This window comes from Streptomyces malaysiensis subsp. samsunensis (assembly GCF_024519315.1).
Classification (GTDB): Bacteria; Actinomycetota; Actinomycetes; order Streptomycetales; family Streptomycetaceae; genus Streptomyces; species Streptomyces malaysiensis.
The window spans coordinates 1-115,343 of record NZ_JANIIC010000002.1 but is presented as its reverse complement, the minus strand read 5'-3'; the positions used below and the strand labels follow the sequence as shown (position 1 = coordinate 115,343).

Sequence of the window (115,343 nt, the reverse complement as noted above, 5' to 3'; positions counted from 1 at the left end):
GGTCGTTGTGTTCAAGAGGTTAGGGGAGTCGGCGTCTGATCCTTTCCGTTCGGTGCCTTGACACCTTCACGTCCCCGCCCGGACACTCCCATCTTGGAGAGCGCTCTCCAATTGTTGTCACGGGCCTTTGACGGTCCGTCATGCGGGCGGCCCGGCCCGCACCCACGGCGCCGCGAATCCTCGCCGTGCACGGCCGCCTGGCCACCTTCACCCTCTCCATGTGGCAGGAGTCCCCATGGCACGGAGATCGAAGATCGTTTCAACCACTCTGATCACAGGCGCGCTGCTGCTGACCTCGCTCGGGCTCGGTGGTATCGCGATGAGCGCCGAAACGCCCCCGGCGAAGTCCGCGGGCGCCGGTGTCACGGCGGCCCACGCCGGGCACACCATGGCGGCGTCGTCCGCCTCCTCGGCCGAGGACCCGGACGGCGACGGCTACATCCCCGCGAATCCGCCGGTCACCGGCGTCACACCGTCCACCAAGGAGCCGCCCCACCGCTACTTCCACGAGTTCCAGGCCAACTGCTCGGTGAGCCACACCAAGGCGGACGACCCCATCGTGTATCCGCAGCAGCCGGGCGCGTCCCATGACCACACCTTCATGGGCAACACCACCACCGACGCGGCCAGCACCACGGCCTCCCTCGAGGCCGGCCGCACCACCTGCAAGGCGCCGGGGGACAAGTCGGGCTACTGGATGCCCACGCTGTCAAGCGGCGACAAGCCGGTGCTGCCCATCGGCCCGCAGACCATCTACTACAAGGCGGGCGTGACCGACTACACCAGTGTGCGGCCGTTCCCGAGGGGTCTGCGCTTCGTGGTGGGCGACCCGATGCAGAGCGCCGAGGAGTTCCGCCACCACCCCGGCTTCGTCGAGGGCTGGGAGTGCGGCGACAGCTTCTTCAACATCGAGTTCCCCAAGGACTGCCCGAGTCGGCCCGAGGTCCAGCTCAACATCCGTTTCCAGGCGCCCAGTTGCTGGGACGGCAAGTACCTGGACACCCCCGACCACCGCAGCCATATGGCGTACCCCGTGGTCAACCCCGGCACCAACAACAACGTGTGCCCGGCCGACCACCCGGTCGCGCTGCCGATGATCGAGTTCAAGATGGCCTTCCCGGTCAACGGTGACCTCTCCAAGGCGAGGCTGGCCAGCGGCCCCAGCTGGTCGTTCCACTACGACTTCTTCAACGCCTGGGACGCGCCCACGCTCAAGGCGCTCGTCGATCACTGCGTCGTCGGGGCGCTCCAGTGCGACGCCCGCGGCTACGACCAGACCCACCCCGAGGCCGGAGCGGCCCTCGACGAGAACTACGAACTGCCGTGACACGTACGGCCCGGCCGCCGCGCACACCGTGGCGGCCGGGCCGTACGCACCCCACCCCCCCCGACACACCGAAAGACACCACCATGACCCGGACCCGTACCGCTCCACGCCGTATCGCGGCGCCCCTCACCGCCGGGCTGCTGGCCGCCGGTGCCCTCGCGCTGCCCGGCCAGCAGGCACACGCCGCCGGAAGCGTCGTCAAGGTGACCGGCGCCCAGGGCGACTGGCGGCTGACCGTGGATGGCCAGCCGTATCAGATCAAGGGCCTGACCTGGGGCCCCGCCATCGCGGACGCCGGACGCTATATGCCCGATCTGAAGTCGATGGGCGTCAACACCATCCGCACCTGGGGCACCGACGCCACCAGCAAACCCCTCTTCGACTCCGCCGCCGCCAACGGCGTCAAGGTGATCGCCGGTTTCTGGCTCCAGCCCGGTGGCGGTCCGGGCAGCGGCGGCTGTGTGAACTACCGGACGGACACCGCCTACAAGGACCAGATGCTCGCCGAGTTCCCCAAGTGGGTCGCCACGTACAAGGACCACCCGGGCGTGCTGATGTGGAACGTCGGCAACGAGTCGGTGCTCGGCCTCCAGAACTGCTACAGCGGCGATGAGCTGGAGCGGCAGCGCGACGCCTACACCACGTTCGTCAACGACATCGCCAAGAAGATCCACGGTGTCGACCCCGACCACCCGGTCACCTCCACCGACGCATGGACCGGCGCCTGGCCGTACTACCGGAAGAACGCCCCGGACCTCGACCTCTACGCCGTCAACTCCTACAACGCCGTCTGCGATATCAAGGCCACCTGGGAGCAGGGCGGTTACACCAAGCCGTACATCGTCACCGAAACCGGCCCGGCGGGGGAGTGGGAAGTCCCCGACGACGCCAACGGGGTGCCGCAGGAGCCCACCGACCAGGCCAAGGCCGAGGGCTACACAAAGGCGTGGAACTGCGTCACCGGCCACAAGGGCGTGGCGCTCGGCGCCACGATGTTCCACTACGGCATCGAGGACGACTTCGGCGGCGTCTGGTTCAATCTGCTGCCCGCGGGCCAGAAGCGGCTGTCGTACTACGCGGTGAAGAAGGCGTACGGCGCGGACACCTCACGCGACAACACCCCGCCGGTCATCTCCTCGCTGGCCGTGGACGGCGACCCCGCCAAGGTGGAGGCGGGCCGTGATCTGAACCTCACGGTCAAAGCCACCGACCCCGACGGCGACGCCATCTCCTACCAGGTGCTGGGCAGCACGATGTACCTCGACAAGGACAAGGGCCTCATCCCGCTGCCCACCACCGACCTCGGCGGCGGCCGGCTGAAGGTCACCGCGCCGGACCGCCCCGGCGTGTGGAAGGTCTACGTCAAGGCCACCGACGGCAAGGGCAACGTGGGCATCGAGACCCGCTCGGTACGGGTCGTTCCGCCCGCCGTGAACGGCACCAATGTGGCCCTCGGCAAGACGGCCACCGCATCCTCGTACCAGACGGGCAGCGGCGACTGCCCCTGCACCCCCGCCAACGCCGTGGACGGCAAGGCGGACACCCGCTGGGCCGCCGACTGGAGCGATCCGCAGTGGCTCCAGGTGGACCTCGGCGCGTCCACCCCCTTCACCCATGTCCAGCTGGTCTGGGAGGCCGCCTACGCCAAGGCGTACACCATCCAGACCTCCGACGACGGCCAGAACTGGCGCACCGTCCGCGAGGTGACCGACGGCAACGGCGGTGTCGACGACTTCGACGTCTCCGGCACCGGACGCTACGTCCGTGTCCACGGCACCGCGCGCGGCACCGGCTACGGCTACTCGCTCTACGAGTTCGGCGTCTACCGCTGATCCATGGCCGGCCGGAGCACGCCCATGCGCACCCCGGTGGGGTCGGGAGAGCGCTCTATGCCCTCGGCGCGCGCTGCCACTAGGGTGCGGGCATGAACCGACAGGCCCCGACCTTGGAGGATGTCGCCCGGGAGGCCGGTGTCTCCCGGGCGACCGTGTCCCGGGTCGTCAACGGCGTCCGCAATGTGGATCCGGCCATCCAGGACCTGGTCCGCCTGGCGATCGAGAGGACCGGATACGCGCCCAACCGGGCGGCCAGATCGCTGGTGACCCGCCGCACGGGCACCGTGGCGCTCGTCGTCTCCGGGGCCGGGGACACCTCGGAGCAGGAGCAGAACGCCTTCGCCGCGCGGGTGTTCGCCGATCCGTTCTTCGGCCGGGTGGTCGGTGGTGTGGTGGGTTTCCTGCGGCCGCGCGCGACGCACCCGGTGCTGATGTTCGCCGAGTCCCCCGAGGCCAGAGGGGAAGTACTGAGGTATCTGCGGCAGGGAAACGCGGACGGGGCGCTCGTGGTGTCCACCCACCCCGACGATCCGCTGCCCGCCCTGCTGGCCGATGCCGGACTGCCCGCCGTGCTGTTCGCCCGGCCCGTACGGCCGGTCGCGCTCAGCCATGTGGACCTGGCCCACTGGGACGGTGGCCGCCTCGCGGCCGAGCGCCTGCTGGCCCGGGGGTGCCGGAAGGTGGCCACCGTGTCGGGGCCGTGGGCGGTGGCGGCGAGCCAGGAGCGGCTCGCCGGGTTCCGCGACACCATGGCCCGCGGTGGCCATCCGTATGTGCCGGTGGCCGAGGGTGGCTTCACCCTGGACAGCGGGGTGGCGGCGATGACCGGACTGCTCGCCGAACACCCCGATCTGGAGGGCGTGTTCGCCGCCAACGACCTGATGGCCCAGGGGGTCTGCCAGGTGCTGAGGGAGCGCGGCCGAAGGGTGCCCGGCGATGTCGCCGTCGTCGGCTTCGACGACTCCAGCGTGGCCGCCACCTGCCGCCCGCCGCTCACCACGGTCCGCCAGCCGGTGGAGGACATGGCGGCGGCCATGGCCCGGCTGCTCGACGAGCACATCCGGGGCCTGCGCGACGAGCCGGCCTCGGTCCTCTTCGAACCGGAGCTGGTGGTACGGGAGTCGGCGTAGCCCCCGTGCCGACGTGTGCGTAGCCGCTGTGCCAGCCGTGTGCATGGCTCCCGCGCGGACCGTGTACGCAGCGCCCGCGCGGGCCGTGTACGTAGCTCCTGCGCTCACCGTATGCGCTGCCCCTACGCCAGCCGTGTGCCCAGGGTGGTGCGCCATGCGGGGGACGGCTCCGGTGAGGGGCTGGGCGGCAGATGGCGCCCGCCGCGTGCGAAGAAGGCGGCCAGCGGCAGAATCGCGGCGCCCACCGTCACCGCGTCCGGCCCCAGCGCGCCCAGGTCGATGCCGACGCGTCCGGAGGGGTACGGCAGCGCGTAGGACAGCGCGTGGTGGCGCACCGAGTCCAGGAAGCGCGCGCCGAGCTGGAGACCGGCCCAGCCGCCGACGAGGATGCGCTCGGGCTGGAAGAGGTTGATCAGGTCGGACAGCCCCGCGCCCAGGTACTCCGCGGTCTCGGCCAGGACGGCGGCCGCCACCGGGTCCGGGGCGGCCCCGTCCGGGGGGTAGGCGGCGGCCAGCATCGCCGTCAGGGCGGTCTCCTCGTCGGTGTCGGACGGCGGCTGCCCGCCCGCCTCCTGCCAGCGCTCCAGCAGTGCTTCGGCGCCCGCGTACGCCTCCAGACAGCCCAGCGCCCCGCAGCGGCACCGGCGGCCCCGCACCCGCACCGTGAGATGGCCCCATTCCACCGCCCGGCCGCGCTCCACCTCCTCGGAGACGACGCAGGCGCCGACGCCCGAACCGAAGAGCACGACCACCGCGTTGCGCGCACCGCGCCCGGCGCCGAACCACATCTCGGCCTGCCCCAGCGTCTTGGCGCCGTTCTCGATGAAGTACGGAATCTCCTCGGGGAGATCGCCCGGTCCGCGCAGCATCCGCTCCAGCGGAACCGCCTCCCAGCCGATCGGCTGGCAGTGCACCACCGCACCGTCCTCCTCGGAGTGTTCGACGATGCCGGGCACGCCGATGCCGACGCCGAGTATCCGCTCGGGGGTGAGTCCGGCCGTGTCCAGGACCTCGGCGATACCGTCGCGGATATGGCCCGCGATCAGCCGGCTGTCGTAGCGGTCCCGGTGCCCGTCCCCGCGTGTGGGCAGTGGCCGGTCGGCGCTGGCCCGCTCCGCGAGTGAGAGATCGAACAGCTCGACGCGGACCCGCGTCTCGCCGACATCGACCCCGATCATATGGCCGCTGTGCGGGGTGATCCGCAGCAGGGTGCGCGGGCGGCCACCGTCGGAGTCGACGCTTCCGGCCTCCTCCACCAGACCCTCGGCGAGGAGCTCGGCGACCACGTTGCTGATGGAACCTGAACTCAACCCGGTCGCGGGGGCGAGCGAGAAGCGGCTCATCGGCCCGTCGAAATACAACCGGCGCAGCACGGCGGCCCGGTTCTCCCGCCGCAGGTCACGCACCGTACGGCCGTTCTGCTCTGCCACCTGGCCTCCTCAACTCGCCGCTTCGCGCCGCGCGATACCTCCGCCGGATCTCTTGACGCGACCTTCTCTTGAGGTTTAACTCACGTCCTAAATTAAGCCGTGAGCGGTTTCGGGAGTTGAACGCGGTTGGCGCGCCCGTGGCCCTTCTTGGCATTCACCACTCCCGGAAGGGACACCAGGAGCCATGCGCAGCATCCGAGTCGCGGCCATAGGCGCCGTCACCTTGTCACTCGCCCTCGCCGTCTCGGCCTGCGGAGGCGGTTCCTCGACGGCTGGCGGCGGCGGATCCAACGACTCGCCCAAGACGCTCACCTACTGGGCCTCCAACCAGGGCGCCAGCATCACGGTGGACAAGAAGGTCCTGAAGCCCGAACTCGACAAGTTCGAGAAACAGACCGGGATCAGAGTGAAGCTCGAGGTCATTCCCTGGTCGGAGCTGCTGAACCGGATCCTCACCGCCACCACCTCCGGTCAGGGCCCCGACGTCCTGAACATCGGCAACACCTGGAGCGCCTCCCTTCAGGCGTCCGGCGCGCTGCTGCCGTGGGACGACAAGAACTTCGACTCCATCGGCGGCAAGGACCGCTTCGTGGACTCCGCCCTCGGCTCGACCGGTGTGAAGGGTGAGGACCCGGCCGCGGTGCCGCTGTACTCGATGGCGTACGCGCTCTACTACAACAAGAAGATGTTCGCCGACGCGGGCATCTCCAAGCCGCCCGCCACCTGGGACGAACTGGTCGCCGACGGCAAGAAGATCTCCAAGGGCGGCAAGTGGGGCCTCGGCGCCGAGGGCGCCAACCTCTCGGAGAACATCCACCAGGTCTTCGTCTTCGCCAAGCAGCACGGCGCGGACTTCTTCACCGCGGACGGCAAGCCCGACTTCACCTCCGAGGGCGCGGTCACCGCGATCAAGGACTACGTCGACCTGATGGCCAAGGACAAGATCATCGCCCCGGGGAACGCCGAGTACGCGCAGAACCAGTCCCTGAGCGACTTCGCCAAGGGCAAGACGGCGATGATCCTGTGGCAGACCGCCTCCGCCACCCTCACCTCACTGGGCATGAAGGACGACGAGTGGGGCGTGGCCCCGGCGCCCGTCCGCTCCGGCACCCCCGGCACCGGCACCTCCGTCAACTCCATGGTCGCCGGCATCAACCTGGCCGTCTTCAAGAACACCGACAACCACGACGGTGCCCTGAAGTTCGTGAAGTTCATGACCAGCGACGCCGAGCAGAAGACCCTCAACAAGGCGTACGGCTCCATCCCGCCGGTCAAGGCCGCCCAGTCCGACTCCGCGTTCAACACCCAGGCGACGGCCGCCCTGCGGGACACCCTCGCCAAGAGCGCCGAGGCGCTGCCGCAGGTGGCCGACGAGTCGCAGTTCGAGACGTCCGTCGGCACGGCCGTCAAGGAGCTGTTCGCGGACGCCGCCGCCGGACGCCCGGTGACCACCGAATCGGTGAAGGCCAAGCTGGAGAAGGCCCAGCAGCAGATGCCGGCGAAGTGAGTGCGGACACCCCATGACCACCACGACCGCTACCGCCAAGACAGACGGGCGGACGGAGTCGGCGGGGAGCACCCCCGGGGCGGCGCGAGGCCCGCGCCGCCCCGGGCGGATCCGTCGCATCGGACTGCCGTACCTGCTGCTTCTGCCCGCCCTGGTCCTCGAGCTCCTGGTCCATCTGGTGCCGATGGTGATGGGCATCCTGATGAGCTTCAAGGCGCTCACCCGGTTCTCCATCCGGGACTGGGGCGCCGCCCCCTGGTCCGGATTCGACAACTACAAGATCTCGGTGGACTTCAACGCGCCTGCCGGTGAGGCGCTGCTCCACTCGTTCTGGGTCACCTGCGGTTTCACCGTGCTGTCGGTCGGACTGTGCTGGCTGCTCGGCACCGCCACCGCCATCTTCCTCCAGGACACCTTCCGCGGACGGGGCCTGCTGCGCGCCCTGTTCCTGGTCCCCTACGCGCTGCCGGTCTACGCCGCCGTCATCACCTGGGCGTTCATGTTCCAGCACGACAACGGGCTGGTGAACCACGTCCTCCACGACCAGCTGGGCCTCACCGACAAGCCCTCGTTCTGGCTGATCGGCGACAACAGCTTCATCGCGCTGCTGACCGTGTCGGTGTGGAAGGGCTGGCCGTTCGCGTTCCTCGTCGTCATGGCCGGTCTCCAGAACATCCCCAAGGAGCTCTACGAGGCGGCCGCCCTCGACGGCGCCGGGATGTGGCAGCAGATCCGCCGCATCACCCTGCCCTCGCTGGCCCCGGTCAACCAGGTGCTGGTGCTGGTGCTGTTCCTGTGGACGTTCAACGACTTCAACACCCCGTATGTGCTGTTCGGCAAGGCGGCGCCGGAGGCCGCGGACCTCATCTCGATCCACGTCTACCAGACGACGTTCGCCACCTGGAACTTCGGCACCGGGTCCGCGATGTCCGTCCTGTTGCTGCTCTTCCTGCTCGTGGTGACGGGCGGATACCTGCTGCTGACCTCCCGACGAAGGAAGACGGCCGATGTCTAGCACCTCCCAGGGGGCGCCCCGTTCGCCGATGGCCGCGCCCCGGTCCTTCCTCTGGGCCCGCCGGATCTTCCTCACCCTGCTCACGGGCTTCGTGCTGCTGCCGGTGTACGTGATGGTGTCCAGCTCCCTGAAGCCGCTCCAGGACGTGTCGGGCACGTTCCGCTGGCTGCCGAGCGGGCTGACCATCCGCCCCTACATCGACATCTGGTCGACCGTCCCGCTCGCCGACTACTTCGTGAACTCGGTCATCGTGGCGGGCGCGGCCACCGTGTGTTCGGTGGTGATCGCCGTCTTCGCCGCGTACGCGGTCAGCCGGTACCGCTTCCGGGGCAAGCGGGTGTTCACCGTCACCGTCCTGTCCACCCAGATGTTCCCCGGGATCCTCTTCCTGCTGCCGCTGTTCCTCATCTACGTGAACATCGGCAACGCCACCGGTATCGCCCTCTTCGGCTCCCGGGGCGGCCTCATCCTCACCTATCTCACCTTCTCGCTGCCGTTCTCGATCTGGATGCTCATCGGGTACTTCGACTCGGTGCCGCGCGATCTGGACGAGGCGGCGATGGTGGACGGCTGCGGACCGCTCGGCGCGCTGTTCCGGGTCGTCGTCCCGGCCGCGATCCCCGGCATCGTCGCCGTCGCCGTCTACGCGTTCATGACCGCCTGGGGCGAGGTGCTCTTCGCGTCCGTGATGACCAACGACACCACCCGCACCCTCGCCGTCGGCCTCCAGGGCTACGCCACCCAGACCGAGGTGTACTGGAACCAGGTCATGGCCGCCTCGCTCGTCGTCAGTGTCCCCGTGGTCGCGGGCTTCCTGCTCCTCCAGCGCTACCTCGTCGCCGGACTCACCGCCGGAGCCGTGAAGTGACCGGCCTCCCCACCTCTGAAAGGACGTACGTGTCCGAACCCCTGGACCTCACAGCCCTCCCGCACGACTTCCTGTGGGGCACGGCCACCTCCGCCTACCAGGTCGAGGGAGCCGTCGCCGAGGACGGACGGTCGCCCTCGATCTGGGACACCTTCTCGCACACCCCCGGCAAGATCGCGGGCGATGACCACGGCGATGTGGCCTGCGACCACTACCACCGCTGGCGCGAGGACATCGGGCTGATGAAACGGCTGGGCACCAACGCCTACCGGCTGTCCATCGCCTGGCCACGGGTGGTCCCCGGCGGCGACGGGCCGGTCAACGCCAAGGGCCTGGCCTTCTACGACCAGCTGATCGACGGCCTGCTGGAGGCGGGCATCACCCCGTCCGTCACCCTGTACCACTGGGACCTGCCCCAGGTGCTCCAGGACCGGGGCGGCTGGCCCGAGCGCGACACCGCGGAGCACTTCGCCGCGTACGCCTCGGTGGTGGCCGAACGCCTCGGCGACCGGGTGCACCACTGGACCACCCTCAACGAGCCGCTGTGCTCCGCCTGGATCGGCCACCTCCAAGGCGTGATGGCGCCCGGGTTCACGGATCTCACCGCGGCGGTCCGCGCCTCGTACCACCTGCTGCTCGGCCACGGCCTGGCCGCCCAGGCGATCCGGGCCGCGGCGCCGCGCGCCGAGGTCGGCATCGTCAACAACCTCAGCACCGTCGAGGCCGCCAGCGACCGGCCGGAGGACCAGGCGGCCGCGCGGCGCGAGGACGGCCACACCAACCGCTGGTGGCTGGACCCGGTCCACGGCCGCGGCTTCCCCGCGGACATGCGCGAGGTGTACGGGGTCGAACTGCCCGAGCGCCCCGGCGACCTGGAGACCATCGCCGCGCCCCTGGACTGGCTGGGCCTGAACTACTACTTCCCGGCCACCGTCACCGACGACCCCACCGGCCCGGCCCCGCACGCCCGTGCCATCCGCCGCCCGGACGTCCCCCGCACGGGCATGGACTGGGAGATCGACGCCACCGGTATCGAAACCCTCCTGCTGCGCCTGACCGGCGAATACGGCGCCCGCAAGCTGTACGTCACCGAGAACGGCTCCGCCTACCCCGATGTCGTACGCCCGGACGGGACCGTGGACGACCCCGAGCGCCAGGACTACCTCGTCCAGCACCTCGCGGCGTGCGCCTCGGCGGCAGCCAAGGGCGCCCCGCTGGCCGGCTACTTCGCCTGGTCGCTGCTCGACAACTTCGAGTGGGCCTACGGCTACGACAAGCGCTTCGGCCTCGTCCACGTCGACTACGACACCCAAGTCCGCACCATCAAGGGGACCGGCCACCGCTACGCGGAGATCATCCGCGAACACCGGGGCCGGGCCCGCCGCGCCGCCTAGGAGGTGCCCGAGGGGGCCTTCCGCCTGCGCCGGACTTGCCCCCTCCCCGCCCCTTCCCGTAACCGGGGCTCTGCCCCGGGCCCCGCAGCTGGGGCATCGGACCCAGGCCCCGTAACCGGGGCTCCGCCCCAAACCCCGTGCCCCGGGCCCCGCAGCTGGGGCATCCGCCCCAGGCCCCGGAGCGGGGCTCCGCCCCTTCCCGAGGCGTCGATTGCGGTTCCGCCGCGTTGGGGGCTCCGCCCCGGACCTCGGGGTCCAGGGGCGGAGCCCTGGTAACGGGAAGGGGCGGGGAGGGGAAAACCCCACCCGCGCCACACAGCTACAACGCAAAGCACATCGGCACGACGGAAACACCTCGGCACGACGGCACGACGGCACATCGGCACGACGGCACATCGGCACCGCACACGCACCCCCACCACCTCATCGAGGAGAGCCGCATGCCATCCCGTACCTCCCGCACGCTGCTGAGCGCCCTCGCCACCCTGGCCACGGTGGCACTGCTGTCCACGGGCCCGGCCCTCGCCACTCCCACGTCGCACTCCACCGCGGCCGCCGCCCAGGCGACATGGGACACCGACCGGGCGGCGGCCGCGTACGCCGCGAACCCCGGCGCCGTCACCGCGTCCGGCAGCGAGAACGACGGCACCGGACCGGGCCTGGCCTTCGACGGCAACGGGTCCACCCGCTGGGCCAGCCCGTTCACCAATGACGCATGGATCCGTGTCGACCTCGGCGCCACCATCCGGATCGACCGGGTCGTCCTGGACTGGGAGGCCGCCTACGGCAAGAGATATGTCCTGGAGGTGTCGAAGAACGGCACCGACTGGACCCCCTTCTTCACCGAGGACGCCGGTACCGGAGGATCCCTCACCGCCCACACCTATCCGCAGGACGTCACCGGCCGCTACGTACGGATGCGTGGCATCGAGCGCGGTACGCCCTACGGCTATTCGCTGTACTCGTTCAAGGTCTACGGCAGCGAGCCCGCCCCGGCGTCCACCAGCCGGACCAATCTCGCCCTGAACCACCCCGCCTACTCCAACTACTACCAGCACGCGAGCAATTCACCGGCCTTCGTCACCGACGGCGGCTGGCCCGCCAATCTCAAGGACGACCAGACCCGCTGGTCCAGCGACTGGAACGCCGACCGCTGGGTCTCGGTGGACCTCGGCGCGACCTCCACCATCGACACCGTCGACCTCCACTGGGAGGCCGCCTACGCGGTCGACTACCAGCTCCAGGTGTCCGACGACAACCGCAACTGGCGCACGGTCTACCAGCCCTCCGCCGCCGACGTGGCCGCCCGCCGCGCGGACGTCAAGTCCCCCGCCGACGCGGTGGGCCGCCATGACACCGTGAAGCTGTCGCAGCCCGCCGGCGGCCGCTATGTGCGGATGCTCGGCAAGGAGCGCCGCTCCTTCTACAACCCGGCCCCGGCCACCGCCCAATTCGGTTACTCCCTCTATGAGTTCCAGGTCTGGGGCACGGGTGGGAGCGCCTCCGCCGCGTACCCCGCGCTCCCCGGTGAACAGTCCGGGGCGTACCGCACCACGTTCTTCGACGACTTCACCGGTGCCTCGCTCGACCGCTCCAAGTGGCGTGTGGTGCGGACCGGCCAGGAGATGGGATCGGTCAACGGCGAGTCGCAGGCGTATGTCGACTCGCCCGACAACATCCGCACCGAGAACGGCAACCTCGTCCTCAGGGCGAAGTACTGCAAGGGCTGCACCCAGGCGGGCGGCGGCACCTACGACTTCACCTCCGGACGCATCGACACCAACACCAAGATGGACTTCACCTACGGGCGGGTCAGCGCCCGGATGAAGCTGCCGGTCGGCGACGGGTTCTGGCCCGCGTTCTGGCTGCTGGGCAGCGATGTGGACAATCCGTCGGTGTCCTGGCCCTCCTCCGGCGAGACCGACATCATGGAGAACATCGGCTACGGCGACCGGACCAGCACCGCCCTGCACGGCCCCGGCTATTCGGCGGACGGCAACATCGGCGCCCGCCAGATCTACGAGGGCGGCGGCCGCGCCGACCAGTGGCACACCTACGCGGTGGAGTGGACACCCACCGGGATGCGCTTCCTCGTCGACGACCGGGTGGTCCAGGAGACGAGCCGCAACAAGCTCGAATCCACCCGTGGCCAGTGGGTGTTCAGCCACAACCAGTACGTCATCCTCAACCTCGCCCTGGGCGGGGCGTACCCCGCCGGATGGAACAAGGTCACCACCCCCTACTGGGGTCTGCCGCAGTCCAGCGTCGACCGCATCGCGGCCGGGGGAGTGCAGGCGGAGGTGGACTGGGTGCGCGTCGAACAGAAGTAGTCAGCGCTGCATCATGGGCCGTTGACGGGCGGCCGCCACGGCCGCCCGGCAACGGCCGCGGCAGAAGGAGGAGCGTCGATGCGGGTGGCGTTGCACTCGGTTCTCAAGGAGGGCCAGGAGTCCGGTTATGAGCAGGCGCACGCCACGGTCCCGGAGGACCTGCCGGCCGCGCTGCGACGAGCCGGGATCACCGACTGGCGGATCTGGCGCAGTGGGGGCCATCTCTTCCACCTCGTGGACTGCGAGGACTTCGCCGCCGCGATGGCGGCGCTGGACGAGGACCCGGCCAACCAGCGCTGGCAGGAGTTCATCGGCGCGTATGTCGACCACTTCGAGGACACCGGCGGTTCCCCCGCCGAGTCGGAGCGGATGGCGCTCGGCGAGGTGTGGCAGCTGAGCGCACAGGCCAAGGCGCCGAGCGCGGGTAGGCACTCCCGGTAGCCGGGCCGGTCGGCCGAACCGGCGGAGCCTACCCGTCCGCACCGTTCGGCGCAGCCATTCATCAGACCTTGAGTACGGGTGAGAGCGGGGCGACGCGTCCTCGTACGACGTGGTGGCCCCGCGCGGAGGCGGGGGCGGAACGCACAAGCGCTCCGTACCCGCCTGCCGCGCATCCCCGACTGGAGGTCAGTGAGTTGAGCCACCGACGTGTGAACAAGCGGACCCTCGCCATTTCCGGAGCCGCCATCGCCGCGCTCGGGGCAGCGGCCATTCTGCTGCCCAACGCGAACGCGAACCCGGATGAGACGTCGGGCGCGAAGACCTTCTCGTCCCCGGCCGCCGTGAAGCTCGCGCGGAGCCTCGCCTCTGACCTCGGTGACAACGGCGCGGGCTGGTACTACGACGGCGCGAACCGCCAGCTGGTCATGAATGTGATGGACCAGGACTCCGCCGAGTCCGTCCGTGCCCAGGGCGCCGTGGCGAAGGTCGTCCAGAACAGCATGGCCGAGCTGAAGGCCGCCACCGAGACGCTGAGCAGCGATGCGTCGGTGCCCGGCACCGCCTGGTCGATCGACCCGGTCACCAACAAGGTCCAGGTGACCGCCGACCGGACGGTGACCGGCGCCAAGTGGGCCACGCTGACCAAGGCCACCGGCCAGATGGAGGGCACGGTCAGCGTCAGGCGCAGCCAGGGCGAGTTCAAGAAGTTCGACGGCGGGGAAGCGGCCCAGCCCGGCGACAACGGCGGCACGGGCGCCGGGGACGCGGGGGATGGCGCGGGCGCGGCGGGTGGCGCGGGCGACGCCGGTACCGGCGCGGTGGGCGGTGCTGGGGACGCGGGCACGGGCGGTGCCGGGGATGCTGCGGGTGGTGCGGGTGACGCGGGTGCGGGCGGTGCCGGGGATGCCTCGGGTGGTGCGGGTGACGCCGGTGGCGGCGGGGACGCCGCGGCCGGTGGGCTCGACGGCGGCGATGCCATCTTCGGCGGTGGCGCCCGCTGTTCGCTGGGCTTCAACGTCAGCGTCGACGGCGCCCCGGGCTTCCTGACCGCCGGCCACTGTGGCAACGAATCCCAGACCTGGAGCTCGGACCAGGCCGGTGCCCAGCAGGTGGGCACGGTGCAGGACTCCCAGTTCCCCGAGAGCGACTTCGCGCTGGTGATGTACGACGACGCCACCACCCAGGCGTCCAGCACGGTCGACCTCCAGAACGGCAGCACCCAGGAGATCGGGCGCGCCGTCGAGGCGAGCGTGGGCCTGAAGGTGCAGCGCTCCGGTTCCACGACCGGGGTCACCGACGGCACGGTCACCGGTCTCAATGCCACGGTGAACTACGGCAACGGCGACATCGTCAACGGCCTCATCCAGACCGATGTGTGCGCCGAGCCCGGCGACAGCGGCGGTGCGATGTTCGCCGAGGACGCGGCGGTCGGGCTGACCTCCGGTGGCAGCGGCGACTGCACCCAGGGCGGCGAGACGTTCTTCCAGCCGGTGACCGCCGCACTGGAGGCCACCGGCGCGGTCATCGGCGTGGGCGACGGCGGAGCCGGTGGCGGCGACGCGGCGGGCGGTGCCGGTGATGCGGCCGGTGGCGGCGACGCGGCGGGCGGTGCCGGTGACGCCGCCGGTGCGGGCAACGCGGGAGCGGGCGACGCGGGCGCCGGTGACACAGGCGCCGCCGCCGGAGCCGGTGACACCGGCAGCGACACGGGCCAGAGTCTCAACTGATCCGGCCCACCCCATGAACGAGGCCCCGGGCGCCCTCCTGCCCCAGTGCCCGGGGCCTCCCCTTCCCGGTCAGGACGGATCGGTCCCGGACACCGCGAGCCCCGCCGCCTCCGCCGCGGCGCCCAGCACCTCGCGCAGCATGGCCGGGGTGAGCCGTCCGGTGAAGGTGTTCTGCTGGCTCACGTGGTAGCAGCCGAAGAGCGTGAGCGGCGCCCCGCCGTCGGTCGCCCGCAGCGTGGTCCGCGCGCCGTGCGCGAACACCGGCCGTGGCCTGGGCACGGCCCATCCGGCCGCCTCCAGCACGGGCAGCACGGCTTGCCAGCCGAACGCGCCGAGCACGACGACGGCCCGCAGCGTCGGCCGCAGCAGCCGCAGCTCCCGGGCCAGCCAGGGGCGGCAGGTGTCCCGCTCCCCGGGGGTGGGGCGGTTGGCGGGCGGGGCACAGCGCACCGGTGAGGTGAGCCTGACCCCGCGCAGCTCCAGACCGTCGCCGCGGTGGGTGGCGGTGGGCCGGTTGGCCAGCCCCAGGTCGTACAGCGCGGCGTACAGGAAGTCGCCGGCGCGGTCGCCGGTGAACATCCGGCCCGTACGGTTTCCGCCGTGGGCGGCCGGTGCCAGACCCACGATCGCCACCGCGGCGTCCGCCGGTCCGAAGCCGGGCACCGGACGCCCCCAGTAGTCCCAGTCGGCGTAGGCCCGGCGCTTGGTGCGGGCGGCCTCCTCCCGCCACTCGACCAGGCGGGGGCAGGCACGGCAGTCGATGACCCGTGCGTCCAGCTCGGCGACGGTTTCGGCGCCGGGGGCCTGACGGGCGGGGTAGGAGTGCGCGGGTTCGGAGGTGGTCATGTAGAAGGCCGCTGCCCCGTGCCCTTGCGCAGGAAACGCCGCAGCCGGGTCAGGGGCCAGGTGTTGATGACATCGTCCGGGGTGAGCCAGCCCCGCTGGGCCATGCCCACCCCATACCGCATGTTGTCCAGATCGCGGGTCGAGTGGGCGTCGCTGTCCAGGGCGAACACCACTCCGTAGGACTTCGCCCGCAGGATGTTGTCGTCCGACAGATCGAGCCGGTCCGGATGGGCGTTGATCTCCAGCGCGGTGCCGGTGCGGGCGCAGGCGGCGAACACCTCGTCCAAGTCGGCGTCGATACCGGGCCGTTTGCCGATCAGCCGGGTCGTCGGATGGCCGATGACATGGACGTACGGATTCTCGCAGGCCCTCACCAGCCGCCGGGTCATGGCCTTCCGGCCCAGCCCGAACTGGGTGTGCACCGAGGCCACGCACACATCGAAGTCCTCGAGGAAGTCGGCCGGCCAGTCCACGTCCCCGTCGACGTCGATGTTCAGCTCCACACCGTGCAGCAGCCGGGTGTCCCGGTGTCCGCGCCCACGGTCGAGTGCGCGCACCCGCTCCCGCTGGACCAGCATCTTCTCCTCGGTCATCTGCTGCATATAGAGCTTGGGCGCGTGATCGGTGATGGCGTAGTACGCGTAGCCGCGCCGCTCCGCCTTGGCGATCATGTCCTCCAGCGATTCCAGCCCGTCGGTGAGGTTGGTGTGGGTGTGCAGATCGCCCCGCAGATCGGACTCCCTGACCAGCCGGGGGAGTTGGCCTTCGAGGGCGGCCTTGATCTCGCCCCGGTCCTCGCGCAGCGTCGGCGGGATCCACTCCATGCCGAGCCGGGCGTAGACGTCCTCCTCGCTGCGCGAGGCGATCGTCTTGCCGCTCTTGGTCTCGAAGAGGCCGTACTCGGAGAGTTTGAGGCCATGGCGCACCGCGATCGCGCGGATGCGGATGTTGTGCGCCTTCGAGCCGGTGAAGTAGAGCAGTCCCGCGCCCCAGGAGTCCAGCGGCAGGACCCGCAGATCCACCTGGAGCCCCTTGACGGTGCGGATCGATGTTTTCTTCTGGCCGTGCGCGATCACCTCGGAGGTGAGCGGTAGCCGGGTGAACGCCTCCATGAACGGGCCGGATTCCTCCGCCGCCACCAGGATGTCCACATCGCCCACGGTCTCCCGCATCCGGCGCAGCGACCCGGCGTACGCACACCGCCGGCAGCCGGGCACCTTGGAGAGGGCGGAGACGATGTCATCGGCCACGTCCATGGCCTCGTCGAGCGGGATGCGGTGGCCCGCGGCACGCATCAGCGCGATGCCGTGGAGGATGTTCTCCTCGGACTTCGGCCCGAAGCCCTTGAGATCGCGCAGCTGGTGGTCCTCGATCGCGTCGGCCAGCTGGTCGATCGAGGAGATCTCCAGCTCCTCGTAGAGGATCATGGCTTTCTTCGGTCCGAGCGCCGGGATGGCGGTCAGCTCCCGCACTCCGGCCGGGATCGCGGCGCGCGCCTCCTCGACGGCGGGCATGGTGCCGGTGCGCAGATACTCGACCACCTTGTCGGCGATCGACCGGCCCACATTCGGGATCTCCCGCAGTCCCTTGGCGTCGAACTGCGAGATGTCGGCCGCATGGCCGCCGATCGCCCGGGCGGCCTTCTCGTACGCACGCGCCCGGTACGCGTCCCCGCCCGTGATCAGGAGGAGATCGGCGTACTCACGCAGGAGGGCTTCGACCTCCTCGTTCGAGCGAGCCATGACAGCGATTCTAGTCGGCTCTGGCGATCCCGGTGAGGTGGAGGGATCCTGGGGTCAGGAGCGAAACGGCGATCCGCGGCAGTCGGGCCGACCGGTTCCTGGCGTGTGTTTCCCCGGGTTTGGGGGAGGTTATGGACGTTGGATTCCTGAAGCCGTTGTTCGACCGCCCCGGTCCATGGGCGGGCGTCTACATGGACACCTCTCGCAGTACGGAGGACGCGCCCACGCGGCGCAGGCTGCGGGAGCGGTTCGTGGCGGATCAGCTGACCAGCCAGGGCGCCGACCGCGCCACCTGCGACGCGGTGGTCGAGCGGCTGGCCGGTGAGGAGGAGGCCAGGGCGTCCGCGGGGCGGGCGCTGTTCGCGGCGGGTGGCGAGGTGGTGCTCGACCTGCCGCTGGCCACGGCCCCGATCGATGTGGTGACGTCCTGGTCGATGCTGCCGCGGGTGGCGCCGCTGGCCACGTTCCGCGGTGAGTGGCCGGCCTGTCTGGTGGCCTTCGTCGACCAGGCGGGGGCCGATCTGGAGCTGCGGGACGACACCGGAACCCGCCCTGCGGGCCGCGCCGCGGGCCGCAGGGCGCACGGCCGGGGCCATCGGTCGGTGCCCGCGGACCGCTATGAGTGGCACTACCGCAACCGGGTCGGGAACACCTGGGAGCAGACCGCCGATCGGGTGGCCGACGAGCTGGTGCGGCAGTGGGCGGAGAGCGACGCCGAGCTGCTGATCCTGGCCGGTGATCCGCGCGGGCGCCGGGCCGTGCGCGACCGGCTGCCCGAGCCGCTGCGGGCCAAGACGGAGGAGATGCGCCACGGCAGCAGGGCCGCCGGCTGCTCCGAACTGCTGAACGTGGAGATCGACCACGCTCGGGCGGAGTGCGCCCGCGCCCATCTGGAGTCGGTCCTCGATCTCTTCCGCGCCGGGCGGGGCCGCCCCGGCGGGCCGGGCCCGAGCGGACACGACGGCGCCGGGCCGCCGAGCAGCGGGGCGGCGGAGGGGGTGCCGGCGGTCGTGGAGGCCATGCGCAGCCATCAGGCGGCCACGCTGCTGCTGGGGCACACCGGGGGCGATATGCGCCACGAGGTGTGGATCGGCCCCGACGCCGATCAGGTCGCCGTACAGCGCTCCCAGGCGCGCGCCATGGGTGTCAGAGCACCCGAGCCCGCCCGTGCGGACGACGCGCTGATGCGGTCCGCCGCGGTGGCCGACACCGAGGTGCTGCTGGTGCCCGAGGGGGTTCCGGGACCGGCCGGGGGCCTGGGCGCGGTACTGCGCTGGCACGCCTGACGAGGCGCGGAGGGAAGAGGCGCGGAGCGGTGGCGCTCCGCGCCTCATCGCGCTGTTGCGCCGGACGGGCCATTTCTCCGGGGGCTGGTTGGCATGGCTCGTTCAGCTCTCTACCGTCCCTGGTTTGTTAGGAAACCTGCTTGACCAATGCTCTGCCTGCCCTCAGGGAGACATCCGTGGTCCTGCGTCCGGTACCACCCCGGCGGCGGGCGCGTGCCCGCGTTCGACGCGCCCTGACCGCCTCGCTCGCCGTCGGCGGCCTGCTCCTCACCGTCTCCCTCACCACGGGCGCGGCGCCCCCGCGCACCGGGATGGCGGCGGGCGCCCCGGCCCCGGTGACCCGGGTGGGCGCGGCCCCCGGCACCGCGACCCCGCTGGCGGGTTTCGCCACGCAGTCCTCGGCCAAGGTGACGGACACCCCCGCGGACATCTCCACCCCCGGCTACCCGGCGTCCGGCTGGCACTCCGTGGGGCCCCGGTCGACGGTGCTCGCCGGGCTGCTCGCGGCCGGGACGTACCCGGATCCGTTCCACTCGACCAACCTGGAGAAGATCCCCGCCGCCGACTTCGCCGTCCCCTGGTGGTACCGCGGCGACTTCACCGTGGCCGACCCCTCGCGCCGTACCTATCTGGGCGTCAGCGGTGTGGTGTCCGCCGCCGATGTGTATGTCAACGGCGTTCGGGTGGCCACCAAGGAGCAGATCGCCGGGGCGTACACCCGGCATGAGCTGGATGTCACCGACCTGGTCGGGGCGGGCACCAATACGGTGGCGTTCCGTGTCCAGCCCAACGATCCGCGCAAGAACCTCACGATGGGCTGGATCGACTGGCTCCAGCCCCCGCCCGACGAGAACATGGGCATCGTCCGCGATGTGCTGGTCCGCCGTGGCGGCCCGGTGGCCCTGCGCGACGCGCATGTGACCACCCGGCTGGACACCGGATCGCTCGCCTCCGCCGAGCTCACCGTCAAGGCCCGGGTCCGCAACGACTCCGCCTCCCCGGTCACCGCCACGGTCTCCGGCACGGCCGGTCCCGCGGCCATCAGCCGTACGGTCTCGCTCGCCGCGCACGAGAGCAGGGCGCTCACCTTCACCCCCGCCGACTTCCCCGGACTGCGGCTGGAGCGGCCCGAGGTGTGGTGGCCCGCCGGGATGGGCGACCAGCCGCTGTACGACTTCGACCTCACCGCCACCGTCTCGGGCACCCCCTCCGACACCGCCCACCACAGCTTCGGCATCCGCGACGTCAAGGCGCCGCTGAACGCCGACGGCGCCCGGCGGTACCTCATCAACGGACGCCCGCTGCTGATCAAGGCGGGCGGCTGGTCCCCCGATGTGTTTCTGCGCTGGGACGCCCGCTCGGTGGAGGACCGGCTGAAGTACACCCTCGACCTGGGGCTGAACACCGTCCGCCTGGAAGGCCATATCGAACCGGACGAGTTCTTCGACCTCACCGACCGCTACGGCATTCTGACCCTCCCCGGCTGGGAGTGCTGCGACAAGTGGGAGGGCCAGGTCAACGGCGAGGAGACGGGGGAGAAGTGGACCGCCGCCGACTACCCGGTGGCCAAGGACTCGATGGCCGCCGAGGCCGCCCGGCTGCGCGACCACCCCAGCGTGATCTCCTTCCTCATCGGCAGCGACTTCGCCCCCGACGCCACCATCGAGAAGAACTACCTCGACGCGCTCGAGGCCGCCGACTGGCCGAACCCGGTGATCCCCGCCGCCTCCGCCAAGTCCTCGCCGAAGCTGGGCACGTCCGGTATGAAGATGACCGGCCCCTACGACTGGGTTCCGCCGGACTACTGGTACGCCAAGCGGGAGGGCGGTGCCACCGGTTTCAACTCCGAGACCGGCGCCGGACCCGACATCCCCACCCTGGACACGCTCCGGCGCATGATCTCCCCCGGCGAACTGGAAACCCTGTGGCGCGACCCGTCGGCCAAGCAGTACCACCGGTCCCCGTCCGACACCTTCGGCGACCTCCAGCTCTTCGGCAACGCGCTGATCGGCCGCTACGGACCGCCCAGCGGGCTGACGGACTATGTGCGCAAGGCGCGGCTCGCCCGCTACGAGGCGGTGCGCGCCCAGTTCGAGGCGTACGCGCGCAACTTCTCCGACGCCTCCCGGCCCGCCACCGGTGTGGTCCACTGGATGCTGAACAGCGGCTGGACCTCGCTCCACTGGCAGCTCTTCGACCGCTATCTGGACCAGGGCGGGGCCTACTACGGCGCCAAGAAGGCCAATGAGCCGCTGCACATCCAGTACTCGTACGACACCCGCTCGGTGGTCGTGGTCAACGGCCGGCACACCCCCGCCACCGGTCTCACCGCCCGCGTGGGCCTCTACACCCCCGACGGCACCCGGAAGTTCGAGAGGAGCGCCACCGGTCTACGGGTGCCGGGCGACGGCGGCAAGGCCACCGCGCTCACCGTCCCGGCGGACGTCGGCGGAGTGTCCGGCGCCTATCTGGTCAAGCTCCAGCTCACCGACCGCACCGGCAAGGAGGTCAGCCGCAATGTGTACTGGCTCTCCACCGAGAAGGACGTGCTCGACTGGGACAGCACCGAGTGGTACTACACCCCCACCACCTCCTACGCGGATCTGACCGGACTCGACGACATGGCCAAGGCGCCCGTGTCCGCCACTGCCAGCACGAGCCGCGGGCCGGACTCCACCGCCACCACGACCGTCACCCTGCGCAACACCGGGAGCGGGCGCACTCCGGCGCTGCTCGTGGACGCCCATCTGGTGAACGGCTCGGACCGGCCCGTACTGCCCGTTCACTGGTCGGACAACGAGGTGAGCCTGTGGCCGGGCGAGTCGATGACGCTCACGGCCACCTATCGCACCGCGGACCTGGGCGGTTCGACCCCCTCGGTGCGGATCTCGGGCTGGAACACCGCCACCCGCACCGTGCCCGCGGCCGCCAAATCGCGCTGATCGGCCCCGTTCTGAAATCGTGTCGAAAGGAATTTTTTCGGCGAGTCCGATCCATGGAGCAAGTTCACACTTTTGTATGCTTTCTCCAGCGCGTCGTTCCCCCGCGTCGGACAGTCACCGTCCGTACGCTCACGAAAGGGGCTCCATATGCACACCATGGAGGTTCGCCCACCGGTACCCAGCCGTTCCAGCAGCAGATGGCGTCGATACGGCCGACTCGCCGCCGCCAACTTCGTCCGGGGTGCCTCGTATGCGTGTGGCACCGCGGCCATCGGCCTGATGGCGTGGTGGGTGCAGACCCGCTGACACACCCCGCCACCCCGTCCCGAGCCGGAGCCCCTGACCGTCCGCGATCCGCCGCGACGGCCGTGAGTGGCCGTCGCGACGGCCCGGCTATGCCTGAGGATGCGGCTGCGAGCGGAAGGGGAAGTGCAGCCCCCGGTGCTCCGCGCGGGGCGCGCCGCCGCCGAGGTGCATGCGCAACTGGATGCCGTGCATGATCTCGATGATGCCCAGGGCGATCAGCCAGATACCGGCCACCACGGTGAGTGCGGTGATCGAGCCGAAGGGCGCCACGATCAGGATGATCCCGGCCACGATGGTGAGCAGACCGAGGAACACCTGCCAGCCCCGCGCGGGGATGCCCTCACCGGAGATCGCCGTGGCGGTCTGCATCACGCCCCGGATCAGCCAGGCGAAGCCGATCCACAGCGCGAGCAGCAGGATCGACTGGGCCGGGCCCCGGAAGCAGAGCAGTCCGAGCAGCACGCTCAGCGCCCCGGTGATGAAACTCAGCACCCGCAGATGTCTCGGTATATGCGCGCCGAAGGCGCCGGCCAGCTGGAAGATCCCGCTGATCAGCAGATAGGCGCCGAACAGGGCGCCGACCACCGTCAGGGAGGCCGCCGGCCATGCCAGCACCATGATGCCCAGCGCGATCGCCACCAGACCGGCGGTCACCAGGACCTGCCAGGCGGCGTTGGACATGACGTTCTGCAACGCGGCGTACGGGCTGCCCTCGCCGAAGGGCCGCTCTCCCGGCCGGCCGGAGGGTTCCTCCCTCGGCTGCTCGGAGCCGTGTGGACTGTCGGAGGAGTAGGTCATGGTCGTCCACCTCCTGAGGGAACAAGATGGCCGTGGCCCATGGCTCCATGGTCCCTCCGTGCCCGCTCCGGCGCCTCGCGGGAGGTGGGCGCGCATGGCAAGGTGGGGTTGAGGCCCTGTCCTGGTGCGCGTCGTAGGGAGGCCGCATGGACGACCGGGAGTTCTTCCGGACAGTGGCGGACCGCACCCAGCTCTCACGGCAGGAAGCGGCCGATGTCACCCGCGCCACGCTCGAGACCGTCGCGGCCCGCCTGAGCGCGGGCGAGGCCCGGGAGCTCGCCCAGGAGCTGCCCGAACACCTCCGGGAAGCCCTTCGGCGCGGGGAGGGGGACATGGAGATCTTCGACCCCGATGAGTCGATCCGCAGGGTGCGGGAGCGCACCGGGCTGACCGAGACGGAGGCCGACCGGGGGGTCCGGGCGGTCCTCGCCACGCTCCGGGAGGCCGTCTCGGCCGAGGAGTACGACCACGCCATGTCCCAGCTGGGCGGCGAGTTCGCGAGGATGGCGGAGTCCGTGCGCTGACGCGCCCACGGGCGGCGGGCTCATACGGCCCGCCAACCGCTCCACCGGCCGACGGTGATCTCCACGACCGGCCCGCGCGGCGGCCGGTCCGCGTACTGGGCCGGGTAGGTGTCCACGAGCAGCCGGACATAACCCGCGGACACCTCCGACTCCTCCGCCGGTGGCAGGACGCGGGCCGTGCCGTCGGCCCGCGCCCACCACAGGTGGTCCCAGTTCTCGTCGTAGTCGTCCACCAGAAGGCATACGGCGGGGTGGGCGCGGATGTTGTCCAGGCGTTTCAGCCGTGTCGTCCGCTTCGGCTTGTGGTCGACGGCCGTCACCACGGTGTCGCCGGTCAGCGCGAAGACCACCGGCACCAGATGCGGGTGGTCCCCGGCGCCGACGGTGGCCAGCCGGGCCAGCCTGGCCCGTGCGAACCGCTCCCGCGCCCGCTCGCTCGTCAGCCGTGGCATCGCGGGCCCCGGTGGCTCACCGGAACCGGGCGGCGATCCCGGCCATCGAGTCCAGCCGCGCGATCGTCTCCGCCTCCGGCATCGTCGGCAGATAGAACAGCACCCGCTCCACACCGATGCGCTGATACCCCTCGACCGCCTCGGCGTCCTCGGGCATCGCGTACAGCGTCACCGGCACCTCGCGGCCGGCCACCTCGCGCAGCCGCTCCATCTGCGGGCGCAGCTCCTCGGGGGATCCGCTGTTGGCCAGCCAGGCGTCGCCGAGCTCGGCGATCCGGCGGAACGCGGCCTCGCCGCCGCCACCCACATAGATCGGTGGATGCGGCCGCTGGACCGGCTTGGGCCACAGGAAGACCGGGTCGAAGTTCACGAACTCCCCGTGGAATTCGGGCTTCTCCTTCGTCCACAGCTCACGGATGGCCCGCAGCCGCTCGTTCATCAGCCGGCCCCGGGTGGACGGATCCGTCCCGTGGTTCTCCATCTCCTCACGGTTCCAGCCCGCGCCCACCCCGAACACGGCGCGTCCGCCGGAGATCACGTCGAGGGAGGCCACCTCGTTGGCGGTGTGGATCGGGTCCCGCTGCACCAGCAGGGCGATGCCCGTCCCCAGCAGCAGCCGCTCGGTGACCGAGGCGATCGCGGCCAGCGTCACATACGGGTCGAGGGTGTGGTAGTAGACCTCCGGAAGGTCTCCGCCACCCGGATAGGGGGTGCGGCGGTCCACCGGGATATGGCTGTGTTCCGCGATGAAGAGCGAGTCGAAACCGCGCTCCTCGAGGGCCCGCCCGAGGGGCGCGGGCCGGATGCCCTGGTCGGTGACGAATGTGGATACGCCGATCTTCACTACGGCTCCCTGGGAAGGTGCGTCGATGAGCTACGGGAACCACATGGGTACCCGGCCGGGCCGGAACCACAACGGTGCGCACGAGTGACACGGCCCGGGTGGGGCCCGCGGACACTCCGCACGCCGCGCCCCGGCCCCCGGTCAGCCGCCGGTGGCGAAACCCGGGAAGAGGGTCATCCCGCCGTCCACGTAGACGGTGGTGCCCACCACGTAGTCGCACAGGTCGGAGACGAGGACCACGGCGGCGTTGGCGATGTCCGGCGGGTCGCCGATCCGGCCGTACGGGATGAGCTCCAGGAGGGAGTCCCGCGCCTCGGCGGTCTGCCAGGCACTGCGGTTGATCGGGGTCTTGATGGCGCCCGGCGCGATCGCGTTCACCCGGATCTTCCGGGGCGCGAACTCCTGGGCCAGGGTCTGCGTCAGCATCGCCACGCCGCCCTTGGCCGCCGCGTAGTTCACATGGCCGGCCCAGGGGATGATCTGGTGGACCGAGCTCATGCAGATGATTTTCCCGGCCGACCGCGACACCTCCGGAACCACACCGCGCCGCAGGAACTCCTTGATCGCCTCCCGGGCGCACAGGAACTGGCCGGTGAGGTTGACGGAGATGACCTTCTGCCACTGCTCGAGCGTCATCTCCACCGTGGGGGCGTCCCGCTGGAGCCCCGCGTTGGCGACGAGGATGTCGATCGTGCCCAGGCGGTCGGCCATCGTGGACATCATCTCGACGACCTGGTCCTCCTGGGACACATCCGCCTGATGGGCGTAGGCGCGCACACCGTGGCTCTGGATCTGGGCGACGACCGCCTCGGCGGCCGGCCGGTCGCTGGCGTAGTTGACCACCACATCCGCGCCGGAGCGCCCCAGAGCGATCGCGGTGGCCTTGCCGATCCCCGAGTTCGCCCCGGTCACCAGCGCCTTCTGCCCCTTGAGGAGCTCGGGGACGTACACCTGAGGAGGACGATCGGGATGGGTGTTCACTGGCTTTTCGTCTCCTTCGTCTGGGCGTCCGTCACCCGCCGCCCCGACCCTCGCAGTCCGCGTGGGGAGCCGTCGCTCCCCACGACGCCACGGTCACCCACTAAGGCGATGCGGATCGTTCCAGCGGCGCAACGCGGTCCCCGGCTCAGCCGGCCTCGGCCATCGCCTGGGCGCGCAGTGTCGAGCAGGTGCGGTTGATGAGCCGCGAGACATGCATCTGGGAGATGCCCAGCTGCTCGGCGATCCGGCTCTGGGTCATATCGCAGAAGAAGCGCATGTAGAGGATCTGCCGCTCGCGGTCGGGGAGCCTGCTGAGACCGGGCCGCACGGCCTCGCGGTCCACCACCCGGTCGTACGCGGACTCCTGGGCGCCGAGCGTGTCGGCCAGGGAGTAGCCGTCGTCGGAGCCGGGCAGCTGGGCGTCCAGGGAGAGCGGGGTGAAGCTGCCCATGGCCTCCATACCGGCGCGCACCTCCTTCTCGGTCAGCCCGGTGCGCTCGGCTATCTCCTCGGCCCGCGGCGGCCGGTCGTCCGCGGAATGGGACAGCTCGCGGTGGGCGGCGCGCACCCGGTTGCGCAGGTCCTGGACCCGGCGGGGGACATGCAGCACCCACAGATGGTCCCGGAAGTGGCGCTTGAGCTCGCCGACGATCGTGGGCACCGCGAACCCGGCGAAGGCGGTGCCGTGTTCCGGGTCGTACCGCTTGACGGCCTTCACCAGGCCGAGCGCGGCCACCTGCTGGAGGTCCTCCAGGGATTCGCCGCGGTTGCGGTACTGCCGGGCCAGCCGCTCGGCCATCGGCATCCACGCCTCGACGACCCGGCGGCGCAGCGCCTCCTTCTCCGGTCCTTCGGGCAGCCGGGCCATCTCCGCGAACTCGGCGCCGGTGTCGGGCGCGTCGTCATGCGGGTGCTTCGTGGGGCCGGTTCGGGGCCGTGCCATGTCCTGCGTCGCGGTCGTCACGGAACACACCTCCTGCGATGGGCTGACAGGTCTCTGGGACCGGGCCGCGTCGCGGGAGGCTCACGGGGACGTGTGGACCGGCGCGCCCCGCGGTCCGGAGCGATACAGACTGCTCCCGCGGTGCGTGCCTACGGTCCGAAGCACGAATATCCGCCTGCCCTGGGCCCCGAGGGGCAAACCAACGTTCTTGCGGACCGGCCCGGCGCGTGGCACACCGGTGCGAGTGCCCGGTCCAACCGGCCGCCGCGGGGCCGGTCTCAGCCCAGCAGCGCGGCGACCGTCATCAGCACCGGCGGCGCGAGCAGCGTGGACAGCAGGATCGACTCACGGGCCAGGATGGTGGCGGTCTCGTACCGCGAGGCGTAGGTGAACAGGTTCTGGGCCGCGGGTAGCGCGGAGGTGACGACGGCGGCGAAGAGCGCCGGGCCGCTCAGCCGGAACAGCCCCGCCGCGATGGCCCAGGCCACCACCGGCTGGGCGAAGGACTTCAGCGCCACCGACAGCAGCACCGGCCCGCGTTCCTCGCCGCGCCCGGGGAGTTGACTGCCCGGCAGCGAGATCCCGAAGGCCAGCAGCACGGCGGGGACGGCCATGCCGCCCAGCAGCGACAGCGGTTCGGTGATGGGCCCGGGGATCCGCCAGCCCGCGGCGGACACGGCGACACCGGACAGCGAACCGATCACGACGGGGTTCCGGAACGGGCTGGTCAGCCTGCGGAGCAGCGAGGGGCGCATCTCGGGCCGGGAGAGGTCGATGACCGTCAGGGCGATCGGGGTCATCACGAGTTGCTGGAACAGCAGCACCGGGGCGATCAGGCTCGCGTCCCCCAGGACGTACATCGCGATGGGGATGCCGAGGTTGCCCGCGTTCACATAGCTCGCGCACAGCGCGCCGATCGTCGTCCGGCCGACGCTCCACCGCCGTACGGCCCCGACGGCCACGAACGCGCCCGCGACCACGAAGGTGCTCAAGGCCGTCACCAGCAGCGGTGTGGAGACGATGACGGAGAGGTCGGCCTTGGAGAGCGTGGTGAACAGCAGCGCCGGGGAGGCCACATTGAACGAGAGCTTGGTGAGCACATCCCGGCCGTGGTCGCCCAGGGAGCGGCGGTGCCCGATGACATAGCCGGTGAGGATGATGGCCGCGATGACACCGAAGCCGGTGATCACACCGCCCACTGGGCCTCCACCCCACCGTGGCCGGAGCGGCCCGCGGGGTGTGCCGCGGGGTCTCGTCCGCTCGTCGTGGTGGTCGAGGGCCAGGGCGCGGCGGTCATCAAGGGCGTCTTCCGGGTGCGTAGCGGTCAGCATGCACCCTACAAGTAATTCGGCCGCTGCGCTGGTGAAGCCGGTCATGAGCGGGCGGGCCGGGCTGGGGCGCGGGCTCGGGCTCGGGCTCAGACGATGGTGAGGGTGCGTCCCCGCTTCGCCAGCGAGCTGTTGCCCGCGAAGACCTGGATCTCGCCCTTCTGTATGAGGAACCTGCCGTGCGGGTCCTGGGTCCAGAAGCCCAGCTCCTCGGCGCTCAGCCGGAAGCGCACGGTGGTGGACTTTCCGGCGCCGAGGCCGACCCGGCGGAAGCCGCTCAGCCTGCGCACCGGCTGCACGATGCTCGCCACCGGATCGCGGATGTACAGCTGCACCACCTCATCGCCCTTGCGGCGCCCGGTGTTGCGCACCGCCACCGCGACCTCGACGGTGTCGCCCTTGCGCAGCGCCTCGGCCCGGACGCGGCTGACGCTCAGCCGGGGCTCGCCGATGTCGAAGGTGGTGTAGCTCAGGCCGTGGCCGAAGGGGAACTGCGGCCCGTTGGCCAGGTCCAGGTACTTGGAGGTGTAGTGGTTGGCCCGGTCGTAGGGGCGTCCGGTGTTCTCGTGGTTGTAGTAGACGGGGATCTGCCCGACCGTGCGCGGGAAGGTCACGGGCAGCTTGCCACCGGGGTTCACGGTGCCGAAGAGCACATCCGCGATGGCGTTGCCGCCCTCGATCCCCGGATGCCACGCCTGGAGTACGGCGGGTGTGCGGTCCAGCCAGCCCGCCATCGTCAGCGGCCGTCCGCTGAGCAGCACCACCACGAATGGCGCGCCGGTGTCCGCGATCGCGGTGATCAGCCGCTCCTGTTGGCCGGGCAGACTGAGGTCGCTGCGCACGGACGCCTCCCCGCTGAGCGTCGCCGCCTCCCCGACCACCACCACGGTCACATCGGTGGCCCTGGCCGCCGAGGCCGCCCGTGCGATGCCCCGGGTGTTCCGGCCCGCGGCGTCCACGCCTTGGACATGGCTGATCCGGGCCTTCGGCGCCGCGTCCTTGACCGCGTCGAGCACGGTGACCGGGCGGAACGCCTCCGCCCATGTCCCGGCCCAGGAGCCGCGCAGATCGGTGGAGTCGGCGAACGGCCCGACGACGGCGATGGAACCCGACCTGTCCAGGGGCAGCGTGGACTTCTCGTTCTTGAGCAGCACCATGGTGCGCCCGGCCGCCTCGCGCGCCGCCGCCCGGGACGCCTTGGTGGGCCCGGCGATCACCGTGTCCTCGTCCGCGTAGGGGTGCTCGAAGAGCCCGAGCCGGAACTTCAGGCGCAGGATGCGGGCCACCGCGTCGTCCAGCCGGGCGGTGGTGATCCGCCCGCTCCGCAGCAGTCGCTTGCCGTACTCGTTGATGGTGGTGCTGGCCATCTCCATGTCGATCCCGGCGTTGAAGGCCAGCTCGGCCGCGTCGGAGCGGTCGGCGGCATAGCCGTGGACGATCATTTCCTGGACGCCGTTGTAGTCGCTGACGACGAAGCCGTCGAAGTCCCACTCCTCCGTGAGGATCTCGGTCAGCGCATGGCGGTAGCCATGGGCGGGGACCCCGCTGACGGTGTTGAAGCTCGCCATGACGGTGGCCACCCCGGCGTCCACGGCCGCCAGGAACGGGGGCAGGTAGGTGTTGCGCAGCCGGGCCTCGGAGACATCCACCGTGTTGTAGTCGCGGCCGCCCTCGACGCCCCCGTACGCGATCATGTGCTTGGCGCAGGCCGCGAGATGGTGCCGGGAGCGCAGGTCGTCGCCCTGGTAGCCGCGGGTCTTGGCGGCCGCGAGCGCCGACGCCAGATACGGGTCCTCGCCATCGCCCTCGGCGATCCGCCCCCAGCGCGGTTCATGGGTGACGTCCATCATCGGGGAGAACGTCCAGTGCACACCGTTGGAGCGGGCCTCCCGCGCCGAAACCTGTGCGTCCCACTCGGCCACCGCCGGATCGAAGGCGGCCGCCTGGCCGAGGGGAATGGGGAAGGTGGTCCACATGCCATGGATGACATCGAGCCCGAAGATCAGCGGAATGCCCAGCCGGGACTCCTCGACGGCCATCCGCTGGAGGGTGTTGGTGGTGCGGGCCCCGTAGATGTTGAGCACGGAGCCGAGCCTGCCCCTGCGGGCCGCCTTCTCCGCGGCGGCGGTCTGCCCGCCGCCGGGCCCGGTGTCCCCGGTCCAGGCGAGCTGCTGAAGCTGGCCGAGCTTCTCGTCGATGGTCATCCGCGCCATCAGGGCCTGGATCCTGGTCTCGTGCGGACCGGGTTCCCTGCCCGGCCGGGCCGCTTCGGCGCCGGGCGCGGGCGGGGCCTGGGCACGGGCGGTCGCCGCCTTGCCCGCGACGGCCGCCCCTCCGGCCGCGGCGAGCACCGTACGTCTGCGCACATCGTTCATGGTCTTCGTCCTGGTCTTCGGCGAACCGTTCTCCCCGAGCCCGACTTCCTCAAGACCATGCTGGTCACGACCCCGTGCCGAATGCGGGCCGCCACCTTCGCCGTGGGTCCTCTGCTAACGTACGCCAGGATCGGCGGCCCGGCCCCCGGTGAGCCCGCCGGGCCCCTCACACGACGTGGGCGTGCTCTACACCCTGCGCGAACACCTCCTCGGCGCGGGGAACCGGCTCCACTCCGCGCGCGCGGCGGCCGACCACGAGTGAACCGCCCCCGCCGCCCCCGCCGCCCTCGCGTCCTCGTCGTCAGCCCCGGGGCTCGTCCATGCCCGCCATCAGGGCCTGGTGGCTCATGCGCACATGGTCCCGCATCACCCGCTCCGCGCCGTCGCCGTCCTTGGCCTGGATCAGACTGAGAACGCGGTGGTGCTCATCGTCGGACTCGACCAGCCGGCCGGGCCGCGACAGCGAGGTGCGCACCAGCCGGGCGTAGGCCAGCTGGTTCATCAGGGTGCGGTAGTGCGCCTCCAGCTTGCTGTTGTCCGCGCCCACCACGATCAGATCGTGGAACTCATGGACCAGCGCCGCGTATTGCTCGGCGTCACCGTCCCGGACGGCCGCATCGGCCGCCTTCATGGTGGCCTCCAGCCGCTCCACCTCCGGTACGTTCCCGCGGAAGGCGAGCAGCCGGGCGGCGGCGCCCTCCAGCAGCTCCTTCATCTGGAACAGCTCGGTCAGCTCACGCCGGGACGGTACGGCGACGAACGTTCCGACCCGTGGCCGCACCTCGACCAGCCCCTCGATCTGGAGCTGTTTGAGGGCCTCGCGGATGGGTGTCCGGCTGACGCCGAAGGTCTCGGACAGCGCCATCTCCGAGAGGCTGGAGCGGGGCGGCAGTTCACCACTGATGATCATCTGCCGCAGCTCTTCGGCGACCCTCGCCTGCATGCTGGTCTGCTGAAGCCGCTTTCCGGTGGGTCGTTGCATGGCACGTGACCCTAGAGGCGGCCATCGCCCCTCGTCAACTGAGGAAACGCGGGTGTGTTGTGCCATACAAGGACCCTTTCGGTGGCCATGGGCCATCAGCCGGAACCGCCTCAGGACCTCAGGATGAAGGGATCCCCGGCGGGCTCCTCGCTGGTGTTGACCCAGACGCTCTTCAGCCGGGTGTACTCCCGGATCACCTCCGTGCCGTGCTCCGTCCCCATCCCGCTGGTCTTGAACCCGGCCCGGGGCGACATCGGCGACATCGAACGGTAGGTGTTGGCCCACACCGTCCCCGCCTCCAGCCGGGCGGCCATCCGGTGCACCCGGTTCACATCCCGTGTCCACACGCCCGCCGCCAGGCCGTACGCGGAGTCATTGGCGATCGCCAGGGCCTCCTCCTCGGAGCCGAAGGGCATCACGGTCGCGACCGGCCCGAAGATCTCCTCCTGGCAGATCCGCATCCCGTTGTCGGTGCCGGTGAAGACGGTGGGGGAGTAGAAGTACCCGTCGAGACCGGTCTGCGGCCGCCCGCCGCCGCACACCACCTTGCCGCCCTCGGCCCGGCCCAGCTCGACGTACGACTCGACCTTCTCCAGCTGCTCGGCGATGGCGAGCGGGCCGAGCTCGGTGGTCTCCTCCAGCGGATCGCCGACGCGGATCGTGGCCGCCCGTGCCGTGACCCGCTCCAGGACCTCGTCGTACACCTCCTGGTGCACCAGCACCCGGCTGCCCGCCACACAGGTCTGGCCGGCGGCCGCGAAGATGCCCGCGATCACCCCCATGGCGGCCGACCCCAGGTCGGCGTCCGGGAAGATGATGTTGGGGGACTTGCCGCCCAGCTCCAGGGTGCAGCCGATCAGCCGGTCGGCACAGGTACGGGCGATCCGGCGGCCGGTCGCGCTGGAACCGGTGAAGGTCACCTTGGACATGCCCGGGTGTTCGGTCAGCGGCGCGCCCGCCTCCGGACCGTAGCCGGTGACCACATTGACCACCCCCGGCGGGAAGCCCGCCTCCTCGAAGAGCGGCGCGAGCGCCAGCAGCGAGGCCGAGGTGTGCTCCGAGGGCTTGACCACCACCGTGTTCCCGGCGGCCAGGGCCGGGGCCAGCTTGGTGGTGGTGAGCAGCAGCGGGGAGTTCCAGGGGGTGATGGCGCCGACCACGCCCACCGGTTCGCGCAGGGTGTAGTTGAGCAGCTCGCGGCTCGCCCCGGGGATCACCTCGCCCTGGATCTTGTCGGCGAGTCCCGCGTAGTAATGGAAGTACTCGGGCAGCCCGGCGAGTTGGGCCCGCATCTCGCGCAGCAGCTTGCCGTTGTCGAGGGATTCGGTACGGGCCAGCCGCTCCGCGTGTGCACCGATCAGATCGCCCAGATTCCGCAGCAGCCGGCCGCGCCGGGTCTGGCTCAGATCGCGCCAGCGCGGATCCTCGAAGGCGGCGCGGGCCGCGCCCACCGCACGGTCCACATCGGCGGCGGTGCCGCGCGCCGCCTCGTACCAGGGCTCGGCGGTGGCCGGGTTGACGCTTGCGAAGTAGCCGCCGTCGGCGGGGGCGGTCCACTCGCCCGCGATGTAGTGGTCATGGCGCGGCAGAGGGTTCATGAGCGGTGGGACTCATGTCCGGGGTGGGATCCGGGGCGGGTTCGGGAGCGGGTTCCCGTGTGGGTTCCGGGGCGGGTTCCCGTGTGGGTTCCGGGGTGGGTTCCGGTGTGGGCGAGGATCAGGTCGGCGAGCTCCTGGGGGCACTCCAGCGGCAGCAGATGGCGGGCGCCGGGCACGATCACCGCCCGGCCGCCGGGGATCCGCTCGGCCAGCCGGTGCGACATGGCCGGGGTCGAGCCGGGGTCCCGTTCGCCGGTGACCGCCATGGTGGGGGCGGCGATCCGGGGCAGCCACGGCCACAGCCCGGCGTCGGCGGTCGCGAAGACCTGGTAACACGCCAGGTAGGAGGCCCGGTCGTTGGCCAGCAGCGTGTCGAGTACCTGCCGCGCCAGACCGGGCTCCTGGGCCCGCCAGGCGGGTGAGAACCAGCGGTCGACCGCCGCCCAGGCGGACGCCCCGAAGTCCTGGACGGCCAGCTCCTGGCGGAGTTCCACCGCCGCCCGCTCCTCATCCGACCGGTCCGCGACCGAGCTGACCAGGGTGAGCGAGGCGGTGAGGTCCGGCCGGTCCAGCCCCAGCCGCTGGGCCACCAGGGCGCCGAGCGAGAAGCCCACGACATGCGTGGGGCCGCTCAGCAGCGCCGCGACATCCGCGGCCAGCTCGGCGAGGGACACCCCGGCCGCCGCGGCCGGGGAGGCGCCGTGGCCGCGCAGATCGACCAGCGTCACCCGGTGCCGGGCGGCCAGCGCGGGCAGACACCGGTCCCACAGGTGGCGGTCGAGGCCGACGCCGTGCAGCAGCACCAGCTCCGGGCCGTCGCCGTGTGCCTCGTGGCTCAGCGCCACCGGCACCGGGGCGCCGGCCCGCGCCGCCCGGCCGGGGTCCTCCGGCCGCGCTGAAGCCCCGGGAGGGTCCGCGGGCGCGTCGGCGGCGCCCGCCTCCGGTGGGGGCTCCGACGGCTCCGTTCCGGCCGTGGCCGCGGCGCCGGGGCGGAGCCCGGCCCGGGAGGCCGCGACGCGCGCCCGCATACCCGCCTCGAACCCGCCCATGTCACTCACCATGCGCTCACCGCTCCGTCGACAGCGGCGCCAGCCGGGCCTGGGGGCGGCCCTGGGCGGCCGCCGCGAGCCCGATAACGATCTCGTCGGCGCGCGGCCCGTCCGCCACCCGCACCTCGACGCTCTGGTGGTGCGAGCGGATGGTGGCGTCGGTGATGTGCTTGAGCGGAATGTCGAAGACGGTCCCCGCGGCGGCCCGCTTCTCCACGGCCGGCAGCAGGGTGGTCGCGTTCGCCGCCCGGCGGAAGTGGTCGCCGAACTTCAGGGTGTGGATCAGCGCGGAGCCATGCTCGATCTCCCCGTCGAGCCCCACGATCGCGGCCTTCCCGTACGCCTCCACCGGTGCGCCCAGCGCCTCGACCACACGTGGCGCCAGCAGCTCGCCCAGCTTCGGCGCCGCCTCGTCGATCCCGGGCAGCAGATCCGTCACAAAGCCCTGACCTGCCCAGGGGTTCTCGATCACGGCGAGCACCACCGCCGTACGGGCCGGCGGGTCCACCGGGCGGCCGCCCTCGCTGTGGATGTCCTCGGTGAAGGTGATGATCTTGCGGATGTTCACCTGGTCTCCTTACGATCCGATAGAGTGTGTGCCGTGCGTTGCGAGAACCAAGCGCGCATGACGTGCTGAGCGAGAGCCAAGCCAGCGCAACCTCATGCTTTCGGGCGACCGGGCAGGTTCCGTCCCGGCTGGTGCTGAGGGTGTAAGACCTTTCAGGTCGCTGACCTGCGGGGCTTCCTGAGCCAGGAATCCCCTTGCATCAGATGGGGGAGGGTTCAAGTCACGGTCTCCAGGTCACCCAGATCCGCGAGGCGGATGAGGGGGTCGGTGGCGCGGTCCCCGATCCGGGCGTTCGGCCGGGGGCCGGACGCCCCGGCCGCGATGACGACGATCTCGTCCGGGCGGGGCGCGTCGGGGATACGGATCTGGCAGGTCTGGTAGTGCGAGCGGGTCGCGGCCGCGGTCTTGTGCCACAGCGGCACGGTCAGCGGTTCACCGGCCGGCAGCCGGTCGTCGCTGAAGACGATGATCGAGGTGCCCTCGGCCAGCTCGCGGAAGACATTGCCGAAGAAGGGGGTGTGGATCAGCGCGCCGCCGTGCTCGATCTCCCCGTCGAGCCCCACGATCGCGGCCTTGCCGAAGGACTCGATCCGGTCGACCCCGCCGAGCGCCTCGCTGATCCGGTCGGTGAGCAGCCGGGCCAGCCCCGGTGCGATCCGCTCGACCTCCGGCCCCAGGTCGGCGACGAAGCCGCCGCCGGCCCAGGGGTTGGCGATCACCGCGGCCGCCGCCACCCGGCGCACCGGCACCGCGACCGGGCGGCCGAGCTCCAGCAGCAGCTCATCGGTGACGGTGACGACCTTGCGCAGCCGCGCCTCAGCCATGGCCGCCACCGGTGGTGAACCGCGGCATGACCTTCTCGGCGAACAGCTCCAGGCTGCGCATCGCGTTGCGGTGCGGCAGACCGGGGTGGGTGGTCCACAGCAGCAGATGCTCCAGGCCCACCTCGTCGCGCAGCTCGGCGATCTTCTCCGAGACGTACTCGGGGGTGCCGACCAGCAGATTGCGCCGCTGGAGGAAGTCGAAGGACAGCTCATGGGCGTCGGTGAGCTCCTCGCCCGCCTCCATGAGGTTGGCCAGCCCCCGCCAGTGCATGATCCACCGGTAGGTGGTCATCAGCGCCTCTTCGAACTCGGCGCGCGCCTGCTCCATGGTGTCGGCGACATACACATCGCGCACCAGGCCGATGCCCTCGCCCAGCGCGTACTCGCGCCCCGACGCCCGGCTCGCGGTGTCCCGGTAGAGCTCGAACCGCTCCTTGAGCGCGGAGACCGGCGGCAGCCAGAACATCCCCTGGACGCCGTCCGCCGCGGCGGCCTGGATCGAGCGGGGGCTGTCGATGACCTGCCACAGCGGAGGGTGCGGCCGTTGCAGCGGAAACGGCGTGACCTGCATCTTCGTGATGACGCCGGCCTCGGTGTACTCCGGGGTGGCGGGGGAGAGCGGGTGGTTCCACTTCACTCCGGGGGCGGGGAACTCGTAGAAGCGGCCCCGGTGCGAGAAGAACTCGCCGCTCCACGCCTTGCGCAGCACCTCCACGGTCTCGTCGTACAGGGCGCGGTTCTGCTCCTGGTCGCGGGGATCGGCCAGGGCGTTGAGGTTGAGCGCCTCGCGGCCGTACAGCCCGCGTCCCAGACCGACCTCGACCCGGCCCCCCGAGAGCTGGTCGAGCATCGCGATGTCCTCGGCGAGCCGCAGCGGATGCCAGAAGGTGGCGATGGAGGCCGCCTGGCCGATCCGGATCCGTGTCGTACGGGCGGCGATGTCCGCCCCCATCAGCACCGGGTTCGGGGTGATCTCTATCGCCTCGTGCCCGAAGTGGTGCTCGGTGTACCAGGTCGACCAGAAGCCCGCCCGGTCCGCGGTGACCGCGAATTCCCGGGCCTCGGCCATGACTTCGGCGTACTCGCCGAGACGGCCCGGGGCACCGAGGTTGTGAAATATCGAGAAGCGCATGCAGCGTCCGTCCTGTTCTTCCGGCTCACGCTGTGCCATGGCAGGGAGGCTAGGAGTCCATTTCGGGGCCGTCAAGGGCCACCGATGGGAAAACTAGCTTGACCAGTGTCTTTAGCCTGTACCTGGAACTTTCTCGGCTCATCTGTCCCAAGGTGTTGACAGCTGTCGATGGCCTTTCTACGGTCCTCTGCCATACAAGAGCCGAATGAGGGAAGACGTCATGACGCATACTCTTGACCGCACCGCCCGCATCCGCTCCACCTGGCAGGCGGTCTGGGACCGGGGCCAGGTCGACGCGCTCGACCAACTGCTCGGCCCCGCCTATGTACGCCGCCGCGGGCCCGCCGCGGCGCCCCAGGACCGTGAGCAGTTCAAGGAGTCCATCCGCGCCGTCCGCCGGGCCTTTCCCGATCTCCGCACCGAGATCGAGGAGGTCGTCGAGGAGGGCGAAACGCTGGCGATCCGCTGGCGCAGCACCGGCAGTCACACCGGCGACTTCCTCGGGGTCCCGGCCACCGGCAGGCCCGTCGAGGTCTCCGGCGCCACCTTCACCCGCTTCGACCACGGTGTGGTCAGCGAGGAGTGGGTGACCTGGGACCCCCGCCAGCTGCTGGAGGCGCTCGGGATCGTCACCACCACTCAACGGGCGGCCGTCGACGCCGATCTGGTCCGTGGGGTGCACCGTAAGTTCATCACCGGTGTCACCGTCGTGACCTGCGACGACGACGGTACGCCACGGGGGCTCGCGGTCAACGCGTTCGCCAGCATCTCACTGGACCCGCCGATGGTGCTGGTGTGTGTGCAGCGCACCTCCACGACCCATCCCGCGCTGCACCGGGCCACCCATCTGGGGATCAACATCCTCGCCGCCGACCAGCTCGATGTGGCGAAGACCTTCGCCTCCAAGGCGGACGACAAGTTCGCCGGGCTGTCCTGGACCCGCGGCGAGTTCGGCGCCCCGCTGATCGACCGGTCCTGCGCCCAGCTGGAGGTGGAGATCGGTGAGCGGCTGGAGGCCGGCAGCCACACCGTCTTCACCGGCCGGGTGGTGGCCGCCCGCCATGAGGAGCTGGCTCCGCTGGTCTACAGCGGCGGCGGCTTCTTCGACATCTCCCACACCGCGCCGCTGCCGTGGTGAGACACCGCCGTTCGGATCCCTTCGCCCACCGGCCCCCCGCCACCCCCTGACGTCCACTCCTCCCGTTCCAGGAGCACGCCCATGACCCACGACGACACGGCGCCGGTGTACGGCAGCGCGGTCACCAAGGTGGAGCCCTTCGGGGTCGACCACATCCCCGACAACGAGCGGCACGGCAAGCCCAGTTCACAGTTCTTCGTCTGGTTCGCCGCCGGTCTCAACTTCCCCATCATCCTGCTCGGGTTCAGCGCGGTCGGGCTCGGCCTCAGCTTCGGCGCCGCCGTCGCCGCGATCGTGGTCGGCGCGGGTCTGGGCTCGCTGCTGATGGCCGTGATGTCCCGGATGGGCGTACGGCTGGGGGTGCCCCAGCAGATCCAGGCCCGTGGCCCGCTGGGTTTTTTCGGCAACTTCCTGCCGGTGGCGTACATCAATGTCTTCGCCGGGGTCGGCTGGGCCGCCGTCACCGTGATCCTCGGCGGCAAGGCCATCGCCGAGCTGACCCATCTGCCCTTCTGGCTCTGTGGACTGGCGCTCACCCTGGTCGAGCTGGTGGTGTCCATCTACGGCTACAACATGATCAATTTCCTTCAGCGGGTGCTGACCTATGTGCTCACTCCGCTGTTCGTCATGATCACAGTGGTGGCCCTGGTGCGGGGTGCGGGCACCTTCGGCGCCGATCCGAAGGCACCGGACTACGTCGGCTCCACCGGCGGCTGGATCACCTTCGGCGGCTGGTTCCTCTCCTTCCTCGTCGCCTGGGCGCCGTTCGCCTCGGACTACTCGCGCTATCTGCCCGACTCGCCACGCGTGGTGAGCCGCACCGCCTGGTACACCGGGCTCGGCAACTTCGTCACCATCTGCTGGCTCGGCATCCTCGGCGTGCTCCTCGGCTCCAGCGCCACCAGCTCCGACTCCATCACCGCCCTGCACCAGCTGACCGGGCCGTTCGCCGTCCCCGCCCTGATCGCCATCGGACTCTCGGCGCTCGCGCAGAACTTCCTCAATGTCTACGGCGGCGCGATCTCCGTCCAGACGCTGAAGGTGCCGGTCACCCGGACCCAGGCGGTCACCCTCATTTGCGCGCTGGCCTACGGGATCAGCCTGTGGGGACACTCCGGGACCGAGGACAAGTTCTCGGTGTTCCTCAACCTCACCGCGTACTTCATCGCGCCGTTCGCCACCGTGCTGCTGCTCGACTACCACCTGGGCGGCCGCTCCGACCCCAGCCGGATCGCCGAGCTGTACGACCGCGGACGGGTGCTCTCCTGGGGCTTTGTCGCCTGGGGCGGCGGAGTGGTGGCCTCGGTGCCGTTCTGGCAGTCCGACCTCTACACCGGGCCGTTCGCCTCGGCGTATCCACACGCGGGCGATCTGAGCATGTTCGTCGCGGCGGCCGCCGCCGCGGTGCTCTATCTGCTCACCTACCGGCTGCGGCCGCTGTGGGTGCGCGACGTCCCCGCCACCCCCGGGCCGCGGCCGGAGAAGGCGGCGGCGGTGACGGGATCCTGACGCCGCGTCGGTGAACGCCCCGGGGCGGGCGGTGCCGCGAACGGCGGTGCCGCCCGCCCCGGGGCGTGCCCGGCCCCGGCACCGGGACGCGATCGGCCACGAGCACGCCCTTCCCGGACCGCCGCGCTACCGCCTCCGGCGGGAGGGCGCGGGACGCTCGGCGGGGGCGGGGTCGATACAGCGCGACTGGGCGTGTTCGTACACCATCGTGCTCTGCACATCCGCCACCTCACGCCGCTCGGTCAGGCGGTCGATGACGAACGCGTACAGCCCGTTGGTGTCCGGCACCGCCACATGGATCAGGAAGTCATGGGCGCCGGAGGTGACGAACAGGCCGATGGTCTCCGGCAGCTGGGCGGCCCATTCGCGGAAGCCCTCGATGACCGGCCGGGACGGCGGGCGGATCCGCACCGAGATCAGCGCCTGGACGGGGCGGCCGACCGCCTCCAGGTCGACGGCGGCGTGATAGCCGCTGATGATGCCGCGCTCGCGCAGCGCCCGGACCCGCTCCAGGGAAGTGGACGGCGAGACCCCCGTGCGCAGGGCCAGCTCGCGGTTGGTCTGGCGTGCATCGTTCTGTAGCTCCCGCAGAAGAGCACGATCCAGTGCATCAAGTTCCACGAAAGCGCTCCCTTGCCTGAGGAAATTCGGCAGGCGATGCCGAAGCTCGGATGGATGGGTACCGTCCACCACATTAGCCATCGACAAGGAGTAGCGCTCGTGTCCGTTCCCCAGCTGCCCGACGAGGACGTACGCACCGATCAGTCCACCCGGCAGGCCAAGCTGAAGTGGGTGATCGTCGTGGCCGAAGAACTGCCCGCGGGCCGGGCGGTGAACGCCGCCGCCTGCATGGCCGCCGCCGTCGGCCGGGCGATGCCCGAGCTGCTGGGGCCGGACGGCACGGACGGCTCCGGCGCCGGCCACCCGGGGCTGCCCTGGGCCGGCTGCTCCATTCTGGCCGCCGGCCCGGAGGCGCTGCGCGAGCTGCGCGCCAAGGCCGCCGAGAAGGACGATCTCTTCCTCGTCGACATGCCAGGGCAGGCCCAGACCTCCCGGGTCTACGACGAGTATCTCGACGCCCTGGCCGCCACCAAGACCGAGGATCTGGACTATCTCGCGGTCAGCCTCGTCGGCCCGCGGAACAAGGTGAGCAGGCTCATCGGGAAGCTCCCCCTGCTCCGCTGAGCCCGCCAACCCCGTGACTTTCGCGCCGCCCCTGTCCGGACGTGGCGGACTGCCTGGTGTGGCACACCCGGTGGGGTCCACCGGTCTCCCCGGCCTCCCGGGCCTCCCCGGCCTCCCCGGCCTCCCCGGCCTCCCCGGCCTCCCCGGCCTCCCCGGCCTCCCCGGCCTCCCCGGCCTCCCCGGCCTCCCCGGCCTCCCCGGCCTCCCCGGCCTCGGTGCGGCCACCGGCCTCCGTAGACCCCATAGACCCCATAGACCCCGTAGACCCCGTGGACTCCGTCGGCTCTACGACTCCATCGGCTCCGTGGACTCCCCTGGTTCTTTGGAACCGGCCCGTGGTCCCTCGGCTGGGACCCCCGGGCCCGGCGCATGCGCGAGGTTCATGCCGCCGCGGCCGGATCGCCCAGTGCGTAGGGGGAGAGGATGTCGGCGACGGCCCGGTTGCGCGGGGTGGCGACGCCCAGCTCGGCGCCGAGGTCGGCCACCGCCCCGCTGAGCCAGCCGACCTCCAGACGGTTGCCGCGGAGCAGGTCGTTGTGCATGGAGGACGACATCGTGGCGGGCAGCGTGTCACAGAAGGCGAGCCGGTCGTCGGCGAAACCGGGGTCCAGGGCCACCCCCTTGGCCCGTCCCACGTCGACCACCTCGTGCATCACATCACGCAGCAGGGACCGTGACCCCGCGGTCTCGCGGACCACCCCGATCGGCTGCCGCACCGCCGACGTCGTCGCGGAAAGGCCCACCAGGAAGACGAACTTCTCCCAGATGGTGCGCTCGATGTCGCCGCTGATCTCCGCGTCGATACCGGCCGCGAGACAGCGGTCGAGGAAGAGGCGGGAGCGCGGGGACTCCTTGCGGTCGTACTCCCCGAAGACCAGCCGCTGGAGCGTGCCGTTGTGCACCACCACCCCGGGCTCCTCGATGAACGCCGAGATATAGCTGACCCCGCCGAGGATGGATCCGTCCGGCAGATGGCGTCCCAGCACTGTGTCCTTCCGCACCCCGTTCTGGAACGACACGACGGCGGCGCCGCCTTCGGCGAGGGGCGCCAGCTGCCGGGCGACGTCCTCGGTGTCCCACAGCTTCACCGCCACCACGATCAGGTCGGGGGCCGGCAGATCGGAGATGGACGGCACCACCGCGTCGGAGGGCACCCGCATATCGCCCAGCGGGCTGCGCACCGTCAGTCCGTGCTCCCGGATGGCCGCGAGATGGCGGCCCCGTGCCACAAAGGTGACCTCGTCCCCCGCGGTGGCGAGCCGCGCGCCGAAGTATCCGCCGACGCCACCCGCGCCGATGATCCCGATCCGCATGATGTCCCCTCACCCTCAGCCTCTTAGTAACCCTTCAGAGGGTTACCATATTCGCATGAATTCCTCGACGGAGCCGGTCCCGCGGCCGCGGGTGACCGCTCGGCTGCGAGCACTGCGCTTCGACGCCGGCAGCCTCGCCCTGAACCTCGTCGCGACCCTCGGGCGGCGGAGCAGCACCCCGGTCGAGCGCCTCGGCACCCTCGACCGGCTGCGGGAGTGGTGCGACGGCGTGGGGCTGCGGCTCCACGACGAGGCCGTCACCGATGAGCTCCTCACCGAGCTGTGGACGCTGCGCGAGGCGGCGTACGACGTGGTGGCGGCGGTTGTCGAGAGCCGGCCCCCGTCCACCGCGTCCGTGGTGCTGCTCAACGACCGGGCGTCCCCCGCCCCGCCGCGGTCGCTGCTGCGGGCCACCGGCACCGGGGTCACGGTCGACGGCGGCGACCGCCCCCTGTCCGGGCGGGAGCTCCAGTCGGCCGTGGTCCGCGACCTCATCGCGGTGCTCGGCGACCCGGAGCGGCGCGGGGCGCTGCGGCGTTGCGACGCCTCGCTGTGCACCATGGTCTACCTCGACCACACCCCGGGCAGAAGGCGCCGATGGTGCTCCATGCGGCTGTGCGGCAACAACGCCAAGGCCGCGAAGCACCGCCTGCGGCAGGCATCCGCCGCCTCGGCCGGCTCCTGACGTCCCCGGCGCTCCCAGGGCCGCTGTTTCCGGTGTGCCGCCGGGGGCACCCGAGGTGGCCGGAGGAGTGCCGATGGCCGATGAGACCGAGAGCGACACCGACACCGACTCCGCGCCGAAGCGCCGGCGCCCCGGCCGGGCCGGTGGCCCCGCCGGAGTGGTGGCCGCCGTCGCGCTGACCGTGGTCACCGGCTCGATGGACGCGATCAGCTTTCTGGCGCTGGGCGGCGTCTTCACCAGCGTCATGACCGCGAATCTCTCCCTGCTCGGCATGTCGACCGCGTCCCTGGACCCGGCGCTGGCCCGGGACACCATGATCGCCATCGCCGGATACATCGTGGGTGCGCTGCTGAGCGGGCGGATCGTCCGCGGCCCCCGGCCGGCCCTGCGGGCCCGGTGCGCGCTCGCGGTGGAACTGCTCGTGCTCGGCGGGCTCTGGGCGGTATGGGCGGCCGCTGGCGGCCACCCCACCGGCGGCCGCCAGCTGGGGCTGCTGGCGGTGGCCGCCATCGCCATGGGAGGGCAGAGCGGACTGGTGCGGGCGGTCGGGCCGGCCGGCTTCTCCACCACCTATCTGACCGGCATCCTGACCGCGCTGATGGTCGACGTGGCACGCGGTGGAGGGGTGCGTCGGCTCAGCATCGCGCTGCTGGTGTCCCTGGTGGTGGGCGCCGCGGCCGGTGGGCTCCTGGTGGCCCATGCCGCGCGGGCCGCGCCCGCCCTGCCGACGGGGCTGGTCGCCCTCGTGCTGCTGGCGTCCCTGACCTCGCTGGCCCGGGATGCCCATGGCCATCTCTGGCCCCATGCCTGAGCGGAGGCCCCATACCTGAGCGGATCGGCGGAAGTCGGCTGCGGTTCGGTGGCGCCCCGAATCGGCGCGGGGCCGTGTCGATATGCGGCTCCGCCGCGCGGGCGCGACCGGCCACGATGGCGCCGCGGGTGATCGACGGCAGGTCGGGGCACTTCCGGCGGAGCGCGCAGGAGAACGCCCCAAGTCCTGCGGTCCCCGTGCGGGTTGACCGGTGATTCACTCTTCCGGCGGGGTGTCATCCGATGTCAGACTCGGTCCGTGACCGACTTTGACATGCTTGTGATCGGGTCCGGGCCGGGTGGCCAGAAAGCTGCTATCGCGGCCGCCAAGCTCGGTCGCCGGGTAGCCGTCGTCGACCGCAGGGAGATGGTGGGCGGGGTCTCCCTGCACACCGGGACCGTTCCGTCGAAGACCCTGCGCGAGGCGGTGCTCTATCTCACCGGGCTGACCCAGCGGGATCTCTACGGTCAGAGCTACCGGCTCAAGGAGGAGATCACCGTCGCCGACCTCACGGCCCGCACCCAGCATGTGGTCGGCCGTGAGGTGGACGTCGTCCGCAGCCAGCTGTCGCGCAACCGGGTCGCGCTGTATCCGGGCACCGGGCGGTTCGTGGACGACCACACGGTGGCCGTCACGGACCCCACCGGCCAGGAGCAGCTGCTGACCGCGCGGCATATCGTGATCGCCACCGGCACCCGGCCGGCCCGCCCGGCGAGCGTGGAGTTCGACGAGCGGACGATCATGGACTCCGACTCCATCCTCAACATGGAGCGGGTGCCGCGCTCCATGGTCATCGTGGGCGCCGGGGTGATCGGCATCGAGTACGCCTCGATGTTCGCCGCCCTGGGCAGCAAGGTCACCGTGGTCGAGAGCCGCGAGGGGATGCTGGACTTCTGTGACGTCGAGATCGTCGAGGCGCTGAAGTACCGGCTGCGCGACCTGGCCGTCACCTTCCGCTTCGGCGAGACCGTGGCCGCGGTCGAGCGCCATCCGCGGGGCGCCCTGACCATCCTGGAGAGCGGTAAGAAGATCCCCGCCGACGCGGTGATGTACTCCGCGGGGCGCCAGGGGCTCACCGACGCGCTGGACCTCGACAAGGCGGGGCTCACCGCCGACCGGCGGGGCCGGATCGCGGTGGACGAGCACTACCGCACCGCCGTACCGCATATCTACGCGGTCGGCGATGTCATCGGCTTCCCGGCGCTGGCCGCGACCTCCATGGAACAGGGGCGGAACGCGGCGTACCACGCCTGCGAGGAGCCGGTGAACCCGATCCACGACCTCCAGCCCATCGGGATCTACAGCATCCCGGAGATCAGCTTCATCGGCCGGACCGAGGACCAGCTCACGGACGAGAAGGTGCCCTTCGAGGTCGGCGTCTCGCGCTATCGCGAGCTGGCCCGGGGCCAGATCGTCGGCGATGCGCACGGCATGCTGAAACTGCTGGTCTCCCCGGAGGACCGGCGGCTGCTCGGGGTGCACTGCTTCGGCACCGGCGCCACCGAGCTGATCCATATCGGCCAGGCCGTGATGGGCTGTGGCGGCACCGTGGACTATCTGGTGGACGCGGTGTTCAACTATCCGACCTTCGCCGAGTCCTACAAGGTCGCCGCGCTCGACGCCACCAACAAGATGCGCGAGGTCGACCACCTGCGGGAGTGACCCCCGGCCCAGCGGCCCAGCGGCCCCTTTCCGTGCCCCTTCCCGAATAGCACCTTTTGGGATACTGGGAGACAGATCGGGAGGAGGGCTGAGATGACTCGCGCAGTCGGTATTGACCTGGGTACGACAAACTCGGTCGTATCCGTCCTGGAGGGCGGTGAGCCGACCGTCATCACCAACACCGAGGGCACCCGGACCACCCCCTCGGTAGTGGCCTTCGCCAAGAACGGCGAGGTACTGGTGGGGGAGGTCGCCAAGCGCCAGGCGGTGACGAACGTGGAGCGCACCGCGCGATCGGTCAAGCGCCACATGGGCGAGGACCGGTGGCGGTTCCCGGCCACCGGCGACGTCGACGGCAAGCGCTACACCGCGCAGGAGATCTCCGCGCGGGTGCTTCAGAAGCTCAAGCGCGACGGGGAGGCGTATCTCGGCGAGGATGTCGCGGACGCCGTGATCACCGTCCCCGCGTACTTCAACGACTCCCAGCGCACCGCCACCAAGGAGGCGGGCGAGATCGCCGGGCTGAAGGTGCTGCGGATCATCAACGAGCCGACGGCCGCCGCCCTGGCGTACGGGCTGGACAAGGAGAACGACCAGACCATCCTGGTCTTCGACCTCGGCGGCGGCACCTTCGACGTCTCGCTGCTGGAGATCGGCGAGGGGGTGGTGGAGGTCAAGGCCACCAACGGTGACACCCACCTCGGCGGCGACGACTGGGACCAGCGGATCGTGGACCATCTGGTCTCCCGCTTCAAGGGTGGCTACGGCGTCGATCTGGCCAAGGACAAGATGGCGGTCCAGCGGCTGCGCGAGGCGGCCGAGAAGGCCAAGATCGAGCTCTCCGCGGCCAGCGAGACCACCATCAACCTGCCCTACATCACCGCGTCCGACCAGGGCCCGCTGCATCTGGACGAGAAGCTCACCCGCTCGCAGTTCCAGCAGCTGACCGAGGACCTCCTGGAGCGCTGCAAGGCCCCCTTCCATCAGGCGATCAAGGACGCCGGGACCAAGACCTCCGATATCGACCATGTGATCCTGGTCGGTGGCTCCACCCGGATGCCCGCCGTGACCGGCCTGGTCAAGGAGCTGACCGGCAAGGAGCCGCACAAGGGCGTCAACCCCGACGAGGTCGTGGCGATCGGCGCCTCGCTCCAGGCCGGTGTCCTCAAGGGCGAGGTCAAGGACGTCCTGCTGCTGGACGTCACCCCGCTGTCCCTCGGTATCGAGACCAAGGGCGGCATCATGACCCGGCTGATCGAGCGGAACACCACGATCCCGACCAAGCGCTCGGAGGTCTTCACCACGGCCGAGGACAACCAGCCGTCGGTGCAGATCCAGGTCTTCCAGGGCGAGCGCGAGATGGCCTCGTACAACAAGAAGCTGGGGATGTTCGAGCTGACCGGGCTGCCGCCGGCGCCGCGCGGGGTGCCGCAGATCGAGGTCGCCTTCGACATCGACGCCAACGGCATCATGCATGTGTCCGCGAAGGACCTCGGCACCGGCAAGGAGCAGCGGATGACCGTCACCGGCGGCTCCGCGCTGCCGAAGAACGACATCGACCGCATGATGCGCGAGGCCGAGCAGTACGCGGAGGAGGACCACAAGCGCCGCGAGGCCGCCGAGACCCGCAACCAGGCCGAGGCGCTCGTCTACCAGACCGAGAAGCTGCTGCGGGACCAGGCGGACAAGGTGTCGCAGGACGTCCGGCAGGAGGCCGAGGCGGCGGTCGCGGAGCTGAAGCGGACGCTGGAGGGCGAGGACACCAACGCGATCCGCGAGGCCACCGAGCGGACCGCCACCGTCGGGCAGAAGATCGGCACCGCCATCTACGCCCAGGCCCAGCAGTCCGCCGCCTCCGGCGGCGGGCCCGGCGGCTCCGCGGCCGGGTCCTCCGGCGACGGCGGGGACCAGGCCCACGCGTCCGACGAGGAGGTCGTGGACGCGGAGATCGTGGACGACGACAAGGGCGGGGAGGAGAAGCCCGGGGGAGGCGCCGGCTGACCGTCACCGCTTCCTGGCCGGCCCGCCCGTCACGGCCCCTGGGACGGGCGGGCCGTCACTGCTTCGCGGGCGGCTCACCGCGCGGCTGTGAGACCTCCACCAGCTCCGAGCGCCCCTTGGCGTTGAGGTGCAGGATCGGAATGACCTTGTCGCGTGGATTGCCGTTGTCCTGGAACGAGAGGAACCCGCTGGCTCCCGGCACCCGCTGACCGCTGTTCATCTGGTGGAACATCCGCGCCACCGATTCCCCGGTCACGTCGCCCAGCGCCGCCATCCGGATGCCCTGGGCGGCGGTGAGCACCGCGTCGTGCGCCATGATGGCCTGGCCGTCCTGGTGCTGGTCGTCGGGGAACCACTTGGCCAGCGACCCGCCCGGCTGGAAGTGGCGGGCCGACAGCCGGGAGACGGAGTCGCGGTCCTTCTGCCACATATCGGGGTGCGCCAGACCCGTGTAGAGCACCCGCACCCCGGTCTCGGCGGCGTGGGCCAGGTCATCGGCGGTGAGGTTGGTGGTGTCGTCGCCGGTGATCACCATGAACTCCCGGTCCTGGCACGGACGGTTGGCGATCGCGTCCAGGAACCGGGTGAGGTGCTTGCCGCGGCCCGCGAAGAAGACCGCTTCCGGCTTCTGGTCGCACAACTGCCCCGACATGTATTGCAGTTCGTTCTGCCAGGTCTTGCGCACCGAGGAGTCGTAGGTCATCCGGTCCGCCACCAGCTCATGGCCCTTCGCGTCCTGGAAGACATCGGTGAAGGCGTCCCCCAGGGTCTTGGCGTAGTAGTTCTTTCGCGCGTCGTCCTGGACCACCACCGCCGTACGGACCTTCTGCTTCTTCAGATACGCGGAGGCGGCGTACGCCTCGTCCACATTGGTCGGGGAGACCCGGACGAACCGTCCCTCGGGATCCTCGATCCTGGTGGTCGTCATGGTGCTGGCGACCAGGGCGAGACCGTTGCGCGACAGCCGCTTCAGCGCCGTGAGGTTCGACTCGTCGCTGGGGCCGAGTCCGGTGACCGCGACCAGCTTGTCATGGGAGGTCTTCCGGTCGATCAGCTCGTCGACCGTGTGCTCCCAGTGGGCCGCGACGCTGCCCATATTGGCGATCAACAGCTTGATCTTGGGGGATGAGGAGCGATCGCCGCGGTTGTGCCGGTACTGCGCCAGATACGCGCCCTCGAGCTCATGCCGGACCGACTCCTCGGAGTTGCTGTCGTCGTCGGTCAGCGTGAAGGAGGTCATATAGGCGACGCTGACGTACTTTTCACCGTGCTCCTCCAGCAGGTCGTTCTCTTCCTTGATCTTGTCTTCCACGGACTTCAGATGGTCCGCGAAGATGAACGAACCGTCGGTGACACCGACGCACTCGTGGTCGTCCCCCATCTTGACGACGCCGTCGCCGCAGCGCGCCCGCCGCTCCTGGATCCAGTCGACGGTGAGCGGGACCGCCACCGCGAGCACCGCGACGACGATCACGCCGATCACCACCCGGCGCACGATGTGCAGCGGCCATTCCAGTCTCGGCACAGGTCTCACCCCTCGCTCGTGCGCGTCAGCGGATGGCGCCAGTGGCGGTACCGCTCCGCCTCGTTGAACAGGGCCACGATGTCGGTCCTCCGCAGTCGTGAGAGCTGGTTGAAGCCGTCGGCGATCATGTCGTTCAACCGCATCGCGGGGTCGGTGAGCGGATCGCTCCACACCCAGCGCACCGTGATCAGCTCCCGGATCACCGAGGCGGTGGTGACCGCTTCCGGGAGCTCGTCCGGGGCGAGGCCGGCGAGCAGCTCCAGCGGTCCGCCGGCCGGCCCAAGGCGGTTGGGGGCGGCCGTGATGGTGTTGAACTCGCTGATCCACTGCGCCGCGGGCACCGCCGGGAAGCGCGCCACCAGATACCCGGTGACCTCGTCGATCCGCTCCGTCGCCAGCCGGTGGTACATCTCCTGGACCGTGCGCCCCTCGGACTTGAAGTGCTCGGCCAGCAGCTCGTGCACCGCGTCCCAGTCGTCCGGACGCGCGGCCAGCCGCCACAGCAACAGCCGCCGCGGCCAGGGGTGGAGGGCCGGGGTCACGGTGCCCGGGCTGTGCAGCAGCCAGCGGCCGCGGACCTCGCCGAACAGCGAGTCGCCCGTGCCCAGCAGCCGGGTGCCGACGGACAGATCGCGCGCCGCGGCACACTCCTCGAGCGCCGCACGCTGCGCGGGGTGGAAACCGTGCAGCAGATGGTCCAGGGCGGCTTCCGCCAGCGTCCGGGGGTCCTCGCCGTCCCGCGGCGTACGGTCCGGCAGGGTGCGCAGCCAGCGGTCCTGCTCGGCGCCGTCCTCGACGGGCACGGCGGAGTGCCGGAACAGCTCCAGGACCTGGCTGACCGCCCGGGGGAGCCCCGCGGTCAGCCGGTGGATGAAGGGCGCGAGCCGGGTGAACGGCGCGAGGTCGGGGTGGTGGCGCAGCTCCAGCTCGATCCGGATGCGCACCTCGTCCAGATTGAGGTCGCGCAGCCGCAGCGGATACCACCAGGTGTCATCGCTGTCCCGGCCCGGCCGGTACTCCCTCCAGTCCGTGAGGGAGGCCCGGTCCGGGCCGCGCAGCTGCCAGGGCCACTGATCGCCGGTGGCCGGGCCCCAGCGGGGCAGCCACCGGTTGGAACTCGCCACGACGGTGAGCGGATCGCAGTCGGCGCCCGCCACCACGGCGTCGTCATGGCGGGCCCGGATCAGCAGATCGAGGAAGCCGCGGCCGTACTCGGTATGGGAGTTGTCGAGCATCAGCAGATAGGAGCGGGGCATGAACGAGTGGCGCACATTGGAGCGCATGTCCTCCAGCAGGGCCGAGATCAGCACCCGGTCCAGCCGCTCCTGATCGTCCTCGTCCCCCTCGTGGCGCCACAGGTTGAGCTCGACCAGCGCCTCCCACGGATCGCGGCTCTGGAGCAGCGGATGGCCGCCGTACCAGGCGGCGCTGCCGGTGAACTTGCGGCCCGGCAGCCGTCTTCGGCCGCGCCGCAGCGCGTCCCGCAGCAGTGCGAGCGCCGCCGTGGAGGCGCCGTCGGGGGCGCCCACGGCGCCTCCGGCCACCTCGAAGAAGGCGGCGAGATAGTCCCCGTAGCGCGCCTCCGCCTGCTCCTGGAACGCGTCCAGCTCCCGGCGGATGTTGCGCCGCCCCTCCGCGAGGCTCGTCATCCGCAGCTGGTGGTCCGAGGCGAGCAGACCGAGCGTCAGCCGCGGGAAGTGCGAGCGGCGGTAGCGCGGCAGCTTGCGCTCCAGCTGGCGGGCGAGCAGCGCCAGCGCGTACCGCGCAGGCAGGGACTGCTCACCGCCGAGATTGACGTAGGCGAACGGCGTCTCGGGGCCGAACTTCTCCATCAGCGCGCCATGCGCGTCGCTCGCCCCGCTGCCGCGCGGCCCCAGCAGCATGATCACCGGCCGCTCGTCCGCGGGCTCCAGCCTGAGACACTCCCCGACCAGGCTGATGATCCCGCTGCGGCCTCTCAAGCCCACGCCCATTGCGGATTCCGTCACGTGCCCCCGTCCCCCCGTCGACCCCCCGTCAGGAACCGGGGGGTTGTTCACCCACGTTCACCCCTTCGATAGCAGGCCGTTCCCAACGTACCTCGGGTACGGCCGAAGCCGACATCCCCTTTCCCGGCCATGACGGCCCTTCCCGGCCCGCAATCTGATCCTCTTCCTGACCTTCACGACCGTCATCGGCACCCTGGTGGAGGTGCCGCCCGGTCAGCGGCGGAAGATCTCCAGCCGGGTGGGCGCCGCCCGCCCCGGCGCGGGCAGGCGGAGCCCGCGGACCCCCGGGGTGATCGACCCCAGCACGCTGGCATGGCGGGCGCCGGTGCAGCTCGGCGCCGTACCGGCCAGCCCATGGGCGGTCAGAAAGGCGAGTACGGCGAAGGCGTACGCCTCCTTCGCGGCCGCCGGAAGGCCGAGTTCATCGGAGGTCCGCAGCGCGACACCGCCCAGCGCCCGGCGCAACGCCCTCATCAGGGTGGGGTTGCGGGTGCCGCCGCCCGAGGCGATCACCTCGGTGGCGTGCACCGACCGCACCGCGTCGGTCACGGTACGGGCCGTCAGCTCGGTGACGGTGGCGACCACGTCGTCGTCCCGAACCGGACCCACGACGGCCAGGGCGGCCCGCAGATAGGACCCGTGGAACAGCTCCTTGCCGGTCGTCTTGGGCGCGGGCAGCGCATAGTACGGCTCGGCCAGAAGCCGCTCCAGCAGCGGCTCATGGACGGTGCCGCGCGCCGCCATGGCGCCGTCCGCGTCATGGTCCAGCCGCCCGCCCGTCAGATCGCCGACCGCCGCGTCGATGAGCGCGTTCGCCGGGCCGGTGTCGAAGGCCAGCGGATCGCCCGCGCTCGACACCACCGTGATGTTGGCGATACCGCCCAGGTTCAGGGCGGCGCACACCCCCGGCCGCCCGCCGAGCCACAGGGCGTCCACCAGGCTGACCAGGGGAGCGCCCTGGCCGCCCGCGGCCACATCGCGGGTCCGCAGATCGGAGACGACCGGGCAGCCGGTGGCCTCGGCGATCCAGGCGGGCTGGCCGAGCTGGAGCGTGCCGTGCACCTTTCCGCCCTCGGCCCAGTGGTACACCGTCTGGCCAGGAGAGCCGATGAGGTCCGCGCGGCCCTCGCACAGCTCCCGGTCGGCGCGGGCCGCGAGCGAGGCGAACGCCTGGCCGATACCGGTGTCGAGCGCGCACACCTCCTTCATGGTGGTGGCCGCCGGGGGCAGCGCGGCGCTCAGCGCCGACCGCAGCGCCTCCGGATACGCCTCGCTGACCAGCCCCAGCGGGGCCAGCACCACGGTGTCGCCGTCGAGCACCAGATCGGCCGCCGCGGCGTCCACCGCGTCATGGGACGTGCCCGACATCAGGCCGATCACCCGCATGGCGTCTCCTCCTCCCGTCCGGCATCCTTCCCCGGCCGCGCCGCGCCGGGCAGTGCGCCACGGTGGTACTCGCCGCGCAGGGTGAACAGCGCGACCACGCTGATGGCGCAGGTCACCATCACGTAGTAGGCCGGGATGTCGACCTCGCCGGTGTGCTCGATCACCTTGGTGATGATGAGCCCCGCGCAGCCGGAGAACACCGCGTTGGACAGCGCGTACGCAAGCCCGAGACCCGTGTACCGGACCCGGGTCGGGAACATCTCGGCGAGCATGGCCGGACCGGGCCCCGCCATCAGGCCCACCACCACGCCCGCGACGAAGACCGCCGCCCCTTGGACCCATGCCGAACTGTCCGGGTCCTGCAACACATTGAGCAGCGGGAAGGCCAGCACCACCACCAGCGCGGCCCCGGTCAGCATCACCGGGCGCCGCCCGATCCGGTCGCTGAGCAGGCCCGCCGGGAGGATGGACAGCGCGAAGCCCGCGTTGGCCACCACGGTGGCGACCAGCGCCTGCTGGAAGGTGGCGTTCAAGGTGGCCTGGAGATACGACGGCATGACGACCAGGAAGGTGTAACCGGCCGCCGCCCAGCCCATGATGCGTGCGGCCCCCATGACGATCGCCCCGGCCATCTCACGGGGATCCGCCACCCGCTCCGGTGGGGTGGTGGCCTCCCCGTCCGCCGCCGCGCGGAAGAACGGGGTCTCCTCCAGCCTCAGCCGCAGCCACAGCGCGACCAGCCCGATCGGCAGGGTCAGCAGGAACGGCAGCCGCCACCCCCAGTCGGCCAGCGACTCCTCGCTCATCACGGTGGCCAGCACCGCCGCCGCACCGGCCCCGGCCAGCAGCCCCAGCGCCACGGTGAACGACTGCCACGCCCCGTACAGCCCGCGCCGCCCCGGCGGCGCGAACTCCGTCATGATCGACACCGCACCGCCGAACTCCCCGCCCGCGGACAGCCCCTGGAGGATCCGCAACAGGGTGAGCAGCCAGGGGGCGGCCACGCCCAGCGTGTCGTACGTGGGCAGCGCTCCGATGAGCGTCGTGGCGCCGGTCATCAGCAGCAGCACCAGGATCAGCGTGGGCCGGCGGCCGATCCGGTCGCCGACCCGGCCGAAGACGGCGGCGCCGATGGGGCGGAAGAAGAACGCGATCCCGAAGGAGGCGTAGGTCTTGACCAGGCCCTCGAGCTCGCTGCCGCCCTGAGGGGTGAAGAAGTTCGCGGCGATGATCGTCGCGAAGAAGCCGTAGACACCGAACTCGTACCACTCGATGAAGTTGCCGACCGAACCGGCCACCAGCGCACGGCGCGGGCCCCGCCCGGCGGCACGTTCACCGGGATCCGCTGAGGACGTCATCACATCGGGGCCCTTTCAGCCGTGACCGCCAAGGGGATGTGATGTCCGTACCCGTCGGGGACGGCGGCTACCGGCGCGAGCGCGGCTCAAGTGGCGTACGAGGCCCCGGCGGGACGCGCCGAAGCCGTCCTTCAGGCGCAGTCGAGCATGCCTGCACGCGCGTGCCTACACGAACATGCCTGTCACGAGGGGCGTCCCCGCGTATCAGCCGCGTATCAGCCGCGCAGCATCGCGTTGCACTCCCGCTGGAGCGCGATGTCCTGCCACATCGGGTGCTGCGGCGCCGCGTTGGAGCACACCACCGCGCCCCACGCGCCCACCCGCACCGACTCCTCGATGGCGCGGCGGCAGAACGCGGCCCCCACCGGGCCCTCCTCGAAGGTGCCGTGCAGCGGGGTGTAGCCGATCCAGCCCTCGCCGAAGACCAGCGGAACCCCGTGGTCGACCGCCCAGTCAGCGGCCGCCTCGATCCAGGTGACCAGCCGCTGGTCCATCGCCAGCCGGTGCACGGCATAGCGGTCGTACAGCCAGGCGTCCCAGCGCTCGGGGTCGCACCAGTCGTGGACGTAGACCTCCCGGGGGCCGACCGTGGTGGCCTCCAGCCGCCACTGATCGCCGGGCGGAGGTGCCCAGTCCGCCAGATCGGGGGCGCCGGGGCGCAGCAGCTCCCGGCGGACCGACTCCTGGGGGAAGGGACGGGCCCGGTCGCGTATGGCGAAGGTGGCCAGAAGCTCGTCCAGCACCCCGTAGACGTACGGGTGGAAGACCGCCACATCCACCTCGCGGGGGACCCCGCGCAGCGAACCGACCGGAACCTTGGCGTAGTTGACCGTGACGGGCCGGTTGGGGTGGCGCTCCTTGAAGCGGGCGATGCCCCGCTCCAGCCGCGGCCGCAGGGCGACGACCTTGTCGTGACCCTCCAGCCCTTCGGCGAGCCGGCTGCCCTGCACCTCGTTGTGCAGCTCGGTGAAGGCGATCCGGTCGTCCAGACCGTGGATCACCAGGAAGTCGATCAGATCCGCCAGCGCGTCCGCGAGCGCCTCGGCGCGCCGCTCGGGATCGACGGCCATCAGCGCGTCGAACCAGGCGCGGTCCTCGCCGAACGACGGGCTCTGCTGGTACTCCCAGCTGGAGAGGATGACGAAGCAGTCATGGCGCAGGGCCGCCTCGAACAGCTCGCGCAGCCAGGCCCGTCCGTCGATCTCGCCCCCGCCGCCCACGTCGTACCAGCGCATCCGCTGCCCGTACGCGCCGCCCAGCGCCGACGGCCGCAGCTTGGTCGTGTCGAGCCGGGAGCCGAAGAGCAGGAACGGCATGGCGCAGACGCGCACCGTGTTGTAGCCGCGCGCCACGGCCTCCTCGAAGGCGCGGTCGAGATCGGCGAAGGGCTCACCCGGGCCGGTGCGGGTGTACCAGCTGAAGTCCCACAGCGAGATGGTCAGGTTGTCCGGCAGATGCGGCGACAGCGTCACAGGGGGCTCCCCGCGGTCGGCGGCTCGGCATGAGAGATCGGTTCATCGTCGGGGGGTGCCCATGGGCTGTCAAGATGTATTCATAAATAATGGCCAGTGCTGGGGTCAGGCGATCCAGCCGTAGCCGGGCCGCGGTCTGCGGGAGGCCGGGGGCGCGCCCGCGCTCTCCAGGTCCCGCTCGGCGGCCCGCACAAGCTGTTGCCCCAGATCGCTGAGCGCCCGCCCGGCCGCGAGCTCGTCGCCGATCACGGGCACGTCATCGTCGTCCGGGTTGCACCTGGCCAGTCCCCGGCCGGTGAGCGCCGTGGACCCGGTGTCCAGCTCCACGCGCGCCGTGGTCCTCCCCTCGTCCTCGGAGAGACGGAGGTGGACCTTCCACTCCACTGTGTGCGACATGGTCTGCTCCTCAAGCTATCGGCGGCCGCTTCGGGCGGCTGCCGGTGACGGTCGCCTCTGACGGCCGCTTCTGACGGCCGCGGACCCCGCGGCGGCGGCCGGAGCCCCGCTCAGCGGCGGTTCCTGCCGGACCACGCGGGTTCCACCACCTTCCACTCTGCCTCCCATCGTGCGTACCGCCCGCGGTCCAGCGCCCGCCGGACCCGGGCCCGGCCGGTGAGCGCGACCGCGGCCACCGCGGCGGCGGTGAGACAGCCGGTGAACCAGCCCATGGTCCGCGCGGTCGACGGGGAGGAGGGCGGCTGCGCCAGGGCGCCCTCGTGGTTCACCCAGACCCGCACCTCGTCCCCCGAATCGCCGCCGTCAGCCAGTGTGGCGGTGCCCGTATGGCGCTCACCGTCATCGGCGACCCAGCGCACCCTCGCCTGCCGCGGCTCCCGCACATCGCTGTGGCCCGGCCCGGGTGCGGCCTCGGCGAGCCGGGCGGTGATCTGGTGCCGCGCGGAGGTCTCGGCGGCCACGACGCGCATCTGGGAGGCGTGCGCCGCGTACCCCGCGCTGATCGCGGCGGCCGGCAGCCCGACCGCGAGGATCAGCACGAACAGCACGGTGCACCAGGTCTGGATCCGGTCCGTCCGGCGGCGCAGTGGGTTGGGCCCGCCGGCCGGACGCCTGCGCAGGGGCGGACGCGGTCCGAAGACGCGTCGCGGTCCGTGGGTGTTCATGGTCTGGGCCTCCAGCGAGTGCTGAGTGCTGATACCGGCGCGCCGTCGCGCCGGTATCGGGGTCAGATGCGCGGGGGAAATCAGGGGATCGGTGAGGTCAGGGGATCGGATCGCAAGCGCCGTCGAGCCAGGTCTGCCAGGCGGCGGCGCGCAGCGCCGGGCCCGCCCGCAGCGGGCGGCCCAGCCACGCGGCCACCGGACGGATCCCGTGCACCGCGTTGACCAGCCACACCTCACGGCCGTCCAGCTCCCGCACGGCACGGCGGCGGTGCTCGGTGCGGACGCCCAGCTCGGCGGCCCGGTCCTGGATCAGGGCCGAGGTCACGCCCGTCAGCAGCGGAAGCTCCCGCGGCGGCAGGCACTGAACGTCGTCCTCCCACCACAGAACGCTCGCCCCCGTCCCCTCCAGCACCGTCCCGGAAGGGGTGGTGAGCAACAGCTCCTGTGCGCCGCGGGCGGCGGCCCGCTCGCGCAGATGTGCCAGCAGACAGAGGTCGGGGCCCTCGCGGCGGGGATGCGACCGCGGGTCGAACTCCTCGGTCAGGCATACGGTCACCTTGACCGTGCGCGGCGGAGCGGGCCGTATCCGCAGGAACAGCCGGGCCGGTTCCGGACCGGCCAGCTCGACCCGGGGGAACCAGCGCTCGGTACGGGGCAGGGCGGCGATCGCGTCGCGCCAGAAGCTCTCGATCCGGGCGGGGGAGTCGCCGCTCGCCTCGACGCACGCGGCGACGAACCGGCGGCGGTGGTGGTCAAGCCCGCGCACCCGCCCGTCGTCGATCAGCCAGGAGTCGGCGGCCAGCAGCGCGCTGTCCGGCACCGCCCGGGAGGGCATCAGCCCGCCGTCCTCGCGCCACATCAGCGTCCACTGCTTCTGGTCCGACGCGTCGGCGTGACCGACGTTCTGTGCAGCGATCATGTCCGCTTCCACGTCTCCGTCCCGGTGTTTCCGAAGGTTCCGCCGTCCGATGCCGTGCTCCCCCGGTGTTCCCCGCCGGTGGGCCTCCGTCGTTTCGCCCTGACCGTCCGACCGGGTTCCTAAGCAGATCGGCGGAAGTCGGCTGCGGTTCGGTGGCGCCCCGAAGGGGCGCGGGGAACTGCGCGACCAGCCACGACGGCGCCGCGGACGATCGACGGCAGGTCAGGGTACTTCCAGCGGAGCGCTTAGCCGCGCCCGCTGGAATGCCGGTCAAACGGCCGCGCGCCGGACCGCCCCGGCGGTCTCGCCGCTGTCGCGGACCGCGCTGTGGCGGGCGGAGGCGTACCCGGTCACCGCCGCGGGTACCCGCGAGGGCTCGGAGCATGCCGCCGACACCGCCTCGGCCGCCGCGACGGCGTCCGCGATCCCGCTGTTCATCCCCCGGGCCCCGAAGGTGCGGCGGGTGGCGCCGCGGCGGCGGCCATGAGCAGATCGTCGAGCTCTCCGGCGGGCGCGGGCTCCACGGCCTCGTAGGCACGCATGGTGGCGGCTGTCTTCAGCAGCATCTCCTCGTACTCATCGGCCGGATCGGAGTCGAGCACGATGGCGCCGCCCGCGCCGATGTGCATCCGGCCGCCGGTGAACACGGCCGTGCGGATGACGATGTTGAGGTCCGCCGCGCCGTTGCAGCTGAGGTAGCCGAGCGCCCCGGAATAGACACCGCGGGCCTCGGTCTCCAGCGAGTCGATGATCTCCAGCGTGCGCGGCTTGGGGGCGCCGGTCATGGAGCCGCCCGGGAAGCAGGCCCGGACGCAGTCGACGGGGGTCGACTCCGGGCGCAGCCGGCCGCGCACGGTGGACACCAGCTGGTGGACGGTGGCGTAGGTCTCGGTGTTCATCAGGTGCGGCACATACACGCTGCCCGGTGCGCACACCCGCCCCAGGTCGTTGCGGAGCAGGTCCACGATCATCAGGTTCTCGGCGCGGGCCTTGGGGCTGGAGGCGAGGGCCGCGAGCGCCCGCGCATCCGTCTCCGGGTCCCGGCCGCGCGCGGCGGTGCCCTTGATCGGCTTGGCCTCGGCGGCGCCGTCGGGGGTGATGCGCAGAAAGCGCTCGGGGGAGGCGCAGGCCACATCGGTGCCGTCGAACCGCAGATAGGCGGCGTACGGTGCGGGGTTGAACCGCCGCAGGGCCCGGTAGAAGGCGTAGCTGTCGCCGGGGGCGGGCAGCCAGGCGGAGTTGGTCAGGCAGATCTCATAGCTGACCCCGGCGCGCAGCTCCCGCAGACACGCCTCGATCGAGGCCAGGTACCGCTCCCGGTCCCGCGTCAGCCAGGGCTCCACGGCGGCCGTGGTGGCGAGCGCGGGCGGCGGCGGGGTGGGCCCGGTGACCGTCGGCACCCCGCTGAGCACGGTCACCGTGGTGTCCAGCCAGTCCTTCGCCGACCGGTGGCCGTCGGGGGTGTCCTCGGCGAGGCAGCAGATGTAGGTGACGCCCTCCTGGTGGTCGACCGCGACGAAGCGATCGGCGAAGAGCCAGCAGGCGTCCGGGGTGGTGGCCCGGTGGCGGTTGGGGGAGCCGCAGTCGGCCTTGAGTTCGTAGCCGAAGTAGCCCACATAGCCGCCGGTGAAGTCGAAGGGGAGGCCGGGGGCGTTCACCCGGCGGCGGGTCAGCTCCCGTTCGAGGTAGTCGAAGACGCCGCCCTCGACACGGAGGGCCGGTCGTCCCGGCCGCTCGACCTCGCAGACGCCGGTGTCGGTGTCGTAGCGGACGAACTCGGCGAGCGGGCCCGTGCCGTCCCCGAGGAAGGAGAAGCGCGCCTCGCCGGACTCGGTGCGCGAGCTGTCGAGCCAGAACGCGTGTGGCGCCTTCGCGTACAGCCGGGTGAAGGCCGCCTCGGTGTCGGTGGCGTCGGCCAGCCATCGGGCGTGCAGCCGGTAGACGGGGCCGTCCGGGGGCGTCGGCGCCGGGACGCCGTCCTCGGGGGAGAGCCGCGCCGGTGCGGCTCGGGGGTCCGCTTCCGGGGCGCGAGGGGAAACCACCTCCGCGGTCGGCCGGGGCGCCGTACGGCGGGCGCGGCACGGCTCCTCGGCGGGCGGGGCCACGGTGGCGGCGGGCGGGGCCACGGTGGAGGTCACCGACTCGCCGTTGGCGTGCTCGATGGTCAGATCGCGGAAGTTGCCGAGCATGCGGTGGCCGTATCCGGTCAGCACCGACTCCGGATGGAACTGGACGCCCCACAGCGGACGGGCCCGGTGCCGCAGCCCCATCAGCACCCCGTCCTCGGACCAGGCGATGCCCTGGAGCCCCAGCGGCAGCGGCTCGGCCACGCACAGCGAGTGATAGCGCACGGCCGTGAAGTCCTGCGGAAGACCACGGAACAGCCCGCGCCCGCCGTGTTTGATCCGGGACAGATGCCCGTGCCTGGCCTCGGGCGCGGCCACCACCCGCGCCTGGGCGCCGAGCGCGATCCCCTGGTGCCCCAGGCACACCCCCAGCACCGGAATATGCGATCGCTCGATCAGCCGGGCGGTGGCGCCGAAGTCCCGTGGATCGGCCGGATGCCCGGGGCCGGGGGAGAGCACGATGTTGTCGAACGCGGAGAGATCGATGTCCGCGCATTCCGGCGCGTCATGGAGAAGCACCTCCGGTTCCTCGCCGTTGACCTCGGTCAGCAGATGAAAGAGGTTGTACGTATACGAGTCGTGATGATCGACGAGGAGTGTCCTCAGCGATTCCATCCGGATTTGCCTCCTTGCGATGAGAAAACCCGACCGGATATCACCCGCCCGGGTCGTCGGGGCGCGACGTCGCGCCCACCTATCGGCGAGCGCGCGGGCCGTCGGTTGCCTCGAACCGGATCCCATCACCCCGCCTCCGACGGCAAGATGACAGGAAGTGTTCCACACCGTGCGATCCGGAACCGTGGAATGCTCATCAACGTACATAAAAACCCGGAAAGGCGGCCGTGACCTGGGCGTTATCTATGGTTGGAAGTTCTGGCGGGCCGCGAGGAGGGTGCCGAAAAAGAATCTCGGAGCGGGATTGAACATGATGAAGCGCCGGGCCGTATAAAACGTAATGGCCCGGCGCTCCTCGTCGCTTTCGGTCAGCCGAGCACCTTCTCGAGCGCCGCCAGCGCCCCCTCCAGCTCCTCACGGGTGATGGTCAGCGGCGGTGCCAGCCGGATCGTCGAACCATGAGTGTCCTTGACCAGGATCCCCTCGGCCATCAGCCGCTCGCTCACCTCGCGGCCGGTGCCGAGCGCGGGGTCCACATCGACGCCCGCCCACAGCCCTCGGCAGCGGTAGCCCAGGACGCCCTTGCCGGTCAGCGCGGCCAGCCCGTCCCTCAGCACCTCGCCCAGCTCCGCCGCCCGGCGCTGGAATTCGCCGGTGCGCAGCAGGTCCACCACGGCCGAGCCGACCGCGGCGGCCAGCGGATTGCCGCCGAAGGTGGAGCCGTGCTCACCGGGGCGCAGCACCCCGAGCACCGCCCGGTCGGCCACCACCGCGGACACCGGCACGATGCCGCCGCCCAGCGCCTTGCCGAGCAGCAGCACATCCGGCATCACCGACTCGTGCTCGACGGCCAGGGTGGTGCCGGTGCGGCCCAGACCGGACTGGATCTCATCGGCGATGAACAGCGTCCCGGTGCGCCGGGTCAGCTCGCGCACCCCTCGCAGATAGCCGTCATCGGGGATGATGACGCCCGCCTCGCCCTGGATGGGCTCGATGAGGACCGCCGCCGTGGTCTCGTCGACGGCGGCCTCCAGGGCCGCGAGGTCGTTGTACGGCACGATGCGGAAGCCCGGGGCGAAGGGGCCGAAGCCATCGCGGGCGACGGGGTCGCTGGAGAAGCCGACGATCGTCGTCGTACGGCCGTGGAAGTTGTCCGCCGCCACCACGATGGTGGCCTGGTCGGCGGCGACGCCCTTCACCTCGTACGCCCACTTGCGGGCGACCTTGATGCCGCTCTCCACGGCCTCCGCGCCGGTGTTCATCGGCAGCACCATGGACAGCCCGGTGAGCTCCGCCAGCCCCTCGGCGAACCCGGCCAGCCGGTCGTTGTGGAAGGCCCGTGAGGTCAGCGTGAGCTGGTCGAGCTGGCGGTGGGCGGCCTCGATCAGCGCGGGGTGGCGGTGGCCGAAGTTCAGGGCCGAGTAGCCGGCCAGCATGTCCAGATAGCGGCGTCCCTCGACGTCCCACACCCAGGTGCCCTCGGCGCGGGCGACGACCACGGGCAGCGGGTGGTAGTTGTGCGCGAGCGAGGACTCCTCGGCGTGGATGAGTTCCCGCGACGAGCGGGCGCCGTCGGCCGCGGCGGTCCCGGAGGCGATGGGGGTGGTGGCGGTCATCAGCGGATCTCCTGTGTGCAGCACTTGATGCCCCCGCCGGCCTTGTGCAGTTCCGACAGGTCGACGGGGACGGGGACGTAACCGCGGTCGGTGAGCTGGCCGATCAGCCCGGTGGCCCGGGGGGCGACGAAGACGTGGCGGCCGTCGGAGACCGAGTTGAGCCCGAAGGCCATGGCGTCGTCGCGGGTGGCGATCAGCGCGTCGGGGAAGAGCCGCCCGAGCACCTCACGGCTGCCGGGGGAGAACGCCTCCGGGTAGTAGGCGATGTTCTGGTCGTCGAGGACGAACAGCGCGGTGTCCAGGTGGTAGAAGTACGGGTCCACCAGCAGCAGGCTGACGGTGGGCACTCCGAAGAACTCCTGCACCTCCTGGTGGGCCGCCCGGGTGGTGCGGAAGCCGGTGCCCGCCAGGACGAAGGGCCCGGCCGGCACCAGGTCGCCCTCGCCCTCGCACACCGACTCCGGCGGATGGACGTCGAAACCGGCCGCCTTGAACCACCGCTCGTAGGCGAGCTGCTCCGGCCGGCGCTGGGGTGCGTGGAACCGTGAGCCGAAGACCCGGCCCTCCAGGACGAGGGCCGAGTTCGCCGCGAACACCATGTCCGGCAGGCCCGGCACCGGCTCGATGTATTCGACCCGGTGGCCGTGGTCGCGGTAGGCGCGGATCAGCGTCTCCCATTGCGCCTGGGCGAGGTCGGTGTCGACCTCGGTGTCCTCACGCATCCAGGGATTGATGGCGTACCGCACATCGAAATATCTGGGGGCACAGGTCAGGAAGCGCCGGGGGCGCGGCACACGCGTCAGGGGCACGGAGATTATTCCTCTCGCTTCCGCGGGCGACCGGGGGGATGAATCAACGGTAGAAAGCGGAGGAGAGGGGAGACAAGCAAGGAAAACTGCGCATGAGCGCATCGATGGTGCGTGGTCGGGCCGGTTGGCGCCGATTCATTGCGCAGCGGTCGCGGGAGGGGCCGCACCGGCCTCCGCACTGCCCGTGAGCAGGTGGGACAGCACCATGTAGCTGATCGTCTGGCGGACGAAGGGCTCGGCCCGGATGCGCTCCAGCACCTCCTCGAAATGCTCCACATCGGTCGCCATGACATGCAGCAGGGCGTCCGCGCCGCCGGTCACCGTCATGGCCGCGATGATCTCCGGATAGTTGCGCACGACCTCCGCGAGACGCCGGGGTGGTGCGGCGCTGTCGCAGTACACCTCCACATACGCCTCGGTCCGCCAGCCGAGGGCGGCCGGGCGCACGGTGGTGGTGAAGCCGGTGATCACATCGGTCTCCCGCATCCGGTCGACGCGGCGCTTGACCGCGGAAGCGGAGAGTCCGATCGCCGCGCCGATCTCCGTGAAGCTGGTCCTGGCGTTGGCCACCAGCGCCGCAACGATTTTGCGGTCCAGCTCGTCGAACGGTACGGACTGCTGTGTCATGTTTTGTCATCCTTTGCTGCTTTCGCGCCCTACGCGAAGGGCTCTTTCGCGCGCTCAATCCGTCCCGCGCTCCTTGAGTGCCTGAGGCGCCTTTTTCTGTACGCTCTTTCAGAAAGGTTCCACAAGAGGGGGCGTGAACCGGGGTACGAGCCCCCTTTTCACCGGGGTCGCGCGGTATGGGCTCCGGGGGTACGACAGCGGTGCGCCGAACCGGCCGAATCCACCACGGTGATACGACACCACCTACCGGCCCATGTCCTTCCAGGCGTAGCGTCAGCTAATCCACCCGTCCTTTCCGAACGATGAGCGGCTCCCTCGACGGAGACGGCTCACCATCCAACGGGGAAAGGCTTCGAGTACCTCCAACGCCGCGCCGCATACGCCGAATTCGCCGGTGAACCGAATCCGGCCCACCGGTGCCCCCGCGCATTCGGGCGACTCGCCGTACCGGCGGCTCAGGTACTCCGGTGTGAGTGAAAGGGACCACCGTCATGATTCTCTCCAGCCCCGCCAGGGCGCGATGAAAGCGCCCCGGCCGGCCCCGGGCGGCGCCGGAAACCCGCGCGACGCCGTGGTCACCGGCCTCGGTTTCTGTCTGCCGGGCGGCGCCGAACCCGTCTTCACCGCGGCCCAGGTGTGGGACATCGCCTCCCGGGGCCGCTCCGTCCTCGACCGGCACGACAGCCACTACGGCTCGGTCCACCTGAGTGCCGGGCAGTTCGAGGAGCGACTCCCCGACCTCCCCGAATTCTTCTCCCGCCACTACACCAACGCCCACCGCTACGGCCTGGTCTCCCTGGTTGAGGCGTGTGCCGACGCCGAGCTCGACCTGGCCGCCGGCGATCTGTGCGAGGCGGCCGTGCTCGTCGGCCGCGGCAGCGTGGACGCCAATGTGGACAGCTATCTCACCCTGCTCGGCATCGACCCCGACTCCGCCACCACCCTCGACGCCCTGGAGCTGTTCGTCGCCGCCGAACAGGCCGTATCCCCCTCCGACGTGGCCGTCGTCCAGGGCGCGCTGACCCGCACCGTCGGCCCCTGCTTCACCGTCTCCTGCGGCTGCGCCTCCGCCGCCGTACAGATCGGCAACGCCCGCCGCCTCATCGCGGCCGGCGAGACCGACCTCGCGGTGGTGACCGGCGTCGATGTCTTCAACGTCGGTGTGATCCAGAAGGGGGAGCGGCTGCTGCGCGGCGCCCAGCGCGCCTACGACGCGATGGACGCCGCCGGAATGCCCGATCTGCTGCCGTCCTTCGACTCCCTGATGCGCCCCTACGACCGGCGTGCCGACTGCGTCAACCACGGCGAGGGCTCCGCCACCGTGATCATGGAGAGCAGGGAGCATGCCGCGCGCCGCGGCGCCCACCTCTACGGCCAGGTGCTCGCCACCGCCATGACCCGCGACGGGCTGGCCAACCCGCTCGCCGCCGACCACACCGGTGCCCAGCTCACCAGGGCCGTCCGGCTCTGCCTGGGCGACCGATGGCGGATCGGGCAGGTGCCGTACATCAACGGCGCGAGCGACGGCGGCGCCGCCGTCACCGCCATGGAGGCCAACACCGTCCGGGAGCTCTACGGCCCCGACGCCACCGTGCTGATGTCCTCCCAGGAGGGCTGCTTCGGCCACCACGGCTCACCCGCCGGCTGCCTCGGCCTCGCCCTGACCCTGATGATGATGGAGTTCGGCGAGGTGTGCCCCACCGCCAACTGCGAACAGCCCGCGGACGGCCTCCCCTTCGACCCCGTCCCCGGCACCCGCCCCCGTCCCCTCCACTTCGACCACGCGCTCAGCTTCAACTACCAGATCGGTGGCGTGAAGCACGCGATGCTGCTGGGCGGCCCGGACACCATCTGAGTCCGTGACCCCCGCGGCGATCTCCACCCACGGCCCCTCACGGCCCCCACCCCGGGCCGGGCACCACCCACGGAGACCCCGATGCGTCAGCACACCCCCGCCCCCGGCCGTCCCCCCGGCCGTATCGCCGTCGTCGGCATGGGCTGCCGGCTTCCCGGCGACACCGACTCACCCGCCGCCCTGTGGCGGCTGCTGGCCGACGGACGCGACGCCGTCGGCGAACCGCCCCCTGAGCGCGCCGCGCTCTGGGCGGCCGACCCCGGCACGACCCCTGGTACGACCCCTGGTACACCCCCCGGCACGACCCTCGGTTCAGCCCCTGGTCCGGTCCAGGGAACGACCGCCCGGCCCGGGGCCGCGCCGCCCGTCCGCGGCGGATATCTGCGCGATGTGTCCGGTTTCGACGCCGACTTCTTCGGCGTCTCCGGACGCGAGGCAGACATCCTCGGCCCCCAGCACCGGCTGCTGCTCGAAGTGGCCTGGGAGGCCCTGGAGCACGCCGGAATGCCACCCGACCGGCTCGGCTCCACCGCCACCGGCGTCTTCGCCGGGCTCGGCTACAACGACTACATGAACCGGCTCGACCGGCACCCCCGCGAGCTGGAGGGCTCCGCCCTGGCCAACGGGCACTGCGTCGCCACCGGCCGGATCTCCTACCTCCTCGGCCTCCACGGCCCCTCCGTGGCCCTGGACACCGCGTGCTCGTCCTCCCTGGTCGCCGTCCACCTGGCCGTCCAGGCGCTGCGCGCGGGCGAATGCGATCTGGCCCTGGCCGGCGGGGTCACCCTGATGTTCGAGCCGCGCATCACCCGCTCGTTCGACCGGATGGGCATGCTCTCGCACACCGGCCACTGCCACGCCTTCGACGCCGCCGCCGACGGCTTCGTCCGCGGCGAGGGCTGCGGCATCGTCGTCCTCAAACGCCTCACCGACGCCGTGCGCGACGGGGACCGGGTCCTGGCCGTGCTGCGCGGCTCGGCCGCCGACCAGGACGGCCACTCCGGCGGGCTCGCCGCGCCCTCGGCCACCGCCCAGCGCGCCCTGTACGAGGAGGCGCTCGGCCGCGCCGGGGTCGACCCCGCCGACGTCGGGATGGTCGAGGCCCACGGCACCGGCACGCCCGTCGGCGACCCGGTCGAATTCGCCGGCCTCGCCCAGGTCTACGGAACCGGCCGGGACCGCTGCGCCCTCGCCTCGGTCAAGACCAACCTGGGCCACCTGGAGCCCGCCGCCGGTGTCACCGGGCTGATCAAGGCCGTGCTGTGCCTGGGCCGTGGCCTCATCCCGCCCAATCTGCACTTCACCGGCTGGAACCCGGCCATCGATGCCGAGGGGACCCGTTTCTTCATCCCCCGCCAGCTCACCCCGTGGCCGGTGCGGACCGGTCCCCGGCTGGCCGCCGTGTCCTCCTTCGGCTTCTCCGGGACCAACGCCCATGTGGTGCTGGAACAGCCCCCCGCCGCACCCGCCCCCACCCGCCGTCCCGCACCGCGGCCCCGGCCCGCCAACCGCGCCGTACCGCGGGTGTTCCTCGTCCCCGCGGGGTCCCCGGCCGCGCTGCCCGGCGCCGCGCGGCGGATGGCGGACTGGCTGGAGGGCGACGGCGCGGACACCCCGCTGCGCGATATCGCGCACACCCTGGCGCTGCGCCGCGGCGCAGGCCGCGGGCGGCTCGGTGTCACCACCGCGTCGCGCGCCGAACTCATCGGCGCCCTGCGGGCGTTCGCCGCCGGTCGGGCCCACCCCGCCGTGGTCACCGGCGCGGTGGGCGCCGCGGTCTCGCGCAGGCCGATATGGGTGTTCTCCGGGCAGGGCTCCCAGTGGCCCGGTATGGGACGGCGGCTGCTGGAGACCGAACCGGCCTTCGCCGAGGCGCTCGCCGAGGCCGATGCGCTCATCGCCGCCGAGTCCGGATTCTCGGTGCTCGACATCGTCCGCTCCGGCGCCCCGGTGACCGGCTGCGACCGGGTGCAGCCCGTGCTGTTCGCGCTCCAGACCGCGCTCGCCGCCACCTGGCGCGCCCACGGCGTGGAGCCCGCCGGGGTCATCGGCCACTCCATGGGCGAGGTGGCCGCCGCCGTGGTGGCCGGAGCGCTCTCCCTCGCCGACGGGGCCACGGTGATCTGCCGCCGCTCCGCACTGCTCACCCGCGTCGCCGGGCACGGCGCCATGGCCACGGTGGGCCTCGGCGCCGACGAGGTGCGGGCTGAACTCGACACCGGCGGGGTCACGGAGGCTGTCACCGTGGCCGTCATGGCCGCGCCCGGCTCCACCGTGGTGGCCGGGGACACCGCCCACGTCGAACGGCTCGTGGCCGGCTGGCAGGCCCGCTCCGTCCCCGCCGCGCTGATCGCCGTGGACGTCGCCTCGCACTCGCCCCAGGTGGACCCGCTGCTGGCCGATCTGCGCACCGCACTCGCCGACCTCACCCCCCGCCGCCCGGACGTGCCCTTCTACACCACCGTCCTCGACGATCCGCACACCCCGCCCGCCTTCGACGCCGACTACTGGTGCGCCAATCTGCGCTGCCCGGTCCGGTTCTCGGCGGCGGTGGCCGCCGCGGCGGCCGACCGCCACCTGGTGTACGTCGAGATCTCCCCCCACCCGGTCATCACCCAACCCGTCCTGCGCGGACTCGCCGGTCTGGTGGAGGACCCCGTCGTCCTGCCCACCCTCGTCCGCGACGAGGACGAGCCCGCCACCTTCCGGACCCATCTGGCCGCGCTGCACTGCGCTGGCGTCCCCGTCGACTGGTCGGTGCTGTACGCGGGCGCCGCACTCGCCGACGTACCGCCCATCACCTTCGACCGCACCCGCCACTGGGCCGACGCCCCGCTCCCCGCGCACCCCGACGCCACCTCGGCCGCCGGGCTGCCCGGCGCGCACCTCGAAGTGCCCGGCGAACCCGTCCGCCACTCCTGGCGCGCCCGCACCGGCACCGCGGCCCTGCCCTGGCTCGGCGACCACCGGGTGCACGGCGCACCCGTGCTGCCCGGCGCGGCCTCCTACGCCCTCGCGCTCACCGCCGCCTGCGAGGTGTTCGGCACCGGGCCCGAGGAGGTCGAGGTCACCGATCTGCGCTTCCGCGAACTGCTGCGGCTCGCCGACCGCACCGACCTGTCCACCACGGTGACCCTCGCCGCCGCCGACCGCGCCGAATGCGAGATCTACGGGCGCGACGAGGACGGCGCCTGGGTGTGGCAGGCCACCGCGGTGCTCCGCAGACTCGCCGTACCACCGCGCACCCGCGCCGCCTCCGTGCGCACCCTCGCCCTGCGCCATCCGCTGCCCGTCGATGCCGACGCCCTCTACGCCAATCTGCGGGCCCGGGGCGTGGAGCACGGAGCGGCCTTCCAGGGCATAACCGATGTGTCCGCCTCCCGCCACGGCAACAGCTTCTGGGCCCGGGTGCGGATCCCCGAGGCCGCCCGCGAACCAGGGCACGGTCTGCGCGTCCACCCCGTCCTCGTGGACCTGTGCGCCCAACTCTTCGTCGCCGGGCTGCTCGACGGGGACGACCAGCGGCTGCTGCTGCCCGCGCGGATGCAGAGCGTACGCGTCCTCGGCGACCCCGGGACCGCCGTGTACTGCCACGCCCGCCTCGCAGAGACCACCCCCGGAGCCACCGTCGGGCACGTCCGCCTGCTCGACGCGGCCGGGCGGCCGGTCCTGGCCGTCGACGGGCTGCGGATCGTGCACCGGGCCGCCGACCGGGCACCCGAGGCCGACCGGTGGTTCCTCGAACTCGGCTGGCGGCGCACCACCCGGCCCCCGGCCACCAGGCCCCCGGGACGGTGGCTGGTCGTCGGAGAGGCGGACGGCACCGCCCGCGCGGTGGCCGCAGCGCTGCGCGCCGCCGGTGCCACGGCCCGGGTGTGGGAGGCGCCCCTGACCGACCAGGGGCTCGACACGTTCCGCGACGCCCTCACCCTCCGGCTCACCCGCCCCGGGGAGCGACCGCACGCCGTGGTGTTCGTATGCGGCCCGCGCCCCGCCGACGGCGGCGCGGAAGACGGGCTGCGCCGCACCCGTCGGCTGCTCGCCGCCGCCCAGGCGCTCACCGCCCGCTTCCCCGAACCGCCCCGCCTCTACGCGGCCACCCGGGGCGCCCGCACCGTGACCCCCGGCGATCTGGCCGACCCCGGACAGAGCGCGCTCCGCGGACTCCTGCGGGTGCTCGCCCTGGAACACCCCGAGTTGCGGGCCACCTCGGTGGACACCGATCCGGCCGCCCCGGACCGGCTCGCGGAAACCCTCGCCGCCGAACTCCTCGCCGACGGCCCCGAGGACGAGATCGCGCTGCGCGACGGAGCCCGCTACACCGCCGAACTGGACTACGCGCCCCTCACCGACACCGAGCGCACCAGCGCCGCCGCCCGCACCGCGCGCTGCGGCACCGACGGCTTCCGGCTGCGCGCGGGCCGCCTCGGCGACCTCGGCAGCCTGGAGCTCACCACCACCCCCCGCCGCCCGCCAGGACCGGGCGAGGTGGAACTGCGGGTGCTCGCCGCGGGCCTGAACTTCCGGGACGTCCTCACCGCCATGGGCCTGCTCCCCGGCGACGAGGACATCCGCTACCGGCTCGGCTTCGAATGCGCGGGCGTGGTGAGCGCGGTGGGACCAGGCGTCGACCAACTCCGCGCCGGTGACCGGGTGGTGGCGGCCGATGTGCACGGCGGCGCCTTCGGATCGTTCACCGTCGTCCCCGCCGACCACACGGCGCCCCTGCCCGAGGGGCTCGACCCGCACACCGCCGCCGGGCTGCCGATCGCGTTCCTCACCGCCTGGTACGCGCTGCGCCACGTCGGGCAGGTGACCGCGGGGGAGCGGGTGCTGATCCACTCGGCCACCGGCGGCACCGGACTCGCGGCCATCGCGGTCGCCCGGCTGCTGGGCGCCGAGGTGCTGGCCACGGCGGGCAGCGAGGAGAAACGGCGCTTCCTGCGCGGTATGGGCGTCTCCCGGGTGATGGACTCCCGGTCGCTGGACTTCCGCGACGAGGTCAAGGAGGCCACCGGGGGCGAGGGCGTCGACGTGGTGCTCAACTCCCTCTCCGGAGCGGCCGTCCGGGCCGGTCTCGAGTGTCTGCGCCCCTTCGGCCGCTTCGTCGAGCTCGGCGTCCGCGACATCCTCTCCGACGCCCCGCTCGGGCTCTCCCCGCTGCGGCACAACATCACCTTCGCCACCGTGGACCTGAAGGAGGTGCAGCTGGCCCGCCCACGGGTCTACGCGGCGCTGCTGCGCGAGGTGCTCGGCGCCATCGGTGAGGGCCGTCTCAAGCCGCTGCGGTGCACCAGCTATCCGCTCGCGGAGGTCACCGACGCGTTCCGGCGGATGGCCGGTGCCCGCCACATCGGCAAACTGGTGCTGACCATCCCGCAGGAGGGCCAGGTCGACGCGGTGCTGCCCGACGGACCGCTGACGGTACGCGACGGCGGGACGTACATCGTCACCGGCGGCCTGAGCGGTCTCGGGCTCGCCACCGCCCGCTGGCTGGCCCGCCTGGGCGCGGGCCACCTGGTGCTCAACGGACGGACCGCACCGTCAGGCGCCGCCGCCCGGGCACTCGCCGAACTCTCCGCCGCCGGGACCAGGATCACGGTCGTCCGCGGCGATATCGCCCGCCCGGACACCGCTGCCCGGCTCGTGGCCGCCGCCACCGCGCGCGACGGGGCGTCCCCGCACGGTGTCGTCCACTGTGCGATGGTCCTCGACGACGCGGCCGTGGCCAACATCCGCGAGGACCAGCTGCACCGCGTATGGGCGCCGAAGGCCACCGGGGCGTGGCGGCTGCACCGGGCCACCGAGGGACACCGGCTCGACTGGTTCGCGGTGTACTCCTCCATGGCCTCCCTGCTCGGCAACGCCGGACAGGGCGCCTACGCGGCCGCCAACGCCTGGCTGGACGGCTTCGCCGCCTGGCGCTCGGCGCGCGGCCTGCCCACCCTCGCGGTCAACTGGGGGCCGTGGGGCGAGACCGGAGTGGCCACCGGCTTCGCCGACCGCGGCTATCGGACGATCCCCGCCGACCAGGGGCTCCACGCCCTCGGCGACCTGCTGGCCCACCGGCGGGTGCAGACCGGTGTGATCCCCGGCGAACCGGCCACCTGGATCCCCGCCACCGACCGCCGGTCCTCCCTCTTCGCCCCGCTGCTCGCCGGTGACGACACCCCGGCGGCCGCCCGGGAGCGCACCGACGACATCCGCGACCGGCTGGCGGCGCTTCCCGCCGGTCCGGCCCGCCGCACCGCGCTGGAGTCCTATCTGACCGACCACATCCGTGCCGTGCTGCGGCTCAGCGGCACCACGCTCGATTCGCAGACCCCCCTGAAGGCGCTGAACTTCGACTCGCTGCTCGCCATGGAACTGCGGGTGCGCCTGGAGACGGGGCTGAGCATCAAGCTCGCGGGCAACTTCGTCTGGCGGCATCCGACCGTGGCGGCCCTGGCCGCCGGGCTCGCCCAGCAGCTGGGGCTCGATCCGGCCGACCGGCCGGAGGAGCGGCTGGGCGCCCCGGGCTGACGGGGCCGGGCCACCGGCGGTGCCACGGGACCGGCGGTGCCACCGGCGGGCGGCTACGGACCGGTGTCTGCGCCACCCGGGACCGTGCCAACCGGGCCTGTGTCACCCGGGACCGGGCGATCCGCGGCCGTGCCACCCGGGACCGGATGACGCGGGGCCGGGCGGTCCGTGGCGGGGCGGGCCCAGGCGCTCACGGCCAGCTTGCCGGTGGTGCCCAGGTCGACAAGGTCGGGCACGGTCTGCGCGTCCTTTTCGCCGCCGTTCGGTGCGATCCGCACATAGCGCCCGTCGGCGGCGGGGCGGGTGATGTCCGTGACCAGATTCCGCCACAGCAGCCGCGCCACCGCCCGTTCACCGGGCTTCAGCGGCACGGGTCCGCCGACCGTCCCGAAGTCGTCGACGGTGGCGATGTCCGACGCCCGGTGGCTGATCGTGACCTCCAGCGGTTCCAGGTCCTCGTCGAGGACCTGGACGGAGGGGTGGCCGGTCACCGTGTAGGTGCGCTTGCCGCAGTTCACCAGCTCGATCTCCTGCTCCCGCAGCCCCATCGCCGCGTTGGCCTCCGCGGCCCGCAGCAGCACCCCCGAGTCGGGGCAGACCGGGGGAGCGGTGGGCGCGGCGGTGCTCGGGGCGGTGGCGAGGCCCGACGGGCGGGGCGTGGCCTCGTCCGGCACCGCGGCGACTCCCGACGAGGTCTGCGTACCGCATGCGGAGAGCAGAGCGGCCGCCGCGAGCGAGCCGAGCAGCCGTCTTCGGCGATGGCGAGCGGCGCTCCGGGAAACGGGCGCCTGGGGTGTCGCGATCGTCTGCGTGTTCATGCGGCTCATCCTGCCGCAACCCCGGGCGGGATGAGCCGCGTTGGACCGGCCGCCCGGCTACAGCGTCACGACGTCGGCCGTGGCCACGGGTTTTCCGTCGGCGAACGACCGGTTGGCCGCGAGCCCGGTGACCAGCGCGAGCGCCCCGTCCTCCTCGGTGGCCGATCGGCGCGAGGCGTCCGAGGCGTCCGAGGTATCCGAGGCATCAGAGGTGTCCGGGGTTTCGCGGGTGTCCGGGACATCCGCCCCGTCCACGGCGGTCTTTCCGGCGGCCGCCGGATCCACCGGCCCGTACAGCACATCGAGCATCCGCTCGTCCCCGCCGCCGTGCCCCGCGTGGCCGAACTCCGGCAGCGCCACCTCCCGTGGGGGCTCCCACAGCGGCCGCAGCACCAGCCGCGGACCGCCCGCGTTGGCGAGCGCCTGATCGCCGTGGACGGCACCGCGGCCGGAGGAGGTGCCCAGCACCGGCGGCTGCCACCTGCTCTCCTCGACCTCCAGCTCCAGCCGCCCCCGGGTGCCGTTGAACATCACCCGGTAGCCCTCCCAGGGGGAGTAGGCGGTCAGGTGGTACGTCATGGTGGCGCCGGTGTCATAGCGGACCAGCAGCGCCATGTCGTCCTCGATGGTGATGCCGTCGCCGAACACATTGCGGTCGCGGTGGTAGCCGTCCACGCCCTCGGCGTCCAGATACAGCGAGCGCAGCGCGTCGTTCCCGGCGAGCTCCAGCGCGAACGGGTCGTCCCGCGCGGCGGTGGCGCCGTGTGCCCGCTCGTACTCGCGCCGGTAACCGCTGCGCTCACCCGCCGTACGGCCGTAGAAGCCGAGCCCGCCGTAGCCGAACACCTCTTCGGGGCGCGCCCCCAGCCACCAGTTGACCAGATCGAAGTGGTGGCTGGACTTGTGCACCATCAGCCCGCCGCTGTGCTGCTTCTCGCGGTGCCAGCGGCGGAAGTAGTCGGCCCCGTGGCGGGTGTCCAGCAGCCATTCGAAGTGCACCGACAGCACCTCGCCGATGGCGCCGCCGGACAGCTGCCGGTGGACCTCCTCGTGCACCGGGTTGAAGCGGTAGTTGAAGGCGACCGTCAGATGGTTGCCGGTCTCCCCGACCGTCTCCAGGATGCGACGGCACTTGGCCGCGTCCGTGGTCATCGGCTTCTCGGTGACCACTCGGCAGCCGGCCCGCAGCGCGGGCACGATATACCCGTCGTGCAGTGCGTCCACGCAGGTCACCACCACTTCCTGGATATCGTCCGCGCGCAGCCGCCGCTCGAATTCCGCCGGGCTCCAGGTGGCCGCCTCCGGTTCGCCCGCCTCCTTCAGCAGCCGCTGGTGGTGGGCGATGCGCACCGGGTTCGGATCGCACAGCGCCGCGACCCTCAGATGCGGGCGGCGGGCCAGCGCCTCGGTGAACATCTGGGCCCGGGAGCCGGTGCCCACCACCACGGCCCGGGACGGGGTGCTGCCGACGGTCATGCGTCCTCCTGCGGGAGCGAAACGATTCAATCCGAAGTCGATCAACGCGTGCGCAGAATAGGACGATCGGCGCCCCGCCACCATGGCGCCCCGCCACCACGGTGAGTGGAGCGCGGCACGGGGGAGGCGGATGTGTGCGGGGGTGCGCCGGCGGTCCCTGTGCAACGATGAAATAAGTGGACATGCGCTCCGGAGACCCGGCGCGGCGGACGTGTCCGATCGACGCCGGCGCCCCTCACAGGTCCCGGGAGGACGACGGGCCATGACCGATATCCAGGAGTCGCTGCGCGAGATGATGGAGTGCGAGGGTGCGCTCGCGGCCTCGCTCGTCGACTATCTGAGCCGGATCACCCTGGGTGTGGCCCAGACCGCGCAGGGGCCGGATCTGGAGAAGGTGGCCTACGGGGACACGGATTTCATGCGGGCCAAACTGTCCACCCTGGAGATGCTCGGTTACGACCCGGAGCGCATCGAGGACATCGTCGTCACGCTGGACACCGAATATCACGTGATCCGTCCGCTCAGTCAGCGCACCCGCCAGGGTGTCTTTCTCTATCTGGTGGCCGACCGGACCCGGGTGGACCTGGACGCCGCGCGGGCGACGATGCGCGGTGTGGCCCACCGGCTCGACGTCTAGCTAGGGCCTGTCTGGGGTTGTGATCTGGGCTCGCGGGGCGTGGCACGCACGCTCGCCGCGTTGCCGGAAGGCCCTAGTAGCTCCGCTACGAGGGCCTTCCGGCGCCTTGCGATCGCACGCACCACGCCCCGCTCCCTGATCCAGATCACAACCCCAGACAGGCCCTAGAAGCGGTGCATCCGGGTTTAGGGACGAGGAATCCGGCGAGGAGTCCCATAGCCGACTCTGTGTGTGCGTGGAGCCGCACACCGTCGCGGTCCGTATCGAGGACCGGGACGGCCCGAGATCCTGCGCCATCGGGCTTTACGGGCGAAGGGGAATAAATGGTAGGAAGGGTGCGTGGTCGGAGTTTTCAGTCGATCAAGACTCGCCCCGTACACCTCCTCCCGGAAGCATCTCCGCTCCCTGCTCAGCGTGCGCAGCCTGAGCGTGCGCAGCATCGCCGGGCAGGTTTTCGCTGTCCAGGTACTGCTCGTCTGTCTGCTCATCGTCGCGGCCACGACGGCGCTGGTCCTCCAGGCCCGTAACGACAGCGAGCAGGAGGCCCTCAACCGCGCCACCGCCGTCGCCCAGACCTTCGCCACCTCCCCGGGGATCGTGGCCGCGATGCGCACGGACGATCCGACCGCCCTGCTACAGCCCCGCGCCGAGGACACCCGTCACCGGGCGCATCTGGACTTCGTCGTCGTGGCGAACACCAAGGGCATCCGCTACACCCACCCCAAGCCCCAGTACATCGGCAAGGAGCTCGTCGCCGACTGGCGGCCCGTGGTGAAGGGCAAGATCGTCACCGAGTCCGTGCAGGGGCCACTCGGCCGGGAGGTCCAGGCCACCGTCCCGATCCCCAGCGGCGACGGCAAGGTGGCCGGTGTGGTGTGCGCCGGAATGACCGCCGCCGATGTGAGCAGCCGGGTCGAGCGCCAGCTGCCGCTGGTCTTCGGCTCCGCCGCCGGTGCGCTCGCACTGGCCACCGGTGGGACGGCGCTGGTCGGCGGGCGGCTGCGGCGGCAGACCCGAGGGCTCGGCCCCGCCCAGATGACCCGCATGTACGAGCACCACGACGCCGTCCTGCACTCGGTGCGGGAAGGCGTGCTCATCGTCGACTCCCACGGCCGCCTCGTCCTCGCCAACGACGAGGCCGGACGGCTGCTGGAGCTGCCCCCGAACGCCGAGGGCCGCCCCGTCACCGAGCTCGGCCTCGAGCCGCGCACCGCCGAGCTGCTCGCCTCGGGCCGGTTCGCCACCGACGAGGTGCATCTGGCCGGGGACCGGATGCTCGCCATCAACCAGCGCCCCACGCGCTGGGACGGCGGGATGTCCGGAAGCGTCGCCACCCTCCGCGACTCCACCGAACTGCGCGCGCTGTCCGGCAAGGCCGAGGTGGCGGAGCGGCGGCTGAGGCTGCTCTACGAGTCCGGTGCGAAGATCGGCACCACCCTCGACGTCGAGCGGACCGCCGAGGAGCTGACCCGCTTCGCCATCCCGTGGTTCGCCGACTTCGCCACCGTCGACCTCGTGGACCCCGTGCTGCGCGGCGACGACCCCGTGGACAGCGCCATGCGCCGCACCGCCACCTCCGGTGTGCGGGCCGACCATCCGCTGTGGCGGGTCGGCAAGGTGATCACCTACACCGGCACCGTGCCCCAGGCGCTGGGCTTCGGCGGGGGCCGGCCGGTGCTCGAGGCGGATCTGCGGACCTATGCGGGATGGCAGGAGCAGGATCCCGAACAGGCCACGAGGATCATCAGGTATGGCATCCACTCGATGATCACCATCCCGCTGCGGGCACGGGACGTCACCCTGGGCATCGCCACCTTCTGGCGCTCCGAGGAGGCCGAACCGTTCGACGAGGACGATGTGGCGCTCATCGAGGAGCTGGTCGCCCGCGCCGCGGTCGCCATCGACAACGCCCGCCGCTACACCCGCGAACACGCCATGGCGGCCACCCTCCAGCGCAGTCTGCTGCCCCAGGGCCTGCCGGAACAGGACGCCCTGGACGTGGCCCACCGCTATCTGCCCGCCCAGGCCGGAGTCGGCGGCGACTGGTTCGACGTCATACCCCTGCCCGGCGCCCGGGTCGCCCTCGTCGTCGGCGATGTCGTCGGCCACGGACTGCACGCCGCCGCCACCATGGGCCGGCTGCGCACCGCCGTGCACAACTTCTCCGCGCTCGATCTGCCGCCCGATGAACTCCTGGCCCATCTGGACGAGTTGGTCAGCCGGTTCGAACAGGACCAGGCCGCCGCGGGCACCGACGCCCCCGGCATCAGCGGCGCCAGCTGTCTGTACGCCATCTACGACCCGGTCTCCGGCCGCTGCACGATGGCGGGCGCCGGGCACCCGGGCCCGGCGGTGGTCCTCCCCGACTCCACCGTGACCTTCCCCGATATGCCCCTCGGCCCGCCGCTGGGCCTCGGCGGCGAACCCATCGAGACCGCCGAGGTGGAGCTGCCCGAGGGCAGTCGGCTGGCCCTGTTCACCGACGGGCTGATCCGCGATCGCGGGCGGGACTGCGACGAGGGGCTCGGCGTTCTGCGTGGCATCCTCGCCGGACTGTCCGGTGACTCTCCGGAGGAGACCTGCCAGGCCGTCTTCGAGACCATGGCCTCCGCCCACCCCGGCGATGACATCGCCCTCCTCGTGGCCCGCACCCATCTCCTGGACCCCGGGCACGTCGCCGAATGGGAGCTGCCCTCCGACCCCGCCGCGGTCGCCCGCATCCGCAACGAGGCCGCCGAGCAACTCAGCGCCTGGGGGCTGGAGGAGGCCGGTTTCACCACCGAACTCATCCTCAGCGAGCTGATGACCAACGCCATCCGCTACGGATCCGCCCCCAGCCGCGTCCGGTTGCTGCGCGCCCGCACCCTCATCTGCGAGGTGGCCGACGGCTCCAGCACCTCTCCCCATCTGCGCCGCGCCGCCACCACCGACGAGGGTGGCCGAGGGCTGTTCCTCGTCGCCCAGTACGCCCTGCGCTGGGGGACCCGCTACACCCCCAATGGCAAGATCATCTGGGCCGAACAGCCGCTGACCGCCTCGATGCCCTCGCAGGGCGGGCCCACGGACGAGGAACTCCTCGACCAGTGGGCCGACATCCCCGGCTGAACCCGCGACCCCGGCCGGGCCCGATTGGCGCGGAGGCGGGGTCAGACGACACCCTCATGGCGTAAAGCGCCGCTCACCAGGGGCCATTGGGCCCGGCGGCGCGATGGGCCATGGAGGAATGCGGCATGCGCAAGAGGCTGCGGGAGCGGCTGCGGTACTGGTTCGACGGGACGATGGACCGTGGCACCCCGGCGCTGATCGGCTGGCTGGGGCTGGCCTCACTGGCCTTGATCACCTTGGTCTCCGGGGTGGTGGTCGCCTTCGCCCACAAGGACACCGAGGACAACGGCGGCTGGCCGGGCATCGTCTGGATGAGCCTGCTGCGCACCCTGGATCCGGGCACGATGGGCGGGGACACCGGGCGGCCGCTGTTCCTGATCCTGATGCTCACGGTGACCATCGGTGGAATCTTCATCGTCAGCGCGCTGATCGGCGTGATGACCACCGGTCTCGAGGCCCGGATCCAGCAGCTGCGCAAGGGCACCTCACGGCTGATCGAGCACGGCCACACCATAGTGCTGGGCTGGTCGGAGCAGGTCTTCACGGTGATAGCGGAGCTGGTGGAGGCCAATCAGAGCGAGCGGCGCTCCTGTGTGGTGATCCTCGCCGACCGGGACAAGGTCGATATGGAGGACGAGATCCGGCGCCGTATCCCGGACACCGGGAAGACCCGGGTGATCTGCCGCTCCGGCAATCCGCTCCAGCGCGGCGATCTGGAGCTGGTGAGCCCGGACAGCGCCAAGGCCATCATGGTGCTCTCGCCCATCGGGGACGACAGCGACATCGACGTCATCAAGTCGCTGTTGCTGCTCAACGGCCGCACCTGGACCGGGAGGCGGCCCAATGTGGTGGCCGCCGTGCAGAGTTCGGCGAACCTGGCGGCCGCCCGGCTGGCCGCGGGGGACTCCGCGCTGGTGATCGACGCCGATGACATCGCGGTCGGGCTGATCGTGCAGTCCCATCGCCAGTCCGGTCTGTCCACTGTTTTCAACGAACTGCTCAGCTTCATCGGCAATGAGATCTACCCCTGGCACGAGCCCGCTCTGGTCGGCGCCACCTACGGGGAGTCGCTCAACGCCTTCGAACTCGGTGTGCCCATCGGCCTGCACAGCGCGGACGGCGAGGTGCTGGTCAACCCCGCCATGGACACCGTGATCGGGCGCGAGGACCGGCTGCTGATGGTCGCGGAGGACGATCTGCTCATCAAGGCGGCGGCCGCTCGGCCCCGGATCGTGCGCCCGGCGATGGCCACGGCCGCGGACCGGCCGCCGCTGCCGGACCGTACGCTGCTGATCGGCTGGAACTCCCGTGCGGAGAAGATCATCGCCCAGCTCGACCTGCTGGTGAAACCCGGGTCGGTGGTGGACATCGCCGCCCCGCGGCCACCCCGGGAGGAGGCGAACCGGGAGCTGACGAACCTCACGGTCGGCTTCAAGTACTGCGAACCCACCCGCCGCCCGTCGCTGGAGGCGCTCGGACTGGACGGCTACCGCCATATCGTGGTGCTGACGGACGACGGGATCGACCCCGGACGGGCCGACGACCGCACTCTGGTCACCCTGCTCCACCTGCGCGACATCGAGATCCAGCTCGGCGATCCGTACTCGATCGTGACCGAGATGCACGACGACGCCAACCGCGAGGTCGCGCAGGTCACCAAGGCCGACGACTTCATCGTCTCCACCAAGGTGATCAGCCTGCTGCTGACCCAGCTCACCGAGAACCGCCATCTGTACGCGGTCTTCGCCGACCTCTTCGACCCCCAGGGCTCCGAGATCTACCTCAAACCGGCGCCCAGCTATCTGATACCGGGTGAGGAGGCGAACTTCGCCACCGTCATCGAGGTCGCCGCCCAGCGCGGTGAGACGGCCATCGGCTACCGGCTGGCCCGGCAGAGCGACGCGCCACCGCTCTACGGCGTTCATCTCAACCCGTCCAAGACCGCACCGCTGACCCTGGAGGAGGGCGACACGGTGGTGGTCCTGGCCGAGGACTGAACGAGGGCGCGAAGGACGGCCGGGCGTCAGCCGAGCGCGCGGTGGGCGCCGGGGGTGTGCCCGAAGGCCCGGCGGAAGACATCGATGAAGGCGCTGCTGGACGCCCAGCCGCATCGATGGGCCACGGCCGTGACCGGGACGCCCTCGGCCAGCAGCCGCAGGGCGTGGTGCAGCCGAAGCTGGGTGCGCCACTGCGGGAACGTCATCCCCAGCTCCGCCGCGCACAGCCGGGTCAGGGTGCGCTCGCCGACCCCGACCGCGGCGCCGAGCTGCCGCAGGGTCCGGTTGTCCGCCGGGTCGTCGTGGAGGATGGCGCACACCGCCATGAGACGCGGGTCCCTGGCGGCGGGCACATGCACCAGCTACTCGATCAGCTCGCGTAGCCGCGGGCCGACCTAGAGAAACGCGCCGTACGCGCGGTGTTCGTGACTCCGCTCCCCCGCCTGAAGGAGGGGGGCTTTCAACTCGAAGGTTGCGGTCCAGCCCGAACCGATCCCTTTCGGGACAAGAGGAAGGTATCAAAGGCCAGGAAAGCGATTCCCCCACCGGCTGAAGCCGGTGGTCCCCTCGCTAGGAGACTGATGGACGGTCCCGGCCGGAATCCACAGCGCCCGGTTGGCGGGCGCGATCCAGCTTCCCGCGTCGGTGGTGACCGCCAGCACGCCTCGCCCGGCGTAGACGATCTGGTGCTCGTCATGGCGATAACCGGATCCCACCGGCGGCCACCGGATCCCACCGGCGGCCGCCGGATTCCGCCGCGGCCGTCAGCGGACGGCCAGGGCGCCGTCCGCGTTCATGATGGTGCCGGTGGTCCATCCGGCCCGGGAGGAGGCGAGGAAGGCCGCCGCGGCCGCCACCTCGTGGGGTTCGCCGATCCGGCCCGGGGGACGGGCGTCCGGGGCGTGCCCGCCCCCGGCACCGGGCTCCTCGGCACCCATCGGGACGAGGCGGTCGCGTTCACACGCCGGGGCGCGCACGGCGCCGGGGGCGATGCCGTTGACCCGGACACCGGAGGGGCCCAGTTCCCCGGCGAGCGCCCGGGTCATCGCGTTGATGGCGCCGCGGGTGGCGGAGTAGGCCGCGGAGGGGCGGTCGGCGGACATCGCGTGGGCCCAGTAGCTGCTGATGTTGATGATGCTGCCGCGGCCCTCGACGAGCGCGGGCAGCAGCGCCTGGGCCAGCAGGAAGGGCACCCGGACATTGAGGTGCAGCATGGTGTCGAAGGAGTCGGCCGAGGTCTGGGCGAGCGGGCTGAAGTGTGCCGTGCCGGCGTTGTTGACCAGCGTGTCCACCCGTTCGGTGAGCGCGAGCACCTGATGCGCGGCGGCGGTCGCGGCGCCGGGGTCGGCCAGGTCGACACGGAGGGTGCGTACGGCGGTGCCATGTCCGGCCAGGGTGTGGCGGGCCCGCTCCAGCTTGTCCCAGTCGTGGCCGAGCAGCACCAAGCCTGCGCCCTCCACGGCGAAGGCGTCCGCGATGGCGTAGCCGAGGCCCTCGCCGCCGCCGGTGATCACCGCAGTGGTGCCGGCGAGATGGCTCATGGCGGCGGTTCCCTTCGACATGCCGGTCCTATCGCGGCGGCCTCCTAAACGGGCAGATCTTGTCCGATTGGATCTTCAGCGTATGTATCCGGACAGAATCTGTCCACTTGGCCCCGGCCATGACCCGGCGTACGACCGGCTCCGATCCCCTCTCCGTGCCGCACACTGAGATGTCATGGAGTTGCAGATCACCGCCACCTCGCCCGAGCATCCGGCGTCTCTGCTCGATCTGCCGTGGAACATCCCCCTGGAGGAGTGGCCGGAGGAGCATCTGGTCGCGCTGCCCCGGGGCATCTCCCGCCATGTGGTCCGCTTCGCCCAGGCGGGCGGCGAGATCGTCGCGGTGAAGGAGGTCGGCGAGTGGGCGGCCGTACGGGAGTACGGGCTGCTGCGCGATCTGGACCGGCTCGCCGTCCCCGCGGTGGACGCGCTCGCGGTGGTCACCGGGCGCACCGACGAACACGGCGAGCCGCTGGAACCGGCGCTGATCACCCGCCATCTGGTGGGGTCCCAGCCGTACCGTTCGATGTTCCAGACCACCATGCGGCCCAGCACCATCAGACGGCTGCTCGACGCGCTCGCCGTGCTGCTGGTGCGGTTGCATCTGGCCGGGTTCGCCTGGGGCGACTGCTCGCTGTCCAACACCCTCTTCCGGCGCGACGCGGGCGCGTACGCCGCCTATCTGGTGGATGCCGAGACCGGGCAGCTCCAGCCGAGGCTCACCAGCGGACAGCGGGAGTACGACGTCGAGGTGGCGCGGGTGAACATCGCGGGCGAGCTGATGGACCTGGAGGCGAGTGGCTCCCTGCACCCCTCGGTCGACCCGGTGCTCTTCGGCCAGGCCATTGTCGAGCGCTACTGCGAGCTGTGGCATGAGCTGACCCGTGAGTCGGTCTATCCGCTCGCCCGGCGCCACGCCATCGACCAGCGCGTCCGGCGTCTGAACGACCTCGGGTTCGACGTGGCGGAGATGCAGATCGAGCGCTCACCCGACGGCGACACCGTCACCTTCGTGCCCAAGGTCGTCGACGCGGGCCACCACCAGCGGCAGTTGCTGCGGCTGACCGGACTCGACGCGGAGGAGAACCAGGCCCGCAGCCTCCTGAACGACCTGGAGACCTGGATGGCCACCCAGGACGACTACGCGCCCGGCGATCCGCTCGGCGCGCGCCCGGAGGTGCTGGCCCACCGATGGGTCCGCGATGTCTTCCGGCCCGCCGTGCGGGCCGTTCCCAAGGAGCTGCGCGGTGCCACGGACACCGCGCAGATCTACTACGAACTGCTCGAACACCGCTGGCTGTTGTCCGAGCGGGCCCGCCGTGACGTGGGTCTGGACACCACCGTCGAGGACTACATACGCACCGTCCTGGGCCACCGCCCCCACGGCTGAACAGCCCCCTGGGCTCCCGGCCGGGCGCTCAGGACCCCGCGGTCAGCACCTTCCGGATCGACTCGATGACGCGCGGCGCCTGGTCGTTGAGGTAGAAGTGGCCGCCGGAGTACACCTGGAGGTCGAAGCCACCGGAGGTGTGCTCGCCCCAGGCGCGCGCCTCCTCGACACTCGCCTTGGGGTCGTCGTCCCCCACATGCGCGTGGATGGGCGTCGCCAACTGCGGGCCGGGGGTGTAGCGATAGGTCTCGGCCGCCTTGTAGTCGCTGCGGATCGAGGGCAGCACCATCCGCAGGATCTCGTCGTCGCCGAGGAGCTGGGTGTCGGTGCCGCTGAGCGCCTTCATCTCGGCGATCAGCCCGTCGTCGTCACGGAGGTGGACGGACTCGTCGCGGTGGCAGGAGGGGGCGCGCCGCCCCGAGGCGAACAGCGCCACCGGCACCACGCCCTTCTGCTCCAGGCGCAGGGCGACCTCGAAGGCCAGGGTGGCGCCCATGCTGTGGCCGAAAAGCGCCACCGGCTTGTCCGTCCAGGGCAGCAGCTCGGGCACCAGCGCGTCGGCCAGGTCGGGGATGTTGTCGACGCACTTCTCGTTGCGCCGGTCCTGGCGCCCCGGATACTGCACGGCGAGCACGTCGACCGTGGGCGAGAGCGCCTTGGAGACGGGGAAGTAGTAGGAGGCGGACCCGCCGGCGTGGGGCAGGCAGACGAGTCGCGTCGCGGCGGCCGGCGCGGGGTGGAACTGCCTGATCCACAGGCTTGTGCCGGTGGGGTTTGCGGTCACGTGATGTCCTTTCGTGCCGCTCGCTCTGCGGCGGCTGTCGGAGGGCTGTCGCGCGCGTGCCTCGGTTCGCGCGCAGACCAGTAGACCACCCTGCCTGTCCCATCCGACCTGCGGCCACCCCTATTTCGGACGGGAGTCCCCTAGTATTTCCCTCGTGTCGGTCATGGGCAGGGGACGGTGAGTACGCCCCGTTCGGCCGTCCGCAGCGCGAGGGCCGCCAGCGCCTCGGGGGCGCCTGCCTGACCGCGGATTCCCGGGAAGGCGTTGATGTCCACGATCTGCGGGGCGCCGCCGCCCGTGTCGATCAGGTCCACGCCGTAGACGTCGAGCGAGAACACCGCACCGACCCGGAGCACCATATCCAGCCAGCCGGGCGGCAGCGCGTCCAGGGCGAGCGGCAGGTTCGGTCCGCGGCCGCCCGCCGCCAGCTCCGACCGGCGCAGCGCGGCGAACACCCTGCCCGCGATCACCCACAGCTTGTGGTCCCAGCCGTCGTTCGGGATGAAGTCCTGCACCACCACGGGCTCATCGGCCCAGTCGGCCGTCAGGTCGCGAAGCCGCGCGGCATCGTCGGCACGGGCCACCAGGTCATGGCGCCGGCTGTGGCGGCTCTTGACGACGACGGGGCGGCGCGGCGGCTCCGCCGCCAGCGCGGCGAGCGAGGCCACGGTACGGGTGGCGGCGAACGGCAGCCCGGCGCGCAGCGCCCGTTCGGCCATCACCGTCCGGTCCTGGCACCGCGCGGTGGCCGCGGCCGAGTTCACCACCGGGGCGCCGCGCCGCTCCAGGGACCGGGCGAGCGCCAGCGCACACGGGGTCCGGGCCTTCAGCAGATACACATCGGCGAGCTCCCCGGAGGAGACGGGGTCCTGCCCCCCGGCCTGGTGGCCGCCCGGGTCGAGCGCCACCACCTCATGGTGTGGGGTCAGCACATCCGCGGTGTCGGCGAGGAGTTGGTGGCCGGGGTCGGCGGTGATCAGACCGATCCTCATCGGCCGCCGCTGACCGTCGCGGTCACCCGGCCCCTGGCCGGGACCGGCTCCGGGCCACGCACCGGCCCGTGGAGGGCGCCGACGAGCGCGGCCTTCGACCGGCCGCCGCCCCTGCGCGCCAACTCCAGTATCGCGCGCCCCACCCGGGCCGCCGCGTCCGGCACCTCCGTGAAGCTGGGGAAGTCGTTCACATCGACCACCACCGGCCCGTCCGGGCCCAGCAGCACATCCACCCCGTACAGATCGAGGCCGTAGACCGCGCCGACCTCGGCGGCGATGGCCGCCACCTCGGCGGACAGCGGCACCCGGCGTCCGCGTGCGTTCCCGTCGGGGCTCAGCGGTGACACCCGCTCGGTCGCGTACAACTCCCCGTCCACGCAGTAGACCTTGAGGTCGACGCCCGAATTCGGCACATAGGGCTGGGCGATGAGCATGTCCTCCGCGGCCAGTTCGGTACGCAGCTCCCTCAGCCGGTCCGGTGTCGGCACCAGCCGCACGGCCCGCCCCGAGCTGCCGTCCGCGGGCTTGACCACCAGCGGGAACTCGGCCTCCGGTATCTCCTCCAGCGCCTCGGGCCGGGCCGCCGCGTAGGTGGGCGGCATCGGCAGCCCGCCGCCGCGCCCGATGGCGGCCGCCAGCGCCTTGTCCCGTACGCCGCGGATGGAACGGGCGTCGTTCACGGTGGTCAGCCCGACCGCCGCCGCGGCCTCCAGCAGCGTCAGCCCGGGGCCTCCGGACACCGTCTTGAGGACCCACGCGTCATGGCTGCCCGCCCGCACCGTGTCGGACATCCGCATCAGGGATCGGCCCGGCCGGACCACGTCCACCTGGTGGCCCCAGGCGGAGAGTTGACGGATCACCTCACGCGGCATGCCGTCATGGCGATAGCGCTCCTCCACCAGAAAGCAGAGTCTCATCGGCACTTCTTCCTCGTCACCGGACAGTTTCCCGGGCCGCTGCCGAGAGTGTCCGGCGCGCCATGGCCCCCCAGGATGTCATCCGCCGTTCTTTTACGATCTCCTGGGCCAAGGCATGGCGCCCGGTGGCCTGTTTATCGGGCTAAGTTTCCTTTACTCTGCTGAACATGACGCTGACGCGCAGGGAACGTGAGATTCTCGCGCTGCTCCGGCGGGACCCGCTGGCCGGGGCCCAGGCCATCGCCGACGCCCTCGGGACCACCCGGGCCGCGGTCAATGTCCATCTCTCCAACCTGGGCAAGAAGGGCGCCATCCTGGGGCGCGGCTACATCCTGCGCCAGGAGCGCGCGGTGGTGGTCATCGGCGGGGCCAATGTGGACATCAAGGTGCGCAGCCTCGCCCCCGTCGCGTACCGCACCAGCAATCCGGGGCACTCCCACACCAGCCCCGGCGGGGTCGGCCGGAATGTCGCCGAGAACCTCGCCCGGCTCGGTACCCCCACCCATCTCATCGCTGCCGTGGGCCGGGACGCGGCGGGGGAGCGGCTGCTGAGCGAGACCCGGGCCGCCGGGGTGCGCATCGACCATGTGCACCGCGGCCCGCATCCCACCGGCACCTATACGGCGGTGCTGGACGCCGACGGGGATCTGGTCGTGGCCATCGCCGACATGGCCGCCACCGACGCGCTGAGCCCCGAGCATCTGCACACCGCGCGTGAACTCATCGGCCATGCCGGGCTGCTGGTGCTGGACGGGAACCTCGCCCCGGGCGTGCTCTCGTACGTCCTGGACATCGCCTCCGCCACCGGTGTCCAGACGCTGATCGACCCGGTGAGCGTCCCCAAGGCGGCGCTGCTCGCCCCGCTGTTCGCCGCCGGGCGCCCGGTCTTCGCCGTCACACCCAACGTGGCGGAGCTGGGCGCGCTCACCGGCCGGGCGCCCGACGGGGCCGCCGGCGCGGACGACCCGGAGCTGCTCCGGGCCGTGGGCGTCCTCCATGAGCGCGGAGTGCGGCATGTGTGGGTGCGGCTCGGCGCGCGCGGCTCCCTGCTGAGCACCCTCGACGAGGGCCGGGTGCTCCTCGACGCGCCACCGGCCGAGGTGCACGACGTCACCGGCGCCGGGGACGCGATGCTGGGCGCGTTCGCACACGCCCTGCTCGGCGGCGCCGACCCCGCCGACGCCGCCCGCTACGGCCACGCCGCCGCCGCGCTGACGGTGGCCACCCCCGCCACCGTACGACCCGACCTGACCCCGCGCCTGATCCAGGACGCGCTCAACGCCCCGCCGCGGAGGACCACATGACCACGCCCCACCCCCGGATGGCTCTCACCGAGGAGGTCGCGGAGGCGCTGCGCGACGGCCGTCCCGTGGTCGCGCTGGAGTCCACGATCATCAGCCACGGCATGCCGTATCCGCAGAACGTCGAGATGGCCACCGAGGTCGAGCGGATCATCCGCGCCGAGGGGGCGGTCCCCGCCACCGTCGCCGTCCTCCACGGCACACCGCGCGCCGGTCTGGACCGCGCCGATCTGGAACTGCTCGCCACCAGCCCCGACGTCGGCAAGGTCAGCGTGCGCGACCTCGCCCATGTCATCGCCCGCGGCGGCCATGGCGCGACCACCGTGGCATCCACCATGCGACTCGCCGCGCTCGCCGGGATCCGCGTCTTCGTCACCGGTGGCATCGGCGGAGTGCACCGGGGCGCGGAGCGGTCCTTCGACATCAGCGCGGATCTCACCGAGCTCGCCACCACCCCGGTCGCCGTCATCAGCGCCGGGGTCAAGAGCATCCTCGACATCGGGCTCACCCTGGAGAAGCTGGAGACCCTGGGCGTCCCGGTGCTCACCTACGGCACCGACGACTTCCCCGCCTTCTACTCCCGGGTCAGCGGCTTCCGCTCCCCGCTGCGCGTCGACTCGCCCGAGGAGATCGCCGCCACCATGCGCGCCCAGTGGGAGCTGGGCATGACGGCGGGGCTGAGCATCGCCAATCCGGTCCCCGAGGCCGAGGAGATCCCCGCCGAGCGGATGGACGGCGTCATCGAGCGGGCCCTGGCCGAGATGGCGGAGGCGGGAATCGGCGGCAAGGACGCGACCCCGTATCTGCTGGGCCGGATCGTGGAGTTGACCAAGGGGGAGAGCCTGCGGACCAATATCGCCCTGGTCAAGAACAACGCACGCCTCGGGGCGCGGATCGCGATCCACTATGCCGCCGGGGCGCGGAATGTCTCGTGACCGGGGCGGGGCCTACAGCGAGCGGACCTCGGAGAGCTCGACCCGGCCGCCGATCTCGATGGAGCCGTCCGGCAGGGGACCGGTGAGGATCTGCGACCCCACACCCTGGGCGATGTTCAGGGCGCGCCCCAGCTCGCCCGAGAGGACCAGGGCGGCGGCGCCGGTGGCCTCGTCCTCGACGATCCCGTCCCCCCGGCGGGGAAACGCCCGCGCCCGCACCCGGCCCGCGGCCTCGTCCTGCCACGCCCATGCGTACAGCCAGCCCTCGCCCTCCGGAGGCGAGGGCAGCGCGTCCACCTCCTCGGGGGAGGCGTACCGCTGAGTGCGCCGCCCGGCCGCCCACGCGGGGCGGCCGGTGATCCAGGTGAACTCGCCGTCCTGGCGCACCGGAACCTCACCGGCGGGCGGCAGCAGCTCGGGCAGGTCCAGCAGCCAGCCGGTGCCCACCAGCGGATGGCCCGCGAAGGGCAGCCGGACGCTCGGGGTGTAGATGTCGACGACGCCGCGCTCCGGATCGTCCACGAACACGGTCTCGCTGAACCCCAGCCGAGCGGCGACCCGTTGCCGCTGTGCCGCACCGGCCACCGCGCCCCCGTCCCGCACCACGCCGAGTTCATTGCCACCGCGGCCGTAGGGCCCGCAGAACACCTTGAGCACGTCCAGATCCGTCACCTGGGCATTCAAACACGGGCGCCGGTACGGCGATCGGCGCGGGAGGCGCGCTCCTGGGGATGGGCCTTGTCGGTGGGGTGTTCTACGGTCGGGCCATGACCACGTCCGACGATGTTCGCGCCATCGCCCTGTCGCTGCCGGAGACCACGGAGAAGATCGCCTGGTCGATGCCCACCTTCCGGGTCGCCGGGAAGATGTTCGCCACCTTGCCCGAGGACGAGACCTCGATGGCCGTCAGATGTCCCAAGGTGGAGCGGGAGGAGCTGGTGCTGGCGGAGCCGGAGAAGTTCTGGGTCGCCGCCCATGAGGCGAGTTCGGCCTGGGTGCGGGTGCGGCTGGCCGCGCTGGACGACGTCGATGAGTTGCGGGACATCCTGCTCGACTCCTGGCGGCAGGCCGCACCGGCCTCATTGCTCGAATGATCGCACCATGCGGCCGGTGACTCCTCGAAATGTGGTGATATGCGCGTTCGAGAAGATAACCGACACGGGTGAAAGTCCAGACTTTTCCCGGTAATCGGAGTGCCGTCTTCCGCAGTGCGGGGTTCCCTGGAAGGGGATCAGCGAGGGAGGCCGCATGATGTACGGCCGCAGAACGAACCGCCCCGCGATGTGCGGCGGCCCGTACGCGGCCGCCGTCCTTGTGCTGCTGGCGGTCACCCTGCTGCACGCCGTGCTGGCCCTGGGGATCGTCCGCGACTCGCCGTCCAACGGGCCGGACCAGTGCGCGGCCGGGGCTCCGAACCAGGCCCCGGCCCCCTCCGTGCCCGGTGACACCGGCGCTACCGCCTCGACCCGGGCCCTCGTCGGGTCAGCCTCCGGGGGCGCTCCGTCAGCCTCCGGGGACGCTCCCCTTCCCGTAGCCCCGATTCCTGTCGCCCCGGTTCCCGTTGCCCCGGTTCCGGTCGCCCCAGTTCCTGTAGCCCCGGTTTCCCTGGTGCCGGAGGTCGAGGAGGAGCGCTCCATCGCGTCGGCGTCCTCCGTGCTCTCCGCCCGGGACGGTGCCGGGCATCCGGCGCGGCACGCCGGGCGGGTGGTCCACGGCGCCTCGTCCGGCGCACATCGGTCCCTCTCGACGTCCCTCGGCCCCCTCGTGCTCGTCGCGGTCCGCCCCGCCCGCCCCGCGGCGGGCTTCGGCGCGTTCGGCGCCGGGGGCGATGTCCCGGCCGGCCGGCTCTCCTCGCGGTCCGTGGTCCTGCGCTGCTGATCGGGCTCGGGCCGTCCGCCATCCCGTTTCCGCGCTGTACGCGCGGGTCCCGGATGCGGTCCGCCCTGCCCGCCCAGCCGTCGGACGTCCGAGACCGCAGGAGTATCCGCATGCCCATCGATGTCTATGCCGCCATGCGCGCGATGCTGCGCGCGGAGGCCACCAGGCGCCCCGTCACCCCGCAGGCCAGGACCGCCGCCGATCCCTCGCCGCCCGCGGTGGATCCGGCCGCTCCCGCTCCGGTGGACGCCACCGTTCAGGGGGACGCGCCCGCCGAAGAGCCCGTAGCGGCCGCATCAGCACCATCCGCCGTACCGGCCCCGTCGCCCGCGCCGCGCCGCGTCCGCGGGTCCCGCCAGGCCCGGTATCTGTCGCGCTGCCGTGCCGTGCTGCGCGCCGTACGCCACGCCGTGTCGTCCTGCGTCCCCGGGCGCGCGTCACGCCAGGGCCGGTGACCGGCCGCGGAGGGAGAGGAGCCGGAAGCACGGGTGCCGGGAGGTCACACCGGTCCGTCGTTCCGTCCGCCCTCCGGTGAATCCCCGCTCGAGAGCAACCGCTCGCGCTGCGCCACGGCCCAGGCGTAGCCGGGATTCAGCGCCACCGCACGCTCCAGATCCGCCAGCGCCTCCGCGCGCCTGCCCAGGGCCTCGTTGGCCATGGCGCGGCTGCCCAGGGCCCAGGCGTAGCCGGGGTCGAGGGCCAGCGCCCGGTCGTACACCGCGATGGCCTCCTCGTAGTGGCCCGCGAAGCGGTGGACATCGCCGCGTTCGCCCAACGTGCCCGGCACACCCGGCTCCAGCGCCTCCGCCCGGTCCAGATCGTCCAGCGCACCCGCCGTGTCCCCCAGGGTGCTGCGAACCCGGGCCCGCCGGACCAGCGCCCAGGTGTAGTCCCCGTTGAGCTCGATGGCCCGGCCCAGGTCCGCCAGGGCCTCCTGGATCCGGCCGAGCGCCATCTTGGTCTGGCCGCGGCTGCCCAGCGCCACATGGTCGGCGGGATCGGCCTCGATCACCGGGTCCAGCCGGGCCAGCGCCTCCTCGTACCGGCCCGCCCGGCGGCAGGTCTCACCGCGCTCGCGCTGGACCCAGGTCGAGCCCGGCTCCAGCGCGTCCACACGGTTCAGCGCATCCATCGCCGCGGTGAACTCCCCGGTCGCCCGGTGGACCACGGCGCGTCCGAAGTGCGCCCGTACGTTTCCCGGGTCCAGCTCGATCGCCCAGTGGAAGTCCTCCAGCGCCCCCTCGAACTCCTCGACCGACCGGCGGTGCCAGCCCCGTACGACATGGGCCGCGACCCGCCCGGCGGCGTCCAGCCCGGCCCGTGCCAGCAGCAGCCCCATCGCCTCGATCCCGCGCCGCCGTTCGTCCGCCAGCGCCTCCACCAGGTGCCATCCCCAGGCGCGCACGGTCTCCGCGTCGGCGTCCTCGCCCGCCTCGGCCAGCGTGGTCGCCCAGCGCCGGGCCACCGCCGGTCCGGCGTCGCAGGCGGCGATCCCGTCCCGCAGCGCTCCGGGCAGCGTCGCCGACGGCCGTGCGCACAGCAGGTGGTACCACTCCTCCAGACGCGGTCCGCTCCAGGCGTCCAGCCGCCACCCGTCGCGCGGGTCGAGCCCTCCGGTGGCCGCCTCGCGCCACCCGGCGAAGGTCTCCGCCAGCCGGGTGTGCGCCGCGCTCCACCGCTGCGGTGAGGTGGTCCGCTGGAGCCGCAGCATCGGGGCGCGGACCACGTCGTGGTAGCGGGCCGCCCCGCCGCGGTCGCCGATGAACGGCAGCGACCGCAGCCAGCCGAACAGCCCGGCTCCGTCGTCGTCCACCGCCGCCCTGAAGACGTCCTCGTTCAGCCGCCGGGGCAGCGCGCCCGCGAGCGCGGCGGAGCGGCGCACCGGATCGCGCTCCCACTTCAGGAACCGGTCGACGGCGGTGGCGCTGGGGTCGTCCAGGTCGCCGTCGGTTCCGGGGTTCTCGGCGAGCGTGGACACCAGGACCGGCAGCCGGCCGGACAGCCGCAGCACCTCCCGCACCACCGGCTCATCGGTGATCCCCTTGGCGGACAGCAGCTGCCGGGCCTCCGCGTCCGTGAACGGCTCCAGCGGCAGCTCCGCGACCACATCGGCCAGGTCGCCCCAGCAGCCGGGGTCCAGCCGGGTCTGCCCCGCCAGCACCAGCACCGTGTTGGCCGGGAGGGTGCCGAGGCGTTCGCTGGTCAGCAGGGTGCGCAGCCAGGGGTCGAGCAGCGGGCCGAGGCGCTCGTAGGTGTCGAAGAGCAGCACCAGCCACGGCACCGCTGCGGCCGCCTCCGACAATTCCCGCACCAGCAGCGGGGTCAGCGTCTCCACCGGGTCCAGCACCAGCTGGACGTCCTTGTGGTCGCGGAACCGCGAGCCGAGCGCCGCCCGCAGCCGATCGGTGCCTTCCGCGAGCGGCACCGGGTCGACGGCGCCCGCCAGCGCCCCGACACCCGGCACCATGCCGAGACCGGCGAGACCCGCCCGTGCGGCGGCCATGCTGCCGGTGCTCGGCCCCTGTCGCTCGCCCTCAGCCGGTGCCGACTCCGCCTCGTGGCGGCGCTGCCGATAGGTGGCGAGCCGCCGGTCGAAGGCGCTCAACTCCAGTCCCTGGCGGGCGAATTGTTCGCTGATCGAGGCCATCGCCTCGGGGACGGAGCTCGCCGTCTCATCGACGCGGGCGGTGAGCGCGCCGTACTCCTGCCGGGCGGTCTGCTCCAGCCGGCGCATCAGCCAGGTCTTGCCCACGCCCGCGTGACCGTGCACATGGAAGACGAAACGATGCCGCCCGTCCTCCGGCGGCAGCCCGAAATTGTCCCGGAACGTGTCCAGTTCCCGGCGCCGCCCCACGAATCCGGCGTTCCTGCGCCCCTGGATCAGCTCCTGCATCGACGGCCGTGCCCGCCCCATCGGCCCCCTCCTCCGGTCCCGGCCCAGTCTGCCAGCGCGATCAGTGTGCGGACTCATCACGTTTGACGTGCACGTACCCAGCTACCGCGGCGGAACCACGCCCCCCGACGACCGGGACGCCGCCCGCGGCGCGGCGGGAGGGCGCTTGGCACCGGCGCGCCGTCCACGCTCGTGCTCGCGGTGGCGGCCGGGCGATTGACTACCGCCCCGGGCGCGTCGGAGACTGGCGTTCCGTCGTAGTGAACCGAAGTTCACTCCGCGAACATGCCCTTGGGGCGAGGGACCGCAAAGGACATCCGATATGACCCTCCACCGCGATCTGCTGATCGATGGCAAGGACACCCCGGCCGTCTCGGGGCGCACCGCCGAGGACCTCAACCCCTACACCGGGGAGGTGTTCGCCACCGTGGCGGCCGCCGGGGCCGAGGACGTGGCGCGTGCGGTGGCCGCCGCCGACGCCGCCTTCCCGGCGTGGGCGGAGCTGTCCCCGTTCGAGCGCCGTGCGATCTTCCTGACCGCGGCGGACCTGCTGGAGTCCCGCGCCGACCGGGCCGCCGAGATCATGGCCCAGGAGGCAGGGGGCACCGCGCCCTGGGCGCACTTCAACGTGGGCCTGGCCGCGGCCATCCTCCGCGAGGCCGCCGCCGCGATCACCGCCCCGCGCGGTGAGGTGCTCAGCGCACAGGAGGCGGGGGCGCTCGGCCTCGCCGTCCGCGAACCGGCCGGTGTCGTCGCCGCCTTCGCCCCCTGGAACGCACCGGTCATCCTCGGTGTCCGCTCCGTCGCGGCGCCGCTCGCGGCCGGCAATACGGTCGTGATGAAGCCCAGCGAGGACGCCCCGCTCGCCTGCGGGCTCTTCGTGGCCGATGTGCTGCGCGACGCCGGGCTGCCCGACGGGGTGCTCAACGTGGTCACCAACGCCCGTGAGGACGCCGCCGAGGTGGCCGAGTCGCTCATCGCCGATCCCCGCGTAAGGATCGTCAACTTCACCGGCTCCACCGGGGTCGGCAGGACCATCGGCTCACTCGCCGCTCAGCACCTCAAGCCGGCCGTACTGGAGCTGGGCGGCAAGAACGCCATCATCGTCCTGGACGACGCCGATGTGGACCACGCGGTGGACGCCGCCACCTTCGGCGTGTTCATGAACTCCGGCCAGATCTGCATGTCCGGCGACCGGATACTCGTCCATGAAAGCCTCGCCGAGGAGTTCACCGCGAAGTTCACCGCCAAGGTGGCCGCCCTGCCGTGCGGCGACCCCGCCGAACCGACCACCGTGGTCGGCCCGCTGGTCGGAGCCGCCTCGGCGCGCCGAGTGGCGGCCCTGGTGAAGGACGCGGTGGACAAGGGCGCCACGGTGCTGACCGGCGGTGGCGAACCGGACGGCGCGGTCCACCCGGCCACGGTGCTGAGCGGTGTCACCCCGGAGATGGAGATCCACCACGCCGAGGCGTTCGGACCGGTCTGCGTGGTCGACACCTTCGCCGACGACGATCGGGCCGTGGCCCTTGCCAATGCCACCGATCACGGCCTGACCTGCGGCATCATCACCGAGAACGGGACCCATGGGCTCAAGGTCGCCCGCCGTATCCGGACCGGCATCGTGCATATCAACGACCAGTCGGTGGCGGATGAGCCACAGGCCCCGTTCGGTGGCATCAAGCAATCGGGGTACGGGCGGTTCGGCGGCCGCTGGGGCATCGAGGCGTTCAGCGACACCCGGTGGATCACCCTCGCCACCCAGCACGCCCACTACCCCTTCTGACGGCGGCGCGTCACCAGCCTCCCCTGATCCTCAGCCGACCCCGGGGATCAGGGGCACGGCTCCGGGGCGGCGCGCCGCCAGCCGCAGCCCCCTGACCGTGGTACGCACGACCTGCTCCTTGAAGCGGGCGGCCGGGCCGCCGCGCAGCACCGTCTCGCGCGGGGAGTCGTCCGCCCGCACCAGCTGGACCAGCCCGTCCCGGCGGCCCAGGCTCACGCACTGGGCCACGAAGCGGAAGCGCAACGGCTTCGGCTCCTGCCCCCGCGTCTCGGCGATGATCGAGGAGGCGGCGTGCGAACCGGACGGGAGCGCGGTGGCACAGGCCATACGCAGGGCGCCGGCGGCCGGGCTGGTCATGGCGGCGGCGTCGCCCACCGCGTAGATCTCCGGATGGGACACCGAGCGCAGGGTGCCGTCGACGCGGACGCGGCCGCCGGGGTCGAGGGGGATTCCGGCGGCCTCGGCCAGGCCGGTGTTCGCGGTCATCGCGGTGGCCCACACCACCACGTCGGTGTCGATGTCGTCGGGGTCCGCCACCCGGCGGCCCTCCTCGATCCGGACACCGAGCCCGGTGAGCGTCGTACGGACATGGGCGCGGCCCTTCGCCGACAGCCCCGTGCCCACCTCGCCGCCCGTGATCAGCCGGACCTTCCAGGCGTGGTGGGACTCGGCGAGCTCGGCCGCGAGCTCGATGCCGGTGAGTCCCCCGCCGACCACCGTCAGCTCACCCGGGCCGTCTTGCAGCCGCTTGTGCAGTTCGGCCGCCGTCTCCGGGGTGTAGGCGCGCTCACCGGGGTCGGCGGTGCGGCTGCCGAGCGCGTACACCAGCCGGTCGTACGGAAGCTCGCGGCCGTCGTCGGTGCTGATCCGCCGGGCGGCCGGATCGATCCGGGTGGCGCGGGCGGCCACGTGGTCGATGCCGGTCCGCCGGGTCAGCGTGGCCAGCGGAAGGGTGATGTCGGGCCGTCCGGCGGCCCGCTCGTGCAGCCGGACGCGTTCGGTGAACGCGGGGCTCGGATCGACCAGGGTGACCCGGGTGTGCGGGGCCAGGCGCAGGGCGGCCATCAGCCCCGCATAGCCCGCGCCGAGTACCAGGACCTGCTGCTTCTCCATGTCGGCGGCTCCTCGTTGGTCGGTGTTCATGAGGAGGACGACACGGCGGCCCGAGTTGTGACGGTGATGCCGGTCACAGGTTCGGCAGGTCGAGGTGGCGGAGCTTGTCGGGGTTGGCGATCACGTCGATCTCGGTGATCAGACCCTGGTGCACGGAGAACGCGAAGACCACGGCCTGCCCGCCCGCGGTGTCGACCAGGACCAGGCCCGGGGCGCCGTTGACCTCGCGCCGGCGCACCACCATCGTGGCCGGGTCGAACCCCCGGGCGAGACGCTGCGCGAAGCGGGCCACCTTCTCATTGCCCAGCACCGGGACCCGGGCCGCCGTGACCTTGCCGCCGCCGTCCGAGCGCCAGACGACCTCCGGATCCAGGATCTGGAGCAGCCCGTCCATATCGCCGCCCATGACCGCCCGGAGAAACGCCTCCACCGCCCGCTGATGCTCCCCGCGGTCCACCGAGCGCCGCGGCGCCTCCGCCCGGACCCGCTTGCGCGCCCGGGAGGCCAGCTGCCGTACGGACTCCGGGGTGCGGCCCACGACCTCGGCGATCTCGGGGAACGGCACCGAGAAGACATCGTGCAGGATGAAGGCGGTCCGCTCCGCCGGGGTCAGCCGCTCCAGCACGGTGAGCAGCGCCAGCCCCACCGACTCGTCCAGCGTCACCCGGTCCTCGGGGCCGCCGGCCGCCACCACCGGCTCGGGCAGCCAGGGGCCGACATACGCCTCGCGCCGCACCCGCGCCGAACCCAGCAGGTCGTAGCAGATACGGCTGATGACGGTGGTCAGATACGCGCGGGGGTCGATGACCTCGTCCGCGGGCAGCGCCTGCCAGCGCAGCCAGGTCTCCTGCACCGCGTCATCGGCATCGGCGACCGAGCCGGTGATGCGGTAGGCGACGGCCCACAGCCGGTCGCGCTGCTGTTCGAAGTCGGTCAGCTCTGCCATGTCCTGATCCTCTCGTCGGCTCGTCGGCCTGAGAGGGAGGACGAGACAGCGGCCGAGAGTGTGACAGCCGCCTTGCGGGGGGTGACTGGGCCCATCCGGGCGGGGCGGGGCTGGCGCGGGGGCCATGGCAGGCGTAAGCAGTATATGTGCATATGCGGCAAGGTCCCTCGGATCTGCGCCGGCCAAGGTGGCGGACCCGCGTCTTGGTCGTGATCCCCCTGCTGGTCATCGGGCTGATCACGCTCGGCGATGTGCTGGCCCCGGCCAGCATCCGGCTCAGCCCGCTGCTGATCGCGGCTCCGGCCATGACCGCCTCGTTCGCCGGTCCGCTGCTCACCGCGTGCGTAGGGCTCCTGGCCGTCCTCGCGCAGATCGCCGCGAACGCCTCGGAGGGCTTCCTCGGGCGGCCCGGCCGGCTGACCGAGGTGATAACGCTGGTCCTTGTCTCGGCGCTGATCGTGCTGTTCCGCGCGGTTCTCGACCGGCATATGCGGGAGCTGAACCGGGTGCGGGCGGTGGCCGATGTGGCGCAGCGGGTCCTGCTGCGCCCGCTTCCCGTCAGAGTCGGTCCGCTGCTGATCGCCTCGGTCTATCTCGCGGCCGAACCGGGGGCGGAGATAGGCGGCGATCTGTACGCCGCGGCACGGACCTCCAACGCCACCCGTCTGATCATCGGCGATGTCCGGGGCAGCGGGCTGACCGCCGTCGCGGACGCCTCCCTGGTGCTCGGCGCCTTCCGCGCGATGGCCCACTGGCCCGTACCACTGACCGATCTGGCCTCCTATCTGGACACCGCCCTGTCCGCCGAGCGGAGCGAACCCCTCGACAAGGCGCCCGGGGCGGGGGAGTCGTTCGTCACCGCCGCCGTACTGGAGATCCCCGACGACCTGCCCGTGGTGCGCGTCGTCAACTGCGGACATCCGCCGCCGATCGTGCTGCGCGACTCCGGTGTCAAGACGCTGGAGGGTTATGCGCCCGCACTGCCGCTCGGCCTCGGCCATCTGGCGGCCGGCCACTACCACACCGAGGACTTCGCCTTCGGCGAGGGCGATCAGCTGCTGCTCTACACCGACGGGGTCGTCGAGGCGCGGGACAGCGAGGGCACCTTCTTCCCGCTCGCCGAGCGGCTGCCCAGATGGAACGGCGGCGGCCCCCAGTACCTCGTCGACCGGCTGCACCGCGATCTGCTCCGCCACACCGGCGGCCACCCGGGCGATGACGCCGCCATGGTCGTCCTCGAACGCCACCACGTGGAGTGCTGAGGGAAACCGCCCAGGAACGGACATCGATGCAGATCGCCCTTAAACTGAACATATGGGCAGCGGGAACGAGGGCCCGAATCAGGGCCCCGAGGACTTCGGGCCGGATCCCCTCGGCGACTTTCTCGCACGCTTCCTCGGGACCGGGCCGGCCGGGCAGCGGCCCGATTCGCGTCATGTGGACTTCGGCCGGCTGATGAGCGAGAACGCACGCCATCTCGTCTCGGCCGCCGCCTCCTACGCCGCCGAACACGGCAGCACCGACCTCGACACCGAACATCTGCTGCGGGCCGCGCTCGCCTCCGAGCCCACCCGGACCATGGTCTCGCGGGCCGGGGCCGACCCCGACCGGATCGCCGCCGAGATCGACCGGGAGGCGGGGGGCGGGCCGCCCCGCAGCTCGGTCGCCGTCACCCCGGCCGTCAAACGGGCGTTGCTCGACGCCCATGAGATAGCCCGCTCACGCGGCGCCTCGTACATCGGCCCCGAACATGTGCTGATCGCGCTCGCCGCCAACCGGGAGTCCACGGCCGGGCAGATCCTCAACGCCGCCCGCTTCGAACCCAAGGCCCCGGGACCGCCGCCGACCGGCGGCCTCACACCGAGCGCCCCCACGGCCGACCAGAGGCCCGCCCCGGACCAGCGCAAGACCCCGAACCTCGACCGGTTCGGCCGCGATCTGACCGAACTGGCCCGCGAGGGGCGGATCGACCCGGTGATCGGCCGCGACGAGGAGATCGAGCAGAGCATCGAGGTGCTCGCCCGGCGCGGCAAGAACAACCCCGTCCTCATCGGCGAGGCGGGAGTCGGCAAGACGGCCGTCGTCGAAGGGCTCGCCCAGCGGATCGCCGACGCCGATGTGCCGGACATCCTGCTCGGCCGCCGGGTCGTCCAGCTCGACATCGCGAGCGTCGTGGCCGGCACCCGCTTCCGCGGTGACTTCGAGCAGCGGGTCACCAGCATCGTCGACGAGATCCGCACCAACACCGATGAGTTGATCATCTTCATCGACGAGCTGCACACGGTCGTCGGCGCAGGCGGCGGTGGCTCCGAGAGCGGCCAGATGGACGCCAGCAACCTCCTCAAGCCCGCGCTGGCCCGCGGCGAACTCCATGTGATGGGCGCGACCACCCTCCGGGAGTACCGCCAGTACATCGAGAAGGACGCCGCGCTCGCCCGCCGCTTCCAGCCCATCATGGTCCCCGAGCCCACCCCCGCGGACGCCGTCGCCATCCTGCACGGCCTCCGCGACCGGTACGAGGCCCACCATCAGGTCCGCTACACCGACGAGGCGCTGCTCGCCGCCGTCGAGCTCTCCGACCGCTATCTGACCGACCGCTTCCTGCCCGACAAGGCCATCGACCTGATGGACCAGGCCGGGGCCCGGGTCCGGCTGCGCTCCAGCGCCCGGGGCACCGATCTGCGCGCCCTGGAGCGGGAGGTCGAGCAGCTCACCCGGGACAAGGACCAGGCCGTCGCGTCCGAGAGCTACGAACGCGCCACCTCCCTGCGGGACCGGATCGCCGAACTGAACGGCCGGATCACACAGGCGTCCGGCACCCAGTACCACGGCGGGCGCGTCGCCGAGGTCACCGTCGAGGACATCGCCGAGATCGTCTCCAGGCAGACCGGAATCCCCGTCTCCAGCCTCACCCAGGAGGAGCGCGAACGCCTGCTGGGCCTGGAGGAACACCTCCAGCGGCGGGTCGTCGGGCAGGAGGAGGCGGTGTCCGCCGTCTCCGACGCCGTCCTGCGCGCCCGCGCCGGACTCGCCGACCCCAACCGTCCGAGCGGCAGCTTCCTCTTCCTCGGCCCCACCGGCGTCGGCAAGACCGAACTCGCCCGCGCACTGGCCGAGGCGCTCTTCGGCAGCGAGGACCGCATGGTCCGGCTCGATATGAGCGAGTACCAGGAGAAGCACACCGTCAGCCGGCTGGTCGGCGCGCCCCCCGGATACGTCGGGCACGAGGAGGCCGGTCAGCTCACCGAGGCGGTGCGCCGCCAGCCCTACTCGCTGGTGCTCATGGACGAGGTGGAGAAGGCACACCCCGATGTCTTCAACATCCTGCTCCAGGTGCTCGACGACGGCAGGCTGACGGACGCCCAGGGCCGCACCATCGACTTCAAGAACACCGTCATCGTGATGACCAGCAACCTCGGCTCGGAGGCCATCACCGGACGCGGCGGCCCCCTGGGCTTCGGCGGCGGCGACGAGGAGGCCGACGAGGCGGCCCGCCGGGAGCGGGTGCTGCGCCCGCTGCGCGAGCACTTCCGGCCGGAGTTCCTCAACCGCATCGACGAGATCGTCATCTTCCGCCGGCTCGCCGACGAGCAGCTGCGGCAGATCGCCGATGTGCTGCTGGAGGAGACCAGGCGCCGGCTGCGTGCCCAGGACGTCGGCGTGGAGTTCGCCCCGGCCGCCGTCGAATGGCTGGCGCGGCACGGACACCAGCCGGAGTACGGGGCCCGGCCGCTGCGCCGCACCATCCAGCGCGAGGTGGACAATCCGCTCTCCCGGATGCTGCTCGGCGGTACGTTGCCCGCGCACAGCCATGTCCGGGTCGATGTGGCGGACGACAAACTGGCCTTCCACACCGAGGAGGCCGAGCGGCCGGAGCGGCCCGGCCCCCCGCCCGGCCCGCCGGAGCAGACGGACCGGTAGACCCGTGAGGTGTCCGCTCGGTCAACGGCCCATCGTCAGGCCGTCCTTCTTGGCGCCCCGGCTGAGCACCGCGCCCTGGATGGTGCTCAGCGCGCTGGTGTAAGCCGGGTTGCCGGGGCTCTTCTCCAGGGCCCGGGGAAGGTTCACCAGGGCGATCGGATCGTTGTCCACGGCATGCGGGATGTACTCCGCCTTCTTCACCCCCCACGCCCTGCCCGGGGCGGTGGGCGGGGTGAAGGTGAAGCGCGCGGCCGAGCCCATCTGGCCGCGCTTGTCGGGCATGACCCCCGCGATCTGGTCCCCCATGCCGTACACCACCCAGGTGCCGTTGACCTTCTCGTACGCCTGGGGGATATGGGCGTGGGTGCCGATGATCAGGTCGATGTCGCGGCGCCCCCCGTCCTTGGCGGCGGTGAGCTTCTTGGCGAGCGAGAGCTGGAGCTTGTCCGGTGCCTGCTGCCATTCGGTGCCCCAGTGCACACTGACGACGACCACATCGGCCCCGGCACGCCGCGCGGCCCGCGCGTCCTTGATGATCCGCGCCGGATTGATCAGGTTGACCAGCCACGGTTTGCCCTTGGGCACCGGGATGCCGTTGGTGCCGTACGCGTAGGCGAGATGGGCGACCTTGGCGCCACCGGCCTCCAACAGCGTGGGACGGGCGCTCTCCGCGGCGGAGCGGGCCGATCCGGCGTGCTTGAGCCCGGCCTTGTCCATGGCGTCGAGGGTGCGGACCACCCCCTCGGAACCGGCGTCGAGGGTGTGGTTGGAGGCGGTGGAGCAGGAGTCGTAGCCGAGGCTTTTCACATCCGAGGCGAGCTGTGGCGGTGTCTTGAAGGTCGGGTAGCCGGTGAACGGCCCGTGGGCGGCCCCGTAGACGGTCTCCATATGGCAGATGGCCAGGTCGGCCTGGGCGACGAGGGGCGCGGCCGCCCGGATCATACGCCGGAAGTCATAGCCGTCACTGCCCGAGTCGGCCTTCGCCTGCCGGATGACCGAGGCGTGCACCAGCAGATCGCCGGTGGCCACCAGGGTGAACTTCTTCATGGACCCGCTCCGGGCCGCCGCCGAGGTCTTCGAGGGCTTCTCCTCGGCCTTCGGGGCGGCCGGTGTCCCGCTGCCGCACGCGGTGGCGGCGCCGAGCAGGGCGATGGCGAGAAGCGCCGTCAGATGGCGTGGGTGATGGGACACGGTGCACTCCGCACTGTCCGGGCCATGCCGGACCCTTTTGTTCTGATTGTCGGATTGTCATATTTATATGCACGACATCAGGAGGGCTTGCGGAGTGGTGTGGAGCTTCACCGGATCGGCCTACCGGTTGCACTCGATGGGCCCGGTCGCCCACTGTTCGGCGCCCATGGATGAGACAATGCGCGACCGTCGTGCGACGCCGTGGCCGGGGGCGGTTCCCGGGTCGGCTTCCGGCGCGTAACTCCCTTGTGAACATGGGTCGTCAGCGGTGCGCCCGGGGGGTGGAGCTGACACCATGGGTTGTGCCGCTCGCGACATACGGCGGGCCCTCGGGGGAGGACGCTCCATGCAGATCGGCCGGCCCAGCGCCACCGCCCGCGGCGCGGCCGCGTTCCGCGCCGCCCACCAGGAACTCGAGGGCGGCCGGGTGTTCCGCGATCCCCTGGCGCTCCGCATCCTCGCCGCCGACGCGGACGATCCCGTCCTGGAGGCGGCCTTCCACCCGGGGCGCGAGGATGTGCGGCTGTCCGTGGCCGCCCGTGCGCGGTTCGCCGAGGACGCCGTGGCGGCCGCCGTGGTGCGCGGGGTACGGCAGGCGGTGGCGCTGGGGGCGGGGCTGGACACCTTCGGCTGCCGCAATCCGTACGAGGCGGACGGTCTGCGGGTGTTCGAGGTGGACCACCCCGCGACCCAGAAGTGGAAACGCGACCGGCTGGCCGCCGCGGAGATCCCCATACCGCCGTCGCTGACCTTCGCACCGGTCGACTTCGAGCGGCAGGGCCTGGCCGACGGGCTGACGGCGGCGGGCTTCGACCCGGCCCGCCTGGCGTTCTTCATCTGGCTCGGGGTGGTGCCGTATCTGACGCACACCGCCGTACTGGACACGCTCGGCTTCATCGCGGGACTGCCGGACGGCTCCGGAGTCGTCTTCGACTACGGTGAGCCGCCGGATGTGCTGCCACCGGAGCAACGCGCCGTGCACGAGGCCCGCGCGGAGTGGGCCGCCAAGGCCGGTGAGCCTTTCCTCAGCTTCTTCACTCCGGAGGAACTCGCCGGTGAACTGCGTCGGCTGGGCTTCTCGGAGACGGAGGACATCCGCTACCGCGACCTCGCGGCCCGGTACGAGAGCGGCCACCGCATGGGCGATGAGCACCCGGACCTGGGTGCCCATGTGATCCACACCTGGAGCCAGGGGTGAGTGCCTGGAGCCGGGGCTGACCGCCTGGATTCGGCGCTGAGCCCGGACCGCCGGTGGCGGCCCGGGCTCCGTCCATGCGCTGGTGGGGCAACTCGCCTATTGGCGAAGGGAGTTGCGGAGTCCATCGGCGGCGGTCAGCGGTACGGTGACCCGGCTGCCGCCCAGGTCCACCGTCACCTTCGCCCCGGTCGGCTCCTCGAAGTAGAGGAAGTCGGCGTCGGTGCCGCCGAGGACCAGCCCCAGCCGATGGCCCGGCTTGATCTCGTAGTCGCCCGGCAGGGTCTGCCAGGTGATCTGGTAGGCACGGCCGGGGGTCAGCGGCTCCGGGGTGGTGGTCGAGTGGCGGTTCTGGGCGTCCATCCAGCCGCGGGCGATCACCTCGGAGGGCTTGCGCGCCGTCACATTGGCGGTCTGCTGGTAGCAGGCGTCGTCCTGGGCGGTTCCCTCTCCGTGGCAGGACTCCTCGTCCAGCCCGCGCAGCCCGTCGTGGATCCTGTTCTGGGGCTCGTTGCGGTTCCAGTCGATCCGCTCGTCCTCGCCGTAGTCCACGAGCAGCGCGGTGAGGTTCGACGTCGGTTTGTCGAGCGTGACCCGCAGGTCGGCGGTGGGCGTCCCGGAGAGCCGAACCCCGGTGCGCAGTGGCGGGGTGAGGAACGCCAGCCGTCCAGGACGGCTCGCCGACGGGTCGGCGGTGAGATCCGCCTCGCTCAGCTTGGTGTCGGTGAAGGTCCCGGTGCCGCTCGTGGGGCTCAGCGCCAGCGAGCCGTCGGGCCCGGGGTGCAGGGGCACCGAAGAGGTGCCCGAGGGCCAGTCCGCCCGGGTCGTCCAGGTGGTCGGGCCGGTCTGCACATCGACCCGGGGCTCGTCCATGATTCCGTTCCGGACGCCGTAGAGCCAGTGGTCGAACCAGCGGTGCACGGTGTCGACCCACTGCGCGCGCCGGCCGGGCCAGTCGAACGGATCGGTGTGCCCATAGCGGCCCAGCCACAGCTTGCGTGGCACTCCGCGTTCGGCCAGCGGGGCCCACCAATTGGCGAACTGGTTGATCCGGACGTTGTAGTCGTTGATGTCATGCGCCGCGAGGACGCTCGCGCGTACTTTGCCCACCTCGGGCGCCGGCCGTGCGATGTAATCGCGCTCGCTCCAGTGGGCGTTGTAGTTGCCGGTGGCGTCGTCCTCACCGGCCTGAAGCCGGTCGCGCACCGCCTGGCACTTCTGGGGCGGATCGGAGTCCAGCGCGGTCGTCAGATAGGAGGCGAAGCCGTTCCAGTGCTTGGCGCCGTTGGTGCGGGCGAATTCGTACCACGAGCTGATTCCGGAGATCGGGACGATGGTCTCCAGCCCCTCCACCCCGGTGCCCGCCACGGCGTTGGCCAGTGTGCCCTCGTACGAGTGGCCGATCATGCCCACCTTGCCGGTGGACCAGGTGGCCTTCACCTCGCTGCCGTCGGCCGCGTACGCCGTGGCGCGGCCGCCCAGCCAGTCGATGGCCGCCTTGGCGGCCGCCACATCGGAGGCGCCGCCGACCGTCATACAGCCGTCGGATCTGCCGGTACCGGTCACATCGACATCGACCACGGCGTAGCCGCGCGGTACGAAGTAATTGTCGTAGAAGAGAGGGAACTTGACCGGGGCGCCCTGGGCGTCATAGACCTTGCGCTCCGCTTCGAACCCGCGGCCCACGGTGTCGTTGTAGGGGCTGGACGACATGATGACCGGCACCTTGAGCCCCTGCCGGGTCTCGTTGGGCCGGATGATGTCCACCGCGGCCCGGTCCTTGTGGCCGTCGCCGTCGCTGTCGAAGCGCGTCTGCACCATGAGGTGCTCACGCACGGCGTCCTGGTACGAGAACACCGGCTGGGTACGGCCGTCCACCACCTTGGTGCCGGCCGGGCCGCCGGGCCCGGCGGATGTCCGGGCCGACGCGGGCCCGGCGGGCAGGGTGGCAAGGGCTGTCGACATCGTGAGCGCGGCGACCACCACCCCGCTCCATCGTGAAGTGCGCATACGGACCTCCTGGCCACGGCCCCCGGCCCGGGATCAGCGGCCGGTGGTGACCGGCCGGCGACCCCGGGGTTCCGGAGCCATGGAGGCTACTCGGCGATTTTCGTACGCATGGTCCAGCGAAAGATCGCTGTGGTGATGTCAGTGGAGTCGTTGACGAGTTCGAAGTGCTCGTATCCATTGCGATGCTGGATTTTGAGCTTCTTGCTGATGAGGGTCGACCGCCCGGTCCGGAATGCCCGGGGCAGATCCTCCGGTCCGCCCTCGAGGACGACCTCGATCGGGCTGCCCTCGGACACATAACTGACGTGATCGCTCATTGTTCACCCCCTTACGCGGTCTTCCTCAGGCGGGCACATGCAGCTCCAGCCGGTCATCCGAGGTGAGGATGGCCCGCTGCATGTCCTGGAGGGCCCGGCACGGTTCGAGCCCGAGTTCCTCGTTGAGCGTCTTTCGCGCCGCTTGGTACACATGCAGGGCGTCCGCCCGGCGGCCACAGCGGTAGAGCGCCAGCATCAACTGACGGTGCAGTGCCTCCCGTAAAGGATGCTCGGTGGTCAGCTGGTACAGATCGCTCACCAGCTCGCGATGGCGGCCGAGCATGAGCCGGGAATCCGTCAGCATCTCGATGCATTCCAGCCGGGCCTCCTTCAGCCAGGTCTGAAAGCCTTCGAGGATCGGTCCATGGCATACATCGTCCAGCGATGGATCGCGCCAGAGGTCGAGCGCGCTTTCGAAGGAGGCCGTGGCCTGCTGGTAGCGCCGCTCCCTGAGATGATCCCGGCCCTCGCACACCAGCCGCTCGAAACAGTGGAAGTCGAGGCGATCGGGGCCCAGCCGCAGAACATATCCCGGGGGGCGGGTGAGAACGGGGCTTTCGCTCTGACCGGGCCGGCGCAGGAACTTACGGATCTGGGAGACATACACATGAAGCCCGGCGATCGCCCGCCGCGGCGGATCCTCCCCCCAGATCTCCGTGATGAGCTGGTCGATCGGGACCACTTGATCGGCGCGGACGAGGAGAACGGTCAACAGGACCTCGATCTTCCGCGCCCTGATGGTTAATTTCCGCTCCCCCTCCACTACACGGAGAGGTCCCATGATCTCATATCGCACGATGTGCCCCATCCGAGTCGCCGACGAGTGCGGTAATGGGACAGTCGGCGCCTTTGCCGGAATTGCCCGCGGGGTTATCCGTGTGTTCTCTCGATTTCGAGGGCGGGGTCCATCTGCTTCCGGAGGCGAACGAATGTGCGGGTCGGGCTCTTGCGGTCCATGCCGATCGCCGGCCCCGGCCGTCCGGGCGGTGCGCGGGAATTGCCGCGTCCCCGGCGTTCGGCGATCCCGAAGGGGATGGGAAGTGGGCGCTTGCCGAGCCGCTTGCGTGTGAAAAGTGGTCCGGCCGAGCCTCACTGCACGGGGACGGGCGGTGCCGCCGGATCCACTGCCGCACGCTGTTCGCGACTGCCATTACTCACCCCTCTTTTATCGCGGACCTGCCGAGGAATCAGAGGACGGACGAGATCGACGCCTTCGGCAGGTGCCCCACATCGTAAGCGAGTCCTATGACTACCCACCTCACCTAGAATCCAGATATACGCGCCCTCGAGGCGGCGTCCTCGACGGTGCGGAGCGGGTATTCGCAATACAGTCCGGAAGATCGGGGTCCGGATATCCCGCACCTGAGGTGTTGCAGTCCGCGAATGAGAATACGCGGATCACATAGGCCGGGACAAGCACGTCTTGCGAGATCTTGGGTCCCCTTGTCACCGCTTTGATGAGGAGCGGAAAATTCCGGCTGCGCGGGACCCATGAAGGTTTCTCGAATAACCGTCAGGTTTGCCGTCGGAGCCGGATTCAGGACTTGTGCGCCACCACGATCGCGCAGCCGGCGCTGGGCACGGTGGGCAGTGCCGACTTGGCGGCGTCCAGTACCTCCTGCACGCTGACCCCGTGGCGCGCCTCGAACTCCCGGCGGCAGCGCAGGATGCCGTCGATCATCCGGTTGGCGGTGTCCTTGGTGTTCTCGGTGACATCGGTCAACTCGTCGAGCACCAGCCCCGCGTCATCGACCAGCCGCGGCCAGTCCTCCAGCCGGGTCAGCGAGGTGACCACACCGGGATCGTCGTCCGGCCGGTAACTGCCGTCGCTCGGCGGAGTGACATCCGTGAGCACCAGCCGCCCTCCGGGCCTCAGCACACGGGCCATCTCCCGCAGAGCGGTCGGGCGGTCCATGTGATTGATCGATTCGAATGCGAGTACGGCGTCGAAAGCCGCACTCTCGAAAGGCATGGCCATGGCGTCGGCGTATTGGAATGCCACCCGGTCGGACAGCCCGGCCAACCGGGCGGATCCGGCAGCCTGTTTGACCTGGAGCTCACTGATCGTGATGCCCAGGACATCGGCGCCGGTGGAGGTCGCCACCCGCATCGCCGGTTTCCCGATACCACATCCGACATCCAGCACCCGGTCCCCGGGCCCCACCCGCAGCCGCTCGATCAGCAGATCCGTGAAGCGGTCGGTGGCCTCCTGGACCGAACTGGTATCCGACGGGCCGTCCCAGTAGCCGAAGTGGAAGTTGTCGTCCCACGCCATCTGGAGAAGCGGTCCCAGCGAGCTGTAGTAGTCCGACACCGTGTCGCCTGGCGGCACGGCCGATGGAGATGTCATGACACTCCTCCTGTGTGCTCCGAGATCGGGTCGGCCAACGGCACATAAAGGCTCACCCGTCCAGCGATGGTCAGGGGTTCCGGTAACGCGTCTCTAAAGTCACCGGCCGTGGCCCATTTGGTCTTGCTTTAGAGCCGCGCACCACGATGGGCCACGTGCTCGCACCGATCATCAATCCGGAGCGGGAGTGCCGCCCATGACCAAGAACACGCAGAGGTTCTCCGAGCGCCGTATGGGGTGCGATGGATAGCGCCGCGCCCACCCGGACACCCCAGCACGCGGAGCCCATCGCCGTGGTGGGCATGGCCTGCCGCCTGCCGCACGCACCCAGCCCGTCGGCCTTCTGGCGGCTGCTGCGGCAGGGCGGGAACGCCATCACCACCCTGCCGGACGACCGCCGCCGGACCGGCACCGCCACCACCGACGTCCCCGACCGGCCGGCCCCGACCTGGTACGGCGGTTTCCTGGACCGCGTCGACACCTTCGACGCCGCCTTCTTCGGCATCGCGCCCCGCGAGGCCACGGCCATGGACCCCCAGCAACGGCTGATGCTCGAACTCGCCTGGGAGGCGTTCGAGGACGCGGGAATCCGCCCCGGAACACTGAAGGACAGCCCCACCGGTGTGTTCGTCGGCGCCATCTGGGACGAGTACGCCACCCTCCTGCGCCGGGACACCGCCACGGCCAACCGGCACGCCATGACCGGCGTCCACCGCAGCATCATCGCCAACCGGGTGTCCTACGGCTACGGTCTGCGCGGCCCGAGCCTCACCGTCGACACCGCACAGTCCTCCTCACTGGTGGCCGTGCACACCGCCTGCGAGGCCCTGCGCCGCCGGGAGTGCACCCTGGCGCTGGCCGCTGGCGTCAACCTCATCCTCACCGAGGACAGCATGGCGGCCGCCGCCGCCCAGTTCGGCGGGCTCTCGCCGGACGGCCGCTGCCACACCTTCGACGCTCGCGCCAACGGCTTCGTCCGAGGTGAGGGCGGTGCGACGGTACTGCTCAAACCCCTGGCCGCGGCCGTACGCGACGGCGACGCGGTGTACTGCGTCATCCACGCCGGGGCCGTCAACAACGACGGCGCCACCGACGGGCTGACCGCCCCCAGCGCGGCGGCCCAGGAGGACGTGGTGCGCACCGCACACCGCCGGGCCGGAGTCGCACCCGACGAGGTCCAGTACATCGAGCTGCACGGCACCGGAACCCCCGTCGGCGACCCCGTCGAAGCGGCGGCCCTCGGCGCCGCGCTCGGCACCGTCCGGACGGACGGCACACCGCTGCCCGTCGGCTCCGCCAAGACCAACGTGGGCCACCTCGAAGGCGCCGCCGGCATCGTCGGACTGCTCAAGACCGCCCTCGCCATCCAGCACCGCCGGCTCCCGGCCAGCCTCCACTTCACCACCCCGAACCCGCGGATCCCGCTGACCGAGCTCGGACTGCGGGTCCAGGACCGGCTCACCGACTGGCCCCACCCGGACCGGCCACTGCTCGCCGGGGTCAGCTCCTTCGGCATGGGCGGCACCAACTGCCACCTGGTCCTCGGCGAAGCACCCGCGCCGGAGTCCGCGCCCCTGCCAGTGTCCCCCTCGCCTCCCGTGGTGGCCTGGCCGATCTCCGCGAAGACCCCCAAGGCGCTGCGCGCCCAGGCCGGGCGGCTGCGCGACCACCTCGCGGACCACCCCGACCTCGCCCCGGCCGACATCGCACACTCCCTGGCCACCACCCGGACCGCCTTCGGCCACCGCGCAGTGATCCTCGGCGAGGGCTTGGACGAGCTGCTGAGCGGGCTGAACGCGCTGGCCGAGGGCACGGAGACCGCAGGAGTGGTGCGGGGCAGGACCATGGACGGCGGCCTCGCCTTCCTCTTCAGCGGCCAGGGCAGCCAGCGGGCGGCCATGGGCCGTGAGCTGTACGCGGCCCATCCGGTCTTCGCCACGGCGCTGGACGAGGTGTGCGACTGCCTGGACCAACGGCTGACGGAGCCGCTGCGCGAGGTGCTGACCGCCCAAGCCCCCTCGCCGCGGGCGGCGTTGCTCGACCACACCTCGTACACCCAGCCCGCGCTGTTCGCCATCGAGGTGGCCCTGTACCGGCTGGCCGAATCCTGGGGAATCACCCCCGGCCATCTGATGGGCCACTCGGTCGGCGAGATCGCCGCCGCCCATGTGGCCGGTGTGCTCACCCTGCCGGACGCCTGCGCCCTGGTGGCCGCCCGCGGCCGTTTGATGCAGGCGGTCACGGCGAAGGGCGCCATGGCCGCGCTGCACGCCGACGCCGACGAGGCAGCCGGACTTCTCGCCGGATGGGCGGACCGGCTGGACATCGCCGCCGTCAACGGCCCCTCCTCCGTGGTGATTTCGGGTGACCACGACGCCGTCCACGAGGCCGCCGCCGTCTGGCGCGAACGCGGCCGCAAGGCCCGGCTGCTGAAGGTCAGCCACGCCTTCCACTCACCGCACATGGACGGCATGCTCGACGAACTGCGCGCCGTCGCCGCCGGGCTGACCTTCTCCGCACCGGCCATCCCCCTCGTCTCCAATGTGACGGGACGGCTCGCCACCGCCTCGGAGCTCGCCTCACCGGACTACTGGGCCCGGCACGCCCGCCACGCGGTGCGCTTCATGGACGGTGTGCACACCCTCCTGGACGCCGGGGTCACCACCTTCCTCGAACTCGGACCGGACGCCCCGCTCACCGCCATGACCCGCGAATGCCTCACCGCACGGCCGGAACCGGCACCGGCTCCCGGGCGGCCGCGCCCGGCCGCCGTGGCGGCGCTGCGCCGCGACCGTCCCGAGGTACGCACCTTCGCCGCCGCCATGGCCCAGGCGTATGTCCACGGCGCCGATGTGGCCTGGGACCGAGCCTGCGGCGGGCAACCCCGGCGGCGCGTCGCCCTGCCGACGTATGCCTTCCAGCGCGACCGCCACTGGCCCGGCACCACACCCGAATCCACCGCGCGGTCCACACACACCTCCGGGACGGACGACGCCCCGGACCCGGCGCCGCCCACGGAAGAGACGGCCGGGCCCGGCGGCGCGGGGCCGGACCGCGATCCGCTGGACACCGTGCGGACCCATGTGGCCCTCGTCCTCGGGCACTCCGACCCCGGCGCCATCGATCCCGGCCTCACCTTCAAGGAGCTGGGCTTCGACTCGCTCGCGGCGACCGAACTGAGCGAACGGCTCGGCGCGGCCACCGGGCTGCCCCTGACCGCCACGCTCACCTTCGACCACCCCACGCCCCTGGCCGTCGCCGACCATCTGCGCGCCCAGATCGCCCCCGCCCCCGGCGCGTCCGCCACCCCACCCGCGGCAACGGCCCCCGCACCGCGCGATGCCGACGAGCCGATCGCCGTGGTGGCCATGGGCTGCCGCTACCCGGGCGGGGTCGACTCGCCCGAGGCCCTGTGGCGGCTGGTGGCCGAGGGCGCGGACGCGATCGGGGAGTTCCCCCGCGACCGCGGCTGGGACCTGGCCGCACTGTTCGACCCCGACCCGGAACGCCCCGGCACCAGCCACGCCCACGAGGGCGGCTTCCTCCACGACGCACCCGAATTCGACGCGGAGTTCTTCGGGATCAGCCCCCGGGAGGCGCTGGCCACCGATCCCCAGCAACGGCTGCTGCTGGAAACCGCGTGGGAGACCTTCGAACGGGCGGGCATCCGCTCCACCGCCCTCCGGTCCAGCCCGACCGGGGTGTTCGTCGGCGTGACGTCCCAGGACTACGGCCCCCGACTGCACGAGGCGCCCAAGGGACTCGACGGCCATCTGCTGACCGGTGGCACCCCGAGCGTGGCGTCCGGCCGGGTGGCGTTCACCTTCGGCCTGGAAGGGCCCGCGGTGTCGGTGGACACGGCGTGTTCGTCCTCGCTCGTGGCCGTCCATCTGGCGGTACGGGCACTGCGGCAGGGGGAGTGCGCCCTGGCGCTGGCCGGAGGGGTGACGGTGATGGCCGCGCCCGGCATGTTCACCGGCTTCTCCCGCCAGCGTGGCCTGGCCCCCGACGGGCGGTGCAAGCCGTTCGCGGCGGCCGCCGACGGCACCGGCTGGGGCGAGGGCGTCGGCCTGCTGCTCCTGGAGCGGCTGTCCGACGCCCGGCGCAATGGCCATCGGGTGCTGGCGGTGATCCGTGGCTCGGCCGTCAACCAGGACGGCGCCTCCAATGGGCTGACCGCGCCCAACGGCCCCTCCCAGCAGCGGGTGATCCGCCAGGCCCTCGCCGACGCCCGGCTGTCGCCGTCCGAGGTCGACGCCGTCGAGGCCCATGGCACCGGAACCACCCTCGGCGACCCGATCGAGGCCCAGGCCCTGCTCGCCACCTACGGCCGGCAGCGGCCCGGGGACCGGCCCCTGTGGCTGGGCTCGCTGAAGTCCAACATCGGCCACACCCAGGCCGCGGCCGGAGTGGCGGGCGTCATCAAGATGGTGATGGCCATGCGCCACGGACTGCTGCCGGCCACCTTGCACATCGACGCGCCCAGCCCGCACGTCAACTGGGACGGCGGCGCGGTACGGCTGCTGACCGAGCGGGTGGAGTGGCGGCGTGACGAACACCCCCGGCGCGCGGGAGTGTCCTCCTTCGGCATCAGCGGCACCAACGCCCATCTGATCCTGGAACAGGCCCCCGAGCCGGGCCCCGCCCCCGGTGGCGCGCGGACGGATGAGGACCACCGGCCGGTGCCCTGGGTGCTGTCCGCCCGGAGCGCCGAGGCCCTCCGGGGCCAGGCCCGGGAGCTGGCCGCTCGTACGGCAGCCGACCACACGCCATCGCCTCTGGACGTGGGCTGGTCACTGATCACCACCAGGACGGCCTTCGAGCACCGCGCGGTGGTGGTCGGCGGGGATCCGGAGGAACTCACCGCCGCCCTCCAGTCACTTGCGGCCGACGCATCCCACCCGGGCGTGGTGGGCCCGGACGTCACCCGCTCCGGTGCGGCGGCCGACCCGGGCCCGGTGCTGGTGTTCCCCGGCCAGGGCTCGCAGTGGGCCGGAATGGGTGCCGGACTGCTGGACGCCTCACCGGTGTTCGCCGCCCGGGTGGCGGAGTGCGAACGAGCACTCGCACCCCATGTCGACTGGTCGCTCACCGATGTCCTGCGGGGCGCCGAAGGCGCCGCCGAGCTGAGCCGGGTGGATGTGGTACAGCCGGTGCTCTGGGCGGCGATGGTGTCCCTGGCCGCCGTATGGGCCGAGTACGGTGTGCGCCCCGCCGCCGTGGTGGGCCACAGTCAGGGCGAGATCGCCGCGGCCGTGGTGGCGGGAGCGCTGTCCCTGGAGGACGGCGCGAAGGTCGTCGCGCTCCGCAGCAAGGCATTGCGGCGGCTGGCCGGAGGCGGGGCCATGGCCTCGCTGGCACTGGGCCGCGAGCGGGCGGAGCAACTGCTGTCCGGGCTCGGCGAGCGGGCCGCCGCGGTGGTGGTGGCGGTGGTGAACGGCCCCGAGTCCACCGTCGTCTCCGGGCCGCCGGAGCAGGTGGCCGCGGCCGTGGCCGCCTGCCGGGAGGCGGGGGAGCGGGCGCGCCTGATCGAGGTGGACTATGCCTCACACAGCCCCCAGGTCGATGAGATCGCGGACGAACTCACCGAGCTGCTCGGGGGAGTTGAGCCGGTCGAGGTGTCCGGGTCCGGGGTGGCGTTCTATTCGACGGTGACCGGTGGCCGGGCCGATGTCTCCGTTCTGGACACGGGCTACTGGGTGCGGAATCTGCGGGAGCGGGTGCGGTTCGCCGATGCCGTCGAGGGGCTGCTGTCCGATGGACACCGGGTGTTCATCGAGGCCAGCACCCACCCCGCCCTCACCATGGCGATGCGGGAGAGCTTCGAGCACGCGGACAGTGGCGCCGCCGCGGTGCCCACTCTGCGGCGGGACCACGGCGACCTGGCCCAGCTGACCAAGTCGGTCGCGCGGGCGTTCCTCGCCGGGGCAGAGGTGGACTGGTCGGCCGCCTTCCCGGCCGACCCCACGCCTCGTACGGTCGATCTGCCCACGTATGCCTTCCAGCGGCGGCGCTACTGGCTGGACGCCCCCGGCGGGCCCGGCGGGGACCCCCGCGCCCTCGGCCTGGCCGCCGCGGACCATCCGCTGCTGGGCGCCGCGGTGCGGCTCGCCGACGGCAGTGGCCATGTGCTGACGGGACGTCTGTCCCCACAGACGCACGGATGGCTCGCCGACCATGTGGTGGCGGGCGTGGCCCTGGTCCCCGCAGCCGCCCTGATGGAGTGGGCGCTGCGGGCGGCCGACGAGTCCGGCTGCGGTGCGGTGGAGGAACTCGCCCTGCGGTTGCCGCTGGTGATGCCCACGACGGGCGGCCGGTGTGTCCAGGTGATGGTCGGCCCGCCCGCCGACGACGGGCGCCGCGACCTCGCGATCTACTCCCTGCCCGAAGAGGCGCTTCGCACGGGCGGGGACACCGACTGGATGTGCCATGCCGTGGGCGTACTCGGCCCCGCCGTACCGGAAAGCGGAGCGACGGAGCTGCCCGGGACATGGCCGCCACCCGAAGCAGAGCTCATGGACACCGACGGGTTCTACGAACGGATCGCCGCATCCGGATACGCCTATGGGGCGGCCTTTCAGGGGCTGCGCGCGGTATGGCGGGACGGCGCGGATCTGGTGGCCGATGTGGAGCTGCCCAAGGCCGCGGGAGACCCCGGTGGATTCGGCATCCACCCCGCCCTGCTGGACGCGGCGCTGCATCCGACGCTGCTGACCGGCCACCTCGATTCCGGGCCGGAGCACACCGGGGAGCGGATGTGGCTGCCGTTCACCGTGAGCGGCGTGTCCCTGTGGGCGGCCGAGGCCACCGCCGTACGGGTCAGACTCACCCCGGGTTCACGGGCCGCCGAGGGCGAGCGTGAACTGCGGGTCGTCGTCGCGGACGCCGTGGGAGCCCCGGTGCTCACGATCGACGCGCTGGTGCTGCGCCCCGCCGAGGCCGATCAGCTGCGCTCCCTGAACACCGGCCGGGTGGCCACCGACGGCGGTGGCAGCGGTGGTGTACGGCGGCGGGCCGCTGCCGCCACCGGAGTGTCGTCCGTCGACTGGGCCGCACGGCTGGCACGGCTGTCGGCCGTCGATCGGTATCGCACGCTCCTCGGCCTGGTGCGCGACCACGCCGCCACCGTGCTGGGGCACACCGACGCCGAGGCGGTGCACGCCGACGCCAACTTCAAGGAGCTGGGTTTTGAATCCCTGACCGCTGTTGAACTGCGCGATCGCCTCGCGGCGGCCACGGGACTGCGGCTGCCCGCGGCCCTGATCTTCAGATATCCGACCCCGGAAGGCATCGCCCACCACCTTGTGCGGCGGCTGTCGCCCGACGGCACCGCCGCCACCTCCACCGCGACCGTCCCTCCGAACACGAGCACGCGGTTGCCACGGCAGCCGACGGATGAAATGAGCGCGGCACAAAGACTGGAGTCCGCCTCCGCGGATCAGGTCCTTGAGTTTATTGACAACGAGCTTGGTGTGTCCTGAATGTGCCGGGCGCGACGATCGCTGAAGGCCGGGTGACCCCCATGGCGAACGAAGAGAAGCTGGTCGAGTATCTCAAGCGCGTTTCCGCCGATCTGCACGATACGCGGCTGCGCTTGCGCGAGATGGAGGAGCGTTCCCAGGAGCCGGTGGCCGTGGTCGGCATGGCCTGCCGCTTCCCCGGCGGGGTCACCTCGCCCGAGGAGCTGTGGGAGCTGCTCGTCTCCGGTGTCGACGCGATCGGGGACTTTCCGACGGACCGTGGCTGGGACCTGGAGAACCTCTACCACCCCGACCCGGAGCACTACGGCACCAGCTGTGTCCGCCAGGGCGGATTCGTCGAGGCGGACCGCTTCGACGCGGCGTTCTTCGGCATCAGCCCCAGGGAAGCGCTCGCCATGGACCCGCAGCAGCGGCTGGTGCTGGAGATGGCCTGGGAGTCCCTGGAGCGGGCCGGTATCGATCCGGTGTCGCTGAAGGGGACACGTACCGGTGTCTACGCCGGTGTGTCCAGCCAGGACTATCTCTCCCGGGCCCCGCGCATCCCCGAGGGATTCGAGGGCTACGCCACCACGGGCGGACTCACCAGTGTGATCTCGGGCCGGGTGGCCTACACCTTCGGCCTGGAGGGGCCGGCGGTGACGGTCGACACCGCATGCTCGGCCTCGCTGGTGGCCATGCACCTGGCGGTGCAGGCCCTGCGGCAGGGGGAATGCGCCCTGGCCCTGGCGGGCGGAGTCACCTCGCTCGCCACCCCCATCATGTTCACCGAATTCTCCCGGCAGCGCGCACTGGCCCCGGACGGCCGATGCAAATCCTTCGCCGCCGACGCGGACGGCACCGGCTTCTCCGAAGGCGTCGGCCTGGTGGTGCTGGAACGGCTGTCGGAGGCACGGCGCAACGGGCATCGGGTGCTCGCGGTGATCCGTGGCTCGGCGATCAACCAGGACGGTGCGAGCAACGGCCTCACCGCGCCCAACGATGTGGCCCAGGAACGCGTCATCGGCCAGGCGCTGGCCAACGCCCAGCTGACGCCGAGCGATGTGGACGCCGTCGAGGCACACGGCACCGGCACCAAACTCGGCGACCCGATCGAGGCCGAGGCCCTGATCGCCACGTACGGCCAGCACCGCCCCGCCGACCGGCCACTGCTGCTGGGTTCGCTGAAGTCCAACATCGGCCATACGCATGCGGCGGCCGGTGTGGCGGGCGTGATCAAGATGGTGATGGCGCTCCGGCACCCTCAACTGCCCGCGAACCTCCACCTCGACGAGCCCACCCCACATGTGGACTGGGACGGCAGCGGCCTGCGGCTGCTGACCGAGCCGGTGGAGTGGCCCCGCCTGGAGCGACCACGCCGAGCGGCGGTGTCCTCGTTCGGCATCTCCGGTACGAACGCTCATCTGATCCTGGAGCAGGCGCCTGAGGGGGATGTGGGGTCGGTGTCCTCTGAGGTGGGTGGGGTGGTGCCGTGGGTGGTGTCGGGGCGTAGTGCGGAGGCGTTGCGGGGGCAGGCGGCGGGGTTGGTTGAGCGGGTGGGTGGGGATTCGGGGTTGTCGGTGGTGGATGTGGGGTGGTCGTTGGTCAGTACGCGGTCGGTGTTTGAGT

At 71.6% G+C, this 115,343-nt stretch carries 83 protein-coding genes and 1 pseudogene; 37 read left to right on the top strand and 47 right to left on the bottom strand.

Features of this window, described 5'->3' with window-relative positions; all coding sequences use genetic code 11:
• The first annotated feature begins 235 nt into the window (after positions 1 to 235).
• From NQU54_RS01720 to NQU54_RS01710, 3 genes are all read left to right on the top strand, one after another.
• Positions 236 to 1,327 carry a DUF1996 domain-containing protein gene (locus tag NQU54_RS01720; RefSeq protein ID WP_257629413.1) on the top strand — a complete coding sequence of 364 codons (1,092 nt, stop codon included), beginning with the start codon at positions 236 to 238 and terminating at the stop codon, positions 1,325 to 1,327.
• Between the two features lie 83 nt (positions 1,328 to 1,410).
• Positions 1,411 to 3,159: a discoidin domain-containing protein gene (locus NQU54_RS01715; protein WP_257629412.1), complete on the top strand. Its 1,749-nt coding sequence runs from the start codon at positions 1,411 to 1,413 to the stop codon at positions 3,157 to 3,159.
• A 92-nt stretch (positions 3,160 to 3,251) separates the two neighbouring features.
• A complete protein-coding gene (locus tag NQU54_RS01710) occupies positions 3,252 to 4,292 on the top strand; it encodes a LacI family DNA-binding transcriptional regulator (protein ID WP_069860498.1) in 1,041 nt (346 codons plus the stop codon).
• Positions 4,293 to 4,414: 122 nt separating this feature from the next.
• Here the strand turns inward: NQU54_RS01710 and NQU54_RS01705 are convergent, their stop codons facing one another.
• Positions 4,415 to 5,722, bottom strand: coding sequence for an ROK family transcriptional regulator (locus NQU54_RS01705; protein WP_257629411.1), 1,308 nt, complete (start codon positions 5,720 to 5,722; stop codon positions 4,415 to 4,417).
• Between the two features lie 184 nt (positions 5,723 to 5,906).
• Here NQU54_RS01705 and NQU54_RS01700 point away from each other — a divergent pair, with 184 nt between their 5' ends.
• The 7 genes from NQU54_RS01700 (at position 5,907) to NQU54_RS01670 (ending at position 15,004) form a co-directional block, all read left to right on the top strand.
• Positions 5,907 to 7,229, top strand: a complete 1,323-nt coding sequence (locus NQU54_RS01700) for an ABC transporter substrate-binding protein (RefSeq protein WP_079260010.1) — start codon at positions 5,907 to 5,909, stop codon at positions 7,227 to 7,229.
• Positions 7,230 to 7,242: 13 nt separating this feature from the next.
• Positions 7,243 to 8,244 (top strand): carbohydrate ABC transporter permease, encoded by a 1,002-nt coding sequence (locus NQU54_RS01695; protein ID WP_069860501.1) that lies wholly within the window; start codon positions 7,243 to 7,245, stop codon positions 8,242 to 8,244.
• Positions 8,237 to 9,112, top strand: coding sequence for a carbohydrate ABC transporter permease (locus tag NQU54_RS01690; RefSeq protein ID WP_257629410.1), 876 nt, complete (start codon positions 8,237 to 8,239; stop codon positions 9,110 to 9,112). Before NQU54_RS01695 ends, NQU54_RS01690 begins: the two co-directional genes overlap by 8 nt.
• A gap of 29 nt (positions 9,113 to 9,141) precedes the next feature.
• Positions 9,142 to 10,506, top strand: coding sequence for a GH1 family beta-glucosidase (locus tag NQU54_RS01685; RefSeq protein WP_257629409.1), 1,365 nt, complete (start codon positions 9,142 to 9,144; stop codon positions 10,504 to 10,506).
• A gap of 440 nt (positions 10,507 to 10,946) precedes the next feature.
• Positions 10,947 to 12,836 (top strand): discoidin domain-containing protein, encoded by a 1,890-nt coding sequence (locus NQU54_RS01680; RefSeq protein WP_257629408.1) that lies wholly within the window; start codon positions 10,947 to 10,949, stop codon positions 12,834 to 12,836.
• A gap of 78 nt (positions 12,837 to 12,914) precedes the next feature.
• Positions 12,915 to 13,277, top strand: a complete 363-nt coding sequence (locus tag NQU54_RS01675) for an L-rhamnose mutarotase (RefSeq protein WP_257629407.1) — start codon at positions 12,915 to 12,917, stop codon at positions 13,275 to 13,277.
• A gap of 209 nt (positions 13,278 to 13,486) precedes the next feature.
• Entirely contained in the window at positions 13,487 to 15,004 is a 1,518-nt protein-coding gene (locus tag NQU54_RS01670; RefSeq protein ID WP_257629406.1) for a S1 family peptidase, read from the top strand.
• 69 nt (positions 15,005 to 15,073) lie between these two features.
• On the opposite strand, the gene NQU54_RS01665 is transcribed toward NQU54_RS01670, so the two are convergent.
• A complete protein-coding gene (locus NQU54_RS01665) occupies positions 15,074 to 15,850 on the bottom strand; it encodes a uracil-DNA glycosylase (RefSeq protein WP_251770940.1) in 777 nt (258 codons plus the stop codon).
• A complete protein-coding gene (polX, locus tag NQU54_RS01660; protein ID WP_257629405.1) occupies positions 15,847 to 17,592 on the bottom strand; it encodes a DNA polymerase/3'-5' exonuclease PolX in 1,746 nt (581 codons plus the stop codon). Before polX ends, NQU54_RS01665 begins: the two co-directional genes overlap by 4 nt.
• 131 nt (positions 17,593 to 17,723) lie before the next feature.
• Here polX and NQU54_RS01655 point away from each other — a divergent pair, with 131 nt between their 5' ends.
• A complete protein-coding gene (locus NQU54_RS01655) occupies positions 17,724 to 18,878 on the top strand; it encodes a baeRF2 domain-containing protein (protein ID WP_257629404.1) in 1,155 nt (384 codons plus the stop codon).
• Between the two features lie 176 nt (positions 18,879 to 19,054).
• On the top strand, positions 19,055 to 21,820 hold the full coding sequence (locus NQU54_RS01650) for a glycoside hydrolase family 2 protein (protein WP_257629403.1): 2,766 nt from the start codon (positions 19,055 to 19,057) through the stop codon (positions 21,818 to 21,820).
• A 393-nt stretch (positions 21,821 to 22,213) separates the two neighbouring features.
• On the opposite strand, the gene NQU54_RS01645 is transcribed toward NQU54_RS01650, so the two are convergent.
• The gene (locus tag NQU54_RS01645; RefSeq protein WP_257629402.1) at positions 22,214 to 22,924 is read right to left on the bottom strand and encodes an HdeD family acid-resistance protein; all 711 of its coding nucleotides are present in this window, start codon (positions 22,922 to 22,924) and stop codon (positions 22,214 to 22,216) included.
• 146 nt (positions 22,925 to 23,070) lie between these two features.
• Between NQU54_RS01645 and NQU54_RS01640 the strand changes: the two genes are divergently transcribed.
• Positions 23,071 to 23,448: a DUF2267 domain-containing protein gene (locus NQU54_RS01640; protein ID WP_257629401.1), complete on the top strand. Its 378-nt coding sequence runs from the start codon at positions 23,071 to 23,073 to the stop codon at positions 23,446 to 23,448.
• Positions 23,449 to 23,468: 20 nt separating this feature from the next.
• Here NQU54_RS01640 and NQU54_RS01635 read toward each other — a convergent pair whose 3' ends face one another.
• From NQU54_RS01635 to NQU54_RS01580, 12 genes are all read right to left on the bottom strand, one after another.
• Positions 23,469 to 23,900, bottom strand: a complete 432-nt coding sequence (locus tag NQU54_RS01635; protein WP_079260018.1) for a TIGR03668 family PPOX class F420-dependent oxidoreductase — start codon at positions 23,898 to 23,900, stop codon at positions 23,469 to 23,471.
• A 16-nt stretch (positions 23,901 to 23,916) separates the two neighbouring features.
• Positions 23,917 to 24,744 (bottom strand): LLM class F420-dependent oxidoreductase, encoded by an 828-nt coding sequence (locus NQU54_RS01630; protein ID WP_257629400.1) that lies wholly within the window; start codon positions 24,742 to 24,744, stop codon positions 23,917 to 23,919.
• A gap of 141 nt (positions 24,745 to 24,885) precedes the next feature.
• Positions 24,886 to 25,725 (bottom strand): SDR family oxidoreductase, encoded by an 840-nt coding sequence (locus NQU54_RS01625; protein ID WP_257629399.1) that lies wholly within the window; start codon positions 25,723 to 25,725, stop codon positions 24,886 to 24,888.
• Positions 25,726 to 25,870: 145 nt separating this feature from the next.
• On the bottom strand, positions 25,871 to 26,689 hold the full coding sequence (locus NQU54_RS01620) for a SigB/SigF/SigG family RNA polymerase sigma factor (protein WP_372505749.1): 819 nt from the start codon (positions 26,687 to 26,689) through the stop codon (positions 25,871 to 25,873).
• Positions 26,690 to 26,946: 257 nt separating this feature from the next.
• Entirely contained in the window at positions 26,947 to 27,867 is a 921-nt protein-coding gene (locus NQU54_RS01615) for an AEC family transporter (RefSeq protein WP_099015886.1), read from the bottom strand.
• Positions 27,868 to 28,085: 218 nt separating this feature from the next.
• Complete coding sequence (locus NQU54_RS01610; RefSeq protein WP_257629398.1) at positions 28,086 to 30,371, bottom strand: glycoside hydrolase family 3 N-terminal domain-containing protein; 2,286 nt, start codon at positions 30,369 to 30,371, stop codon at positions 28,086 to 28,088.
• Positions 30,372 to 30,672: 301 nt separating this feature from the next.
• Positions 30,673 to 31,353: a GntR family transcriptional regulator gene (locus NQU54_RS01605; protein ID WP_257629397.1), complete on the bottom strand. Its 681-nt coding sequence runs from the start codon at positions 31,351 to 31,353 to the stop codon at positions 30,673 to 30,675.
• A 110-nt stretch (positions 31,354 to 31,463) separates the two neighbouring features.
• Entirely contained in the window at positions 31,464 to 32,951 is a 1,488-nt protein-coding gene (locus NQU54_RS01600) for an aldehyde dehydrogenase (RefSeq protein ID WP_257629396.1), read from the bottom strand.
• Entirely contained in the window at positions 32,948 to 34,012 is a 1,065-nt protein-coding gene (locus NQU54_RS01595; RefSeq protein WP_257629395.1) for an alpha/beta fold hydrolase, read from the bottom strand. The genes NQU54_RS01600 and NQU54_RS01595 overlap by 4 nt, the downstream gene beginning before the upstream one ends.
• A gap of 4 nt (positions 34,013 to 34,016) precedes the next feature.
• The gene (locus NQU54_RS01590) at positions 34,017 to 34,568 is read right to left on the bottom strand and encodes an amino acid synthesis family protein (protein ID WP_069860518.1); all 552 of its coding nucleotides are present in this window, start codon (positions 34,566 to 34,568) and stop codon (positions 34,017 to 34,019) included.
• A gap of 215 nt (positions 34,569 to 34,783) precedes the next feature.
• Positions 34,784 to 35,392: an amino acid synthesis family protein gene (locus tag NQU54_RS01585; RefSeq protein ID WP_079260810.1), complete on the bottom strand. Its 609-nt coding sequence runs from the start codon at positions 35,390 to 35,392 to the stop codon at positions 34,784 to 34,786.
• Positions 35,385 to 36,563: an LLM class flavin-dependent oxidoreductase gene (locus NQU54_RS01580; protein ID WP_244453847.1), complete on the bottom strand. Its 1,179-nt coding sequence runs from the start codon at positions 36,561 to 36,563 to the stop codon at positions 35,385 to 35,387. Before NQU54_RS01580 ends, NQU54_RS01585 begins: the two co-directional genes overlap by 8 nt.
• Before the next feature lie 181 nt (positions 36,564 to 36,744).
• On the opposite strand from NQU54_RS01580, the gene NQU54_RS01575 reads away from it, so the two are divergent.
• A complete protein-coding gene (locus tag NQU54_RS01575; RefSeq protein WP_257629394.1) occupies positions 36,745 to 37,662 on the top strand; it encodes a flavin reductase in 918 nt (305 codons plus the stop codon).
• An 81-nt stretch (positions 37,663 to 37,743) separates the two neighbouring features.
• A complete protein-coding gene (locus tag NQU54_RS01570) occupies positions 37,744 to 39,171 on the top strand; it encodes a purine-cytosine permease family protein (RefSeq protein ID WP_069860521.1) in 1,428 nt (475 codons plus the stop codon).
• A 126-nt stretch (positions 39,172 to 39,297) separates the two neighbouring features.
• Here NQU54_RS01570 and NQU54_RS01565 read toward each other — a convergent pair whose 3' ends face one another.
• A complete protein-coding gene (locus NQU54_RS01565) occupies positions 39,298 to 39,792 on the bottom strand; it encodes an Lrp/AsnC family transcriptional regulator (protein WP_059144620.1) in 495 nt (164 codons plus the stop codon).
• 99 nt (positions 39,793 to 39,891) lie between these two features.
• On the opposite strand from NQU54_RS01565, the gene NQU54_RS01560 reads away from it, so the two are divergent.
• Positions 39,892 to 40,356, top strand: coding sequence for a DUF2000 domain-containing protein (locus NQU54_RS01560; protein ID WP_257629393.1), 465 nt, complete (start codon positions 39,892 to 39,894; stop codon positions 40,354 to 40,356).
• 380 nt (positions 40,357 to 40,736) lie between these two features.
• Here NQU54_RS01560 and NQU54_RS01555 read toward each other — a convergent pair whose 3' ends face one another.
• Positions 40,737 to 41,669: a ketopantoate reductase family protein gene (locus NQU54_RS01555; RefSeq protein ID WP_257629392.1), complete on the bottom strand. Its 933-nt coding sequence runs from the start codon at positions 41,667 to 41,669 to the stop codon at positions 40,737 to 40,739.
• Positions 41,670 to 41,724: 55 nt separating this feature from the next.
• Here NQU54_RS01555 and NQU54_RS01550 point away from each other — a divergent pair, with 55 nt between their 5' ends.
• The 4 genes from NQU54_RS01550 to dnaK all read left to right on the top strand — a co-directional run bounded on the left by NQU54_RS01550 (position 41,725) and on the right by dnaK (position 46,828).
• The gene (locus NQU54_RS01550; RefSeq protein ID WP_257629391.1) at positions 41,725 to 42,354 is read left to right on the top strand and encodes a CGNR zinc finger domain-containing protein; all 630 of its coding nucleotides are present in this window, start codon (positions 41,725 to 41,727) and stop codon (positions 42,352 to 42,354) included.
• A 73-nt stretch (positions 42,355 to 42,427) separates the two neighbouring features.
• Positions 42,428 to 43,165 carry a YoaK family protein gene (locus tag NQU54_RS01545; protein WP_257629390.1) on the top strand — a complete coding sequence of 246 codons (738 nt, stop codon included), beginning with the start codon at positions 42,428 to 42,430 and terminating at the stop codon, positions 43,163 to 43,165.
• 258 nt (positions 43,166 to 43,423) lie between these two features.
• The gene (gene sthA / locus NQU54_RS01540) at positions 43,424 to 44,827 is read left to right on the top strand and encodes a Si-specific NAD(P)(+) transhydrogenase (protein ID WP_079260811.1); all 1,404 of its coding nucleotides are present in this window, start codon (positions 43,424 to 43,426) and stop codon (positions 44,825 to 44,827) included.
• A 93-nt stretch (positions 44,828 to 44,920) separates the two neighbouring features.
• Positions 44,921 to 46,828 (top strand): molecular chaperone DnaK, encoded by a 1,908-nt coding sequence (gene dnaK, locus NQU54_RS01535; protein WP_257629389.1) that lies wholly within the window; start codon positions 44,921 to 44,923, stop codon positions 46,826 to 46,828.
• A gap of 55 nt (positions 46,829 to 46,883) precedes the next feature.
• On the opposite strand, the gene NQU54_RS01530 is transcribed toward dnaK, so the two are convergent.
• From NQU54_RS01530 to NQU54_RS01470, 13 genes are all read right to left on the bottom strand, one after another.
• Complete coding sequence (locus NQU54_RS01530; protein WP_257629388.1) at positions 46,884 to 48,353, bottom strand: ABC transporter substrate-binding protein; 1,470 nt, start codon at positions 48,351 to 48,353, stop codon at positions 46,884 to 46,886.
• A gap of 5 nt (positions 48,354 to 48,358) precedes the next feature.
• Complete coding sequence (locus NQU54_RS01525; protein WP_257629387.1) at positions 48,359 to 50,341, bottom strand: hypothetical protein; 1,983 nt, start codon at positions 50,339 to 50,341, stop codon at positions 48,359 to 48,361.
• A gap of 213 nt (positions 50,342 to 50,554) precedes the next feature.
• On the bottom strand, positions 50,555 to 51,727 hold the full coding sequence (locus NQU54_RS01520) for an anhydro-N-acetylmuramic acid kinase (RefSeq protein WP_257629386.1): 1,173 nt from the start codon (positions 51,725 to 51,727) through the stop codon (positions 50,555 to 50,557).
• Positions 51,718 to 53,085 carry an MFS transporter gene (locus NQU54_RS01515; protein WP_257629385.1) on the bottom strand — a complete coding sequence of 456 codons (1,368 nt, stop codon included), beginning with the start codon at positions 53,083 to 53,085 and terminating at the stop codon, positions 51,718 to 51,720. The genes NQU54_RS01520 and NQU54_RS01515 overlap by 10 nt, the downstream gene beginning before the upstream one ends.
• Positions 53,086 to 53,300: 215 nt before the next feature.
• Positions 53,301 to 54,557, bottom strand: coding sequence for a cellulase-like family protein (locus tag NQU54_RS01510; protein WP_079260030.1), 1,257 nt, complete (start codon positions 54,555 to 54,557; stop codon positions 53,301 to 53,303).
• A gap of 105 nt (positions 54,558 to 54,662) precedes the next feature.
• Positions 54,663 to 54,953, bottom strand: a complete 291-nt coding sequence (locus NQU54_RS01505; protein ID WP_069860532.1) for a DUF1876 domain-containing protein — start codon at positions 54,951 to 54,953, stop codon at positions 54,663 to 54,665.
• Positions 54,954 to 55,063: 110 nt separating this feature from the next.
• Entirely contained in the window at positions 55,064 to 55,678 is a 615-nt protein-coding gene (locus tag NQU54_RS01500; protein ID WP_257629384.1) for an Rv1733c family protein, read from the bottom strand.
• A gap of 97 nt (positions 55,679 to 55,775) precedes the next feature.
• Positions 55,776 to 56,597 (bottom strand): aminotransferase class IV, encoded by an 822-nt coding sequence (locus NQU54_RS01495; protein ID WP_257629383.1) that lies wholly within the window; start codon positions 56,595 to 56,597, stop codon positions 55,776 to 55,778.
• A gap of 270 nt (positions 56,598 to 56,867) precedes the next feature.
• Positions 56,868 to 57,035 (bottom strand): hypothetical protein, encoded by a 168-nt coding sequence (locus tag NQU54_RS01490; protein ID WP_306278268.1) that lies wholly within the window; start codon positions 57,033 to 57,035, stop codon positions 56,868 to 56,870.
• Positions 57,032 to 59,338 (bottom strand): aminodeoxychorismate synthase component I, encoded by a 2,307-nt coding sequence (pabB, locus tag NQU54_RS01485; RefSeq protein WP_257629382.1) that lies wholly within the window; start codon positions 59,336 to 59,338, stop codon positions 57,032 to 57,034. Before pabB ends, NQU54_RS01490 begins: the two co-directional genes overlap by 4 nt.
• 368 nt (positions 59,339 to 59,706) lie before the next feature.
• Entirely contained in the window at positions 59,707 to 60,954 is a 1,248-nt protein-coding gene (rocD, locus tag NQU54_RS01480) for an ornithine--oxo-acid transaminase (protein WP_257629381.1), read from the bottom strand.
• Positions 60,954 to 61,763: a dimethylargininase gene (gene ddaH / locus NQU54_RS01475; RefSeq protein WP_257629380.1), complete on the bottom strand. Its 810-nt coding sequence runs from the start codon at positions 61,761 to 61,763 to the stop codon at positions 60,954 to 60,956. Before ddaH ends, rocD begins: the two co-directional genes overlap by 1 nt.
• A gap of 135 nt (positions 61,764 to 61,898) precedes the next feature.
• Entirely contained in the window at positions 61,899 to 62,390 is a 492-nt protein-coding gene (locus NQU54_RS01470; RefSeq protein ID WP_069860538.1) for an Lrp/AsnC family transcriptional regulator, read from the bottom strand.
• Between the two features lie 520 nt (positions 62,391 to 62,910).
• Between NQU54_RS01470 and NQU54_RS01465 the strand changes: the two genes are divergently transcribed.
• Together NQU54_RS01465 and NQU54_RS01460 are read left to right on the top strand one after the other, a co-directional pair.
• The gene (locus NQU54_RS01465) at positions 62,911 to 64,245 is read left to right on the top strand and encodes a beta-ketoacyl synthase N-terminal-like domain-containing protein (RefSeq protein WP_257629379.1); all 1,335 of its coding nucleotides are present in this window, start codon (positions 62,911 to 62,913) and stop codon (positions 64,243 to 64,245) included.
• 81 nt (positions 64,246 to 64,326) lie between these two features.
• Positions 64,327 to 70,767 (top strand): type I polyketide synthase, encoded by a 6,441-nt coding sequence (locus NQU54_RS01460; RefSeq protein WP_257629378.1) that lies wholly within the window; start codon positions 64,327 to 64,329, stop codon positions 70,765 to 70,767.
• 53 nt (positions 70,768 to 70,820) lie between these two features.
• Here NQU54_RS01460 and NQU54_RS01455 read toward each other — a convergent pair whose 3' ends face one another.
• Both NQU54_RS01455 and NQU54_RS01450 read right to left on the bottom strand, forming a co-directional pair.
• Positions 70,821 to 71,585, bottom strand: coding sequence for a DUF4232 domain-containing protein (locus NQU54_RS01455; protein WP_257629377.1), 765 nt, complete (start codon positions 71,583 to 71,585; stop codon positions 70,821 to 70,823).
• A gap of 57 nt (positions 71,586 to 71,642) precedes the next feature.
• Positions 71,643 to 73,061, bottom strand: a complete 1,419-nt coding sequence (locus NQU54_RS01450; RefSeq protein ID WP_257629376.1) for a Gfo/Idh/MocA family protein — start codon at positions 73,059 to 73,061, stop codon at positions 71,643 to 71,645.
• A gap of 262 nt (positions 73,062 to 73,323) precedes the next feature.
• Here NQU54_RS01450 and NQU54_RS01445 point away from each other — a divergent pair, with 262 nt between their 5' ends.
• From NQU54_RS01445 to NQU54_RS01435, 3 genes are all read left to right on the top strand, one after another.
• Positions 73,324 to 73,698: a hypothetical protein gene (locus tag NQU54_RS01445; RefSeq protein WP_257629375.1), complete on the top strand. Its 375-nt coding sequence runs from the start codon at positions 73,324 to 73,326 to the stop codon at positions 73,696 to 73,698.
• 414 nt (positions 73,699 to 74,112) lie between these two features.
• Positions 74,113 to 76,803 carry a SpoIIE family protein phosphatase gene (locus NQU54_RS01440; protein WP_257629374.1) on the top strand — a complete coding sequence of 897 codons (2,691 nt, stop codon included), beginning with the start codon at positions 74,113 to 74,115 and terminating at the stop codon, positions 76,801 to 76,803.
• A 125-nt stretch (positions 76,804 to 76,928) separates the two neighbouring features.
• A complete protein-coding gene (locus NQU54_RS01435) occupies positions 76,929 to 78,800 on the top strand; it encodes a CASTOR/POLLUX-related putative ion channel (RefSeq protein ID WP_257629373.1) in 1,872 nt (623 codons plus the stop codon).
• Between the two features lie 26 nt (positions 78,801 to 78,826).
• Here the strand turns inward: NQU54_RS01435 and NQU54_RS49910 are convergent.
• Positions 78,827 to 79,531: pseudogene (locus NQU54_RS49910) on the bottom strand (helix-turn-helix transcriptional regulator).
• Positions 79,532 to 79,564: 33 nt separating this feature from the next.
• Complete coding sequence (locus NQU54_RS01420; protein ID WP_257629370.1) at positions 79,565 to 80,341, bottom strand: SDR family NAD(P)-dependent oxidoreductase; 777 nt, start codon at positions 80,339 to 80,341, stop codon at positions 79,565 to 79,567.
• Positions 80,342 to 80,516: 175 nt separating this feature from the next.
• Here NQU54_RS01420 and NQU54_RS01415 point away from each other — a divergent pair, with 175 nt between their 5' ends.
• Positions 80,517 to 81,731: a DUF4032 domain-containing protein gene (locus NQU54_RS01415; protein WP_257629369.1), complete on the top strand. Its 1,215-nt coding sequence runs from the start codon at positions 80,517 to 80,519 to the stop codon at positions 81,729 to 81,731.
• A 28-nt stretch (positions 81,732 to 81,759) separates the two neighbouring features.
• On the opposite strand, the gene NQU54_RS01410 is transcribed toward NQU54_RS01415, so the two are convergent.
• The 3 genes from NQU54_RS01410 to NQU54_RS01400 form a co-directional block, all read right to left on the bottom strand.
• Positions 81,760 to 82,515 carry a thioesterase II family protein gene (locus NQU54_RS01410; protein ID WP_257629368.1) on the bottom strand — a complete coding sequence of 252 codons (756 nt, stop codon included), beginning with the start codon at positions 82,513 to 82,515 and terminating at the stop codon, positions 81,760 to 81,762.
• 161 nt (positions 82,516 to 82,676) lie between these two features.
• Entirely contained in the window at positions 82,677 to 83,507 is an 831-nt protein-coding gene (locus NQU54_RS01405) for an ATP-grasp domain-containing protein (RefSeq protein WP_257629367.1), read from the bottom strand.
• The gene (locus NQU54_RS01400) at positions 83,504 to 84,424 is read right to left on the bottom strand and encodes an ATP-grasp domain-containing protein (RefSeq protein ID WP_079260042.1); all 921 of its coding nucleotides are present in this window, start codon (positions 84,422 to 84,424) and stop codon (positions 83,504 to 83,506) included. The genes NQU54_RS01405 and NQU54_RS01400 overlap by 4 nt, the downstream gene beginning before the upstream one ends.
• 167 nt (positions 84,425 to 84,591) lie before the next feature.
• Here NQU54_RS01400 and NQU54_RS01395 point away from each other — a divergent pair, with 167 nt between their 5' ends.
• The gene (locus NQU54_RS01395; RefSeq protein WP_257629366.1) at positions 84,592 to 85,728 is read left to right on the top strand and encodes a PfkB family carbohydrate kinase; all 1,137 of its coding nucleotides are present in this window, start codon (positions 84,592 to 84,594) and stop codon (positions 85,726 to 85,728) included.
• Complete coding sequence (locus NQU54_RS01390) at positions 85,725 to 86,660, top strand: pseudouridine-5'-phosphate glycosidase (protein ID WP_257629365.1); 936 nt, start codon at positions 85,725 to 85,727, stop codon at positions 86,658 to 86,660. The genes NQU54_RS01395 and NQU54_RS01390 overlap by 4 nt, the downstream gene beginning before the upstream one ends.
• 12 nt (positions 86,661 to 86,672) lie before the next feature.
• On the opposite strand, the gene NQU54_RS01385 is transcribed toward NQU54_RS01390, so the two are convergent.
• The gene (locus tag NQU54_RS01385) at positions 86,673 to 87,332 is read right to left on the bottom strand and encodes a PhzF family phenazine biosynthesis protein (protein WP_167505377.1); all 660 of its coding nucleotides are present in this window, start codon (positions 87,330 to 87,332) and stop codon (positions 86,673 to 86,675) included.
• Between the two features lie 95 nt (positions 87,333 to 87,427).
• Between NQU54_RS01385 and NQU54_RS01380 the strand changes: the two genes are divergently transcribed.
• The 3 genes from NQU54_RS01380 to NQU54_RS01370 all read left to right on the top strand — a co-directional run bounded on the left by NQU54_RS01380 (position 87,428) and on the right by NQU54_RS01370 (position 88,993).
• Positions 87,428 to 87,754: an MmcQ/YjbR family DNA-binding protein gene (locus tag NQU54_RS01380; RefSeq protein ID WP_069860812.1), complete on the top strand. Its 327-nt coding sequence runs from the start codon at positions 87,428 to 87,430 to the stop codon at positions 87,752 to 87,754.
• Between the two features lie 157 nt (positions 87,755 to 87,911).
• Positions 87,912 to 88,538 (top strand): hypothetical protein, encoded by a 627-nt coding sequence (locus NQU54_RS01375; RefSeq protein WP_257629364.1) that lies wholly within the window; start codon positions 87,912 to 87,914, stop codon positions 88,536 to 88,538.
• A 110-nt stretch (positions 88,539 to 88,648) separates the two neighbouring features.
• Complete coding sequence (locus tag NQU54_RS01370; protein ID WP_257629363.1) at positions 88,649 to 88,993, top strand: hypothetical protein; 345 nt, start codon at positions 88,649 to 88,651, stop codon at positions 88,991 to 88,993.
• 44 nt (positions 88,994 to 89,037) lie between these two features.
• Here NQU54_RS01370 and NQU54_RS01365 read toward each other — a convergent pair whose 3' ends face one another.
• Positions 89,038 to 91,452, bottom strand: coding sequence for a tetratricopeptide repeat protein (locus NQU54_RS01365; RefSeq protein WP_257629362.1), 2,415 nt, complete (start codon positions 91,450 to 91,452; stop codon positions 89,038 to 89,040).
• Between the two features lie 301 nt (positions 91,453 to 91,753).
• Here NQU54_RS01365 and NQU54_RS01360 point away from each other — a divergent pair, with 301 nt between their 5' ends.
• Positions 91,754 to 93,214, top strand: coding sequence for an aldehyde dehydrogenase family protein (locus NQU54_RS01360; RefSeq protein WP_257629361.1), 1,461 nt, complete (start codon positions 91,754 to 91,756; stop codon positions 93,212 to 93,214).
• Between the two features lie 30 nt (positions 93,215 to 93,244).
• Here the strand turns inward: NQU54_RS01360 and NQU54_RS01355 are convergent, their stop codons facing one another.
• Together NQU54_RS01355 and sigJ are read right to left on the bottom strand one after the other, a co-directional pair.
• On the bottom strand, positions 93,245 to 94,357 hold the full coding sequence (locus NQU54_RS01355; RefSeq protein ID WP_257629360.1) for an NAD(P)/FAD-dependent oxidoreductase: 1,113 nt from the start codon (positions 94,355 to 94,357) through the stop codon (positions 93,245 to 93,247).
• A gap of 43 nt (positions 94,358 to 94,400) precedes the next feature.
• The gene (gene sigJ / locus NQU54_RS01350; RefSeq protein WP_167505381.1) at positions 94,401 to 95,273 is read right to left on the bottom strand and encodes an RNA polymerase sigma factor SigJ; all 873 of its coding nucleotides are present in this window, start codon (positions 95,271 to 95,273) and stop codon (positions 94,401 to 94,403) included.
• A gap of 152 nt (positions 95,274 to 95,425) precedes the next feature.
• Here sigJ and NQU54_RS01345 point away from each other — a divergent pair, with 152 nt between their 5' ends.
• Both NQU54_RS01345 and NQU54_RS01340 read left to right on the top strand, forming a co-directional pair.
• Entirely contained in the window at positions 95,426 to 96,535 is a 1,110-nt protein-coding gene (locus NQU54_RS01345; protein WP_257629359.1) for a PP2C family protein-serine/threonine phosphatase, read from the top strand.
• 52 nt (positions 96,536 to 96,587) lie between these two features.
• Positions 96,588 to 99,194: an ATP-dependent Clp protease ATP-binding subunit gene (locus NQU54_RS01340; protein ID WP_306278265.1), complete on the top strand. Its 2,607-nt coding sequence runs from the start codon at positions 96,588 to 96,590 to the stop codon at positions 99,192 to 99,194.
• Positions 99,195 to 99,215: 21 nt separating this feature from the next.
• Here the strand turns inward: NQU54_RS01340 and NQU54_RS01335 are convergent, their stop codons facing one another.
• The gene (locus tag NQU54_RS01335; protein ID WP_257629358.1) at positions 99,216 to 100,385 is read right to left on the bottom strand and encodes a CapA family protein; all 1,170 of its coding nucleotides are present in this window, start codon (positions 100,383 to 100,385) and stop codon (positions 99,216 to 99,218) included.
• Positions 100,386 to 100,731: 346 nt separating this feature from the next.
• Between NQU54_RS01335 and NQU54_RS01330 the strand changes: the two genes are divergently transcribed.
• Positions 100,732 to 101,583, top strand: a complete 852-nt coding sequence (locus NQU54_RS01330) for a class I SAM-dependent methyltransferase (protein ID WP_257629357.1) — start codon at positions 100,732 to 100,734, stop codon at positions 101,581 to 101,583.
• A 96-nt stretch (positions 101,584 to 101,679) separates the two neighbouring features.
• On the opposite strand, the gene NQU54_RS01325 is transcribed toward NQU54_RS01330, so the two are convergent.
• From NQU54_RS01325 to NQU54_RS01310, 4 genes are all read right to left on the bottom strand, one after another.
• On the bottom strand, positions 101,680 to 103,590 hold the full coding sequence (locus NQU54_RS01325; protein ID WP_257629356.1) for a Xaa-Pro dipeptidyl-peptidase: 1,911 nt from the start codon (positions 103,588 to 103,590) through the stop codon (positions 101,680 to 101,682).
• Positions 103,591 to 103,676: 86 nt separating this feature from the next.
• Positions 103,677 to 103,907: a DUF5988 family protein gene (locus tag NQU54_RS01320; RefSeq protein WP_257629355.1), complete on the bottom strand. Its 231-nt coding sequence runs from the start codon at positions 103,905 to 103,907 to the stop codon at positions 103,677 to 103,679.
• 25 nt (positions 103,908 to 103,932) lie between these two features.
• A complete protein-coding gene (locus NQU54_RS01315; RefSeq protein ID WP_306278264.1) occupies positions 103,933 to 104,688 on the bottom strand; it encodes an AfsR/SARP family transcriptional regulator in 756 nt (251 codons plus the stop codon).
• A gap of 756 nt (positions 104,689 to 105,444) precedes the next feature.
• Positions 105,445 to 106,257, bottom strand: coding sequence for an SAM-dependent methyltransferase (locus NQU54_RS01310; RefSeq protein ID WP_257629353.1), 813 nt, complete (start codon positions 106,255 to 106,257; stop codon positions 105,445 to 105,447).
• Between the two features lie 242 nt (positions 106,258 to 106,499).
• On the opposite strand from NQU54_RS01310, the gene NQU54_RS01305 reads away from it, so the two are divergent.
• A complete protein-coding gene (locus tag NQU54_RS01305; protein WP_257629352.1) occupies positions 106,500 to 113,738 on the top strand; it encodes a type I polyketide synthase in 7,239 nt (2,412 codons plus the stop codon).
• A gap of 41 nt (positions 113,739 to 113,779) precedes the next feature.
• A partial coding sequence (locus tag NQU54_RS01300) for a type I polyketide synthase (protein WP_257629351.1) occupies positions 113,780 to 115,343 on the top strand: 1,564 nt, incomplete at its 3' end.

Coding starts and splice junctions, on each gene's coding strand:
- NQU54_RS01720 (WP_257629413.1), top strand. CDS start 236: ATGGCACGGAGATCGAAGATCGTTTCAACCACTCTGATCACAGGCGCG.
- NQU54_RS01715 (WP_257629412.1), top strand. CDS start 1,411: ATGACCCGGACCCGTACCGCTCCACGCCGTATCGCGGCGCCCCTCACC.
- NQU54_RS01710 (WP_069860498.1), top strand. CDS start 3,252: ATGAACCGACAGGCCCCGACCTTGGAGGATGTCGCCCGGGAGGCCGGT.
- NQU54_RS01700 (WP_079260010.1), top strand. CDS start 5,907: ATGCGCAGCATCCGAGTCGCGGCCATAGGCGCCGTCACCTTGTCACTC.
- NQU54_RS01695 (WP_069860501.1), top strand. CDS start 7,243: ATGACCACCACGACCGCTACCGCCAAGACAGACGGGCGGACGGAGTCG.
- NQU54_RS01690 (WP_257629410.1), top strand. CDS start 8,237: ATGTCTAGCACCTCCCAGGGGGCGCCCCGTTCGCCGATGGCCGCGCCC.
- NQU54_RS01680 (WP_257629408.1), top strand. CDS start 10,947: ATGCCATCCCGTACCTCCCGCACGCTGCTGAGCGCCCTCGCCACCCTG.
- NQU54_RS01675 (WP_257629407.1), top strand. CDS start 12,915: ATGCGGGTGGCGTTGCACTCGGTTCTCAAGGAGGGCCAGGAGTCCGGT.
- NQU54_RS01665 (WP_251770940.1), bottom strand. CDS start 15,850: ATGACCACCTCCGAACCCGCGCACTCCTACCCCGCCCGTCAGGCCCCC.
- polX (WP_257629405.1), bottom strand. CDS start 17,592: ATGGCTCGCTCGAACGAGGAGGTCGAAGCCCTCCTGCGTGAGTACGCC.
- NQU54_RS01655 (WP_257629404.1), top strand. CDS start 17,724: ATGGACGTTGGATTCCTGAAGCCGTTGTTCGACCGCCCCGGTCCATGG.
- NQU54_RS01645 (WP_257629402.1), bottom strand. CDS start 22,924: ATGACCTACTCCTCCGACAGTCCACACGGCTCCGAGCAGCCGAGGGAG.
- NQU54_RS01640 (WP_257629401.1), top strand. CDS start 23,071: ATGGACGACCGGGAGTTCTTCCGGACAGTGGCGGACCGCACCCAGCTC.
- NQU54_RS01635 (WP_079260018.1), bottom strand. CDS start 23,900: ATGCCACGGCTGACGAGCGAGCGGGCGCGGGAGCGGTTCGCACGGGCC.
- NQU54_RS01610 (WP_257629398.1), bottom strand. CDS start 30,371: ATGAACGATGTGCGCAGACGTACGGTGCTCGCCGCGGCCGGAGGGGCG.
- NQU54_RS01605 (WP_257629397.1), bottom strand. CDS start 31,353: ATGCAACGACCCACCGGAAAGCGGCTTCAGCAGACCAGCATGCAGGCG.
- NQU54_RS01600 (WP_257629396.1), bottom strand. CDS start 32,951: ATGAACCCTCTGCCGCGCCATGACCACTACATCGCGGGCGAGTGGACC.
- NQU54_RS01595 (WP_257629395.1), bottom strand. CDS start 34,012: ATGGTGAGTGACATGGGCGGGTTCGAGGCGGGTATGCGGGCGCGCGTC.
- NQU54_RS01585 (WP_079260810.1), bottom strand. CDS start 35,392: ATGGCTGAGGCGCGGCTGCGCAAGGTCGTCACCGTCACCGATGAGCTG.
- NQU54_RS01580 (WP_244453847.1), bottom strand. CDS start 36,563: ATGGCACAGCGTGAGCCGGAAGAACAGGACGGACGCTGCATGCGCTTC.
- NQU54_RS01575 (WP_257629394.1), top strand. CDS start 36,745: ATGACGCATACTCTTGACCGCACCGCCCGCATCCGCTCCACCTGGCAG.
- NQU54_RS01570 (WP_069860521.1), top strand. CDS start 37,744: ATGACCCACGACGACACGGCGCCGGTGTACGGCAGCGCGGTCACCAAG.
- NQU54_RS01555 (WP_257629392.1), bottom strand. CDS start 41,669: ATGCGGATCGGGATCATCGGCGCGGGTGGCGTCGGCGGATACTTCGGC.
- NQU54_RS01550 (WP_257629391.1), top strand. CDS start 41,725: ATGAATTCCTCGACGGAGCCGGTCCCGCGGCCGCGGGTGACCGCTCGG.
- NQU54_RS01545 (WP_257629390.1), top strand. CDS start 42,428: ATGGCCGATGAGACCGAGAGCGACACCGACACCGACTCCGCGCCGAAG.
- dnaK (WP_257629389.1), top strand. CDS start 44,921: ATGACTCGCGCAGTCGGTATTGACCTGGGTACGACAAACTCGGTCGTA.
- NQU54_RS01520 (WP_257629386.1), bottom strand. CDS start 51,727: ATGCGGGTGATCGGCCTGATGTCGGGCACGTCCCATGACGCGGTGGAC.
- NQU54_RS01515 (WP_257629385.1), bottom strand. CDS start 53,085: ATGACGTCCTCAGCGGATCCCGGTGAACGTGCCGCCGGGCGGGGCCCG.
- NQU54_RS01505 (WP_069860532.1), bottom strand. CDS start 54,953: ATGTCGCACACAGTGGAGTGGAAGGTCCACCTCCGTCTCTCCGAGGAC.
- NQU54_RS01500 (WP_257629384.1), bottom strand. CDS start 55,678: ATGAACACCCACGGACCGCGACGCGTCTTCGGACCGCGTCCGCCCCTG.
- NQU54_RS01495 (WP_257629383.1), bottom strand. CDS start 56,597: ATGATCGCTGCACAGAACGTCGGTCACGCCGACGCGTCGGACCAGAAG.
- NQU54_RS01490 (WP_306278268.1), bottom strand. CDS start 57,035: ATGAACAGCGGGATCGCGGACGCCGTCGCGGCGGCCGAGGCGGTGTCG.
- pabB (WP_257629382.1), bottom strand. CDS start 59,338: ATGGAATCGCTGAGGACACTCCTCGTCGATCATCACGACTCGTATACG.
- rocD (WP_257629381.1), bottom strand. CDS start 60,954: ATGACCGCCACCACCCCCATCGCCTCCGGGACCGCCGCGGCCGACGGC.
- NQU54_RS01470 (WP_069860538.1), bottom strand. CDS start 62,390: ATGACACAGCAGTCCGTACCGTTCGACGAGCTGGACCGCAAAATCGTT.
- NQU54_RS01465 (WP_257629379.1), top strand. CDS start 62,911: ATGAAAGCGCCCCGGCCGGCCCCGGGCGGCGCCGGAAACCCGCGCGAC.
- NQU54_RS01460 (WP_257629378.1), top strand. CDS start 64,327: ATGCGTCAGCACACCCCCGCCCCCGGCCGTCCCCCCGGCCGTATCGCC.
- NQU54_RS01455 (WP_257629377.1), bottom strand. CDS start 71,585: ATGAACACGCAGACGATCGCGACACCCCAGGCGCCCGTTTCCCGGAGC.
- NQU54_RS01450 (WP_257629376.1), bottom strand. CDS start 73,061: ATGACCGTCGGCAGCACCCCGTCCCGGGCCGTGGTGGTGGGCACCGGC.
- NQU54_RS01445 (WP_257629375.1), top strand. CDS start 73,324: ATGACCGATATCCAGGAGTCGCTGCGCGAGATGATGGAGTGCGAGGGT.
- NQU54_RS01435 (WP_257629373.1), top strand. CDS start 76,929: ATGCGCAAGAGGCTGCGGGAGCGGCTGCGGTACTGGTTCGACGGGACG.
- NQU54_RS01420 (WP_257629370.1), bottom strand. CDS start 80,341: ATGAGCCATCTCGCCGGCACCACTGCGGTGATCACCGGCGGCGGCGAG.
- NQU54_RS01415 (WP_257629369.1), top strand. CDS start 80,517: ATGGAGTTGCAGATCACCGCCACCTCGCCCGAGCATCCGGCGTCTCTG.
- NQU54_RS01405 (WP_257629367.1), bottom strand. CDS start 83,507: ATGAGGATCGGTCTGATCACCGCCGACCCCGGCCACCAACTCCTCGCC.
- NQU54_RS01400 (WP_079260042.1), bottom strand. CDS start 84,424: ATGAGACTCTGCTTTCTGGTGGAGGAGCGCTATCGCCATGACGGCATG.
- NQU54_RS01395 (WP_257629366.1), top strand. CDS start 84,592: ATGACGCTGACGCGCAGGGAACGTGAGATTCTCGCGCTGCTCCGGCGG.
- NQU54_RS01390 (WP_257629365.1), top strand. CDS start 85,725: ATGACCACGCCCCACCCCCGGATGGCTCTCACCGAGGAGGTCGCGGAG.
- NQU54_RS01380 (WP_069860812.1), top strand. CDS start 87,428: ATGACCACGTCCGACGATGTTCGCGCCATCGCCCTGTCGCTGCCGGAG.
- NQU54_RS01375 (WP_257629364.1), top strand. CDS start 87,912: ATGTACGGCCGCAGAACGAACCGCCCCGCGATGTGCGGCGGCCCGTAC.
- NQU54_RS01370 (WP_257629363.1), top strand. CDS start 88,649: ATGCCCATCGATGTCTATGCCGCCATGCGCGCGATGCTGCGCGCGGAG.
- NQU54_RS01365 (WP_257629362.1), bottom strand. CDS start 91,452: ATGGGGCGGGCACGGCCGTCGATGCAGGAGCTGATCCAGGGGCGCAGG.
- NQU54_RS01360 (WP_257629361.1), top strand. CDS start 91,754: ATGACCCTCCACCGCGATCTGCTGATCGATGGCAAGGACACCCCGGCC.
- NQU54_RS01355 (WP_257629360.1), bottom strand. CDS start 94,357: ATGAACACCGACCAACGAGGAGCCGCCGACATGGAGAAGCAGCAGGTC.
- sigJ (WP_167505381.1), bottom strand. CDS start 95,273: ATGGCAGAGCTGACCGACTTCGAACAGCAGCGCGACCGGCTGTGGGCC.
- NQU54_RS01345 (WP_257629359.1), top strand. CDS start 95,426: ATGCGGCAAGGTCCCTCGGATCTGCGCCGGCCAAGGTGGCGGACCCGC.
- NQU54_RS01340 (WP_306278265.1), top strand. CDS start 96,588: ATGGGCAGCGGGAACGAGGGCCCGAATCAGGGCCCCGAGGACTTCGGG.
- NQU54_RS01330 (WP_257629357.1), top strand. CDS start 100,732: ATGCAGATCGGCCGGCCCAGCGCCACCGCCCGCGGCGCGGCCGCGTTC.
- NQU54_RS01325 (WP_257629356.1), bottom strand. CDS start 103,590: ATGCGCACTTCACGATGGAGCGGGGTGGTGGTCGCCGCGCTCACGATG.
- NQU54_RS01320 (WP_257629355.1), bottom strand. CDS start 103,907: ATGAGCGATCACGTCAGTTATGTGTCCGAGGGCAGCCCGATCGAGGTC.
- NQU54_RS01315 (WP_306278264.1), bottom strand. CDS start 104,688: ATGGGACCTCTCCGTGTAGTGGAGGGGGAGCGGAAATTAACCATCAGG.
- NQU54_RS01310 (WP_257629353.1), bottom strand. CDS start 106,257: ATGACATCTCCATCGGCCGTGCCGCCAGGCGACACGGTGTCGGACTAC.
- NQU54_RS01305 (WP_257629352.1), top strand. CDS start 106,500: ATGGATAGCGCCGCGCCCACCCGGACACCCCAGCACGCGGAGCCCATC.